The organism is Rhodococcus sp. KBS0724 (genome assembly GCF_005938745.2).
Classification (GTDB): domain Bacteria; phylum Actinomycetota; class Actinomycetes; order Mycobacteriales; family Mycobacteriaceae; genus Rhodococcus_F.
Window position 1 is genome coordinate 6549761 of the sequence record NZ_VCBX02000001.1, and the last position, 113899, is coordinate 6663659.

Annotated in this window: 107 protein-coding genes and 1 pseudogene (2 of these 108 cut by a window edge); 55 read left to right on the forward strand and 53 right to left on the reverse strand. The window is 61.9% G+C overall.

All coding sequences use genetic code 11. The features are described 5' to 3' along the window. Positions 1 to 535, reverse strand: partial view of a slipin family protein gene (locus FFI94_RS30230; RefSeq protein ID WP_138871074.1) — the 5' portion only. 323 nt of this gene lie to the left of the window's left edge; the window shows 535 of its 858 coding nt (coding positions 1-535); its start codon is at positions 533 to 535; the stop codon falls past the left edge of the window. Next, complete coding sequence (locus FFI94_RS30235) at positions 532 to 1005, reverse strand: NfeD family protein (protein ID WP_138871075.1); 474 nt, start codon at positions 1003 to 1005, stop codon at positions 532 to 534. The genes FFI94_RS30230 and FFI94_RS30235 overlap by 4 nt, the downstream gene beginning before the upstream one ends. Positions 1006 to 1347: 342 nt before the next feature. Here FFI94_RS30235 and FFI94_RS30240 point away from each other — a divergent pair, with 342 nt between their 5' ends. Beyond that, the gene (locus FFI94_RS30240; RefSeq protein ID WP_138871076.1) at positions 1348 to 2616 is read left to right on the forward strand and encodes a reverse transcriptase family protein; all 1269 of its coding nucleotides are present in this window, start codon (positions 1348 to 1350) and stop codon (positions 2614 to 2616) included. A 10-nt stretch (positions 2617 to 2626) separates the two neighbouring features. Here FFI94_RS30240 and FFI94_RS30245 read toward each other — a convergent pair whose 3' ends face one another. Genes FFI94_RS30245 through FFI94_RS30260 form a run of 4 tightly spaced genes read right to left on the reverse strand, consistent with a single transcriptional unit; the run spans position 2627 to position 6557 of the window. Continuing rightward, a complete protein-coding gene (locus FFI94_RS30245; protein ID WP_138871077.1) occupies positions 2627 to 3880 on the reverse strand; it encodes an FAD-dependent oxidoreductase in 1254 nt (417 codons plus the stop codon). Positions 3881 to 3892: 12 nt separating this feature from the next. Beyond that, entirely contained in the window at positions 3893 to 4591 is a 699-nt protein-coding gene (locus tag FFI94_RS30250; RefSeq protein ID WP_138871078.1) for a maleylpyruvate isomerase family mycothiol-dependent enzyme, read from the reverse strand. Beyond that, complete coding sequence (locus FFI94_RS30255; RefSeq protein WP_138871079.1) at positions 4588 to 5424, reverse strand: fumarylacetoacetate hydrolase family protein; 837 nt, start codon at positions 5422 to 5424, stop codon at positions 4588 to 4590. Before FFI94_RS30255 ends, FFI94_RS30250 begins: the two co-directional genes overlap by 4 nt. Further along, a complete protein-coding gene (locus FFI94_RS30260) occupies positions 5421 to 6557 on the reverse strand; it encodes a cupin domain-containing protein (RefSeq protein ID WP_138871080.1) in 1137 nt (378 codons plus the stop codon). The genes FFI94_RS30255 and FFI94_RS30260 overlap by 4 nt, the downstream gene beginning before the upstream one ends. Positions 6558 to 6633: 76 nt before the next feature. Here FFI94_RS30260 and FFI94_RS30265 point away from each other — a divergent pair, with 76 nt between their 5' ends. The 6 genes from FFI94_RS30265 (at position 6634) to FFI94_RS30290 (ending at position 12749) form a co-directional block, all read left to right on the forward strand. Beyond that, a complete protein-coding gene (locus tag FFI94_RS30265) occupies positions 6634 to 7401 on the forward strand; it encodes an IclR family transcriptional regulator (RefSeq protein ID WP_138871081.1) in 768 nt (255 codons plus the stop codon). A 75-nt stretch (positions 7402 to 7476) separates the two neighbouring features. Further along, positions 7477 to 8652 (forward strand): cytochrome P450, encoded by a 1176-nt coding sequence (locus FFI94_RS30270; protein ID WP_138871082.1) that lies wholly within the window; start codon positions 7477 to 7479, stop codon positions 8650 to 8652. Then, positions 8649 to 8843 carry a ferredoxin gene (locus FFI94_RS30275; protein WP_138871083.1) on the forward strand — a complete coding sequence of 65 codons (195 nt, stop codon included), beginning with the start codon at positions 8649 to 8651 and terminating at the stop codon, positions 8841 to 8843. The genes FFI94_RS30270 and FFI94_RS30275 overlap by 4 nt, the downstream gene beginning before the upstream one ends. A 13-nt stretch (positions 8844 to 8856) precedes the next feature. Further along, complete coding sequence (locus FFI94_RS30280; RefSeq protein ID WP_138871084.1) at positions 8857 to 9987, forward strand: NAD(P)/FAD-dependent oxidoreductase; 1131 nt, start codon at positions 8857 to 8859, stop codon at positions 9985 to 9987. Positions 9988 to 10011: 24 nt separating this feature from the next. Beyond that, positions 10012 to 10935, forward strand: coding sequence for a LysR family transcriptional regulator (locus tag FFI94_RS30285; RefSeq protein ID WP_138871085.1), 924 nt, complete (start codon positions 10012 to 10014; stop codon positions 10933 to 10935). Between the two features lie 152 nt (positions 10936 to 11087). Beyond that, positions 11088 to 12749, forward strand: a complete 1662-nt coding sequence (locus FFI94_RS30290) for an MFS transporter (RefSeq protein WP_138871086.1) — start codon at positions 11088 to 11090, stop codon at positions 12747 to 12749. A 3-nt stretch (positions 12750 to 12752) separates the two neighbouring features. Here FFI94_RS30290 and FFI94_RS30295 read toward each other — a convergent pair whose 3' ends face one another. Continuing rightward, positions 12753 to 13340 carry a TetR/AcrR family transcriptional regulator gene (locus FFI94_RS30295; RefSeq protein WP_138871087.1) on the reverse strand — a complete coding sequence of 196 codons (588 nt, stop codon included), beginning with the start codon at positions 13338 to 13340 and terminating at the stop codon, positions 12753 to 12755. Between the two features lie 148 nt (positions 13341 to 13488). On the opposite strand from FFI94_RS30295, the gene FFI94_RS30300 reads away from it, so the two are divergent. The 6 genes from FFI94_RS30300 to FFI94_RS30325 are packed head-to-tail and all read left to right on the forward strand — an operon-like array spanning position 13489 to position 20242. Continuing rightward, a complete protein-coding gene (locus FFI94_RS30300) occupies positions 13489 to 14475 on the forward strand; it encodes a phosphotriesterase (RefSeq protein ID WP_138871088.1) in 987 nt (328 codons plus the stop codon). Between the two features lie 56 nt (positions 14476 to 14531). Further along, positions 14532 to 15485: a phosphotriesterase gene (locus tag FFI94_RS30305; protein WP_138871089.1), complete on the forward strand. Its 954-nt coding sequence runs from the start codon at positions 14532 to 14534 to the stop codon at positions 15483 to 15485. Between the two features lie 15 nt (positions 15486 to 15500). Next, positions 15501 to 16628: an NAD(P)/FAD-dependent oxidoreductase gene (locus FFI94_RS30310; protein WP_138871090.1), complete on the forward strand. Its 1128-nt coding sequence runs from the start codon at positions 15501 to 15503 to the stop codon at positions 16626 to 16628. Positions 16629 to 16640: 12 nt separating this feature from the next. Continuing rightward, positions 16641 to 17558, forward strand: a complete 918-nt coding sequence (locus FFI94_RS30315) for an alpha/beta hydrolase (protein WP_138871091.1) — start codon at positions 16641 to 16643, stop codon at positions 17556 to 17558. Between the two features lies 1 nt (position 17559). Next, on the forward strand, positions 17560 to 18501 hold the full coding sequence (locus FFI94_RS30320) for an MBL fold metallo-hydrolase (RefSeq protein ID WP_138871092.1): 942 nt from the start codon (positions 17560 to 17562) through the stop codon (positions 18499 to 18501). Between the two features lie 13 nt (positions 18502 to 18514). Beyond that, the gene (locus tag FFI94_RS30325) at positions 18515 to 20242 is read left to right on the forward strand and encodes a CocE/NonD family hydrolase (protein WP_138871093.1); all 1728 of its coding nucleotides are present in this window, start codon (positions 18515 to 18517) and stop codon (positions 20240 to 20242) included. An 87-nt stretch (positions 20243 to 20329) separates the two neighbouring features. Here the strand turns inward: FFI94_RS30325 and FFI94_RS33880 are convergent, their stop codons facing one another. Then, the gene (locus tag FFI94_RS33880) at positions 20330 to 20578 is read right to left on the reverse strand and encodes a hypothetical protein (RefSeq protein ID WP_185993450.1); all 249 of its coding nucleotides are present in this window, start codon (positions 20576 to 20578) and stop codon (positions 20330 to 20332) included. After that, entirely contained in the window at positions 20575 to 21114 is a 540-nt protein-coding gene (locus FFI94_RS30335; protein ID WP_260684439.1) for an AAA family ATPase, read from the reverse strand. The genes FFI94_RS33880 and FFI94_RS30335 overlap by 4 nt, the downstream gene beginning before the upstream one ends. 97 nt (positions 21115 to 21211) lie before the next feature. Between FFI94_RS30335 and FFI94_RS30340 the strand changes: the two genes are divergently transcribed. Further along, a complete protein-coding gene (locus tag FFI94_RS30340) occupies positions 21212 to 21949 on the forward strand; it encodes an MBL fold metallo-hydrolase (RefSeq protein ID WP_138871095.1) in 738 nt (245 codons plus the stop codon). Here FFI94_RS30340 and FFI94_RS30345 read toward each other — a convergent pair. From FFI94_RS30345 to FFI94_RS30370, 6 genes are read right to left on the reverse strand one after another with little or no spacing between them, the layout of a single operon-like run. Beyond that, positions 21935 to 22546, reverse strand: coding sequence for a 3,4-dihydroxy-2-butanone-4-phosphate synthase (locus FFI94_RS30345; protein ID WP_138871096.1), 612 nt, complete (start codon positions 22544 to 22546; stop codon positions 21935 to 21937). The genes FFI94_RS30340 and FFI94_RS30345 overlap by 15 nt on opposite strands. A 33-nt stretch (positions 22547 to 22579) precedes the next feature. Next, on the reverse strand, positions 22580 to 24142 hold the full coding sequence (locus tag FFI94_RS30350; RefSeq protein ID WP_138871097.1) for an AMP-binding protein: 1563 nt from the start codon (positions 24140 to 24142) through the stop codon (positions 22580 to 22582). A 59-nt stretch (positions 24143 to 24201) separates the two neighbouring features. Beyond that, entirely contained in the window at positions 24202 to 24708 is a 507-nt protein-coding gene (locus tag FFI94_RS30355; RefSeq protein WP_397495542.1) for a flavin reductase family protein, read from the reverse strand. After that, positions 24705 to 25565 (reverse strand): fumarylacetoacetate hydrolase family protein, encoded by an 861-nt coding sequence (locus FFI94_RS30360; RefSeq protein WP_138871098.1) that lies wholly within the window; start codon positions 25563 to 25565, stop codon positions 24705 to 24707. The genes FFI94_RS30355 and FFI94_RS30360 overlap by 4 nt, the downstream gene beginning before the upstream one ends. Beyond that, a complete protein-coding gene (gene dapA / locus FFI94_RS30365; RefSeq protein WP_138871099.1) occupies positions 25562 to 26494 on the reverse strand; it encodes a 4-hydroxy-tetrahydrodipicolinate synthase in 933 nt (310 codons plus the stop codon). Before dapA (FFI94_RS30365) ends, FFI94_RS30360 begins: the two co-directional genes overlap by 4 nt. Then, entirely contained in the window at positions 26491 to 27477 is a 987-nt protein-coding gene (locus tag FFI94_RS30370; protein ID WP_185993355.1) for an ornithine cyclodeaminase family protein, read from the reverse strand. The genes dapA (FFI94_RS30365) and FFI94_RS30370 overlap by 4 nt, the downstream gene beginning before the upstream one ends. Positions 27478 to 27616: 139 nt before the next feature. On the opposite strand from FFI94_RS30370, the gene FFI94_RS30375 reads away from it, so the two are divergent. Then, positions 27617 to 28558 (forward strand): LysR family transcriptional regulator, encoded by a 942-nt coding sequence (locus FFI94_RS30375; RefSeq protein ID WP_138871101.1) that lies wholly within the window; start codon positions 27617 to 27619, stop codon positions 28556 to 28558. On the opposite strand, the gene FFI94_RS30380 is transcribed toward FFI94_RS30375, so the two are convergent. Together FFI94_RS30380 and FFI94_RS30385 are read right to left on the reverse strand one after the other, a co-directional pair. Beyond that, the gene (locus tag FFI94_RS30380; RefSeq protein ID WP_138871102.1) at positions 28546 to 29691 is read right to left on the reverse strand and encodes an LLM class flavin-dependent oxidoreductase; all 1146 of its coding nucleotides are present in this window, start codon (positions 29689 to 29691) and stop codon (positions 28546 to 28548) included. The two genes, FFI94_RS30375 and FFI94_RS30380, sit on opposite strands and share 13 nt — an antisense overlap. A gap of 108 nt (positions 29692 to 29799) precedes the next feature. Continuing rightward, a complete protein-coding gene (locus tag FFI94_RS30385; RefSeq protein WP_185993356.1) occupies positions 29800 to 31134 on the reverse strand; it encodes an MFS transporter in 1335 nt (444 codons plus the stop codon). 332 nt (positions 31135 to 31466) lie between these two features. Between FFI94_RS30385 and FFI94_RS30390 the strand changes: the two genes are divergently transcribed. Continuing rightward, positions 31467 to 32618 (forward strand): hypothetical protein, encoded by a 1152-nt coding sequence (locus FFI94_RS30390; protein WP_260684440.1) that lies wholly within the window; start codon positions 31467 to 31469, stop codon positions 32616 to 32618. A 134-nt stretch (positions 32619 to 32752) separates the two neighbouring features. Here FFI94_RS30390 and FFI94_RS30395 read toward each other — a convergent pair whose 3' ends face one another. Then, a complete protein-coding gene (locus tag FFI94_RS30395; protein ID WP_138871104.1) occupies positions 32753 to 34156 on the reverse strand; it encodes an amidase in 1404 nt (467 codons plus the stop codon). A 469-nt stretch (positions 34157 to 34625) separates the two neighbouring features. Between FFI94_RS30395 and FFI94_RS30400 the strand changes: the two genes are divergently transcribed. Beyond that, positions 34626 to 35498, forward strand: a complete 873-nt coding sequence (locus tag FFI94_RS30400) for an MFS transporter (RefSeq protein WP_313905565.1) — start codon at positions 34626 to 34628, stop codon at positions 35496 to 35498. Positions 35499 to 35565: 67 nt separating this feature from the next. Next, entirely contained in the window at positions 35566 to 36828 is a 1263-nt protein-coding gene (locus tag FFI94_RS30405; RefSeq protein WP_138871105.1) for a T3SS (YopN, CesT) and YbjN peptide-binding chaperone 1, read from the forward strand. Between the two features lie 16 nt (positions 36829 to 36844). Here the strand turns inward: FFI94_RS30405 and FFI94_RS30410 are convergent, their stop codons facing one another. The 6 genes from FFI94_RS30410 to FFI94_RS30435 form a co-directional block, all read right to left on the reverse strand. Continuing rightward, complete coding sequence (locus tag FFI94_RS30410; RefSeq protein WP_138871106.1) at positions 36845 to 39004, reverse strand: transglycosylase domain-containing protein; 2160 nt, start codon at positions 39002 to 39004, stop codon at positions 36845 to 36847. A 112-nt stretch (positions 39005 to 39116) separates the two neighbouring features. Then, entirely contained in the window at positions 39117 to 39326 is a 210-nt protein-coding gene (locus tag FFI94_RS30415; protein ID WP_138871107.1) for a hypothetical protein, read from the reverse strand. A gap of 25 nt (positions 39327 to 39351) precedes the next feature. Next, on the reverse strand, positions 39352 to 40188 hold the full coding sequence (locus FFI94_RS30420) for a carbohydrate ABC transporter permease (RefSeq protein ID WP_138871108.1): 837 nt from the start codon (positions 40186 to 40188) through the stop codon (positions 39352 to 39354). Continuing rightward, positions 40185 to 41363, reverse strand: a complete 1179-nt coding sequence (locus tag FFI94_RS30425; RefSeq protein ID WP_138871109.1) for a carbohydrate ABC transporter permease — start codon at positions 41361 to 41363, stop codon at positions 40185 to 40187. Before FFI94_RS30425 ends, FFI94_RS30420 begins: the two co-directional genes overlap by 4 nt. A 20-nt stretch (positions 41364 to 41383) precedes the next feature. Beyond that, the gene (locus tag FFI94_RS30430) at positions 41384 to 42673 is read right to left on the reverse strand and encodes an ABC transporter substrate-binding protein (RefSeq protein ID WP_138871110.1); all 1290 of its coding nucleotides are present in this window, start codon (positions 42671 to 42673) and stop codon (positions 41384 to 41386) included. Between the two features lie 169 nt (positions 42674 to 42842). Then, positions 42843 to 43916, reverse strand: a complete 1074-nt coding sequence (locus FFI94_RS30435; RefSeq protein WP_138871111.1) for an ABC transporter ATP-binding protein — start codon at positions 43914 to 43916, stop codon at positions 42843 to 42845. A 114-nt stretch (positions 43917 to 44030) separates the two neighbouring features. Here FFI94_RS30435 and FFI94_RS30440 point away from each other — a divergent pair, with 114 nt between their 5' ends. The 3 genes from FFI94_RS30440 to FFI94_RS30450 all read left to right on the forward strand — a co-directional run bounded on the left by FFI94_RS30440 (position 44031) and on the right by FFI94_RS30450 (position 45773). Continuing rightward, positions 44031 to 44843 carry a DUF2786 domain-containing protein gene (locus FFI94_RS30440; RefSeq protein ID WP_138871112.1) on the forward strand — a complete coding sequence of 271 codons (813 nt, stop codon included), beginning with the start codon at positions 44031 to 44033 and terminating at the stop codon, positions 44841 to 44843. After that, positions 44840 to 45343 (forward strand): TIGR04338 family metallohydrolase, encoded by a 504-nt coding sequence (locus FFI94_RS30445; RefSeq protein WP_138871113.1) that lies wholly within the window; start codon positions 44840 to 44842, stop codon positions 45341 to 45343. Before FFI94_RS30440 ends, FFI94_RS30445 begins: the two co-directional genes overlap by 4 nt. Before the next feature lie 61 nt (positions 45344 to 45404). Continuing rightward, the gene (locus FFI94_RS30450; protein WP_138871114.1) at positions 45405 to 45773 is read left to right on the forward strand and encodes a helix-turn-helix domain-containing protein; all 369 of its coding nucleotides are present in this window, start codon (positions 45405 to 45407) and stop codon (positions 45771 to 45773) included. Position 45774: 1 nt separating this feature from the next. Here FFI94_RS30450 and FFI94_RS30455 read toward each other — a convergent pair whose 3' ends face one another. After that, on the reverse strand, positions 45775 to 46362 hold the full coding sequence (locus FFI94_RS30455) for an ATP-dependent Clp protease proteolytic subunit (RefSeq protein ID WP_138873510.1): 588 nt from the start codon (positions 46360 to 46362) through the stop codon (positions 45775 to 45777). 5 nt (positions 46363 to 46367) lie between these two features. Continuing rightward, on the reverse strand, positions 46368 to 46976 hold the full coding sequence (locus FFI94_RS30460) for a ClpP family protease (RefSeq protein ID WP_138871115.1): 609 nt from the start codon (positions 46974 to 46976) through the stop codon (positions 46368 to 46370). Positions 46977 to 47201: 225 nt separating this feature from the next. On the opposite strand from FFI94_RS30460, the gene FFI94_RS30465 reads away from it, so the two are divergent. The 7 genes from FFI94_RS30465 (at position 47202) to FFI94_RS30495 (ending at position 53415) form a co-directional block, all read left to right on the forward strand. Beyond that, the gene (locus FFI94_RS30465; RefSeq protein WP_138871116.1) at positions 47202 to 47903 is read left to right on the forward strand and encodes a Clp protease N-terminal domain-containing protein; all 702 of its coding nucleotides are present in this window, start codon (positions 47202 to 47204) and stop codon (positions 47901 to 47903) included. A gap of 58 nt (positions 47904 to 47961) precedes the next feature. Continuing rightward, entirely contained in the window at positions 47962 to 49638 is a 1677-nt protein-coding gene (locus tag FFI94_RS30470; protein ID WP_138871117.1) for an FAD-dependent oxidoreductase, read from the forward strand. After that, positions 49635 to 49988 carry a ferredoxin family protein gene (locus FFI94_RS30475; protein WP_138871118.1) on the forward strand — a complete coding sequence of 118 codons (354 nt, stop codon included), beginning with the start codon at positions 49635 to 49637 and terminating at the stop codon, positions 49986 to 49988. Before FFI94_RS30470 ends, FFI94_RS30475 begins: the two co-directional genes overlap by 4 nt. Next, positions 49985 to 50986 (forward strand): ABC transporter substrate-binding protein, encoded by a 1002-nt coding sequence (locus FFI94_RS30480; protein ID WP_138871119.1) that lies wholly within the window; start codon positions 49985 to 49987, stop codon positions 50984 to 50986. Before FFI94_RS30475 ends, FFI94_RS30480 begins: the two co-directional genes overlap by 4 nt. Next, positions 50983 to 51825, forward strand: a complete 843-nt coding sequence (locus FFI94_RS30485) for an ABC transporter permease (protein WP_138871120.1) — start codon at positions 50983 to 50985, stop codon at positions 51823 to 51825. The genes FFI94_RS30480 and FFI94_RS30485 overlap by 4 nt, the downstream gene beginning before the upstream one ends. Beyond that, complete coding sequence (locus FFI94_RS30490; protein WP_138871121.1) at positions 51822 to 52556, forward strand: ABC transporter ATP-binding protein; 735 nt, start codon at positions 51822 to 51824, stop codon at positions 52554 to 52556. Before FFI94_RS30485 ends, FFI94_RS30490 begins: the two co-directional genes overlap by 4 nt. Before the next feature lie 64 nt (positions 52557 to 52620). Further along, complete coding sequence (locus tag FFI94_RS30495; RefSeq protein WP_138871122.1) at positions 52621 to 53415, forward strand: LLM class F420-dependent oxidoreductase; 795 nt, start codon at positions 52621 to 52623, stop codon at positions 53413 to 53415. Between the two features lie 17 nt (positions 53416 to 53432). Here FFI94_RS30495 and FFI94_RS30500 read toward each other — a convergent pair whose 3' ends face one another. Genes FFI94_RS30500 through FFI94_RS30510 form a run of 3 tightly spaced genes read right to left on the reverse strand, consistent with a single transcriptional unit; the run spans position 53433 to position 57330 of the window. Further along, a complete protein-coding gene (locus FFI94_RS30500) occupies positions 53433 to 55142 on the reverse strand; it encodes an acyl-CoA dehydrogenase family protein (RefSeq protein WP_138871123.1) in 1710 nt (569 codons plus the stop codon). Between the two features lie 10 nt (positions 55143 to 55152). Continuing rightward, complete coding sequence (locus tag FFI94_RS30505; protein ID WP_138871124.1) at positions 55153 to 56658, reverse strand: class I adenylate-forming enzyme family protein; 1506 nt, start codon at positions 56656 to 56658, stop codon at positions 55153 to 55155. Between the two features lie 36 nt (positions 56659 to 56694). Then, positions 56695 to 57330, reverse strand: a complete 636-nt coding sequence (locus FFI94_RS30510) for a TetR/AcrR family transcriptional regulator C-terminal domain-containing protein (RefSeq protein WP_138871125.1) — start codon at positions 57328 to 57330, stop codon at positions 56695 to 56697. A gap of 248 nt (positions 57331 to 57578) precedes the next feature. Between FFI94_RS30510 and FFI94_RS30515 the strand changes: the two genes are divergently transcribed. The 6 genes from FFI94_RS30515 (at position 57579) to FFI94_RS30540 (ending at position 64051) form a co-directional block, all read left to right on the forward strand. After that, entirely contained in the window at positions 57579 to 58577 is a 999-nt protein-coding gene (locus tag FFI94_RS30515) for a helix-turn-helix domain-containing protein (RefSeq protein WP_138871126.1), read from the forward strand. Between the two features lie 213 nt (positions 58578 to 58790). Further along, on the forward strand, positions 58791 to 59840 hold the full coding sequence (locus FFI94_RS30520) for a phenylacetaldoxime dehydratase family protein (protein ID WP_138873511.1): 1050 nt from the start codon (positions 58791 to 58793) through the stop codon (positions 59838 to 59840). A gap of 22 nt (positions 59841 to 59862) precedes the next feature. Next, positions 59863 to 61428: an amidase gene (locus FFI94_RS30525; RefSeq protein ID WP_138871127.1), complete on the forward strand. Its 1566-nt coding sequence runs from the start codon at positions 59863 to 59865 to the stop codon at positions 61426 to 61428. A gap of 27 nt (positions 61429 to 61455) precedes the next feature. Continuing rightward, positions 61456 to 62079, forward strand: a complete 624-nt coding sequence (gene nthA, locus FFI94_RS30530; RefSeq protein ID WP_138871128.1) for a nitrile hydratase subunit alpha — start codon at positions 61456 to 61458, stop codon at positions 62077 to 62079. A 27-nt stretch (positions 62080 to 62106) separates the two neighbouring features. Beyond that, entirely contained in the window at positions 62107 to 62745 is a 639-nt protein-coding gene (nthB, locus tag FFI94_RS30535; protein ID WP_138871129.1) for a nitrile hydratase subunit beta, read from the forward strand. 97 nt (positions 62746 to 62842) lie between these two features. Next, positions 62843 to 64051, forward strand: a complete 1209-nt coding sequence (locus tag FFI94_RS30540) for a GTP-binding protein (protein WP_138871130.1) — start codon at positions 62843 to 62845, stop codon at positions 64049 to 64051. Here the strand turns inward: FFI94_RS30540 and FFI94_RS30545 are convergent. Beyond that, positions 64031 to 64960, reverse strand: a complete 930-nt coding sequence (locus FFI94_RS30545; RefSeq protein WP_138871131.1) for a LysR family transcriptional regulator — start codon at positions 64958 to 64960, stop codon at positions 64031 to 64033. The two genes, FFI94_RS30540 and FFI94_RS30545, sit on opposite strands and share 21 nt — an antisense overlap. A gap of 72 nt (positions 64961 to 65032) precedes the next feature. On the opposite strand from FFI94_RS30545, the gene dapA (FFI94_RS30550) reads away from it, so the two are divergent. The 3 genes from dapA (FFI94_RS30550) to FFI94_RS30560 all read left to right on the forward strand — a co-directional run bounded on the left by dapA (FFI94_RS30550) (position 65033) and on the right by FFI94_RS30560 (position 68634). After that, positions 65033 to 65941, forward strand: a complete 909-nt coding sequence (gene dapA / locus FFI94_RS30550; RefSeq protein WP_138871132.1) for a 4-hydroxy-tetrahydrodipicolinate synthase — start codon at positions 65033 to 65035, stop codon at positions 65939 to 65941. Between the two features lie 133 nt (positions 65942 to 66074). Further along, positions 66075 to 67886, forward strand: a complete 1812-nt coding sequence (locus FFI94_RS30555; RefSeq protein ID WP_138871133.1) for an ABC transporter substrate-binding protein/permease — start codon at positions 66075 to 66077, stop codon at positions 67884 to 67886. Positions 67887 to 67890: 4 nt separating this feature from the next. Further along, positions 67891 to 68634, forward strand: a complete 744-nt coding sequence (locus FFI94_RS30560; RefSeq protein WP_138871134.1) for an amino acid ABC transporter ATP-binding protein — start codon at positions 67891 to 67893, stop codon at positions 68632 to 68634. Positions 68635 to 68646: 12 nt separating this feature from the next. Here FFI94_RS30560 and FFI94_RS30565 read toward each other — a convergent pair whose 3' ends face one another. The 4 genes from FFI94_RS30565 to FFI94_RS30580 are packed head-to-tail and all read right to left on the reverse strand — an operon-like array spanning position 68647 to position 72172. After that, a complete protein-coding gene (locus tag FFI94_RS30565) occupies positions 68647 to 69261 on the reverse strand; it encodes a response regulator transcription factor (RefSeq protein WP_138871135.1) in 615 nt (204 codons plus the stop codon). Continuing rightward, positions 69258 to 70403: a sensor histidine kinase gene (locus tag FFI94_RS30570; RefSeq protein WP_138871136.1), complete on the reverse strand. Its 1146-nt coding sequence runs from the start codon at positions 70401 to 70403 to the stop codon at positions 69258 to 69260. Before FFI94_RS30570 ends, FFI94_RS30565 begins: the two co-directional genes overlap by 4 nt. Before the next feature lie 51 nt (positions 70404 to 70454). Next, entirely contained in the window at positions 70455 to 71237 is a 783-nt protein-coding gene (locus tag FFI94_RS30575; protein WP_138871137.1) for an ABC transporter permease, read from the reverse strand. Then, positions 71234 to 72172, reverse strand: a complete 939-nt coding sequence (locus FFI94_RS30580) for an ABC transporter ATP-binding protein (protein WP_138871138.1) — start codon at positions 72170 to 72172, stop codon at positions 71234 to 71236. Before FFI94_RS30580 ends, FFI94_RS30575 begins: the two co-directional genes overlap by 4 nt. Before the next feature lie 329 nt (positions 72173 to 72501). Between FFI94_RS30580 and FFI94_RS30585 the strand changes: the two genes are divergently transcribed. Then, positions 72502 to 74583, forward strand: coding sequence for a PhoX family phosphatase (locus FFI94_RS30585; RefSeq protein ID WP_138871139.1), 2082 nt, complete (start codon positions 72502 to 72504; stop codon positions 74581 to 74583). Positions 74584 to 74664: 81 nt separating this feature from the next. Here the strand turns inward: FFI94_RS30585 and FFI94_RS30590 are convergent, their stop codons facing one another. Then, positions 74665 to 80712 (reverse strand): isopeptide-forming domain-containing fimbrial protein, encoded by a 6048-nt coding sequence (locus tag FFI94_RS30590; protein WP_138871140.1) that lies wholly within the window; start codon positions 80710 to 80712, stop codon positions 74665 to 74667. 962 nt (positions 80713 to 81674) lie between these two features. Next, positions 81675 to 82355 (reverse strand): glycoside hydrolase family 25 protein, encoded by a 681-nt coding sequence (locus FFI94_RS30595; RefSeq protein WP_397495545.1) that lies wholly within the window; start codon positions 82353 to 82355, stop codon positions 81675 to 81677. Between FFI94_RS30595 and FFI94_RS30600 the strand changes: the two genes are divergently transcribed. Further along, positions 82276 to 83693, forward strand: a protein-coding gene (locus FFI94_RS30600) for an IS3 family transposase (protein WP_138871141.1) whose coding sequence is annotated in 2 segments (ribosomal slippage) — positions 82276 to 82653 and positions 82656 to 83693 — 1416 coding nt in all. Because the reading frame shifts where the segments join, the coding sequence is not laid out codon by codon here. The two genes, FFI94_RS30595 and FFI94_RS30600, sit on opposite strands and share 80 nt — an antisense overlap. Here FFI94_RS30600 and FFI94_RS30605 read toward each other — a convergent pair. Beyond that, positions 83690 to 83992 (reverse strand): GH25 family lysozyme, encoded by a 303-nt coding sequence (locus FFI94_RS30605; protein WP_260684443.1) that lies wholly within the window; start codon positions 83990 to 83992, stop codon positions 83690 to 83692. The genes FFI94_RS30600 and FFI94_RS30605 overlap by 4 nt on opposite strands. Before the next feature lie 62 nt (positions 83993 to 84054). Beyond that, positions 84055 to 85392 (reverse strand): amylo-alpha-1,6-glucosidase, encoded by a 1338-nt coding sequence (locus FFI94_RS30610; RefSeq protein ID WP_138871142.1) that lies wholly within the window; start codon positions 85390 to 85392, stop codon positions 84055 to 84057. 127 nt (positions 85393 to 85519) lie between these two features. Here FFI94_RS30610 and FFI94_RS30615 point away from each other — a divergent pair, with 127 nt between their 5' ends. Together FFI94_RS30615 and FFI94_RS30620 are read left to right on the forward strand one after the other, a co-directional pair. After that, positions 85520 to 86431 carry a cation diffusion facilitator family transporter gene (locus FFI94_RS30615; RefSeq protein ID WP_138871143.1) on the forward strand — a complete coding sequence of 304 codons (912 nt, stop codon included), beginning with the start codon at positions 85520 to 85522 and terminating at the stop codon, positions 86429 to 86431. Between the two features lie 101 nt (positions 86432 to 86532). Next, positions 86533 to 87867, forward strand: coding sequence for an HNH endonuclease signature motif containing protein (locus FFI94_RS30620; RefSeq protein ID WP_138871144.1), 1335 nt, complete (start codon positions 86533 to 86535; stop codon positions 87865 to 87867). On the opposite strand, the gene FFI94_RS30625 is transcribed toward FFI94_RS30620, so the two are convergent. Continuing rightward, entirely contained in the window at positions 87864 to 88865 is a 1002-nt protein-coding gene (locus FFI94_RS30625) for a PHP domain-containing protein (RefSeq protein WP_138873512.1), read from the reverse strand. The two genes, FFI94_RS30620 and FFI94_RS30625, sit on opposite strands and share 4 nt — an antisense overlap. A 78-nt stretch (positions 88866 to 88943) precedes the next feature. Here FFI94_RS30625 and FFI94_RS34445 point away from each other — a divergent pair. The 4 genes and pseudogenes from FFI94_RS34445 to FFI94_RS30645 form a co-directional block, all read left to right on the forward strand. Continuing rightward, positions 88944 to 89345, forward strand: a pseudogene (locus FFI94_RS34445) (TIGR03668 family PPOX class F420-dependent oxidoreductase); the annotation flags it as partial. Then, a complete protein-coding gene (locus tag FFI94_RS34450) occupies positions 89346 to 90077 on the forward strand; it encodes a cyclase family protein (protein WP_138873513.1) in 732 nt (243 codons plus the stop codon). 129 nt (positions 90078 to 90206) lie between these two features. After that, on the forward strand, positions 90207 to 91337 hold the full coding sequence (locus FFI94_RS30640; protein WP_185993358.1) for an ABC transporter permease: 1131 nt from the start codon (positions 90207 to 90209) through the stop codon (positions 91335 to 91337). Beyond that, positions 91334 to 92017: an ABC transporter ATP-binding protein gene (locus FFI94_RS30645; protein ID WP_138871145.1), complete on the forward strand. Its 684-nt coding sequence runs from the start codon at positions 91334 to 91336 to the stop codon at positions 92015 to 92017. Before FFI94_RS30640 ends, FFI94_RS30645 begins: the two co-directional genes overlap by 4 nt. Here the strand turns inward: FFI94_RS30645 and FFI94_RS30650 are convergent. The 3 genes from FFI94_RS30650 to FFI94_RS30660 are packed head-to-tail and all read right to left on the reverse strand — an operon-like array spanning position 91941 to position 94528. Beyond that, the gene (locus FFI94_RS30650) at positions 91941 to 92873 is read right to left on the reverse strand and encodes a metal ABC transporter permease (protein ID WP_260684444.1); all 933 of its coding nucleotides are present in this window, start codon (positions 92871 to 92873) and stop codon (positions 91941 to 91943) included. The two genes, FFI94_RS30645 and FFI94_RS30650, sit on opposite strands and share 77 nt — an antisense overlap. Before the next feature lie 3 nt (positions 92874 to 92876). Then, positions 92877 to 93608 carry a metal ABC transporter ATP-binding protein gene (locus FFI94_RS30655; protein ID WP_138871146.1) on the reverse strand — a complete coding sequence of 244 codons (732 nt, stop codon included), beginning with the start codon at positions 93606 to 93608 and terminating at the stop codon, positions 92877 to 92879. Further along, complete coding sequence (locus FFI94_RS30660) at positions 93605 to 94528, reverse strand: metal ABC transporter substrate-binding protein (protein WP_138871147.1); 924 nt, start codon at positions 94526 to 94528, stop codon at positions 93605 to 93607. The genes FFI94_RS30655 and FFI94_RS30660 overlap by 4 nt, the downstream gene beginning before the upstream one ends. 77 nt (positions 94529 to 94605) lie before the next feature. Between FFI94_RS30660 and FFI94_RS30665 the strand changes: the two genes are divergently transcribed. The 6 genes from FFI94_RS30665 to FFI94_RS30685 all read left to right on the forward strand — a co-directional run bounded on the left by FFI94_RS30665 (position 94606) and on the right by FFI94_RS30685 (position 98467). Beyond that, positions 94606 to 95280, forward strand: a complete 675-nt coding sequence (locus FFI94_RS30665) for an SDR family oxidoreductase (RefSeq protein WP_138871148.1) — start codon at positions 94606 to 94608, stop codon at positions 95278 to 95280. Positions 95281 to 95396: 116 nt separating this feature from the next. Next, the gene (locus tag FFI94_RS33885) at positions 95397 to 95546 is read left to right on the forward strand and encodes a hypothetical protein (RefSeq protein ID WP_185993359.1); all 150 of its coding nucleotides are present in this window, start codon (positions 95397 to 95399) and stop codon (positions 95544 to 95546) included. Beyond that, positions 95543 to 96448, forward strand: a complete 906-nt coding sequence (locus FFI94_RS30670) for a TIGR04222 domain-containing membrane protein (RefSeq protein WP_138871149.1) — start codon at positions 95543 to 95545, stop codon at positions 96446 to 96448. The genes FFI94_RS33885 and FFI94_RS30670 overlap by 4 nt, the downstream gene beginning before the upstream one ends. Further along, positions 96445 to 97323, forward strand: a complete 879-nt coding sequence (locus FFI94_RS30675; RefSeq protein WP_138871150.1) for a TIGR04222 domain-containing membrane protein — start codon at positions 96445 to 96447, stop codon at positions 97321 to 97323. Before FFI94_RS30670 ends, FFI94_RS30675 begins: the two co-directional genes overlap by 4 nt. Further along, entirely contained in the window at positions 97320 to 98144 is an 825-nt protein-coding gene (locus FFI94_RS30680; protein WP_138871151.1) for a DUF692 domain-containing protein, read from the forward strand. Before FFI94_RS30675 ends, FFI94_RS30680 begins: the two co-directional genes overlap by 4 nt. Beyond that, positions 98141 to 98467: a hypothetical protein gene (locus FFI94_RS30685; protein WP_138871152.1), complete on the forward strand. Its 327-nt coding sequence runs from the start codon at positions 98141 to 98143 to the stop codon at positions 98465 to 98467. The genes FFI94_RS30680 and FFI94_RS30685 overlap by 4 nt, the downstream gene beginning before the upstream one ends. Here FFI94_RS30685 and FFI94_RS30690 read toward each other — a convergent pair. The 8 genes from FFI94_RS30690 to leuS all read right to left on the reverse strand — a co-directional run bounded on the left by FFI94_RS30690 (position 98456) and on the right by leuS (position 108151). Further along, positions 98456 to 99250, reverse strand: coding sequence for a family 1 encapsulin nanocompartment shell protein (locus FFI94_RS30690; RefSeq protein WP_033235271.1), 795 nt, complete (start codon positions 99248 to 99250; stop codon positions 98456 to 98458). The genes FFI94_RS30685 and FFI94_RS30690 overlap by 12 nt on opposite strands. Beyond that, the gene (locus tag FFI94_RS30695) at positions 99247 to 100314 is read right to left on the reverse strand and encodes a Dyp-type peroxidase (RefSeq protein ID WP_138871153.1); all 1068 of its coding nucleotides are present in this window, start codon (positions 100312 to 100314) and stop codon (positions 99247 to 99249) included. The genes FFI94_RS30690 and FFI94_RS30695 overlap by 4 nt, the downstream gene beginning before the upstream one ends. A gap of 57 nt (positions 100315 to 100371) precedes the next feature. Further along, entirely contained in the window at positions 100372 to 101328 is a 957-nt protein-coding gene (locus FFI94_RS30700) for an SMP-30/gluconolactonase/LRE family protein (protein ID WP_138871154.1), read from the reverse strand. A 33-nt stretch (positions 101329 to 101361) separates the two neighbouring features. Next, entirely contained in the window at positions 101362 to 102336 is a 975-nt protein-coding gene (locus FFI94_RS30705) for an alpha/beta fold hydrolase (protein WP_138871155.1), read from the reverse strand. A gap of 1 nt (position 102337) precedes the next feature. Next, the gene (locus FFI94_RS30710) at positions 102338 to 102712 is read right to left on the reverse strand and encodes a nuclear transport factor 2 family protein (RefSeq protein ID WP_138871156.1); all 375 of its coding nucleotides are present in this window, start codon (positions 102710 to 102712) and stop codon (positions 102338 to 102340) included. Between the two features lie 65 nt (positions 102713 to 102777). After that, positions 102778 to 103458, reverse strand: a complete 681-nt coding sequence (locus tag FFI94_RS30715; protein WP_138871157.1) for a hypothetical protein — start codon at positions 103456 to 103458, stop codon at positions 102778 to 102780. Positions 103459 to 103521: 63 nt separating this feature from the next. Continuing rightward, a complete protein-coding gene (locus tag FFI94_RS30720) occupies positions 103522 to 105027 on the reverse strand; it encodes an MFS transporter (protein WP_138871158.1) in 1506 nt (501 codons plus the stop codon). A gap of 277 nt (positions 105028 to 105304) precedes the next feature. Then, positions 105305 to 108151: a leucine--tRNA ligase gene (gene leuS, locus FFI94_RS30725; protein ID WP_138871159.1), complete on the reverse strand. Its 2847-nt coding sequence runs from the start codon at positions 108149 to 108151 to the stop codon at positions 105305 to 105307. A 102-nt stretch (positions 108152 to 108253) separates the two neighbouring features. Here leuS and FFI94_RS30730 point away from each other — a divergent pair, with 102 nt between their 5' ends. Beyond that, a complete protein-coding gene (locus FFI94_RS30730; protein WP_138871160.1) occupies positions 108254 to 108748 on the forward strand; it encodes an SdpI family protein in 495 nt (164 codons plus the stop codon). Between the two features lie 5 nt (positions 108749 to 108753). Beyond that, on the forward strand, positions 108754 to 109710 hold the full coding sequence (locus FFI94_RS30735; protein WP_138871161.1) for a DUF1648 domain-containing protein: 957 nt from the start codon (positions 108754 to 108756) through the stop codon (positions 109708 to 109710). Between the two features lie 13 nt (positions 109711 to 109723). Here the strand turns inward: FFI94_RS30735 and FFI94_RS30740 are convergent, their stop codons facing one another. Then, the gene (locus tag FFI94_RS30740; RefSeq protein WP_138871162.1) at positions 109724 to 110410 is read right to left on the reverse strand and encodes a FadR/GntR family transcriptional regulator; all 687 of its coding nucleotides are present in this window, start codon (positions 110408 to 110410) and stop codon (positions 109724 to 109726) included. A 78-nt stretch (positions 110411 to 110488) separates the two neighbouring features. On the opposite strand from FFI94_RS30740, the gene FFI94_RS30745 reads away from it, so the two are divergent. After that, on the forward strand, positions 110489 to 111730 hold the full coding sequence (locus FFI94_RS30745; RefSeq protein WP_138871163.1) for an MFS transporter: 1242 nt from the start codon (positions 110489 to 110491) through the stop codon (positions 111728 to 111730). Positions 111731 to 111734: 4 nt separating this feature from the next. Beyond that, positions 111735 to 112715: a bile acid:sodium symporter family protein gene (locus tag FFI94_RS30750; RefSeq protein ID WP_138871164.1), complete on the forward strand. Its 981-nt coding sequence runs from the start codon at positions 111735 to 111737 to the stop codon at positions 112713 to 112715. A 1-nt stretch (position 112716) separates the two neighbouring features. Here FFI94_RS30750 and FFI94_RS30755 read toward each other — a convergent pair whose 3' ends face one another. Together FFI94_RS30755 and FFI94_RS30760 are read right to left on the reverse strand one after the other, a co-directional pair. After that, on the reverse strand, positions 112717 to 113322 hold the full coding sequence (locus FFI94_RS30755; protein ID WP_138871165.1) for a YqgE/AlgH family protein: 606 nt from the start codon (positions 113320 to 113322) through the stop codon (positions 112717 to 112719). A gap of 12 nt (positions 113323 to 113334) precedes the next feature. Continuing rightward, positions 113335 to 113899 carry the 3' portion of a TetR/AcrR family transcriptional regulator gene (locus FFI94_RS30760; RefSeq protein ID WP_138871166.1) on the reverse strand. Its footprint extends 131 nt past the window's final position, so the window shows 565 of its 696 coding nt (coding positions 132-696); its start codon lies off the right edge, out of view; its stop codon occupies positions 113335 to 113337.

The window sequence follows — 113899 nt, forward strand, 5'->3', positions numbered from 1 at the left end:
CCGCCTGACGGGCGATGGCGCGCTGCATGTTGGCGGGAATCTCGACGTCCTTGATCTCCACCGTGGTGACTTTGACTCCCCACGGTTCCGTCTGCTGATCGATCACCTTCTGGAGGTCTTCGTTGAGACGTTCACGTTCGGAGAGCAAGGCGTCGAGGTCGGCCTTTCCCAGTATCGAGCGCAGAGTTGTCTGCGCAATCTGAGATGTTGCCGCCAGGAAATCTTCGACCTCGACGATTGCGCGATCGGCATCGACCACCCGGAAGTAGGTGACTGCAGTGACTTTTGCCGGCACATTGTCGCGCGTGATGACTTCCTGCACCGGAATTTTCAGTGTCACGGTCCGAAGGCTCACGCGTTCCATCCGGTCGACCGCCGGGATGAGAATCACGAGACCAGGCCCCTTCGACGTGATCAACCGTCCGAGCCGGAACACCACGGCGCGCTCGTACTCTCGCAAAACTCGAATCGACATGCCTACCAGCGTCACGAGAAGCAGAATGACGATGGACAGGGCGATGAGAATGGTGGTCATAGCGGCAGCTCCCACGGTTCACGACGGCGCACTGTCAGGGTCAGACCACGAACCTGCTCCACGACGACGGGATCGCCCGCCTTCGGCACAGTGTCGTCGCTGAACCCGAAATCCATTCGAGCGCTCCACAACCCGCCCGCGGCCTCGACCTGCCCGCGCGAGCCGTCCCAACTGCGAACGGTCGCATCGGATCCGATCAGCGACTGCACTCCGGTACGCACGGGTGCATGCCGGGCGGTCAGAACTTTCCGGCTCGCCACCGCGGTGACACCCAGGCCTACCACTGCAACTCCTGCCGTCACCGGAATTGCAATTACCTGGCCCGCGTCGCCGGAGGTGAAGAGCAACCAGACACCGGCCCCGATCAGGAGCGCACCAAGACCGCCGAGCACCCCCGCAGTCGGCGCATGTGCCTCGACCACCATCAGCAAGACACCCAACAGCAGGGCCGCGATACCCAATGTCGTCATCACTCGTCTCCACGTTCACGAGGGCGCGGTCGCGTCGCGTCGCGTAGCCATCGTGCGATCGGGCCCTCGACATCAACGGTAATCACGTTTGCCCGGATCTGCCACAACCTGAACTGATCCCATCGCTAGCACGTGACAGATACCGGACGGTCTGCCATTGTGAAGGCATGCAGCGGCGCGTGGGTGAGAGTTGGTCCACGCGACCAGTCTCAGGGGTAACCCCTGGGTTGGACAGAAGAATCGGGTACTGCGTCCGACGGCATTCGGCACGCTCCGCGTGCTCCCCGCCGCCCCGGACAAAGGATTTGGTCACCCCGCGCCGCCGCATCCCGGATCCGCATCATGCGTGACTTCGAGCTCGATGCCGAATTGGCGCGGCGTCTGGCAGACGCCGCCGACGACGCACCATGGACTCTCGGCGGTCTCGAAGAGGCCTTCGGAACCGTCTTCGGTGTTTCTCCGACGCTCCTGGCGGTCCGGGTCCTCGATCTCATGCCGGCCCCACCGTTCGAACCGCAGACGCTGTACCGGTTGTTGCGCGAACTACCCCGTCTGCGACCGGTTCCCCTGTCGTTGGACACCAACGAGTCTTCGGTGTGGCGGTTTGACGTGCCGCGATACAACACCAGCGATGATCTGGCCCGCTCACTTGATCTGACAGTCTCGGAACTCGAGTGGTTCGCTGATCGCGGTGAGTGGCTACGCACGAAACCCTTACCACTGCGCCACTATCGGCCCATGCAGATCAGCAAGAAGGCCGGCGCTCGCCTCCTCGAGATACCCAAGCCCCGGTTGCGCGAAATTCAACGGAAGATACTGCGACGCATACTCGACCAGGTGCCGGCACACGACGCGGCACACGGATTTGTCCGTGGTCGAAGCCCACTGACTTTTGCTGCGCCGCACGCACAGTCGGAGATCGTGATCGGTGTGGACCTCGCACAGTTCTTCCCCTCGATCACCGGCGACCGCATTCACGCGATCTTCACTGCCGTCGGATACCCGCCCGCGGTAGCGGGAATACTCACCGGATTGTGCACTGTCGCAACGCCTGCCGATACCCTGCGCGGCCTGCCCTACCCACAGGCGTCGCAGTTGCGCACCGCACATCTACCCCAGGGCGCACCGACGTCGCCAGCACTTGCGAATCTCGTCGCGCGCAACCTCGACATCCGGTTGAGTGGGCTGGGCAAGGCAAACCACCTCACGTACACCCGCTACGCCGACGACCTCGCATTCTCCGGAAGCGAGGCCGCCGACGTCAGCACCCTCCTGTGGACGATCGAACAGATCGCCGGAGACGAGGGGTTTGCCATCCATCCGCGTAAGACCAAAGTGATGCGTCCGCATCGACGCCAGCACCTCACCGGCCTTGTGATCAACAACCAACCGTCGTATCCGCGTGACGACTACGACCGATTGCGCGCATTACTCCACAATGCCGCCAATACCTCGGCGCGAGAACAGAATCGAGACGGAATCGAGAACTTTCGCGCTCACATCTACGGCCGGATCATGCTCGTCGGCGAAACCAGCGTTGCGCGCCGACGTGCACTACTCCGCTTGGCCGAACGCGTCGACTGGAGCACCGAGAGTCACAAGTCCGACTGACTCACGGGTTTCAGCGGTTCTCGACCAACTCGGCTGCCGAAGCGAGGGGGACGATCGGGTAGAGCGGCGGCTCGTCCTCGGGGACCAGGGCGGTCGGCCCGTAAATCCAGTCGGTGTAGGTGTAGTCGTACGCATCGCGGGCTCGTAGCAACACATTTCGCTGCTGCCGCGGCGTCCCGTCCAGATGCCACAGCTCGCCCCACACGCGTGCCGTCGTCAATACTCGGCGGCAGTGTTCCGGGCGAACGGCCTCGTAGGCGGCGAGGGCTGCGTCCCAGTCGATCACGCCGTCGGCGCCGTGCAGGCGAGCAACGTGCTCGGCAAGCACCCAGCCGTCTTCGATCGCCATGATCGCACCCTGTGCCATGTACTGCAACGGGGGGTGCGCCGCATCGCCGAGCAAGGCGATCCGTCCCGAAACCCACGTCATGATCGGGTCGCGGTCGTACATCCGCCACCACTTGTCGCGCCACATGTACGGGATTCCCTCACGTACCTCCGAACAGGAATCGGCGAATGCGGCGTCGAGTTCATCAGGAGTTCCCCAGTCCTCTTCGCCTGCAATCGCTTTAGGCGACTCGAAGACGGCAACCTGATTGAGCATCTCGCCGCCGCGCAGGCCGTAGTGCACGAAGTGATGCCCCGGTCCGACATAGACCACGACCTCGGACAGGTCGACTGGGCGATCAGCCAACTCCGTCACCGGCACCGTGCCGCGGTACGCGACGTAGGCGGACGATACCGGTTCGTCGTCGACCAACAACTTACGGGCTACCGAGTGCAGGCCGTCGGCCGCGATGACGACCCCCGCGACATGCACGTCTCCATTCGAAAGACGCACCTGCGCACCGGCATCGGAGTTATCGTAGGCAACAGCCCTGGCATCGGTGACCAGTTCGACTCCGGCCCGCTCACACGCGCGTAGGAACAGTCCGTGCAAGTCGCTGCGGTGGATGACCAGGTACGGAAACCCGTACCGGCGTTCAAGGTCGGTCAGATCCAGTTTCGTCAGCTCCGACGCGTCGACGGCATCACGCATCACCATCGACGTGGGCACTACGCCAAGGCTTTTGGCCTCGTCCAGTAGGCCGTACTCGTTCAAGATGCGGGTGCAGTTCGGTGCGAGCTGCAGTCCTGCGCCCACCTCACCGAACTCGGCGGACCGCTCGAGCACTCGCACGGTAAGACCCTGCCTGGTCAGGGCAAATGCAGCACTGAGACCGCCGATACCGCCACCGACAACAATGACGTCAGGTGTGTTCATGTTGTGCTCCGTTCACAGCCACGCCGGCAAGACCGGCACGGGAGATCCGTCAGTTGTCGACAGATCGTGAGGGCGGCCGCTCAAATAGGCGACCAGGTCGGCCAGCGGTCCGGCGACACCGACCGGCGCATCCGCACCGGGAAGGTCCCAAGCCGCTGACGCGTCGACGGCTTCGAGTCGAAGCGCCACCGCAGGCACTGCGCTGCGCTTGCCCACGATGTCATCGCCAAGCGCCGCAAGGAAATCGACGGGCAGATCGGCGAAGGTGACGCCCGTGCCGAGATCAACGGCATGGACGCACACCTCCCGCGCCCGCATCCACGGGATCTCCGTGGCTGGGACGGTCCGACCCTGGGCCGTCACGATCAGCTGGGCCCACTGCTCGTCTGCGAGTGACCCCATTGCAGCCTCGAGCTTGTCGGCCGAGGACCGCGGCCACGCCAGCAGAGTTGCCGCCGGCAACTGGGAACCTTCCTCGATCCCGCGGGCGCGAGCATCGGCGGAGGCGTACATCGGTGTCTCGTCACCGGTTCGGGCCCACTGGACGAGGTTGCCGAGCGCTTCGGCGTTGGCCGCGACGTGAGCCAAGAGGTGACGCCGGCTCCAGCCCGGAAGCCCGGACGGCGCAGTCACACTGGTGTCGTCGAGTCCGTCGACGCCGCTCAGGAACAGCTGCGTTCCGTGCTCCATCCAGCGGCGCGCGTCAGTCATTCCTTCACTACCTTGTTGGTGCACGCACCGAGGCCCGAGATAGCGGTCACGACGGTCTCGCCGCCGAGCAGGTAGACCTTCGGATCACGGGCATGGCCGACACCGGCGGGAGTGCCGGTTGCGATCATGTCGCCCGGGTTGAGCCGGGTGATGGTCGAGATGTACTTGACGAGCGTGATCGGGTCGAAGAGCAGTGTGCCGGTGTCGTCACGCTGCATGACCTCGCCGTCGACGGTTGTCGTGACCTCGAGGGCCGGGCGGACACCGCCGACCTCGTCCGGCGTCACGAGGAACGGTCCAACGGGAGTCGTGGAGTCCCAGATCTTGCCCTGGGTCCACTCGATCGTGCGGAACTGCCAGTCGCGCACCGACACATCGTTCATGACGGTGAAGCCGGCGATCGCAGCCTCAGCCTGAGCATCGTCGGCGCGGCGCACCTGCTTGCCGATGACGATGACCAGCTCGACCTCCCAGTCGAAGGCCTCGGTCTCGTCCGGCCGGACGATGTCGTCGTTCGCGCCGATCAGGCTGTCGGCAAACTTCGGGAACAGCGTCGGGTACGACGGGAGCTCGCGGCCCATCTCCTTGATGTGGTTCGTGTAGTTGTGGCCGACACAAATGACCTTCGACGGTGCCGGAACCACCGGCGCGAAGTCTGCACCCTCTAGCGGGTAAGTGGTGGCATCGTCGGCGGATGCAGCTTCTGCGCGACGCTTCCAATCATCATGGGCGAGAAAGATTCCCAGATCGCTCTCGCCGAGATCGACCAGGCGGTCGCCGTCGAGCTTGACTGCGCGCGTCGCTGCGCCGGTGCGAATTGTCGTGAGCCTCATCGTGAAATCTCCATTCGGTTGAGCTGCAGTGCCTCGAAGACGGGGGCGTCGCCGAAGCGGAAAAGATCCAGTGCACCGGAATCCGAGTCCGTGTTTCCCGCTTCGGATTTCGCGGAGAACGCCGTCCAGGACGGTACGACGAACAGGTCGCCGCGCGTCACGGTCCAGGTCCGGTCGCCGACCGTCACCGAACCGGAGCCGTCGAACACCTGGTAGACGCTCGAACCTGTCTCCTTCACGGGAGCGGTCTCGGCGCCGCGGACGATGCGGTGGAACTCGGTGCGCATCGTCGGCAGGACGTCGCCGCCGGTGTGCGGATTGGTGTAGCGGACCGCCGCGTGGCCGGGTTCGACTGTGCCGCCGAAGCCTTCGGCCTCGATCGCCAGCTGATCGCGTAGCGCGCGGTCGGTGAATTCCCACCTGTACGACAGCAAGGGACTGCCGGGAGCGACCGGTGTGGCGCTCAGTGGCCGCAACCCCGGGTGGCCCCACAGCCGCTCGGACCGGGAGCGCTCCGGGGTGATGCGCTCGGCGTCGCTGATCTCGTCGCGGCCGAACTCGAAGAACTGCGCTTCCGTCAGGTACTGGAACGGAATGTCCAGGCCGTCGATCCACGCCATCGGCTTGTCGGTTGCGTTGTGATGGGCGTGCCAGTTCCAGCCGGCCTGAGGCAGGAAATCGCCGCGGTTCATCGAGACGGCGTCGCCGCCGACAACCGTCCACACTCCGGAGCCCTCGACGACAAAACGGAATGCGTGCTGGGTATGGCGGTGCTCGGGAGCGTCCTCGCCCGGCATCAGGTACTGGATCGCTGCCCACAGGGTCGGCGTGGCGAAGGGACGGCCACCCAGGGCCGGGTTCGCCAGCGCAATCGCGCGGCGCTCACCCCCACGGCCAACCGGGACGATCTCGCCGGCTCGTTCGGCAAGGCGGACCAGGTTCTCCCACTTCCACAGGTGCGGGACGGCGGACGAACGCGGATGGGCGGGCATGAGATCACCGATCTCAGTCCACAACGGCACCAACAGTTCTGACTCGAAGCCGCGATACAGGTCCTCGAGCGCGGGAGTCACATCCGGCTGGCCTGGCGCGTCGACGGCGTTGAGCCGAACGGGGGAGTCGGTCGAAGTCATGACACAAGAGTGACTGGATTATTCAAGACAGAACACTAGATTCTGCTATACAGAATTTGATGCTATACAGAACTACATGGACAAGGCACAGAAGACTCCACCGACGTATGCGATCGCCAGCGTCGACCACGCACTGAGATTGGCGACGATCCTGCAACTCGAAGGAAACCTGACCGTCGCGCAAGCAGCCGAGCGACTCGGGGTCGCCCGATCGACAGCGCATCGACTGCTGCAGATGCTGGTCTACCGGGACTTCGCGGTGCAGCACCCCGGCCGCCAGTACGGCGCCGGACCGGTGCTGGAATTGGCCGAACACTCGCGCTCCGCGACCTCGTTGTTGCGATCGGCCGCGCTGCCGCACCTGGAACTCCTCGTCCAGGCAGTCGGGGAGTCGGCAAACCTGACCATCCGCACCGGCGCCGAGGCCAGGTTCATCGTCTCGGTGGAATCCACCCAGGTGCTGCGCGTCGGATCACGCGAGGGCATGGTCTTCCCGGCACACCGCTTGTCCGGCGGGTTGTTACTGCTTGCAGAACTGTCCCCCGAGGAATTGGACCAGGCCTACGAGAGCAAGTCCGACGCGGATGTGGCCGACCAGCCGGACCTGCCGAAGTTACGGGCGGAACTGGCACGGATCCACAAGCAGGGATTCGCGGTGAACCAAGGCCGCTCCGAGCGTGGCGTCGTCGCCGTCGGAGTACCGGTACGCGATACCCAAGGCAAAGCCCTTGCGGGACTGTCGGTTTCCATTCCCTCAGTGCGCTACGACCGGCAGAAGCTGCCATCCTTGGTCGCGACCCTGCGCATGGCCGCCGACCGCATCGAAGCGGACCTGACACACTGACCATGAATCTGATGCATGTTTTCCCATGCAAAATATGAGTTGGATTTATGTGAGCGCAGTCACTTCACTGGGTGTATGCGCAACACTCCCGCCAGTTCCACCGTCGACCTGTTCGCCGACGACATCCTGACCGACCCCTACCCGATCTACGCCGAACTCCGCGACCTCGGCGCGGTGGTGCATCTGCCCGCCAATGACGTCTACGCCCTGACGCGCTACGACGCGATTCGCGACGCTTTGGCTGACCCCGGCACATTCTCGTCCCGGAGCATCGGCTTCAACCCGATGGTCAACGAGGCTTTGCAAGGCACGTCGTTGGCCTCCGATCCGCCGATCCATACCGAACTGCGAGCGACACTGACGGAGAATCTCTCCCCGCGTGCGTTACGCGGGCTTGCGGGCCAGATCCAGACCAAGGCCGATGTTCTTGTCGCGGAACTGGTTTCCCAGGGATCGTTCGACGCCATCGACGCGCTTGCCCGCGCGTTTCCCCTCGAAATCGTTGCCGACCTGATCGGCTTCACCGGCTCGGTGCGCGAGAACATGCTGCGCTGGGGACAGGCCGCGATGGAGGTTATCGGCCCGATGAACCAGCGGACCGCCGAGAACTTCCCGATTGCCGGAGAGCTCTACGGCTGGTGCGCCGGCGTTCGCGCCGAGGATCTGACCCCTGGATCGGTGGGCCGCGGCATATTCGATGCCGAGGCCAGGGGCGCGATCCAGCCAGATACTGCCAGCAAGATCATCCACCAGTATCTTGGCGCAGGAGTCGACACGACGATCGCCGCAATCGGCAATATTGTCGCCCTGTTCTCGGCCTTCCCGGACCAATTCGATCTTGTCCACCGCAATCCCGATCTGGCGCCGGCCGCATTCAACGAGGCACTCCGATTCTGGGCACCGGTGCACGCCTGGGGGCGCTTCGTCACCAAGGACGTGGAGATCGACGGAGCTCTGGTCCCGGCCGGATCCCAGGTGGCGATCCTCTTCGGCGCCGGCAATCGCGACCCCCGGCACTACGAGAATCCCGACGCCTTCTCGGTCGAACGAAATCCGGTCGACCACCTCTCCTTCGGCTACGGCGCTCACGGCTGCGCCGGACAAGGACTGGCTCGTCTCGAAGGTCGGGCTGTTATCGGAGCGCTGGCCAAGCACGCTCGACGCATTGTGGCGGACGATCCGATTCGGCTGCCCAGCAACATTACTCGCTCTATCAACCAACTCGACATCCGGAAAGTGATCCCCGCATGAGAATCGTGCTCGACCGACCCCGCTGCGAAGGCCATGGACTGTGCGAAAGTGTTGCCCCCAACGTGATGCACCTCGACGACGACGGCGAACTCGTCCTCGACCGCGAAGAGTTCTCCGATGACAGTCCCGAACTCGCCGACATCGGCGCCGCTGTCCGGGTCTGCCCCGTTGCTGCACTCAGCCTCACATGAACGGAGCACTCACATGAACGGAGCCGAGGATTGCCGACGAATTCTGGTCGTCGGCAATGGAATAGCCGGCCAGACCGCCTGCGACAGCCTTCGGGCCGCCGGATTCGACGGCAGCCTGACCATCGTGGGAGACGAACCCCGGACGGCCTACTCGCGGCCGGCGCTCTCCAAGGCACTGTTGGTCGACGGCGGCTCCCCCGAACTGGCGCCGCCCCTGCACCGCGCGACCGAGTTGCTCGGGACGGCCGCAGTCGGTCTCGACGTCGAATCCCGCCGGGTGCATCTCGACGACGGTACGGACTTGCCGTACGACGGACTGGTCATCGCGTCCGGCTCACGGGCTCGCCGGCTTGGCGGTCCGGAGAGTATGGAGCTGACCCTGCGCACGCTCGACGACGCCTGGGTTCTCCGGGAACGACTGGCGGCCCAGCCGTCCGTCGTGGTGGTCGGCGCCGGACCACTGGGCATGGAGATCGCTTCCGCTGCACTGTCGTCGGGGTGCGAGGTCACGCTGGTGGCCGACGGCAGGCCGATGCTCTCGCATCTGGGCCCGCACCTGTCCAGGGCGTTCACGGCGACCGCGATCGCCCAGGGACTCACCATCGTCGACGGCTCGGCTGCTCGCATCGACGCCCCGCATGGAGTGATACTGCGAGACGGATCACGGATCGAGGCCGACCTGATCGTCACTGCGATCGGAGATATTCCCAATACGGAATGGTTGGCGACCAGTGCACTGACTACCGATGGCCGCCTCGAGGCGGATTCACGCGGGCGGATTCGGCCGAACATCGTCGTCGCCGGGGACGTCGCGGCCATTCCGACCCGCCGCGGTGTACGCCGGATCCCGTTGTGGAGCAGCGCAATCGAACAGGCGAAGGTTGCCGCCGTCGCACTCCTGTCCGGTGACGACGCGCCGGAACTCGACCTCGATCCGTACTTCTGGACCGAGCAGTTCGGGTTGAACCTCAAGGCCACCGGTCACCTGCCCGTGTCGGGCGAACCCGAGTTCCTCGTCGGCGAGCGCCCCGAGGGACCGTCGGTGATGCGCTGGACTCACGACGACGGCCACGGCGTCGCGGTCGCAGTCAACCACCGCATCGCGATCCCGAGACTGCGCCGCATGGCCTCGGCCACCGGATGACGCAGGCCGCGTAACTTCGTGTGGATGAACCAACCCGGGAACCACGAGGGTGATCTCGGCCTGGAGCGACTCGGCGGGGTCAACCTCAACCTGCTGGTGCCGCTGCTCGCGCTGCTCGAAGAGGGTTCGGTGACGCGAGCCGCGGCCCGGGTGGGCATGACCCAACCCGCGATGAGTCACGCCCTGGGCAGGATGCGCCGAATGATCGGGGACGATCTGGTTGTTCGCCAGGGGAGTGGACTGGTGCTCACTCCGCGCGCCCTGGAGTTGATCGATCCATTGCGCGAAGTGCTGCGCCAGACCGCGCGAGTGGTGAACTTCCCGAGCTTCGACCCCGCTCACGACGCTCGCACCATCACCGCCGCGATGACTACCAGCACCGCCTTCGTGGTGGGACCGAGGTTGACGCAACTGATCGCCGACCGGGCCCCGAATGCAACCCTGCGCATCCGCAATTTTGTTGCACCGCAGGCCGAGGACTTCACCGACAACGGCGTGGACGTCGTACTTCTGTCGGAAGAGTTTCATTCGCCGTACCCGCGTGAGCGCCTGTACGAGAACCGGTGGGTGGTGATCGCCCACCGAGACAGCGACCCGGAGGCATCTGCGCTCGACCTGCTGACGTCGTTGCCTCATGTCACGTACGACTCCCGGGACCGAGTGCCGCCGTACGCCGCGATGGACGCGCAGGGAGTGGACTACCGCATCGGGACATTGATCTCCGATCACCTGCTCATCCCGCACCTGGTGGCGTCGGCCGGCGGAGTTGCCGTGCACACCTATCGAGTTGCGGTCGCCATGGCGGCGCGCGTCGACCTGCGGATCGAGGAGTTCCCGCTCCCGATCGCACCGTTGGTCGTCGACATGGTGTGGAACCCACGCCTGGCCGATGCAGAGTTCAAAAACTGGTTGCGGGAGATTCTCGTCGAAGTGGCCCCGCCGAGCTAGCACTCTGTCCATCCTTTCCCGGCCTGCAGAACACACTTGACAGACCGTAAACCGATATGACACCTTGCTCACTCAGTGCGTGATACGTATCACAAGCGCACGCCCGTTGCCGTTCTGGCGGTACGGGATCCTCGAGCAAGGAGCTCACAGAAATGAGTAACCCGACTGCGCGGCCATCGCGCTACGTAGCGACCCTCGTGGCCGCATGCCTGGCCGTCATGGTGGCCCAGGTGGCGTACTCGCTGCCCGGCGCCCTGAACGGAACTTTCCAGCAGGACTTCAACATCTCCGGCGCCGAACTGACGTGGATCAGCGCCGCTTTTGCCACGACGATGGTGGTTTTCGAACTGACCTTCGGCGTGCTCGGTGACATGTTCGGTCGCAAACGACTGCTACTCGGCGGGGCGCTGCTGATCGTCGTCGGCGCAGCCCTGTGCGCAAGTGCGCAGGAAGTGCACCTGATGTGGATCGGCCAGGCCATCGCCGGCATCGGTGCCGGCGCTCTCTACCCGATCTCGCTCGCGATGATCGCCGCCGCAGCGCCCGACGCTCAGGCCCGCGCCAAAGCGATCGCACTGTGGGCGGGCTTCCTGTCCCTCGGCGCCGCACTCTCGCCGATGATGGCCGCCGTACTCACCGAGTTCGGTAGCTGGCGTTGGGCTTTCGGTGCCGTGATCGCCGCCGCACTGATCTCGTTTGTGGTCTCACTTGGCGCGCAGGACTCGTCGTCGCCGGAAGGCCGCAAGCTCGACCTTCCCGGTCAGGCAACGTTGGCCGTCGGCCTGATCGCGCTGCTGTGGGCACTGACCCAGGGGTCCGAGATCGGCTGGGGCAACACCACGATCGTCGCCGGTTTTGTTGTCGGCGTCGTCTCCCTGGCCGCGTTTGTCGTCATCGAACTGCGCACCGAAGTTCCGCTACTGCACCTGAATCTGTTCGCCAACCGCGTGTTTGCGATCTCGGGCATCACGGCCATCGTCGGCATGTTCGCCTTCCTCGGCCTCTGCTTCTCGATGAGCATCTGGCTCGGTGCGGTACAGCACGTGTCACCGCTCAAGATCGGCGTGCTGTTCCTGGTCATTCAGGGGCCGGCGTTCCTGCTGGTGCCGCTCGTATCTCGCCTGATCCACAGCGTTTCACCGCGCTGGGTGCTGACCTCAGGCTTTGCACTGATCGCAATCGCCGGCTTCATCTGCGCGCAGTTCGACGTCCAAACCTCCACATGGACGGATTTCATCCTGCCGATGCTGCTACTCGGCGTCGGGTTCGCCTTCACGGTCGCGTCGATCACCGCGGTGGCCATCAACACCGTGCCGTTGCGCTTGGCGGGCATGGCGAGTGCCACGACAAACCTGTTGCGTGACTTCGGCTTTGCGCTCGGCCCCGTCCTCGTCGCTGCCATCGCGAACAGCGTCGCCAACGACAAGGTCCGAGACGGCCTCGGCGCCGCCGTCGGTGAATCCGATCTCGGTCAAGCCCACGCCGGTGCTGTCATGGGCATTGGTGATCAGGGCGGCGCAATGGCGCTCAACTCGATGCCGGTCATCCCGGTGCCGACCGATCCGAGCATGGCTCCCGGCCCCGACAACCCCATGCTCGCAATGCCTTCCGCGATCAGCGATCTGGCGTTCTCGTCGCTCGGCAGTGGCTACAGCCTGGCTTTCCTGGTGTGCGCGTTGTGCGCCGCTGCCTCCGGCATCCTGACCCTGTTCGGGCTCTTCGGAAGCCGGCCGGAATCCGAAGCCGCCGCCGATCTGGGTACCGACGTACTGCATGAGATCGCCAATGTCGCCGACGACGTCAACGTCCGGTGAGCTTTAGCTATCCGCTGCGAGCAGGTAGCACCAGGATTCGGTGATTTCGTCGAGGCAGATCTCGCGCGGCGTCCGCCAGCCGATGGAGAAGTAGCGCCGCGAGAGGTGCTCGAGCTGACCGAACGCCAGCACGCAGCGGATCCGGCGGCGGTCGGCCGGCAGCCGCTTCGCCGCGTCCAGCCCCGCGGTCATGTCCTCGACAGCGGACTCGAACCACTGCTCGGTCTTGGCCTCGACGTCCGGCTCGTACGACGCCTCGTACGACGCGGTGAGGTAAGGCTTGATCTCGTCCCATTGGGAGAACTTGCGATCCAGCCACGCGTGGATCTCGCTGCGCGAGCCGGAGGCAACCACCGCGGTCAGGGTGGGGTTGTCTGCCGCGGTGAGGATGGCGTCCACCTTGGTCAGCAGCGCACTCATCACCTCAGCCTTGGATGAAAAGTGCAGGTAGAAGGTAGTCCGGGTGGAACCTGCGGCCGACGCAATGTCGTCGATCGTGGTCGCGGAATAACCCTTCTCGCCGAACAACTCCAGTGCCTTGGCAAGGAAGAGCTCGTAGGTCATCTGTTTTTGGGCGGCGCGGAGCGACATGGCCTCAGATTCTAGCCGCAGTAAAGCCACAGTTCAGCGCGACAAGTCAGATGTCTGTTAACCAACTCACTTGACGCTTTGTAATGTTAATGGCTACTGTGATCGGTACCACGTCATGCAGGCATGACGATGACGAAAGGAAGTGCCGATGAAGGTCGACCAGATCACTGAAGGCAACACCGTCAACACCGTCCTCGGCCCCGTACCCGCCGACCAATTGGGTGTCGTCTCGGTTCACGAGGCACTGCTGTCAGTGCTTCCGGGTGCGGAATACGCATTCGACATCACCATGGACCGCGCAGACATCTTCGAGGCCCTGGCGGAAAAGCTGAAGGATTTCCGGGAACACGGCGGGCAGACGATCGTCGACGCCACCGGCATGTTCCACGGCCGCGACGTCAAGCTGTACGAAGCTCTCTCACGCACCACCGGGGTACACATCGTCGCCTCGACTGGCCTGGGTCCGGAGGAGATGCTCGGCGGTTATTTCCTGACACCGCAGACCAATCCGCCGACGCCGTGGCCGGCCGAGAAGTTCGCCGAGCTCTTCACCAAGGAGATCACCGAGGGCATGGTGATTCCACGCGTCGAGCGTCGTGGCACCCCTGGGCTGGTGGCTACCGCCGCACATCACGAGGGCATGACCGCCACTGAGGAAAGCCTGTTCCGCGGAGCGGCCCGCGCTGCACTCGCCACCGGCGCCCCCGTCTCCATCCGCTACGGCAACGATGCGGTGTCCGACCTCGAGATCCTCGCGGACGAAAAGCTGCCGGCCGACCGCGTCATCGTCGGTGGACTCGACCGAAAGGATGCGGTCGCCACCGGCGCACCGCTCGAAATCGCCCGCCGCGGCGCCTATGTCGCACTGGACCATGTGGGAACAGCCGACGATGTCCACATCACGGACGACGAACGCGCCGCCTTGGTGGCCGAGCTGGTCGAGGCGGGCCACGGCAACCGGATTCTGCTCTCCAGCAATGCAACCGGCGTCGCCAAAGGCCATACCGGGAACGATCTGCCGTTCAGCTACATCCTGTCGACGTTTGTCCCCGCCCTCACAGCGCAGGGACTGAGCGATGAGGACGTGCAGCGCATCCTCGTCGACAACCCGCGCGATCTGCTGGCCGTGCGCTGACGTTCCGCGACAACGGATAACCATCCAATTTTCGAATTTTCTTAGAGGTGAGTGTTGTGTCGAGAGTGAACACCGTTCTGGGGCCGATCCCCGCCGAGGAGCTGGGGATCGTGGCCATCCACGAGCACATCGGGTACGGCATGCCCGGCTCCGAACTGGACACGAAGTGGTGGAAGACACCGGAGGAGCGATACTCCGAGACCGTTCCCAAGCTTCGCGCATTCCACGAGTACGGCGGCGGAACCTTCGTCGACGTCACCGGAATCTGCAACGGCCGTGACGTCGACTACTACAAGTCGCTGTCCGCCAAGACCGGCGTCCACATCATCGCGTGCACCGGCTTCGTCGGCGGCGACACGGCGTTGCCGTTCTTCGAACGTGCAAGCGTCGAGTACCTGACACAGCACTTCGTTCACGAGATCACCGTCGGCATCGGGAACACCGGCAGCCGAGCGGGCGTCATAAAGGTCGGCGTGAGCCGCGGTGGCCGAATGACGGACCTGGACAAGCGAATCTACCGCGCTGCCGCTCGCGCCGCCCTGAGCACCGGTGTGCCGATTCTGACTCACCTGGCCATCGACGCCGAGAACGCCATCACCATCTTCAACGAAGAGGGCCTGCCACTCGATCGTGTGCTGTTCGGGCACGTCGACGACGGTGTGAACGCCGACAAGACGCGTGACACGTGGATCGCCGAGCAGGGCGGGCGCGTCGGCTTCGACACCTTCGGCTACGAGACCGAACTCCCGGACCCGCCGTTCTGGGCACGGCCCCGCAAGGAACGCCTCGATCACTTCCTGCGCTTCCTCGGCAAGGGTCACCTGGACCAGGCACTCGCGGGCGTCGACGCCAACTGCAGCCCGCTCGGATGGCCAGGTGTCAAGGGCCACACCGTGAATTACCTCTTCGAAGACCTCATTCCCGACCTGCGCGAAGCCGGGTTGGACGAAGCCACCATCACCAAGTTGTTCGTCGAGAATCCGGCCGACTTCTTGACCATCCAGAACTAGCAAGGACTAAGAACAATGCAGTCTTCAGAGCTCGAGAACCTGAAAATCGCCATCGTCGGCGCGGGATACGCCGGTGCTGCGGCAGCCAAGGCCCTGAGCCTGCTCGGCGCCGACGTCGACGTGTACGAGCAGGCCGGCCAGATCCGGGAGGTCGGCGCCGGTATCGGTCTGCGTCCGTCCACCATGGAACGCTTCCGCCAGTGGGGCATCTTCGACGCCGTCGCACAGGTCAGCTCGCCGAGTGACTACTTCGAAATCCTCACCGGCACCAATGATCCGATTATGAAGGAAGAGTGGCCCGCTGTCCCCGGCGACACCGAGAACACGAAGACGCACCTGATCCATCGCGGCGATTTCATCGACGCTCTTCTGGGCGTACTTCCCGAAGGCATGGTGCACCTCGGACACAAGCTCGAAACCCTCGAGGACAAGGGCGATCGCTCCGTCCTCACCTTCACCAACGGCACGACCGTCGAGGCCGACCTGGTCATCGGCGCCGACGGCATCAAGTCGGTTGTGCGCCAGCAGCTTTTCAGCGACAAGGGTCCCGTGTTCTCCGGTGAGCACGCCTACCGCACGGTGATCTCCGTCGACGACGCCTACGGGATGGCCACGGACGACAACCTCCGGATGTACATCGGGCGGGGCACAAAGGTCTACCTGCTCCCGCTGCGCCACCGCGGCCAGGTCTCGTTCGACATCACCGCACTGTGCCCGGACAGCACCTGGGCGCCGACGATCACCAAGGAAGACATCCTGGCGACACTCGAAGGTTTCGACGAGCGGATCGTGAACATCGCCCGCGACCTCGACATGGACACAGTGAGCATTCGCGCGGTCTACGACATCGACCCGGTCGATGTGTGGCACACCGACTCTGTTGTCCTCGTGGGCGACGCCGCCCACTCGATGCTCCATCACCAGGGCCAGGGCGCGAACTCGGCGATCCTGGACGCCGGCAGTCTCGCCGACGCCCTGAAGGAAGCAGATTCCGTCAAGGAAGCACTGGCGTTGTACCAGGCGAACCGCAAGCCGGTGACGGATGAACTGCAGCGCATTTCGCGCCAGGGCTGGACCGAAGACGAAGTCAACGACGTGTTCCCCGGCCAGAAGACCGCAGCTCAGCCGGCTGCAACCGAGTAAGGAAGCCACGACATGCCCTTGCACCCCCAGATCGCTCAACTCATCGCCACCCTGCCGGCCCCGCCCGAGGGACCGATCGACCCGGCGCTCATGCGCGCCGGCGACGAGGCACACGTTGCTCCCCTGGAAGAACGCCTGCCACTGCACGCTGTCGAGGACACGACCGCGGGCGATGTGCCCGTACGGATCTACACACCGGTCGACGCCGACGCGTACGGGCTGTTGGTGTACTTCCACGGCGGCGCGTTCTTCCTCGGCAGCCTGAACACGCATGACCATGTGGCGCGGAACCTCGCGAAGGAAACCGGACTCAAGGTCATCTCCGTCGACTACCGCCTCGCTCCCGAGGCTGCTTTCCCGGCCGGGCTCGAGGACTGCCACGCGGTAGTGCGGTGGGCAGCCGAGAACGGCGAGGCACTGAAGTGGGACGGGAAGACACTCGCACTGGCCGGCGACAGTTCCGGTGGCACTTTTGTTGCCGCTGTCGCTGCAATGGCTCATGACGAGGGATTCGACCGCATCACGCACCAGGTACTGCTCTACCCCTCACTGGACCTGGACTTCGACGTCGATCGTTACGAATCCCTGCGGGAGAACGCCGTTGGGTACGGGGTGGAGACGGCAGGGCTGAAGGGCTTCAACAGTTTCTACTTCGAAAGCGGTGCGGACGCGGCGAACCCGCTTGTCTCACCGATCAAACGTGAGGATCTTTCCGGGCTACCCCCGGCACTGATCGTCACGGCCGAGTACGACCCGATGCGTGATGAGGGCGAGTTGTACGGCAAGCGACTGAAGGAAGCCGGCACCCAGGTAACGGTCAGCCGTTATGCCGGTGCCAACCACGGCTTTGCGCAGAACTTTGCTTGGATCCCGGAGTACTACACGGTATTCGAGGAGACTGCCACTTTCCTTCGTTCCACCGGTGAGTGACATGACGGACGACGTGAAGATTCATCCCCTCGTCTCGCCGTGGGGCCGATTCGGCCTCTACAGCTTCTTGATCGACGCCCCCGAACTTGCAATCGTCGACACCGGGATCGCGTCGTCGCCGGCCGAGGGAATGGCGCCCGCACTCGAGGCAATCGGACGCCGGATCGAAGATGTTCGGTGGATCCTGTTGACCCACGGCCATATCGATCACATCGGCGGCGCGTACGCCCTGTGGGAACTCACCGGCAGACGCGCCCAGGTTGTGATCCACGAAGCCGACGCGCACCTGTTGCGCTCGCGGCAGGCACACGTCGACGAATACCTGACGGGGCGTGGGCAGTACCTCAACGATCCAGAAGGTATCGAGAAGCAGATAGCGTCGGCGAACGCTGTCATCTCCGGCGAGATGGAGCCGTCCATACTGGTCCGAGGCGGCGAAACACTCTCCCTCGGTGGCGGTGTCACCGTATCGGTGCATTCCATCCCGGGCCACACGGCCGGATCGGTCGCCTATGTGGTTGACGGCCAGAACGATGTGTTCGTCGGCGACGCCGTGCAGGTCCACGGAGCAGCCAACGGCTTTCCGGGCTACGAAGATCCACTCGCTTACCGGACGAGCCTTCAGTACCTGCGTGACGAGATCCGCCCGAACCACCTGTATCTGGGGCATCCGTACCGCCGGGCCGACGGCGTCGCCTACGGTGTCGAACTCGACCGTGACCAGGCGTCCGAAGCACTGCGCGAGAGTGTCGACATCGAGGTCGGCGTCCGCGGCGCAGCGCATCAGTGCCTGTGCGGCGGTCTGCCGGAGACGGATTCGGCGTACTCACCGTTTGCACCTGTCGCCGAAAAACTCGGCTACGAGGGCGACCCCACCCTCGAACCGTCTCCGTTCTTCACGACGCTGCACGGCTACCGCACCCAGTACGACGAAGAAGAATAGGAGTCGTTGACTCATGGCCGAATTCGAAATATTCAACGCGGGTGGACAGCCCATCCATATCCGTAAAGATCTCCGGGTCCCGATGCGCGACGGGATCGAGTTGGCAGCAGACGCTTACGAGGGCGTCGACGGCAAACCGCGGCCGGCACTCGTGGCTCTGAGCCCCTACGGCAAGGAACTGCAGGCGCTTGCCCTGACCACGCCACCGCAGCGACGCCCCAGTCCGATGTGGGACGGCTGCATCGAAGCCGGCGACATCGCGCGCATCGTCAGCGAAGACTACGTTCACGTTATCGGCGACCTGCGCGGTTCCGGCGCATCCGAGGGCGAGCACATCGGCAACTACAACGCCGGCGGTGTCTCACTCGGGCAGGACGCCTACGACTTCATCGAATGGGTTGCGGCACAACCGTGGTGCGACGGCAACGTCGGAATGGTCGGCATCTCGTACTTCGGCTCCATGCAGGTACTGGCCGCCGCCGAGCGTCCACCGCATCTGAAGGCGATCTTCGTGAGCGGCGGCCACTACGACTTCTACGAGACCACCTACCACGGTGGCATCATGTGGTTCATGCCGCGCGCAGCCCGCGAGGGTCGCGGCGGTGACTCCGGCTGGGCGTTCACCGATGGAGTCAAATCCCGCATGCTCGAGACGTACAGCCCCGAAGAGGTCAAGAAGCGCGTCGCAGAACGCCTACAGGATCCCGACGTGGCCGCATGGCCGAATCTTGTTCACGTGCTGAACTATCCGAAAAACCACGAAGCCTGGTTCGACATCGTGACGAACGAGTTGGACGGCGACTGGTACGAGGAGCGCAACCCGATCACACTGGCCCCCAACATCGATATCCCGGTCTACCTGCAGATCGACCAGGGCCGCGGCTGGACGATGGACGGCACGATCGAACTGTTCGACGCACTGAACGGCCCCAAGAAGCTGGACATCGGACCATACCCGCCGATGCAGTCGCGCCCCTTCATCGAAGAGCACGACAAGATGTTCCGCTGGTACGACTACTGGATCAAGGGCATCGACAACGGTGTCATGGACGAACCGGCCGTGAGTGTCTTCGTGGAAGGCTCCCGCGAGGTGGCGACCGGAAGCCAGTGGCCACCGAAGGACATCGAGTACAAGTCGCTGTATCTGCGCCCGCGCCACAAACTCTCCGTCGAACCGGAGCCGATGGGCGCCGAGTACGCCGCCCCGGACGGCTTCTATCAGGCACCGCTGACCGTCACCGACAAGGTCGAGATCCTGTCGTGGAGCACACCGGTTTTCGAGGAATCCACCGAGATGATCGGCACCGGCGCCGCGCACATCTTCGCAGAAATCGACGCCACGGATTCGAATTTCATTCTGCGCCTGTGGGATTACGCGCCGAACGGCAAGCGTCAGCTGATCACCTCCGGCTACCTGAAGGCCTCGCACCGCGAGCTGGACGAGCGAACCACCGAGGGCAACCCACACCATCCGCACACCCGTGCGGTGCCCGTGGAGCCGGGCACGATCGAGGAATACGTGCTGCGCCTCTACCCGTTCGCGAATACCTTCAAGCCGGGTCACAAGCTGACCGTGGAGTTGTCCAACGCCGAGCCGTTGGCGGACGAGCACAACGCACTACTCCCACCGGACGCGTTCCACCTGCCGGTCGGGCGCCCCGTGACCCACAAGATCTACCGGGATGCCGCGCACCGATCACGGCTCGTGCTTCCGTTCACGACAACTGCAACGCAGAGCTAGCCCGTCACGGCGAGTGAGCACCCTGTTCATCAAGCTCGCACCCCTTCCAGTGCTCTGGAAGGGGTGCGAGCTTTACAGAAGGTGTGCTCACTTCACCAGGCTCTGATCTGGTCGACAGTGACGGTACGTGAGGTCTTCTTCTCCACCTCCATGACGCTGAGGGCCTGCGGCCCGCCCACCTCGTAGGTTGCGCTCCCCTGCCGCCACCGCCAGTGATGGAATGCGTATCACCCCACCTGCCTTGATCGGCTCGGCGTCGGTCAGTGCGTCGAACTCACGCTCGTTCGGTCCACCCGGATTGAAGAGCACGGAGAATGGTCGACCAAGTGTGATCAAGCCGACGATGTTCGCGTCAGTGGCAGCACTGGAAAACGCTCGTGCAGAGCAGCTTCCACATCGTCGGCGACACTCTCGGGGTCTCGGCCTTCGGTGCTCAGAACCAGGTCGACCCCGCTCAGCGCCGGCATCGAAGCGGCCAGGAGTTGCGACGCTTCCACCAGTTGCTCCAACCCTGCCCAGTTGGCCGGTTCACGCTCGATGATTCTGCTGCGCAACGTATCCGGATCGGCCTCGAGCCGTACCAGCAGGTGACCGTCAGCGCCGGTCGCGGCCACTAGAGCATTCCCGTAGTCGTCGTCCTCGACGGTCGCAGTCAAGAACAGGAGTTCGTACCCTGCCTCACGGTACGACGCGCACAGCATCTGGACGTGCGCGATGGCTCGTTCGGTGCCCAGCGGTGGGTAACACCGCTCCAGTTCGTCGACCTCGATCATCGCGTTTTTCACGCCCGCCTCGCCGAGCCGATCGTGAAGCGCGGTCGAGACGGAACTCTTACCCGCGCCGGGCGGGCCTGTCAGCAGTAGTACGAACACGTCCTCCACTATTCCAGAGCCTTGTGCACTCTCAGTGCGACGACAAGGCTGGAGAAGACAGTTCGACCTGTACAACAGTCCTGATCGGAGCACAGCGATGAGTACCACGATCACCGAAATCGCGCCGGACATCTATCGCATGTCGACGTTTGTTCCGGAAGCCAACCTCGCGATGAACCAGTTTCTTGTCGACGGTGAGGAACCCTTGCTCTTCCACGCCGGGCAGCGAGCGTTGTTCACCCCGGTCTCCGACGCACTGTCCCAGTTGATCGACATCGGCCGGTTGAAGTGGATCACGTTCGGACATGTCGAGGCCGACGAATGCGGAGCGATGAATTCGTGGCTCGCCGCCGCACCGGACGCCCAGGTTGCGCATGGTGCCATGGGGTGCTTCGTTCAAGTGGGCGATCTTGCCGACCGGCCACCAATTCCCTTGCAAGACGGTGATGTTCTCGAAACAGGTGTCCGACGCGTTCGGCACATCGACACACCGCACGTTCCGCACGGCTGGGACGCGGGCCTGATGTTCGAGGAGACAACGTCGACCCTCTTCTGTGGTGACCTGTTCACCGCGTTCGGGAACCACCCCACCACCACCGAGCACGACATCATCGGCCCGGCATTGGAAACCGAAGACCTGGGACATGCCACCGCTCTGACGCCGGATCTCGAACCCACGATCCGCGCTCTGGCAGATCTCGAACCGCGGATCCTGGCGACCATGCACACGTCCACGTTTTACGGAGACTGCGTCGACACGCTTCACGAACTGGCAAACGCGTACGCCGAACGGTTCGCCGCCGAAACCGAAAAGTGGAAGTCAGACCAGATGTAATGCCTGCCAATCAACGGTCTCCAGCGAAGCCCAATTCGCGAAAGCCCGCGAATCATGCTCGCCAAGAACATCACCGCGATCGTGCATGAGTCGACATGCCACCGCGACCGGCTGAAAGCCGGCACGCTCTACCAGCGCAACGGCGGCCTCCCACACCGTTCGAGCCTCATGCAGTGCGGACGGGCGACACCTGACCGGCAGAATGTGTCCAGGGCGGTTTAGATCCAGAGGCACAGAATCGGGTGAGGCAAGAGTTCTCAGTGTGAGAGCACGATCGCGCCCCGATATCCCGGTAGTGACACCTACCGCATCGACCGCGACAGTGAACGGAATCCCGGAGCGTTCCGACGCGAGTACCGTCTGGTCGGGGATGCGAAGCTCGTCGAGGCGGTCTGAGTGCATCGCCGCGTGAACGAGGCCGGACGAGTGCCGAACAGCAAAATGTAATTGCTGCGTGGTGGCGTGTTGTGCCGGAAATACAAGCAGAGGACCGTCACCGTCGAGCAGAATGTAGGCCTCTCCCTCCTGAAAGTACTTACAGGGATGCCTATTCGGCAAACTGTTGAACCCAGCATTCTTCCGTACAACTCGATGCATCGTAGTACCTCCGGTGGGGTAGCGTCTGCTGAGTCAGCTCGGCTGTCTAAGGCTGCGGCGCAAAATTTTGCCCGACGCTGACTTGGGAATGGTGTCGACGAACGTAACCCGCCGCACTTTCTTGTACGGTGCAACTCGTTCCTCGACGTGTGCGACGACCGCTGATTCAGACAGTCCTGATCCGACAGCACGTACGACGAACGCGTGGGGTGCTTCGTCGCCGTTCCCCAATGGCTGACCTACGACGGCAGCATCGACGATCATTTCGTGTGTGAGAAGAATGCCCTCCAATTCGGCTGGGGCAACCTGGTAGCCCTTGTACTTGATGAGCTCTTTCAACCGATCGACGATTGTAATCGCGCCGGCGCTGTCGACGACGGCAATGTCACCCGTGTGGAGGTAGCCATTGGAGTCCAGGGTATCGGCCGTGGCAGCCGAGTTGTTGAGATAGCCGAGCATGATATTTGGACCTTTGCACCATAATTCACCGGGGAGACTGACACCCGAAGAGGGGATGTCGTACTCCACTCCGTTTGCAGGATCGACCAATTTGCAGGTCATGTTGGCCACGGTCAGTCCGACGGACTCGGCGGGTATCGCTGCGACAGACAGCGGGGCGATGTGACTGACTGGGCTCATCTCCGTCATCCCGTATGCCTGTCTGACAGCGCAGCCAAGGCGGTCCTCGACCGTCTTCGCCAACACCGCATCGAGTGGTGCGGCGCCGGACAGAACTACCTGCACAGACGAAATGTCGAAGTCGCTGACAGAAGGCGCTTTTGCGAGCGCAACCATTACTGGGGGTGCGACGGGTAGGTGAGTCGCCCGCTCGGTCTGTATGACAGCAAGCAATGACTCGAGGCTGAACGATCGCATCGTGACGATGGTGGCTCGTCGCCGCAGTGACAGGTTGAGGACGACCGACATCCCGTAGATATGTGAGAACGGTAGGAGCCCCACGACGACGGAGTCGGTGGTCACGTCGAGTGAGTCGTCGAGTTGACACAGGTTGGCCACGAGGTTGCGATGGCTCAGCATCACGCCCTTCGGTACACCGGTAGTCCCTGAAGAGTAAGGAACAACAGCTAGGTGCGATCCAGGATCGGAAACCAGGCGGACGGGCGCGTGGATACTTTCGTCGGGGTACAACGAGACGCCGCTCAACTCTCGAACCGAGTTATTCGCGAGACCGGATATTTCGGCACCAGACCGGGCAACAGTTGCCGTCGATGCATCGCAATAAACCAGTGCCGCAGCAGATCCGGTGATCTGTTTGGCAATCTCGTCCACCGTGGCGAGTGTGTTCAGCGGCGTGACGACAATGCCTGCCCTCAGGCAGCCGAGGTAGGCGACAACCCATCGCGCCGAATTCGGACCGATGAGCGCGACGACCTCGCCTGGGCAGAGTTCGCCGGCGACAGCATCGGCGAAGGCATCGACAGCTTGCGTCAGCTGCCCGTAGGTGAGTACGTCCCCGCTGTCGTAGTCGACCACAGCGCGTCGACCCTCATCCTGGGGGGACAGGTCATCGAGGACGTAACTTGCTAGTCCGACGTCAGGGATCGTGACGGACGTGAACGGGCTGTTGAATGGCATGGGGGCTCCTTGCTGAACTCGACTTGCTGAACTCGACGCAGGCACAATCGGATCAGTTTTCAGATGTCCGCGGGAAAAGGTAGGTGTGTTCCGAACTGTCGTCGGTAGTAGGTCAGGGGAGCGGCTGTATTGAGCTGTGCATCGACCACGTGACCGGAGATGATCACGTGGTCGCCGCCGTCGGTCAGCGTCGAGACGTCACAGGCTATCCACGCTGCAGCATCGATGATCCGGGGCGTTCCGGAAGACAGCCTCCACTGCACACCCTGGAACTTATCGACCGCCTTCCGTGCGAAAGTCGCTGACAAATCCTTATTTTCGCTGCCAAGCACATTGACTCCGAACTTGCCGGAGCTCATCACCACGCGGAGCGTTTCAGATTCGCGACTCAGGGCGACTAGAACCATCGGCGGATTCATCGACAGTGACGTGAAAGCACTGACGGTCGAACCGAATGGTTTTCCGTCTGTGCATGAGGTCACGACGGCCACGGGTGTACATACATCGCCCATGACGTCACGGAGAGCTGCGGCGAGATCGGTGTCCCGGCCGATTGTCGTACTCAACTCGGATCCTCGGCGTCATCGAAAACCTGGTTGCTCAGCTCTACGAACCCTGGAATTCGGATGGTCAGTATGTCGCCAGGGGACAGGTAGCGCGGTGGATTCTGACGGTGTCCGATTCCGGCGGGTGTGCCGGTCGCGATCACGTCACCGGGTGAAAGTTCGGTGAAAGTGCTGATGTACGCCACGATGGAACCGATGTCGAAGACGAGGTCGGCGAGCTTCCCGCGCTGGACCCGCTCCCCGTTCAGTTCGGTCACGATTTCCAGTGCGGCGGGATCCGGGACTTCGTCGCGTGTGATGATCCAGGGGCCCCAGGAGCCGGACCTGTCGAAGTTCTTTCCCGCTGTAGCCTGCTTGCTGTGAAGCTGCCACTCACGAATGCTGTTCTCGCCCATGACGGTATATCCGGCGATGTGTTCCAGGGCTCCTTCTGCGTCGATGTTCCGCCCGCCGGTCCCGATCACAACAGCGATCTCGCCTTCCCAGTCGAGAGTGTCGGAGACTCGCGGCCGGATGAGTGGCTGCTCGTGGCCGACGAATGTCGACGGGAATCGTGTGAACAACGTCGGGTGTTCACTGACATCTGCAAGAACTTCGGCCGCGTGAGTGCTGTAGTTGAGCCCGACGCACAGGATCTTGTTCGGTTTCGAGACCGGTGGTAGCCAGTCCGCCTGCTGCGGGTCGACAATGGGATAGCTCGGCAGATCGATGCGCACGATGTCGCTCAGTTCGACGGAGCCGATTAGTCCCGAAAGACCCTCTGCTCCTGCGAACTGCGAAATGTCGTGGATGATTGTGCCGTCGACGCTGGCGACCGTCAGTTGCCGCCCGTCGAGTGTCATGGTGCCGAGCCTCATGAAATTTCCCTTTCACGTTCCATCAGGTCCGACGCCTGAGCGAGCAACTGTTCGACTTTGGCGATGCCTGGTTTTGTTGTCGGAATGAGAGGTGGGCGGACATGGGCCGAGTCGATTCGGCCTTCGCGTTCGAGCACCCACTTGGCAGTAGTGGGGTTGGTCTCCACGAACAGCAGATCGACCAGTGGATGCAGGGCGTAATGGATCCGGCGTGCGTCGTCCTGCTTGCCTGCCATCCAGTACTCGTACATCTCGGCGGCTGCTCGCGGAGCGATGTTCGAGGTGGCGCTGATGTAACCGACCCCACCGAGCGCCAGCAAGGGCAGGCACAGCAATTCGATTCCCGACCACACGAGTATTCCGTCATCGGCGGCTTCGATAACCCGCGAGAAGTGCTCGAAGTCCTTGGTGGTCTCTTTGATCCCGACGATGTTGTCGATATTGCGATGAAGGCGCGCAACGGTTTCCGGTGCGAGTTCTACGGCTGTCCGAGAGGGAACGTTGTACATGATGATCGGCAGGTTCGGATTATCGCCGGCGACCCGTTCGTACCACTCGTAGAGTGCTTGCTGGGTGGGACGTGTGTAGTACGGGGTGATGACGAGAGCCGCGTCGGCTCCGGCGCGTTCGGCGGCAGCAGTGAGGGTCAATGTCTCGTCGAGTTTGGCAGATCCGGTTCCGGCGATGAACGGCACTCGGCCGCCGATGGCTTCGGCGACGATCTCGATAGCCTGGATCCGTTCGTCGATCGTTTGAGAGCTCGGCTCGCCGGTCGATCCTCCGATCGAGATGCCATGGGTGCCTGCGCGTATCTGCCACTCGACCAGGCGGCGCAGGCTCTCGGGGTCGAGTGCACCGTCATCGGTGAACGGTGTGATCAGCGGCGCGATGGAACCGGTGATTCGGGAGGGGTCGATACGGAAGCTCATCGGGCGTCCTTCGAGTCGAGTGAGTCTTGGAATCGGTGCCAGACGAGCGCGGCCAATGCCAGGTCGGTGAGGCCTGAACCGAGGCCCTTGTACACAGTGAGCCGCGCATCGGCTGGGGGTTTCATCGAGCGGTCGATTGCTTCGCCGAGTGTCATGACCGAATCGAGGTTATCGCCGAAATGTTCTCGTAGCTCTCGTGATCCGCGACGAGCATTCTCCACATCGTCGACGGTCGTGAAGTCGCTCAGTGGCAGCACTGATGGGAGCAACTCCGCAGTGGTCGGCAGGATCGCCCCGACCGCGTTGAGGTGTGCCCCGTGAGCCAGCCATGCGCCGTCGAGGAACGGCTCCTGCGCCCGGGTGACGGTAGTGACGATAGATGCATCGTGCACTGCCGCACGCGCGGTGTCGGCGACTTCCACACGAACTCCGACCTTGTCGCGCAACACATTTGCGAAACGCTCTCGACTTTCCTCGGATGGGCTCCACACGCGAACGAGTTCGAGTGGGCGAACGGTATGAACAGCAGCAACTTGGTGTATCGCCTGACGACCTGTGCCCAGCAATCCCAGCTGAGCGGCGTCAGATGCGGCCATGATGTCGGTGGCCACCGCAGCTGTGCCGGCGGTGCGCAACATCCCTAGCGCGTCGGCATTCATGACGGCGAGAGCCCGTCCATCGGCCGCGTCGAACAACGATAGGAGCGCAGATGCCCCGTTGGGCGTATTCACCCAGCTCTTGAACGCGACGACCTGCTGGTCGGTATCGACGGCGCCGAGCGAATGCGCCGTGCTCTGCCCATCAAATCGGGCCATTGTCTTGGGGATGGAGCGAGCGGTTCCGCGGTAGGCAGAGACCAGAACGTCGCGGAGCGCGCTGATTGCCGAGCGCTGATCGACGATCGCGACGACTTGTTCGTTGCTGAAGACGGAGGCCGTGCCGACCGAACGTTGATGTGCGGTGGTGTCTGTAGGTGAAGACATTGGCACCTCTCGTGAATAGATAGCGCCGCCAGGTTCGACAGCTCGCATTGTTGTGATGCCTACTACATTGATCCGAGTTCTGATATAAATCAATTAGCAAATATCGGATCAGGAAATAACTATTTTGTTATGGGGAGCGATGGATACTCAACTGTCCTTTCGTCGACTGGAGGTCTTCCGCCTGGTTGTCGACGAGCGCAGTGTCACGCGTGCCGCCGAGGTTCTCATGGTTGCGCAACCAGCCGTGTCCGCTCAGCTTCGTGCGCTCGAATCATGGGTTGGGGCAAGGTTGTTCGTTCGCCGCGGCAATCGTTTGGTGCTCACGGAGGCTGGGGAGCGAACGAACGAGTGGGCGAAGAATGTTCTCGCAAGTGCGGCTCAAGTTCGGCGCGATGTCGGCGATCTCGCATCCGGAGACACGGGGCGCGTCCTTGTCGCTTCGAGTATGGCGATCGGAACCTACTTGCTGGCTCCGATTCTTGCGAAGGTGAGCAAGCAGCGCCCGAAGGCAGACGTCACCGTATCGATCTCAAGACCGGAGGAGGTAGTGCGCGGCGTCGAGACGGGTGAGTTCGACTTCGCTGTGCTCAACTGGGACGAGCGGGAACTCTCGGAGTCCACACAGTCCGAAATACTTCAGACTGTAAAGCTTTCGGTGTTCGCAACCGAACGTCTGGTGCCGAAGGGGACTACGCTGACGGTCGCCGAGGCGCTGGCCTTGCCTCTGGTGGGCGCCCCGAGAGAAGTTGTGTACCAGCGCAACCTGGTAGCTCAACTCCGCGCCGATGGCCACGATGAACCACGTTTCGTCATCCGACTGGGGCACTCCGAAGCAATGGTCAGGGCAGCGATCGAACATGACTGGGCGGTCATTGCGCCCCGCTATGCGGTGGGCGCGGAGGGCCCACTTCGGCCTGTCGATATTCCCGATTTCACCCTCGAGGAACGAATTGTTCTGGTCTATCGTCGGGACAAGCATTTTTCTCCGCTGCAAGAAGCAGCGCTCGACGCGATCAGAAGTGGGCTCGACAGCGTCTGCGCAGCGACCGACCTCGTCTCGGACGAGGGTTACCAGGAGTAGTCGCGATCGGACGGCGGCGACCAAATCCCTTCCTCGCGCAGTATGTCCAGAACTGGGCTGAACGACTTCAGTTCTTCGGGACTCCACAGAGGAAAATTGACCAGCAGATTCGCGGCTCCCGTGGTCGACTTAAGCGAAATTAGTTCCGCAGCAACCTTTTCCGGTGTTCCGATAAACTTGAGCATCGAACCGGCTCCACCGAAGGCTCTTGTCGCCTCGTCCGGCCCCATCTTCTCGTACATTGCGCGAGACGACTCGATCGAGCCGAGTACGTCGGCTGCAATCTCCGCGGTGGCGTCGACATTCAAAGTCGTCAACAGTCCCTCGAAGACTTCCTCGGCCTCTCCGTCGCCCTCGCGAACGATCGCCATCGAGAAGGGACACAAATCGACAGATCGGCCGGCCTGTTCGGCAAACTCGCCGAGGCGAGCACCGGTCTGTGACAACAATTCCGGAGTGTTTGCCATCGCGACCAGTTGATCGCAGTACTGAGACGCAAATGCCGTTCCTGCGGGTGATGCGCCGGCGCTCACCAGGAGCGGTCGAGGCTGTTGCGCAGGGCGCGGCAGCTTGATCCTGCCCATTGCCTTGTAATATTCACCTTCGAATTCGATCGGCTCGTGCTCACTCCACAGTGAGGTAACTACGCTCACGAACTCACCCGCCATCCGATACCGTTCGTCATGTTCGATGAATTCCTCACCGAACAACGCAGCCTCGGCGGCGCTGAACCCTGTGACGACGTTCCACCCCCACCGGCCGTCGCTGAATGCGTCGAGCGTTGCCCCCATCCGCGCGACATGAGCCGGTTTATGGTGAGTGGTGTGAAATGTCGAGATGACTCCGATGTGCTCGGTTGCGGCGAACAAGGCCATTGACAGCAGAGGCGCGTGATACGCAGGAGCCTGATGCCCCGCTGCCTCCGCGGCGCGCTGGTGACCTGACCAATTGTCGGCGATGAACAAGGAATCGAATCCGACAGCTTCGGCCGTTTGTGCCAAGGCCAGGAGATTCCTCTTGTTCATCTCCGGTCGAGTTCGTGCAGCCTCGTCGGAGTAGAGGAAATTGGTTTTGCCGGACGGGAAAAAGTATCCGAAGTGCAGCTCGGAGGTGTCGGCGGGTTGGCGTTTCATTGCAGCCTTTCATGGGGTAGATGCCACTGAAATAGTGACACCGATCACGCTATCCGCTCGTGCGGATAAGGCAATTTGCGACTTATTGATGAGTGCATCAGGTAATTCTTATGATCGAGATGCGGAAACTGTGAAGACCTTTCCCTTGGTCTCAGGGGTGAAATACATGACGACGGCACCGAAGACCGCGGCGACCGATAGATAGACCGGGAACACGTATGGGTTGCCGTTCTCGGCGAGCCACTGCTGCAGATAGGGCGTGGTGCCTGCGAAGACCACTGCCGAAAGCGCATACGGGACAGCGATTCCGGTAGCGCGCACTTCTGTCGGGAACAGTTCGGAGAGCAGCGCGGGCAGAATTGATCCGACCAGCGTGAACAGCACGAGCATGACGGTCATCGCCGCTGCAAAGCCGAAAGTGCCTTGCCGCGCGAGTTGGTCCATGGGGTAGGCCAATACACCGACTCCGATACCGAAGAGGAAGAAATTGCCGCGCCTACCGATTCGGTCCGACAGTGCGCCCGCGAAGGGCAGCACAAGCATGCTGACCGTCAGAGCCGCAACGCCTGACCACAGCGCTTGCGTGGCTCCGATTCCAACGACCTTGATTGCCCATGTCGTACTTGCCACACCCCACGCGTAGTAGAGCGCAGACAGCGAAGCCATGATCAGGAACACGCGCATCCCCGACGCGCGATGTTTCCACAACCCGGTCAGAACACCCTCGCGCTGGGTGGGTTGCTCGTCGACCATCTCGGTGAAAGTGTGTGATTCCGGCATACGGCGACGCAGAACCAGCGTGATCACACCCAGAGCGAAACCGATAGCGAACGGAACCCGCCAACCCCAGGACGACATGGCGTCTGCAGATAGAGCGGAGTTGAGCAGCGCGCCAATCAAAGTCGCAGCGATGATCGCTGCGGTGAGCGAGACGTAAATAGCGGAGGACCACAATCCACGCCGACGCGCGGGCGCAACTTCAGCGACATAGGTGTAAGCCGAGGCGACCTCGCCAGTGTGAGCGAGGCCCTGCAGGAGGCGAGCAAGCAGAAGGATCGCTCCGGCTCCGACGCCGGCAACCTCATAGGTGGGGACAGCGGCGATCAACAACATTCCGGCCGTCGCGCATCCGATTGCAACTAGGAGGGATGGCTTGCGTCCGAACCTGTCTGCCATCCAACCGAACAGCACGCCCCCGAACGGCCGAATAAGAAAGCCGGCACCGAAGACGGCAAACGTCGAGAGAAGTGCAGATGTCGGATTTGTCGGGTCGAACACCTGCGTGGCGAAAAACGGTGCGAATACCGCGTAGACCGCCCAGTCATAGCCTTCCAGAGCATTGCCGAGGAAGACACCGATCAACGACCTAGTGGGTCGTGGGACCGCATTGGCAACGGGTTTCGCCGAAGCGGACAGCGGAGTGGCAGGGAGGGTGGGCGGCATACGAACTCCTTGTTTCGATGACAGAATCCGACGTGCGATGGCATCGGTTGATCCACTCGCGACTTCCATGGCGCGGACAATGCGCAGACCTCGAAGCTTCAGCATCCAAGTGGTGCAGGTCACGCTATAGCCGTGACTGCAGGTGGACCTAATACCAATTGCGACATGTGTCCATCACCGCGGGCGTATGTCAGGTCGCGGACGATCGAGATATCGAATTCCTTATGTGTCGATGCTCGAATACGTCTTCGACGTATGTCGCAGTTCGGCCTAACGTCCTGAAGAGGCGCACTCAAGTGAGACATACACCAGAGCACAAGGAGGACTGGCCGATGACGGTCACAGAATCGGACGGACGCGACACAACATTGGATTCGGGCGTTCATCTGTCCGAAGTCAGTGGAACGGATTTAGATATGCCTACCCCGTGGGCACCGATCAAGGTGTCGCGCAGTGAAATCGAAGCGATTGTCGAAGGGTTGGAGGATGGTCCGCCGCCGGGCAACGGTCGGCGAGCGACCCTTCTCGTCCATCCGGAATCGACACGCCGCGGGTTTGCTCCGGGTATCGACGTCACCATCGAGGTGCTGCTCCCCGGTGAGAAAACCCAACGTATTCGACGAAATTCCACCCAGGTGCACATCAGTATCGGTGGCGGGGGCAGCGTGTCCGCCGACGGAATTACCTTTCATTTGGCGGAGCACGATGTCTGCACGATCCCGTCGATGAAGCCATACCAGTTCGAAAACGACGGCGCGGGCACGTGGGTCCGCTTGACGTACTCGAACGCGCCATTGCTCGCACAGCTCGGAACTCACTATTTCGAGCCGGTGGGAGACGGCTGGACTCCCACCATCCCCGTCGACGGGCCCATCGACATGGACGAACCGGTCGAGGTCGGCAAGGGCACTGCACCCGATTTCATCGTCTCACCACAAGGCGCTCGGCTCCGAGGGTACGAGTTCCTCGTCGATATCGAACCAGTTCCTGACCGTCCGCTGCATTGGCCATTCGAGGCCATGTCGGAACTCATGTCACAGGAACCCGGAGACGGTGGGCGCACGATCATGGCGCTGTACAACCCGTCAACCAAGCGCAAACAGGGTGCTACAAGTAGCTTTTTCGTAACACTGTCGCAGATCCCACCGGGACATAAACCCCACGCCGAGGGGCGAGGGCACAGGCACAGTTCCGTGGCGATCAATTACCACTTCAAAGGATCGGGATACTCCATTGTCGACGGTCAGCGCATCGACTGGGAACCCGGCGACTTGCTGCTCTCCGCGCCATCCTGGCGCGAGCATGCGCACTACCCGAGCGAAACCGGCGCGAGCGCTTACACCGTGCAAGACCACCCACTCCACATCGGCATGGAATCCCTCGTTTGGCAGGAAAACATGGAAGGCCCCATTCTCGCGCTCGGGACCGAAGCAGGTCAGACCGGATATGTCGCCCCACGAAATTGGGACGACGAAGACCATTAGCCGCGGGCGTTGTTGGCCACGCATTTCGAAAGGTATTTCATGACAACCGAAATCGAAGCTCCGATCGACCCCGACATTCCGATCATCGAGAAGGTTATGCGGCGCAAGCAATTCCTCATCGACAACTACACCGACTACGTAGCCGACGGACACAACGTCGTCGCAACCGTCGTCATCCGCGCCGCTACCGCCAACGCCACGTGCTCATGGAACGGGCGCGCGACTACCTGCACGCCGATCGGTAAACCATTGCGCGACAACCCTATCAGAACGACAACCGATGGAAGCCCGAGCATGCTGACGGCCCGGGAACTCGCCAGTGCGTCCATCCAGGCGAGGCTCTGGCCGCCTACCTCGAAGCTCTCGACACCAATCGGCGGTGCGAGAACAGACACAACCGGAAGAATCAGTACATCGCCTGTCTCGCTGAGGAATTCGTCGATCAGCACCGCTCGATCCGCCCACAGGGCTTCGACGTCCGCACTGGCCCTCTCGTACACAGCGGCCAGTATCGCAGCGGTGTCCGGATCATAGGAGTGCCCTGAATCTCCCTTCAGGGCAAGTATATCCGCGTGGGTCTCGACCGATCGCAACGCACCGAACAGAGCGTTACCCCTGGCCAGAGAACGACCGTCGTACTCACACGCATCGAGGCTGCGCGCCGCCGACCGAACCGCCTCCACGATCTCGTCGTCGACGGGCATCGTTCCCTCGCCCGGCGCCCACCGGATGTCGAGATCGTCGACGCAGACGGTATCCGGCTCGGTCCACGCGACGTACGGTCTCGACAGGACACGCAGCGCAAGCGTGACATCCCCGAGATTGCGCGCCAGTGGGCCGACGGTCTGGATAGTTCCGTGCATTGTTGCCGGGTTGGCCAGTAGCCGACCACCAGAGAGCACACCCGGGTACTGCCCTTCCGGATCAATCCGGCCGATCGTCGGCCGAACAGAACTGAGACCGGTGCAGTGCGCGGGCCACCGCACCGAACCGCCGAAATCCGTACCGAGGCCGAGCACACTCATCCCCGCGGCGATCGACGCAGATTCACCACCATTCGACCCACCGGGCGAGCGAAAAACACCATCGGGCCGCACCGGGCTTGCCGTCGTTCCGAACAGTTCGTTGCGCGTCAGCCCACACGCCCCGAACTCCGGAGTGTTGGTCTTTCCGATCAGAATTGCACCCGCGGCTTTGAGCGCAACGACGGCGGGAGCGTCGACGGTGGGGATGTTGTCGGTCAGCGTTCGCGAACCAGCCGTGGTGCGCACGCCGACGGTCGCGATCAGATCCTTCACCGTGAACGGAACACCGGCCAACGGACCGGGGTTCGTTCCGAGACGGCGTTGTTCGTCCAGTCCGTCCGCGGCATCGAGCGCTTGCTCCGCACAGACCGTGACCAGGGCATTGAGGTCGCCGTTGCACTCGGCGACACGGCGCAGATGCTGCTCGACGACGGTTCGCGCCGACACCTGACCCGCTCCGACCGCCGCGGCAATGGTTCGTGCATCCCGGCCCACCCAGTTCTCACGACTCATCGCACACCTCTTGTCATCGTCCAACGCCGCTGCCGAGACTTAGGGCCGGCGTCCGAACCGGGAAACGACCACAATGCACATACCCACAGCTCCAACGATGTGAGGTTTTGCCACAACGGCCGGCGCTGCGGTGAGGAAGGATCGACAAGGTGCCGGTTCCGTGGATTCGAGTTGCCTTTGCCGTATTCGCGGTGAGTTGGGGCGCCAACCAGTTCGCGCCACTGCAACTCGTCTATCGCGAGCATTCGGGACTCGGCAGTTCCGCGTTTGCCGCGATGCTCGGCACCTACGCGTTGGGGCTCATTCCGTCGCTGCTCTACTTCGGACAACTCTCCGACCGCCGCGGCCGACGGTTTGTCATCCGCCCCATGATCGCGGTGGCAATCGCGTCGTCGCTCATTCTCATTGCGGAGCCGATCTGCCCGCTCTGCTCTACGTCGGTCGCATCTTCGCCGGCATCGCGTCGGGCATGGCGTTTGCCGCCGGTGGCGCGTGGATCAAGGAACTCAGTGAGGCCGACGGCCCCGGCGCAGGTGCGCGCCGCGCCGCAATTTCGCTCTCGGCGGGCTTCGGTTGCGGGGGATTGTTCGGTGGCCTGATCGCGCAATGGCTGCCCGCTCCCGAAGTTGTGCCATACCTGGCCCACATCACCTTGATGATCGGCGCCGGCATTGTGGTGTGGGGTGCCCCCGAAACCCGCATCAGCCGACTTGCCGGCACAAAACTGCGTCTGACCGCGCTGCGGAGCCGGTACTTCGTCGGCGGGGTCGCACCGTGGTCGCCCTGGGTGTTCGGCACTGCGGCGCTTGCCTTCACGACGCTCCCGCCGCACGCCGCCGACTCCACGGGGTCGTTGTCGATCGCATTCACCGGCACGATTGCCGCGCTGACGCTGCTCACCGGCGCACTCGTGCAGCCCTGGGCTCGGAAGCTGTCCAGCCACGGCGACATGGCAGCCGTGGGAACGGGCGTTGTGCTCGCCGCTGCCGGTTTCCTGACCCCTGGTATCGCTCTGTCGACCGACGGCGGCTTGTCGGTGTCGCTCATCGTCGTCGCGTCCGCGTTACTCGGCTCCGCCTACGGTGTCCTACTGGTGTCGGGTTTGGTCATCGTCGAGAAGAACGCCGCCGCGGAGGATCTTGCCGGCACGATCGCGCTCTTCTACTGCTTCGTCTACGTGGGTTTTGCGGTGCCCTTCGTCTTCTCACTCCTCGAACCTCACATCGGCTATCCGCTTTGCCTGACCCGCTCGACGGTACTCGTGAGCATGGGTTTTGCTTTCGCGGCGCGCAGTTCACGGCAGTTGTCGGCGCCAACCGCTACTCTCACGCCAAGGGCTTGACGGCAGGGGTTCGAAAAAAGTCAGCAAGCCCCTTGACCGATAGAACCCCACCCGTGAAGGAGCGTCGATGTCGGAGCACACTTTCGATCTCGAGATCACTGCCGCCTGGACTGCATTCGGGACTCGCCTGTCTCGGTACATCACGGCAATGCAGGACAACGACACCCTCGTCGTGGAATCGCAGCACGACTCGCAAGACAACCTCGACTACGCGCCCGCGTGCATCCAGTTCTTCGCGTGGGATCAGACCCGCGTCAGATGCGAGGTACCGTCCAATCAATTCCTGCACCCGTTGCGGATGCTCGAACCCGAAGATCACGAGTCGCTGATCGGGTGGGGATTCAATCGCCCCGACCAATGCGAGCACGACAACACCGGCACCTTCTACATCGATGTGGATCGGTCCCAGCCCGACGGCGTGGTCGCACAAGCGTTGCGGGTGCTGGGCGACATGTGGAGCATTGCGCACCCGAGTTTTCTCAACATGCAGGTGAGCGGCCGCGAAGATATTCCGGCGTTCGACAACGGTCAGGCGGGTGCCAGCGAATACGACTCGTTGAACGAGCTGGTCGACAACGCTCTCGGCCGGCTTCTCGACTACACCCCCGCGCGCGACGACGACGGCGACATCCCGCTCGTTCGGGGAGAACAGATCACCTATGTCCGCGTACTCGAAGACGACCAGTACGTCGAAGTTTTCTCTCGGGTCGTTCACTCGATACCAGACACAAACCATGCGGCTCTGGTTCTGTCCCAACTCAATCGGCAGTGGCCCACCATCAAGCTCATCCTGGTAGAACAGAGCGTTCTCGGCGTGGCCAGGGTCGACGCCGCCCCGTTTGCGCCCGATCATCTACTACGAACGATCCGGTCCTTCGCCGAGCTGGCGGACGCATCGGACGAACTCGCCGAAGAACTTGGTGGGCAACCGATTCGAGCCGATGGAGAGCTCTTCTCCACTGACGAACCGGACAGCGACGGGCTCAATGCCGTTTTCGACGGCTCTTCCGCCGAATGGCACGACTGCAACGAGTTTCCGCCCGCACTCATGTCGATCCTCGAACTCGACGCCGACCTGACCGGGGGACTCACCCCCGACGACGTCGCAGAAATCTGCGGACGCGACCGCGACACCATTCTCGAGTATCTGCGTATCAGTCAGGAGCAGGAAGCCGAGTGGCATAACGCCCTGACAAACGCTATCGCTGTCGGCGGCGAAGACATCGAATTGTGCACCGGCGAGAAGCTCGCCTGGACGCAGACGATTGCCCACCTGCGCCAAGCGCTGCGCGTTGTTGTCCTGCCGCAAAAAGGCAGCGGTACGCAGTAGCTGCCTATTCGACCGATCAGCCAGGCAACGGAATGACGATGCCCGGAAGAATCTCGATCGAACGGGGCCGCTGCGGGATCTGCGGAATTTCCACCGGCGGCAGTCCCGGAATGTTCAGCGTGGTGGAAGGCGGGGTAGCTGCCCCCGTACTGCGGTCGTTCGGCGACGTCGCACCGGAGTTGGCGGGAACACCGGCCTGTCCACCGATCGGATCCGGCCACGGGAACGTCTCGACGTCGGACCCCTTCAGCGCGCCGTCCATCGTGCTCTTCCAGATATCGGCAGGAAGCCCCGAACCATAGATCAATCCGCCGTTGTAGTTGGTGATGGCTTGGGCATCCGAAGTGCCGATCCACACCGCCGTGGACAGGGACGGCGTGTATCCGACCATCCAGGCGTCCTTGTTCTGACCGGTGTCACCGAGCTGAGCGGTGCCGGTCTTCGAAGCGACGGCGCGACCACCGGCCAGCGCGTGGCCGTTGGAGTACGACGCGATCGGCAGCATCGCCTGCGTGACGTTCTCGGCGACGGCAGCGTCGAGTCGACGCTCACCGGGGGAGACGGGACGATCGAGGAGAACTTCACCGTCGGCCGTCACCACCTTCTGGATGAAGTGTGGCTGCTGATAGACCCCGGAGTTGGCGAGAGTTGCGTAGGCGGACGCCATGTCGATGACTCGGGACTGATACTGCCCGAGCACAATTCCGTTCTCCGGCGGGTCACCCGCTTGGGTCAGGGTGGGGTAGTCGAGCCCGGGAATACGCTCGGGGATGCCGGCCAGGTGAGCTGCGTCGGCGATCTTCTGCGGACCGTCCTCCATCGAGAGCATCAGGCGGTAGAAACTGGTGTTGAGCGAACGCTTCAGGGCTTCGGCGATGGTGCAGGTTCCGCAGGATTCGCCGCCGACGTTACCGATGGTCACGCCGTTGATCGTGAGCGGCGAACTGTCGAAGCGAGCCGATAGTGGGATGTCTTCCATCAGCGCGGCCACCAGTCCGAAGACCTTGAACGCCGAACCCGTCTGCAGCGGCGCCTGGGCGTAGTCGAAACCAGCGCCGTCCGTGCCGCCGTAGTACGCGGACACGCCGCCGGTTCGTGGGTTGATGGACACTGCCGCAGTGCGCAGTTCCTCCGGCTCCCCGTCGAGGTTCTTGTTCACCGCGTTGAGTGCAGCTGCCTGCGCCTGAGGGTCGATGGTGGTCGTGATCTGTAGACCAGCCGTATTCAGCGTCTCGTCACTGATACCGGCTTCGGCGAGTTCCTTGAGGACCTGCGCCTTGATGTGGCCTTCCGGGCCGGGAGCCTGATTCAGATCGGTGGGGCGGTTGGCCGCCGCGACAACGGGAAACGTCATCGCCTCACGGTCTGCCTTGGCAAGCGTCCCCAGGTCGACCATTCCGTTCAGCACGTAGTTCCATCGCGCTTCGAGGGCGGGGAGATTGGTCTCCGGGTCGAGAAACGACGGACTCTGGATCACCGACGCGAGAACAGCGCCTTCGCCGACGGTCAGGTCACTGACCGGCTTGTCGAAGTACGCCGTCGACGCCGCTGCGATGCCGTACGCACCGCGGCCGAAGTAAATGGTGTTCAGATACGCCGCAAGGATGTCGTCCTTGGACCACTCGCGCGCCATCTTGGCGGAGATGACAAGCTCACGCAGCTTTCTGTCGATACTGCGCTCGTCGCCGACCAACACGTTCTTCACGTATTGCTGCGTGATCGTGGACCCACCGCCGGCGCTTGCCTTGCCCATGATGTTGTCTCGGGCCGCGCGTGCGAACCCCGAAATCGAGAAGCCCGGGTTGGTGTAGAAATTGCGGTCCTCAGCAGAAATGACGGCGTCACGAACATGGATCGGGATGGCCGACAACGCAACTTCGGTGCGGTTCCCCTCCGGGGGCACCACCTTCCCGAGCACCGTGGTGCCGTCGGCCATGTAGATGGTGGAGACCTGTTCGTTCTGCATGTCAGCCGGACGAGGAACCTCCGTGCGACTGTAGGCAACAGCAAACACGGAGGCAGGCACGACGATCATCAGAAGGACGAGCACGTAGATCGTCCGCCGGACGAACCGCCACTTGGAGCGTTTCTTCTTGGCCGGTTTTCCCGGGTTGCCGGAGCGACGCGAAGACGATGCAGCACCACCTGCCGCATTCGATCTATTCGATGGACTCACTTACACACTCCCGGTCGGGTACCTGACCTCACAGCATCATTGCACCAGGGTGTTGTCTCGATCAGATAACTCCCGGCAACTGCGATACCGAAACGTCACACTACCGGGAGGTCTATCGCCGACGCTCCGCACGAACCGCTTTCCGGTATCCGCGGTACGCAAAGCCCAGCGCAATGACGCAACCGAGCAGCACCAGCGACGGCGTCACCCCTGGGTCACCTTTGACGATGGCGACCACAGCGCCGATCAACGCCATGAGAGCAAACACCGAGATGAAGCCGGCGATGAGCTCCATGCGCTGGGCGCGCGAAGCCCGCCTCATGTGAACCGCGCGCGCGGAGCCCGCATCACGACTTGACGCCGCCTGCGGTCAGACCTGCGATGATCCGTCGCTGGAAGATCAGAACCATGATCACGAGCGGAATCATCACGAGGGTGCCGCCGGCCATGATGGAGGTGTACGGCGTGACAAAGGGATCGGTACCGGAGAACTTGGCCATCGCCACGGTGACGGGCGCCGTTTTGTCGCTCGAGAGCTGCAGTGCCAGCAGGTACTCGTTGACCGTCGCGATGAACGCGAGGATCGCGGTGGTGAACAGTGCGGGCGCGGCGAGCGGCAACATGATCAGCCGGAAGGCCTGACCGCGGGTAGCGCCGTCGATGCGGGCAGCTTCTTCGAGTTCCCAGGGGAGTTCGGAGAAGAAGGAGGTCAGCGTGTACACCGTGAGCGGTAGGACAAACGAGATGTTGGGAATGATCAGCGCTTTGTAGCTGCCGATCCACCCGAGGTCCGTGAACATCTGGAACAACGGCGTCACCAGTGCGACCACCGGAAACATGGACGCGCCGAGGATGATGCCGGTGACGAAGTATTTGCCACGGAAGTCGAACCGCGAGAGCGCGTACGCCGTGAAGACACCGACGACCAGAGCAACAAGAGTGGTTGCGCCGGCGATGATGAGGCTGTTCATCAGGGCCCGGGTGAAGTTCACCTTGGCATCGGGATCAAGCGCCGCGGTGAAGTTGGAGAACGTCAGATTGGTGGGCCAGAGCGACGTCGAGAATGTCTCCGACGGGTCACGCAGAGCCGTCACGATCATCCAGTAGCAAGGAGCCAGTCCCCACACGATGATCAGTACGACGCCGATGTAGGTGCCGATCTTGCCGCGTAGTGCCTTGGTCATACCGGCTCCCCTTTCCGCTGCTTTTCCTGCGTGCTGACCGCGTTGGCTCCGAGGAATCGAACCAGGATGAAGGCCACAGCGAAGATGATGAGGAACGTGATGGTGGACAGTGCTGATGCCGAATTGGCGCCGACGCGCATCTGATCGACCACCAGGACCGAGATGGTGGACGTGGCGGGATTGGATCCCATCATGATTGCGGGCAGGTCGTACATGCGCAGGGCGTCCATCGTGCGGAAGAGCACGGCCACCATGAGTGCGGGCTTGACCAACGGCAATGTGATCATGCGGAAGCGCTGCCACGCGGTTGCACCGTCGACCTTGGCTGCTTCGTAGACGTCGGCGGGAATCATCTGCAGGCCCGCGAGGATGAGCAGTGCCATGAACGGCGCTGTCTTCCAGACGTCGGCGACGACGATCGCGAATCGAGCCGGCCAGGGATCAGCCGTCCACAGGATGTTGGTACCGAGAATCTTGTTGGCGATGCCGTCGTTGGCAAAGATGAAGAACCACAACTTCGCGGTGACAGCGGTGGGGATGGCCCACGGAATCAAAACCGAGGCGCGCAGCAAACCGCGCCCCCGGAAAGTCTTGGCCATGATCAACGCCATCGAGAGACCGATCAGCGTCTCGAGCAGAACCGTGACGATCGTGAATCCGAAGGTATTGCCGATCGACTGCCAGAACTGCGAGCCGAGCGTTCCGGGAGGACACGGAATCGCGCCGTTCGCAGTGTTGCAGGACTGGGTGATCCAGTTCTTGTAGTTGTCGAACCACGTGAACTGACCGGTGACGAACATGCCGGTCTCGGGATCGAGTTTCTTGCCGTCGCTGTGCATCGACATCCAGATCGCGCGCCCGAGCGGGTACACGATGATGACTGCGAGAACGATCAACGACGGAGCGACAAACACCCACGGCGGGACGCGTCGACGCTTTTTCGGCTTGTCGGCCGACGGGGGTGGAGGCATGTCCGGCGGTGGCGGAGGCGCATCTGCAGAGTCGGGCAGAACCTTGGTCAGGGACATCCCTGCACCCTCGGATACCGACGGCTCTTCTAGCGGTTCCGGCGCTCGGTGTCTCCCACCAACGCCCGAACGGTCGGGACCGGTTGACCCGGCCCCGACCGTGGGGTTGGCAGGCACAGCCGCGGAAGGATCCTGCGGTTCTGCCATTGCTTATTGCTCCTGGTAGATCAGTTACCGGCGGTTTCGATGCCGGCCTTGGTGTCTGCCAAAGCCTGCTCGACGGTCTTCTCGCCGCGAATAGCAGCGTAGGTGTTGTCGGAAATCGACTTCGACACCTGCGTGTAGTACGGCGTGACGGGACGCGGCTGCGCGGAGGCAAGCGCTTCCTTCAGTGTCGCGAAGTACGGGAACTGTGCAAGCACGGCCGGGTCGTCGTAGACAGCCGAGAGGACGGGTGCGCCGCCGACCTCGGTGAAGTACGTCTGCGACTTCTGGGTCTGCATGAACTCGAGGAAGTCGCGTGCCGTTGCCGGTGCGTCCGAGAATGCGCTGATGCCGACGTTGTAGCCGCCGACCGTCGATGCGCCCGGTCCGTCTACGCCCGGGAGAACCGTGTAGCCGTACTTGCCGGCAACCGAGGTCTCTTCGCCGTCAACCGAGAAGCCGGACCAGCTACGCATGAACAGGGCCTTGCCTTCACCGAAGGCGCTCTGCGACTCGCCCTCGGAATACGTCAACGCTTCCTGCGGGATCGTGTTGTCTGCGAAGGAATCGACGATGAACTGCACGCCTTCCTTCGTCTTGTCGTCGATCGCCGGGGTGATTCCGTCAGCGCCGACCCACGGTCCACCGAACGCATTGGTGATCTCGGTGGTGTTGACCGTCAGGCCTTCGTAGTTCTTGAACTGACCGACGTAGCAAGAGATGCCGGCTTCGACAGCCTTCGGGCAGTTTTCCTTGAGCTCGGCCCACGTGGTGGGAGCCTTCTCGACGAGGTCCTTGCGGTAGTACAGGAACGCGGCGTTGGTGTTCTTGGGCGCTGCGTAGAGCTTGCCGTTGTACGTGCCGGAGGCGACGGTCGACGGCAGGAGGCCCGAGGTATCGATCTTCAGGTCACCCTCGAGCGGAACCAGCCAGCCGTTGGCAGCGAACTGCGCGGTGTTGACGACGTCGACGCCGATGAGGTCGTACTCATCGCTCTTGGCCTGCATGCGCTGGGTGATGTCGTCGACCTGCGCGTTGGCTTCCTTGGCCAGCGGCTTCAGGGTGACCTTCTCGTCCGGATGCTCGGCATTCCAGTCGGAGATGATGTTTTCGAGCGCCTCGTTCAGGGCATCCTGGCCCTCGACGATCGTGATGGGGCCGCGGCCTTCGCTGGAGGACGATCCCCCGGATGCGGCTGTGGTGGTGGTGTCGCCGCCGTTGTCCGAATCGGATGAACAGCCTGCCAGTACCAGCATCGACACTGCCGACGCTGCAATTGCAGCCCGACGCATCGCCTTCGAGTTCAGAACCATGGATTCGCTCCCCGCTTGTATACGACAAAAGACATCCCGGTAGCCGACGTCACGACATGCGCCATGAGTGCCGGCTCCCAGCATCGGCCCCTACTGTGGCACGAGACACCCCTACTTGTTGGTATTACGGCGATCCTGAATCGTTCATGTGTCGGATTAGAGCGTCGAATCAGCCGAGGCGACGGCCGTCGCTCGATGCAAAAACATGCACCTTGTCCGGGTCGACTCGAAGATTCACGCGATCACCCTTCTGCGGCGGATTGCGCCAGTCACCTCGCGCCACGATCTGTTGTGGGCTGCCGCCGATAGTCGTGCGGCCGTAGACGTAGGCATCTGACCCGAGTTCTTCGACGACGTCGACGTCCATCGGAATGCCCGAGGCGGCAATTTCGAGGTGTTCCGGGCGGATTCCGAGTGTCACGTCGGTCTCGGGTGTGCCGTTCAATGTTTCACGGGAAACAGGGACAACCACGTCACCGAACACCACACCACCGTCAGTGAGCGGAAGCGTGAAGAGATTCATCGCGGGCGAACCCATGAAGCCGGCGACAAACACGTTCTTCGGCCGGTTGTACAGCTCCCGCGGCGACGCACACTGCTGCAGAATTCCCTTGTCGAGGACGGCGACGCGATCACCCATGGTCATCGCCTCGACCTGATCGTGCGTCACGTAGACCATCGTGGTCGCGAGGCGTCGCTGCAATTGCGCGATCTGCGTACGTGTCTGCACACGTAGTTTTGCGTCGAGATTGGAGAGCGGCTCGTCCATCAGGAACACCTGCGGTTGCCGGACGATGGCGCGACCCATGGCAACTCGCTGACGCTGACCGCCCGAGAGCGCTTTCGGCTTGCGATCCAGGTACGGCTCGAGGTCGAGCATCTTGGCAACTTCCTCGACGCGAGCTCGGGTTTCCGTCTTGTTGGTGCCAGCCAACTTGAGGGCGAATCCCATGTTCTCGGCCACTGTCATGTGCGGGTAGAGCGCGTAGTTCTGGAACACCATCGCGATGTCACGTTCCTTGGGCTCCTGACCGGTGACGTCGCGGTCACCGATGAGAATGCGGCCACTGTGGACCTCTTCGAGACCCGCCAGCATGCGGAGCGTCGTCGACTTTCCACAACCGGACGGTCCGACGAGAACAAGGAACTCGCCGTCCTCGATCTGGAGGTCGAGTTTGTCGACTGCGGGAGAATTCGATCCGGGGAACAGACACGTCGTTCCCTCGAATGTCACTGAAGCCATGGCTGGTTGATCCCTTCTACCGGCAGGAACGTGCCGGACGATCCAAGTTGAGGGTGAGTGTGTGCCCCAGCAGCATAAACGTCGCTGTCGGTATCCGGGAGTACCCTTCTTTCGGTGAGTTCGGAGAAGATGTTGACCCGCATCGGCGCTCTGCTTCGTCAGGCAGAATCCACCGATAATCCGCACGAAGGTGAAGCCTTCATGGCGGCCGCGCAGCGGTTGGCCACCAACTCGGCCATCGATCTGGCGGTGGCTCGCGCGCACACGGCGTCGTCGGAAAAACGGGCGACGCCCACCCAGCGACTGATCACGATCGGTGAGCCCGGCAAGCGGGGATTGCGTACCTACGCTCAGTTGTTCATCGCCATCGCCGCCGCCAACGACGTGCAGTGCGACATCGCACAGACGTCTGCGGTCATCTTCGCGTACGGATTTGCCGGAGACATCGACGTATGCGAGGCCCTGTACTCGAGCCTGCTGTTCCAGATGGTGCGAGATTCCGACGCGTATGTCCGCTCCGGCGCGTACCGCGGTGAAACGTCGGTGCGGACGGTCGTCGAAACTCGTGGACGACGACGCGTCAGCACGCAGGTCCGCAAGCCGGTTGCCGGGGTGACCGCGCGGCTCAATTTCCAGATGGCCTACGCGGCGCGCATCGGTGCCCGGTTGACGGAAACGAAGAAGGAGACCGAAACGGTGTCCACAGCGTCGTCCTCGGAAACCGCACTGGTGTTGCGTAACAAGGAAATCGAACTCAAAGACTATTACTCGTCCAACTCCAAGGCGCGCGGTACGTGGCGCGGCGGCGGCAGGGCCAGTGCCGGACATTCGTCACACGCACGTCAAGCCGGCGACAAGGCCGCCAGATCAGCACGGCTGGGAAACCTTCCGGAGATCGGCGGCGTCCGGGGGCAGATCGATTCGTGAGGGATAGTCAACGTTCCGCCCTCTACGAGGCAGAAACCTTGGTGCGCACCATGTTCGACCGCGCCGATCAGCGGGGGACACGTAGCGTCGAGGTTCTGGGGTCAACCATCACGCTGCCGGTCGAACGCAAATTCGGTTCGGTGGAATCGGTACAAACGTATTGCGATCAGGTCCTTTCACTGAACTGGGTGGTCGAATCCTGGCCTCGCGCAAGTGCTTCGGTAGTGGTGCGCGCCCGCGCAGGAAACGCTGCCGCCCACTACTCGAACAACACCATCGCCGTCCCGGAGGACCGCGATGGGCGCTGGGCACTGCGTGAACTTGTTGTTCTGCACGAACTCGCACACCACCTCGGCAACCCCGACTCCGACTCCGACGAGGCTTCCCACGGGCCCGAGTTCGTCGACCGCTACCTGAGCATGGTCGGCGAAATCATCGGACCCGAGGCCGCCTTTGTTCTTCGCGCAATGTTTCTTGCCGGTGGCGTCCAGTCGAGTTGAGGGCAATCAGCCCTCGGCGAACCCGGTGGTGGCCGAACCGGCCGACTGGAATACTCGGCGTATGGATAACCAGCGCAGATTGGTCCTGGTCCGGGATGAGTCCGAACTCCCGAGCTCTGATGCACCTGCGCGTAAGCCCCCACTGATTCGCGAGGCGTACGGGCGAGTGTTGCGCGAGGTCCGACGCGATCAGGACCGGACGCTGGACGACGTCGCCGCCGAGGTCGGAATGTCGAAGCAATACCTGTCCGAAATCGAGCGAGGTAAGAAGGAACCGTCGTCGGAAATCCTGCGGTCCATCTGCCAAGCTCTGGGAATGCCGCTCGAGCACTTGCTGTTCCGCTCGGGGAACAAACTCGTCGCGCTCAATTCCCTCACGTTCGGGAACTCTCCGGCACCGATTTCCGGGCCCGTCCTGATGGCAGCCTGAGTCAGTTCCCTTCGATGAGGGTGTCGGCCAATCCGTAAGAGATTGCGTCGTGAGCAGTGAAAATCCGGTCTCGGTCGGTGTCTTTACGAAGTCGCTCGACGCTCTGACCGGTGTGCTTACTCAGAATCACCTCGGTCTGCTCGCGGATTCTCAGGATCTCGGCTGCTTGAAGCGCCAGATCCGAGATTGTGCCGCTGCCTTGCGTCGACGGTTGGTGCAGCAGCACCCGCGAATGGGCGAGAACGTGACGATGCCCCGGAGTGCCTGCGGCGAGCAGCACCGCGGCAGCCGACGCCGCCTGCCCCATGCAGTACGTGGAAATGGTGGGTTTCAGGAATTGCATGGTGTCGTAGATCGCGAGCATCGCCGTGGTGGAACCACCGGGGGAGTTGATGTACAAACCGATTTCGCGATCCGGGTTGTCGGCCTGCAGGTGCAGCATCTGCGCCATCACGACGTTGGCGACGCCGTCGTCGATCTCCGTGCCGAGAAAGACGATGCGCTCGTTGAGGAGCCTGCTGAAGATGTCGAAAGATCGCTCACCCGTCGGCGTTCGCTCGATGACACTGGGAATCATGTACTGGGACATGATGTTCACAATCCGATCTTGGGGAAGGTGGCCTGCGGGGCGATCTCGGCGAACGTCGTCACGACGCGGTCGACGATTCCGTACTCACGTGCCTGCTCGGCGGTAAACCAGCGATCCCGGTCGCTGTCGATCTCGATCTCTTCGACGGTCCGGCCGGTTTCGGCGGCAAGGATTTCCTGCGATTGACGCTTCATCAATTCGAGGCTCTCGGCCTGGATCGCGATATCCACCGCGGTGCCGCCGATACCGGCCGACGGCTGATGCATCATGATGCGACTGTGCGCCAAGCTGATTCGTTTTCCGCGAGTGCCGGAGCAGAGTAGAACCTGACCCATACTGGCGGCGAATCCCATTGCGACCGTCACTACGTCGTTGGGGATGAGTTTCATGGTGTCGTAGATAGCGAGCCCGGCAAATACCGAACCACCGGGCGAATTGATGTACAGCACAATGTCGCGCTTGGGGTCCGTTGTGGCAAGTAGCACCAGCTCCGAACACACACGCTCGGCCATCTCGTCGTTCACCTCTCCGGTCAGCAAGATCGTTCGCTGACGAAAGAGCCTGTCTGTCAGCAGGTCACGGTAACCGGTATCGGCGGGGGTTGGAGTAGTCATGAAACCATTCCTACCGGCGCAGCGACCCCGGATACCCGTTTGTCTGCTGTGGGCAGACCTGGACCTGAACCCGGCGATTCGGACCAGGCTGAACTAAACCCGTGAGCAGCACTTTTCCGCCGAATCGACGGCGGTCGCCATTGTCGCCGCTACGCAGTGGGGGTTATATGGGGTTATGCACATCAGTGCAGGTCAGAGAGTCGAGTTACGAGAGAGGCGGAGCAGATGCCAAAAATCAACGTCTATGTTCCGGACGACCTCGCCGCCGCGGTACGCGCCCGGCAACTCCCGATCTCGGCGATCTGCCAAATGGCTCTACGCGGCGCACTCGATCGTGAAGCACCCGATTCTTCCGTGCGCATCACCGAACATATCGAGACCGATCTACCGTTCAGTCCTCATCTGGCATCGGTAATATCCCTCGCGCCAGCTGCCGCAGCCAGAAAAGGTTCTCCGACAGTTGATTCCGAGCACTTGCTGCAAGCTCTCTTGGACGAGGAAGAGAACCTCATCCTGCGCGGCCTCGACCACCTCGGACTGACCCGGGCTTCTATCCAGAAAACTCTCGATCTGGTGGTCCCAGACCAGACGCCACTCGACGACGGCGATGTCACGTACGGCCCCGCAGCCCGCGTGATTCTCGAGGCAGCGGTTGCCGACGCGCAACTGGTCGGGAACTCCGTCGTGAACGGCGCGAATCTGGTGTGGGCCTTGGCAAATGCTTCCTCCGGATACGCCGCCGACGTCCTGGATCAGCTCGGATTCTTTCAGGTGACCACTCACCAAGCCCTGGGATTGATCGAAGTCGGTGTCGGCCATACAAACCGATATGCACCGGCCGGCCAAGCCGCGATCCTCACGGAACTGGCCAAGATCACCGACCGCCTCGCACGCCTCGAGGCCTCGCTGTCGTCTTCGTGTAGCTAGAGCGAACAACTCGTAGCCCCCTCTCTTCTCACGCATTCCAGAATGGAGGTGCGCTGTCATGGCGCGCTCACTCCCTCGCTTTCACGGGCAGATAGTCACGGACGACTCCGAGAATCTGCACGTGTCGACCGACGTGTTGATTGTCGGCGGCGGCCCGGCGGCAACATGGGCGGCAGTTGCCGCCGCCGAATCCGGCGCCAGTGTCACGTTGGTGGACAAAGGCTATGTCGGCGCAAGCGGTGTAGCCGCGACGGCAGGAGTCGGACATTGGCTCGTGCCCCCGGTTCCGGAACGCCGCGACGAAGAAATCTCGCGGCGCGAACGCTCCGGAGGTTTCATCACCGATCGAGTCTGGACCGAAGCGGTTCTCGACGAGGCTTGGGAGCGAACAGCTCTCATACCGGAATGGGGCTACAAGCCCAGTGCCAGCCCGCGCGGTCCCGGCTCCCTGTTCGGCGCCCGGCCCGGCGAGCGATCGTTTTCCGGCGCCGCCCCGGACTACCTCCGCTTCCTCCGCGGCAAGGTGAAGAAATCCGGAGTACACGTACTGGATCACAGTCCTGCGCTGGAACTTCTCGTTGATTCCAACGGAACCGTCTCCGGGGCAACGGGTTACCAGCGCCAGGTCAAACGGCCTTGGCGCGTCGACGCCGGTGCCGTGATCCTCGCGACCGGCGGAACCACGTGGAAGAGCCACTCGCTCGGCGGTGACGTGAACACCGGGGAGGGTCACTTGATGGCCGTCGAAGTGGGGGCTCACCTTTCCAGCATGGAGTTCTCGAACTTCTACGGAATGGTGCCGTTCGGAACCAGCATGGACAAGAACGGATTCTTCGTCTCAGCGTCGTACTGGGATCACCGCGGCGAACCCATTCGGTATCACGACCTACATCAAAGCCGCGCAGAGCTTCTCGGCGCTTCACTGCGCGGCACCATCACCGCCCAGTTCACTCAGTTCGACAAAGAGATGTGGCCCGCTCTGCGCGCCGCGATGCCCAACTTCTTCATGGTGACTGACAAACTCGGGATCGATCCCTTCAATGAACGATTCCCGATGGATTGGGTGCAAGAAGGAACCGTCCGGGGTACTGGCGGAATACATGTTCTCGACTACGAGGCGTCGACGGGAGTGCCCGGCCTCTACGCGGCCGGCGATATCGCGGCGCGCGACCGCATAGTCGGCGCTGCCACCGGAGCGGGTGGACCCAATCTGTCCTGGGCCATCGCGACCGGAACGTGGGCTGGACGTGCTGCGGCCCGATACTCGGCAAAGCGGGGATTGCCAACCTCATTCGGCGGCGAACCGTCCGGAACCCTCGGCGTTCGTGGGCGAGGCGCCGTGCACGTCGCCGACACCGTTCGCTCGATCCAGTCCGAGATGCTACCGATCGACAAGGCAGTTTTCCGTAGCAACGACGGTCTCGCCGACTCGGCTGCGCGCTTGGATCGGCTGTGGGAGAGCGCGTCTTCTGCCCCGAACGTCGAGTACTCCGGCATGGACGCCATAGCGCAACGCGAGAGTGCCGGAATGCTTGCAATGGGCCGATGGGCGGTACGTACTGCCATGGCGCGCACCGAAACCCGTGGCATGCATACTCGCACCGATTTCCCGGACACGGATTCGAGGCAGGCCCACCGGCTACTCAGTGGTGGGCTGAACGATATCTGGGTGCAACCGGATACCGAATTACCGCGTGTTGGTATCACATTGGCCGCGCAGGGGAGTGCGTCATGATCGAGATCATCAACGCCGACCGATGCACCACGTGTGACATCTGTGTCCGGATCTGCCCGATGAACGTCTTCGAAGCCGTCCCGGATGCCCCTCCCGTGATCGCCCGGCACTCGGACTGCCAAACATGTTTCCAGTGTGAGGCGTACTGCCCGGCCGATGCCATGTTCGTCTCGCCCTCGCGCACACCGGAACCTCAGGGCTCCGAGTTCCTCGACGAAGAGCACCTCCTCGGGCAGAACCTGCTCGGGATGTATCGCGAACGCGTCGGGTGGCGTAAATCGTCTCCCCGCCCGACACAATCCACAGCCGACTATCACCAGCTTGCACAGAACGCCAGGAGAACACCATGACCATCCGCACTCGCACCAAAAGCCTTGCTGTACTGCTGGGAATCGCACTTCTCGCAACGGTGACCGCGTGCTCGTCGACCTCGGAAGCAACCGAGGGTACGTCGGGCGCCCTGGTTCCGTTGACGGTGGGCGCTCCGTGGAACGGTGCGGCGGGTAAATCCCCGGCGGACACAACCTCGTTCGGTTACGCCGTCCACGAAGGTCTTGCGCAACCGATTCTCGAGAAGTACGGGTTCGAGTACAAAGCCTTCGTGGGCTTCAACAACGGTCCGCCGGTAGTGCAGGCACTACAGACGGGAGACGTACAGGTTGGCATAATCGGCGACACGCCTGCCGTTCAGGCGAAGGCGAGCGGAATCGACGTGCCTGCCTTGGTGATCGACAAGCCTGCGTCCGATATCTGGTTCCTCGGCCGTGAAGGTGGAGTGTCGAAGATCGAAGATCTTGCCGGCAAGAAGGTGGGACTCCAGTTCGGCTCCAACTTCGACAAGTACGGACGCGCGGTTCTCGAACGGGCCGGTGTCGCGGATCAGGTGGAATTGGTGAATCTCCTCTTCGCCGACGCGCTTCCGGCCCTGCAGCGCGGCGACATCGACGCCGTTCCGCTTCCCGCCACCACGGCCGGCATCTGGCGCAAGCAGATCAACTTCCCGATCCTGTCCAAGGCAAGCGTCGACGATCCGGATCTGCTGGCCACCAGCGTGGCTCTGACGTCGCGTGAGACTCTTTCAGCGAATCCCGAACTGGCAAAGGCCGTCTGGGAGGTTATTGCGGCCGGAGACAAGGCAATCGATGCGGACCACGATGCCTACGCCCAATTCGTATTTGATGCCACCGGCTCACCGGTCGATGTGGTCAAGGAAGCAACGCTGTGGAATTTCCAGACCGAACCTGTTGATCCGGACGGATTGAACACGGTGCGTTCGACGCTCGACTTCCTGGTCAAATCCGGTAAGGCGCCCAACGCCTTCGACGTCACAACCTGGGCAGTGTCATGAGTGTGGAAGCACCAGCACCACCCCGGGTCGAATCTCCGCAACTCGTCGCGCCGGTAGCCAGCCGCCGTCGACGCTCACGATTGACCGATATCGCACTGCGCGCGAGCGTCCCGGTTGCCCTACTCGCTTTGTGGGCGGTGGGATCAGCCACCGGCAAGATCGACGAGAAGACCTTCCCGTCACCGGGGTCGGTGTGGTCGGCATTCGTCGAGCTACTGACCACCGGCGTTCTCTGGGATAACCTTTCGGTATCCCTGGTTCGTGTTGCCATCGGATTTGCCATCGGCGGCGCCCTGGGTCTGTCACTCGGCATCGTCTCCGGTTTGTTTGCTCTTGCCGACAAACTGCTCGACCCGACGCTGCAAATGCTCCGCACCATCCCGTTTCTGGCCATCACTCCGTTGCTGATCCTGTGGTTCGGTATCGACGAACGACCCAAGATCATCATCATCGCGGCGGCAGCGCTGTTTCCGCTGTACATCAACACTCACAGCGGCGTGCGCAACGTCGATCGCAAAGTCATCGAGGCGGGACGAGTGTTCGGGCTCCGTGGCATCGGGTTGATCCGTCAAGTGATCCTGCCGGAGATGATTCCGTCGGTGCTTGTCGGACTGCGGGTCTCGCTGTCGGTGTCGCTTCTCGCGCTTATCGTCGCCGAATTGAGCAATGCCCCCAAGGGCCTCGGCTTCCTGATGACGTCGGCTCAGCAGTATTTCCAGACCGACATCCTGGTGGTTGTCGTGATCATCTATGCAATCTGGGGGTTGTCGGTCGACCTTCTCGTTCGAGGTCTCGAGCGAATCCTGATGCCGTACAAGCAATGGGGGAAGTCCGCATGACGGTTCGAACATCCGACACCGGCGTATACGCCAGTGGTGTCGTCAAGACTTTTGGTGATCGCACAATCCTGGACGGTTTCTCGCTCGATGTAAGACCGGGGGAATTTGTTGCACTTCTCGGAGCCAGCGGCAGTGGCAAGACAACCTTCCTGCGCATTCTCGCCGGCCTCGAGGGACACGACGCCGGAGAGGTGCGTGCACCGGACGCACGGACGGTTGTCTTTCAGGAGCCTCGCCTGATCGCGTCGAAGCGCGTCCAGGACAACGTCATACTCGGTCAGCGGGCAACCCGGAAGAATCGCGCCGCCGCAGCTGCAGCCTTGGCTGAGGTGTCACTTGCCGGACGCGAACGTGCGTGGCCCACAACCTTGTCGGGCGGCGAAGCACAACGCGTCGCATTGGCCCGGGCCTTGGTTCGCAATCCGCAACTGTTGTTGCTGGACGAGCCTTTTGCGGCACTCGACGCGCTCACCCGACTCCGCATGCAGGCGTTGGTGGCGGAACTGTGCCGCAAACATCGCCCGGCAGTGCTGCTGGTGACTCACGACATCGACGAGGCAATCCTGCTTGCGGATCGAATTGCGGTGTTGCGGGACGGTCGTTTGAGCATCCTCGAAGACGTCTCGTTCGCGCAGCCGCGCAATCCGGCGCAACCGGGGTATGCAGCTCTGCGCACCCGCTTACTCGAGGAATTGGGGGTCTACGAAGCGGTAGGTGCCGCACTCACGTAGCGGCAACCGGGCCTTCCCGGCCATGATGAAAGGTGCAACCATTTCCTCTCGGCAGGAGCACGGCATGACTCGTCCGGTACGCATCGGTGTTCAACTCCAACCCCAGCACGCGCCCGACTACGGGCTGATCCGCGACGCGGTTCTGCGATCAGAGGACGCCGGTGTCGACATCGTCTTCAACTGGGACCACTTCTATCCGTTGACCGGTGATCCCGACGGAGCTCATTTCGAGTGCTGGACCATGCTCGGAGCCTGGGCCGAGCAGACCGAACGTGTGGAGATCGGAGCCCTGGTCACCGGCGGTGGCTACCGCAATCCCGATCTGCTGGCCGATATGGCGCGCACTGTCGACCATATGAGCGGTGGGCGGCTCATCCTCGGCATCGGTGCCGGCTGGTTCCAGAAGGACTACGACCAGTTCGGCTACGACTTCGGTACCCCGGGTTCACGCCTGAAACTGCTCGGCGAGTACCTGCCTCGCATCACCCGGCGACTGGCCGCCGGCAATCCGCCGCCGACGCGCAATATCCCGATTCTGATCGGCGGTGGCGGCGAGAAGAAAACCCTGCGTTTGGTCGCCGAATACGCCGATGTGTGGCACAGCTTCGGCGACCGCGAGACACACCTGCGTAAGTCCGACATCCTGGCCGATCACTGCGCCGCCGTCGGACGCAATCCCCTGGACGTGGAGCATTCCGCCCCGTGGCCCGGATTGGAGAATGCCGCCGACCTGGTGGCAGATGGCGTCACTCTCTTCACGGTCAGTGTGAGCGGTCCGGACTACGACCTGACAACCCTCGTCGAGGCAATCGGGTGGCGCGATGAGAACACCGCGCCACCGTTGAGCGGTCTGGCCTAGCGGCCTGCGCACAGGCGTTACGCCCTCGCGAGAATTCCTGCGAAATCGGTTCCGACCGGCAGGGTTCCGTATTCGTGGCCACGATCCTCGCCCAGGCGAGCGGCGATGAACGCCTCCGACGACGCAGCCGGGGAGTAGCGAACCATCAGCGAAGCCTGCAACGCGAGCGCCATGGCTTCGACAACGGTCCGCGCCCTCAGCTGTGCGTCGGCGGGTGCCAGCGTGGCGAGTTCACCGAGCTGGCGGCGTACGCGGTCGAGATGCTGATCGAGAACCGGGTTGTTGCCGCGAGCAAGGTTGACCTCGAGGTCGAACGCGGCGACGGAATCGGGTTCACGAGTCATCGCACGCAGTACGTCGAGCGCGATGACGTTGCCTGAGCCCTCCCACACGGCCATGACGGGCTGTTCGCGGTAGCGACGAGCCAGCGGGAAGTCCTCGGTGTATCCGTTGCCTCCCAGGCATTCGAGAGCCTCGTACGAGTGATGCGGGCCGCGCTTGCAGATCCAGTACTTCGCGACGGCTGTCGCGAGGCGCCGGAACGCCTTTTCCTGCTCGTCTGCATCGTTGTCCTGCGCGCGTGCCAACCGAAGTGCGGTGATGGTCGCGGCCTCGGATTCGAGAGCCAGATCGGCAAGCACCGACGTCATGGCAGGCTGATCCGCCAGAACCGCACCGAAAGCACTGCGGTGGCGCGCATGCCACACGGCTTCGGCGACGGACTGGCGCATCCCGGCGGTACTGCCGAGGATGCAGTCGAGGCGCGTCTGCGACACCATCTCGATGATGGTTCGCACGCCGCGGCCCGGTTCACCGATCATCGTGCCGACGGTGCCGTCGAGTTCGATCTCCGACGACGCGTTGGACTTGTTGCCCAGCTTGTTCTTCAGACGCTGGATGCGGAAGACGTTCCGGGTACCGTCCGGCAGGATGCGGGGGAGAAGGAAGCAGGAAAGTCCCTCGCCGGCAGCACCTTCAGCCTGAGCGAGAACCAGAAATGCATCGGACATCGGTGCCGAGCAGAACCACTTGTGACCGGTGAGCAGGTAATCGGCACCCGGGCCGCCGCGGCCGGCCGGCTTGGCGATGGTGGTGTTGGCGCGTACGTCCGAGCCGCCTTGCTTCTCCGTCATCGACATACCGAAGATGGCGGATGCCTTTCCCGGGGCGTCCAACTCGGGGGTGTAGCTGCGCGAGAGTGCGCGCGGCGTCCAGAGAGCGGCGACATCAGGTTGCAGCTCGAGCGAGGGAATGACGGCGTGCGTCATGGAGATCGGGCACGCATGGCCTGGCTCGACCTGAGAGAACAGCATAAATGCTGCTGCGCGAGCAACATTGGCACCGGGCTTGGGGTTTTCCCACGCCGACGTATGCGCGCCGTGAGCGACCGCCGCCGAGATGATGCGGTGATACGACGGATGGTATTCGACCTCGTCGATGCGGTTTCCCCAGCGATCGAAAGTCTTCAGTTCGGGGATTACCGTGTTGGCCAGCTCGGCGTCGTGCTGGAATCCCGCACTACCGACCAGTTCACCGATATCGGTGAGTTCTCCTGTTGCCCAATCTGCATCGTGGCGCGCGACTCCTTCGGCGAGCACCGTATCGAGCATGAACTCGTTGACATCCGTGCGCGGCACCGACTGGTTGAGCACCGCGTGCGTGCGATGCGGAGCCGGATGGGTGACGGTCTTCTCGGAAATAACGGTCTTCTCGGAAATATCAGTCATGACAGGCCTTTCAGCTCACTGCGCGGATGAGGTGCTTCTGGATCTTGCCGGTCGGCGTACGCGGGAGCACAGTTACAAACTCCACCTCGCGCGGAATCTTGTAGCGCGCCAGCTTGTCCGAGAGGTAGCTCTTGATGTCGTCGGCATCGATGACGCCGGGTTCACGCCACACGACATGCGCAACGACGGTCTCGCCCCACTCCTTGTTCGGCTTGCCGACAACGGCCACGTCGACAACGTCTGGGTGCCCGGAGATCACGTCCTCGACTTCCTTGGAGTAGACGTTCTCACCGCCCGTGATGATCATGTCCTTCGCGCGGTCGACGATGAACAGGTAGCCGTCCTCGTCACTGCGTGCGAGATCGCCTGTGCGGTACCAATCACCGTCGGCAAATGCGGCTGCCGTTGCCTGAGGGTCGTCGAGATAACCCTGCATGACAGTGTCGGCGCGCAACCAGATCTCACCGATCTGCCCAACTCCGACGTCGATGCCGTCGTCACCGACGACCCGCAGATCCACCCCGGCGAGCGCGTACTTGCCGATGGACCCCGCCTTGGTCAATTGTTCTTCGGGGTACAGCACCGTGCCGACCGGGCCGGTTTCGGTCATGCCGTAGACCTGACGGAATTCGGTTGTGCCGTACGACTCCACGAGTCGCCGGGCGACATCGGCACCGATGGGGCCGCCGCCGTACAACCACGCACGGACACTGCTGAGGTTGTAATCGGCGAAGTTCGGCACCATGTTCAGCGCGGTGGTGTAGATGATGGGAGGACCGAAGCACAGGGTAATGCGTTGTTCTTGAACGGTTTCCAGGAACTTGACCGGATGGTATTCACGCAGGAGAACGACTGTTCCACCCATGTACAGCGTGGACATGAACCAGTTGTTGAGCGGGGAGGCGTGCCAGATCGGAACAGCCATGAGCAGGCGTTCGTCACGCGTCGTCGAGACAGCAAGGCCGGCAGTGATTGCCACCCCGACCACATTGCGGTGACTGTGGACGCAACCCTTCGGAGCGCCGGTAGTGCCTGAGGTGTACAGGATTTCGGCGGGGTCGTTCTCGTTGATCGGGGTGCCGTCCACACCGGCCAGGCTGGTGATCGCGTCGTCGAAGAAGTCGAAACCATCTGCGGCGGAGTCGGTACTGACCAACGTGGCCGTTGTGTCGAGTCGACTGACAACCGGTGCCAGCTCACCGTCGAAAACACACACCGATACCTTGGCATGCCCCAGCACGTAGGCGACTTCGGGTGTCTGCATCTTGTGATTGATGGGAACCACGACGGCACCCAGACGCCACGCTCCGAGCATCGCGTAGACAAAACCTGGAGTGTTGAAGCACATCAGCGCTACACGATCGCCACGTTCCACACCCAGATTTTCCAGATACGCGGCGGCCCGCCGGCTTCCGTCCTGAACCTGCTGATACGTGTGTTCGTGGCCGCCTGAGATCAGGAACGGTTTGTCGGGCGTCTTGGTGACATTGCTGTCGAATACGCGAACGATGTTCATCGGCAAATCCTTAAAAGTCCTGATGGAGAGAGAGTTTCAATCCATCGAGCTGTTCAGTACTGCGTCGGGGATCTGAAGGGTGGCAAAGATGACGGCAACAGCTTCCTCGAGCGAGTAGCCGAAGCTCTCGCCGGTAGCCGTCTTCTGAATGACAAGGCCGAAGATCGCGGACCAGAAGGCCTTCGATTCGACGTCGATGCCCGCGCGCAGCTGCCAGCCGGTGCGGACCAAGGTGCGGAGGAGGGCGGTTTCGCCCGATGAGTGCAAAGTGCGGAGAGTCTCCGAGATGAGATCGCGTAGCTCGCCGCGCCGCCCCGTCATCATCATCGCTTCGACAAAGATCTCGACGCTCGGAGCTCCCGCACCGAGCAGCGATCCCACAAGTTTCTCGGTGTAGTCACCGACGGTCGCGGCGTCCGCGGCATCAACCTCGGCTCGCTTACCAGCGCGGAGAACTGCAGCGCAGGCGACCTCGACGAAGAGCTTCTCCTTGGATCCGTAGTAGTAGGTGACCTGATTGGGGTGGGCGCCGGCGGCCGCGCAGATCTGGGCGATGGACACGCACTCACCATGCTCGAGAAACAGTTCCGTGGCCGCGTCGAACAGAGCCTGACGGGTCTGCTTCCCGGATTGGCGTGTTGCTCGCGCTGCCGGTACTGCCTCGGTGGCCATGGACGCTCTCCTACTTGTTTGTATGACAAACAATAACTCGGCGTTGTTTGTATGGCAAACAATTATTTCGAACGCGAACGCTCGAGTGAGAATACGAGTGATGTCGATCGACACCTCACACACAGCGGACTAGTCTTCTCCCACAGAGCGAAGCCCGTACCTGCTCGATCGGGATGAACGCCAGACTAGGCACATTCGATGTTTAGCCAACCGAACAACTCGATTCTTCTGCGAGGAGGTGCCCGTCAATGCTCGAGAAATCTGATGTTCCGCTCGCCACTCGGGCAACTATCGCCGGGGACTGGGCAGATCTACTGCGCGAACATTTTGTCGCTCTGGACGTATCCGATATCGACGACCGCACACGTTTCACCGGCGCTGTCCAATCGGCTCAGCTTGCCCACGTCAAGGTTGCTGCCGTTCAGTCGATGGAACAACGAATAGTGCGCAGCAACAGTCTGATCAGGGACGACGGCGCCGACTACCTGCAAATCGGGATGATCCGCCGCGGTAGCGCGATAGTGCGGCAGGACGAGCGAGAATGCGTACTGCGATGCGGTGATTACGTGCTGTACGACACCACCCGTCCATTCGATTGGCAATTCGAAGGACATCCAGACGACGGGTTCTGGGGACTCGAGGTCTTCACCTGGCCAAGGCCGTCCCTGGCGCTCGCCGACGCTGAAATCCGGAGCCTTACCGCCGTTGCGTTTGACGGTCACACCGGCGTGAGTGGACTTCTAGGCCGCTTTCTTCACGATCTTGCGTCAGTCCGCATGTCCTCTGATGTCGCCGGAGCCGAGGCTGAGATCATCGAGGAAATCAGCGGTTTGGTGAAATCGTTCCTGCACACCACAATCCGTCCGGTCTCCTCGTATCGTAACGACCTTTACGAGATGGCACTTTCAGTCATCGACGACCGCATCGAGGACCCGTCGCTGTCGCCGGTAAACATCGCTGAAGCGGTCGCGGTTTCCATTCGACAGTTGCATCGGGTCTTCGCCGAACACGGCACGACTGTCTCACGCTCGATTCGACGTCGACGCCTCGAAGTCTGTCGCCGAGAGATGGTGCGACACGGGACCGCAGAGCGGTCGTTGACTCAAATTGCTCACCGCTGGGGATTTACGGACCCCTCTACCTTCAGTCGAGCGTTCAAAGCCGAGTTCGGGATGAGTCCTCGCCGGTACCGCTCGGAATCACTCGCTGCGTCACTCGATTCCGCGAACTCTGCCTCACTCCGGTAACAAACGGTAACGCGCACGTAATCTGCTGCACCACTTATCTATTCGAGACCGTCACGAAAATACGGCGTGCTGGAACAATCCGACGTTCTTGGCACTGTGGTCCATGTTTCTGGCATTTCTGGTCAAGTTTGCCGGGCGTTGCGGGCGTAGATTTTCGATACGCCGTTGCCAACGCGTCAGGCAACCAGAATGACCTACTCGGATGGAGTGCTCATGGAATCTGCGATCAGTGAACATCTCAAATGCCCACGGACCTTGACTCGTAGGGTTCCGGATACGTACGCACCGCCGTTTCCCATGTGGGTGGGGCGCTCGGACGAGAAATTGCAACAAGTGGTGATGGGCTACTTCGGCGTGCAATTCAGGGGAGACGCACAGCGTTCGGACGCACTGGCGACCATGCGCCACATAGTCGCCAGTCTCGATCTGGCCAACGGCGCGCTACACCACGATCTGACCCACCACCTCGACAACCAGGGCTACGAGAACCTGATTGTCGCAGCGTACTGGAACGACCCTGTGTCCCAACAACGTTGGAGTAGGTCCCGAGCGGTGGCGGACTGGTGGGAATCTGCTGACCGCCTGTCTGACGGCTTGGGTTTCTTCCGCGAGATCGTGGCACCGCGGGCCGAGCAGTTCGAAACTCTGTACGCGTTCCAAGATAGTCTCCCCGGTGTCGGGGCGGTGATGGACGGAATCAGTGGCGACATCAACGAACACGGCTACTGGGGTTCGATGCGCGAACGATTTCCGATCTCCCAGACCGACTGGATGCAGCCGTCCGGTGAACTACGTGTGATCGCAGGCGATCCCACAGCAGGTGGCCGTGTCGTGGTGCGCGGGCACGACAACATCGCATTGATTCGATCCGGTCAAGATTGGGCCGATGCCGAAGCTGACGAACGCAGTCTGTACCTGGACGAAATCCTGCCGACTCTCGAAGCGGGAATGGACTTCCTCCGCGACAACGGCCAGGCAGTGGGTTGCTACAGCAACAGGTTTGTGCGCAACATCGACATCGACGGTAACTTCCTCGACCTGAGTTACAACATCGGACACTGGGCCTCGCTCGACAATCTCGAGCGCTGGTCGGAGTCCCACCCGACCCATCTACGCATTTTCACCACGTTCTTTCGTGTAGCCGAAAATCTGGAGAAACTCCGCCTCTACCACGAGGTCTCGGTATTCGACGCGGACGCACAGCAGTACGAGTACATCAACTGTCATCCGCACACCGGAATGCTGCGCGACGCCACAAACTGATCAGATCAGGAGCACACTTCTCATGGCAATAATTCGACCAGATGACAACGCAATAGATTCTGCTGCACAGCATTACGGAATCGCCTTAGACGATACGGCCAAGCGAGAGTGGCCGGCCCTGATCGACGGAGCGCTCGGCTCCTACGATGCCGTCGATCAACTGTATGCCGACGAAGCAGCACCAACGCCGATCTCCCGCGAATTCCGGACACCCGAATCTGACGAAAATCCTTTGGGTGCTTGGTATGTGACAACCGATATTCTTCCGACATCGGACGGCGTTCTGCGTGATCGTCGGGTCGCGATCAAGGACAACGTCAGCGTGGCGGGCGTGCCGATGATGAACGGGTCGCGGTCGGTCGAGGGATTTGTTCCGTCCCGCGACGCCACTGTCGTCACTCGACTACTCGCGGCCGGGGCGACGGTTGCCGGCAAGGCAGTGTGCGAAGACTTGTGCTTCTCCGGTTCCAGTTTCACTCCGGCAAGCGGGCCCGTCCGCAACCCATGGGATCCATACCGGGAAGCCGGTGGATCATCGGGTGGCAGTGCGGCTCTCGTTGCCAACGGTGACGTGGACATTGCCGTCGGCGGGGATCAGGGTGGGTCGATTCGCATCCCTGCCGCATTCTGTGGCGTCGTCGGACACAAGCCCACTTTCGGACTTGTCCCCTACACGGGCGCTTTCCCGATCGAGCGCACCATCGACCACCTCGGACCGATCACTCGCAGCGTCGACGATGCGGCACTGATGCTTTCGGTCATTGCAGGCCGCGACGGCAACGACCCCCGACAACCCGAGAATCTCGAGTCGGCCGATTATTTGTCCAACCTCGGCTCCGGCGTAGCGGGGATGCGAATCGGTGTCGTGCGAGAAGGATTCGGTCAGGCCGTCTCGCAACCGGAGGTAGACGACGCCATCCGTTCAGCGGCGTACAGCTTGACCGAGGCCGGATGCGTTGTGGAGGAAGTGAGCATTCCCTGGCACGTGCACGCCTTCCACATCTGGAATGTGATCGCCACGGACGGCGGTGCGTACCAGATGCTCGATGGCAACGGGTACGGACTCAATGTCGAAGGTCTCTACGATCCGGAACTGATGGCACACTTTGCTTCTCGTCGTATCCAGCATGCGAATGACTTGTCGGAAACTGTCAAACTGGTTGCGTTGACCGGCCATCACGGTGTTACCGCGCTTGCAGGTGCCACCTACGGCAAAGCCCGCAACCTGGTGCCCCATGCCCGTGCCGCCTACGATGCCGCGCTGGACCAGTACGACGTGCTGGTGATGCCTACTCTGCCGTATGTCGCATCCGAGTTGCCCGCTGCGAATGTCGACCGCGCCACCTTCATCACCAAGGCCCTCGGCATGGTCGCCAACACCGCACCATTCGACGTCACCGGCCACCCTTCTCTCTCTGTCCCGGCAAGTCTGGTGAACGGTCTGCCGACCGGAATCATGATCACCGGCAAGCGTTTCGACGACGCAAAGGTACTGCGAGTCGGTCGCGCATTCGAGAAGATTCGCGGTGTATTTCCGGCGCCGGCTCGCCACACATCCACAGTCCTTCTTCCACCGATTCACACATGATCAGCCCACAGAGAAAAGGTGAACCAGATGTCAGTAACGATCGACCACAAAACGGATAACGCAGCACCGGCCCAGGCGCCGGTCGCCGATCGTGCGTGGGCGCTGTTCCGCGCACTCGACGGCAAGGGATTGGTACCGGACGGTTACGTCGAGGGATGGAAGAAGACCTTCGAAGAGGACTTCAGCCCCAAGCGCGGTGCCGAGTTGGTCGCCAGAGCCTGGACCGATCCCGAGTTCCGGCAGTTACTCCTCACGAATGGCACTGCAGCAGTTGCTCAGTACGGCTATCTCGGACCTCAGGGTGAATACATCGTGGCTGTCGAAGACACTCCGACGCTCAAGAACGTGATCGTCTGCTCACTATGTTCGTGCACCGCGTGGCCCATCCTCGGCCTGCCGCCCACCTGGTACAAGAGCTTCGAATACCGTGCCCGAGTGGTGCGCGAACCACGGAAGGTTCTCTCCGAGATGGGAACCGAGATCGCGTCGGACGTCGCAATCCGCGTCTACGACACCACGGCCGAAACTCGCTACCTGGTCCTACCGCAACGCCCCGCAGGCACCGAGGGCTGGAGCCAGGAACAACTTCAGGACATCGTCACCAAGGACTGCCTGATCGGGGTCGCGATCCCGCAGGTTCCCACCGTCTGATCACCCCGACAAGAAAGAAGCACACCCATGGATGGAGTACACGATCTTGCCGGAGTTCAAGGCTTCGGCAAAGTCCCGCATACCGTCAACGCCGACATCGGCCCCACTTTTCACGCGGAGTGGGAACATCTGCCGTACAGCCTGATGTTCGCCGGTGTCGCCGAACTCGGCGCCTTCAGCGTCGATGAGGTTCGATACGTCGTCGAGCGGATGGAGCCCCGCCACTACATGATGACCCCGTACTACGAGCGGTACGTCATCGGCGTCGCATCGCTGATGGTCGAAAAGGGGATCCTGACGCAGGACGAGCTCGAAACCCTTGCCGGGGGGCCGTTCCCGCTGTCACGGCCCAGCGAATCCGAAGGACGACCGGCACCCACCGACACGACCACCTTCGAGGTCGGTCAGCAAGTACGCGTGCGTGACGAGTACGTTCCCGGCCATGTTCGAATGCCCGCGTACTGCCGTGGACGGGTGGGAACCATCACCCATCGGACCACTGAGAAGTGGCCGTTTCCCGACGCAATCGGTCACGGGCGCAACGACGGCGGCGAAGAACCCACGTACCACGTGAAGTTTGCAGCGGAGGAACTGTTCGGGCGCGACACCGATGGCGGCAGCGTCGTGGTCGACCTTTTCGAGGGCTACCTCGAGCCGGCGGCCTGATCCTCGAGCAATGCGAGGCGGCGGTCATGCGATCACAGCGTTTTGCATGACCGCCGCCTGATCACAGCGATATCATTCATTCGGAAGGACACTGGAAATCATGGACACACGACTTCCGGTCACGGTGCTGTCAGGTTTCCTGGGCGCCGGGAAGACGACGCTACTCAACGAAATCCTGCGTAATCGGGAGGGCCGGCGAGTGGCGGTGATCGTCAATGACATGAGCGAAATCAACATCGACAGTGCAGAAGTCGAACGCGAGATCTCGCTGAGCCGGTCCCAGGAGAAATTGGTCGAGATGACCAACGGCTGCATCTGCTGCACTCTGCGAGAGGACCTCCTCGCGGAGATCAGCGCCCTGGCCGCCGACGGTCGGTTCGACTACCTTCTCATCGAATCTTCGGGCATCTCCGAACCGCTTCCCGTCGCCGAAACGTTTACCTTCATCGACACCGACGGTCACGCTCTCGCGGACATCGCCCGGCTCGACACGATGGTGACCGTCGTCGACGCCCACAGTTTTCTCCGTGATTACGCCGCTGGAGGTCGCGTCGAAGCCGATGCACCGGAAGACGAACGAGATATCGCGGATCTGCTTGTCGATCAGATCGAATTTGCCGACGTCATCCTGGTGAGCAAAGCCGATCTCGTTGCGGCAGAACACTTGATCGAACTGACCGCCGTGCTCCGATCCTTGAACGCGACTGCCGCGATACTGCCGATGACTAAAGGCCGAATCCCACTCGACACGATTCTCGATACCGGGTTGTTCTCTCTCGAGAAGGCTGCGCAGGCCCCTGGCTGGCTGCAGGAACTCCAAGGTGAACACACCCCCGAGACGGAAGAGTACGGAATCGGTTCGGTGGTGTACCGCGAGCGCGCACCCTTCCATCCAGGGCGCCTACACGAGTTCCTCTCGAGTGAGTGGACCAACGGAAACCTTCTTCGCGCCAAGGGCTACTACTGGAATGCCGCCCGGTTCACCGAAATCGGGAGTGTTTCCCAGGCCGGGCATCTCATCCGGCACGGGTACGTCGGGCGATGGTGGAAGTTTCTGTCCGACGATCTCTGGCCCGCCGATGACTACCGTCGTTCGGGGATCCTCGACAAGTGGGAAGAACCCGTCGGCGACTGCCGACAAGAAATTGTCTTCATCGGCCAGGGCATCGATCCGACTCGACTGCGCACAGAACTCGACGCCTGCCTACTCACCACAGCGGAGATCGAACTCGGTCCAGACGTGTGGACCACGTGGGACGACCCACTCGGTGACGGTCACAGCGAGTCAGTCGCGTTGATCCCCTGAGACATTGGCGACGGTAGTTGCCGGATCCAGCTCGGCGAGTAAGACGCGGATCGCCGGGCTGGAATCGGCGCTGCGCCGCCACGCTGCCTGCACCTCACGCTTCGGCGGCCGCGCCAGCGGACGGGACACCAACTCTTCCCCGAAGGGCGGACGGGCAAGGCGAGGAATCAGCGCGATCACCTCGCCGGAAGAAACCAGCGACAGCTGCGTGGCAAAATCGTCGACCAGATGTCGCACGTCGGTGTCTTCGGCAATGTCGGCGAACAACCGTCGAAACCATTGGTGACACACGGTCCCCGGCGGACTTGTCACCCACGCGTGGCCCACCAGGTCTGCACTGGTCAGAGGCCGGTCGAGCTGAGCAAGCGGATGCGTCCGATTCATCACGACATCACCGACATCGGTGTGCAGGTGACGCTCGGCCAGTGATGAGGGGAGCGCGGGCGGCAATCCGTCGGCATCGTGAACAACCGCAAAGTCGGCTGTTCCGGCGTCGACGCTGTGGATCGCCTGGTCTGGGTCCTGCTCGGTGACGTGCACCTGTAGGTCCGGGCACTCGGTGGCCAATCGCACGATCGCCGGCGCCAGCAGCCCTCGGATTGCAGTCGAGAAGGCGACAACACGTAGTACACCGCGCGGCGAACCAATCGAAACCGATTGTGCCGCTTCGACACAACGCTCCAGTGCGTCGAACACGTCAGGCGCCGAGTCCACGATGGCCTGACCGGCGGGGGTGAGCACAACTCCGCGGCCCGCAGTCGCAAGCACCGGCACACCGACTTGCCGCTCGAGCCTCTTGATCTGCTGCGATATCGCCGAGGCTGTGAATCCGAGTTCCTCAGCGGCGCGCACCAGCGTCCCGAGTGCGGCTACCGACCGCAGTGCGCGCAAAGCTCCGACATCGATCATGAAGCAAGGTTACGCAATATCGCGAAAAAACCATCGCTGGACCAAAGGTATCGGCGAAGGCACGATCACATCATGACCAACTCGCCGCACCGCGCCGAACTACTGTTCGGCACCAACCTCGTCGCAATGGTGACGCCGATGCGCCCTGATGGAACGCTTGACGAATCCGGCATCACCAGGCTTGTCGACCACCTCTTGAGCACCGGCTGTGACGGCATTGTCGTCGGTGGGACCACCGGCGAGTCGCCCACCCTGACCGACGCCGAACTGACACAACTAATCAGCGCGGTGAACGCCCAGGCGAAGAATCGGGCTCGGGTTATCGCCGGTGTCGGGACCTACAACACTGCAGACAGCATTCAGCGTGCGCGTGACGCCGAGGCCGCTGGAGCAGATGCCTTGCTGCTCGTCTGTCCCTATTACTCCAGGCCAACTCAGGCCGGAATCGTGGCTCACTGCATCGCGGTTGCAGACGCCACCGAACTGCCCGTCATGCTTTACGACGTTCCCGCCCGCACCGGCGTCGCGATGGAAGCCGCCACACTGATCGAACTCTCCGACCACCCCCGGATCCGGGCGGTCAAGGATGCCAAGGGGGACCTCTTCGAAGCGATGACCGTCATGGCCCGGACACCGCTGGCCTATTACTGCGGTATCGACGAACTCAACTTGCCCTACCTCGCCTGTGGCGCCGCCGGGGTGGTCAGCGTCGTGGGTAACTTCCTGGCCCACCGCAACGCCGAACTCATTCAAGCCGTCAAGAGTGGCGATCTCAGCTACGCGAACACTGTCCAAAGATCGCTTCTCGACATCGTGGACGCCGTCATGCGCACGTCGCAAGGTGCGGTAATGGCCAAAGCTGCCCTGACTGAACTCGGGACCATCACGCATGCAAGCGTGCGCCTTCCGCTGATCGAATCGCCGCCGGCTCACCTGCAGAGGCTCGCCGAAGCAATGGATACTCTGTCCATGACGGTCTGATCATTCCCCGCACCTGTTGGTACTTAAAATCACGCTGATTTGAATGCGTGCGCCCAGTGCAGACGCATGATGTCCAGAACCTCCCGGAAGTTTTCCGACCGGAGATCGCTACCGTTAGGACTACGCTGCTCGCATGTTTTCCTCCGTCGCAGCGAAGATCCGCTTGGTGGTGGCACTGCTCCTCACCGCACTCTTGGCACTCACTCTGTCATCGTGCTCGAGCGGTTCGGATTCATCGGCAGCCCCCACAGACCTGTGCGCGCCTCCCGGAGTGGGAGCCGCAACCGCAGCGCCCACAAACCTGGACGCAGCCGCAGGTGCGGGCGCCGAAGACCGATACACCACAGCCACCGTCACCCCGATCGATCAGATCGACATCTCGAAACTCAACCTGATCAAACCCGGCGTCATCACCGTCGGCACGCTTGGCGACGCGCCTCCGAGTATCTGCGTCAACTCCGAGAATCAGTACACCGGATACGACAACGAACTCCTCAAAGCCATCGCAGGCAAGTTGGGCCTGAAGGTCGAATTTGTCGGCACCGAGTTTGCCGGGCTGCTCGCTCAGGTCGCCGGACGCCGCTTCGACGTGGGCTCTTCGTCCATCACCACCACGGACGAGCGTCGTAATACCGTCGGCTTCACCAACGGTTACGACTTCGGCTACTTCTCCCTCGTAGTTCCCAACGGCAGCCCCATCACCGGCTTCGGTGATCTGGACGCGTCGAAGCGCATCGGCGTCGTGCAGGGAACGGTTCAGGACGACTACGTCGTCAACACCTTGAAGCTCGATCCGGTGAAGTTCCCCGACTACGCAACCGCGTACGCGAACCTCAAATCCGGCCAGATCGACGCCTGGGTAGCGCCGTCACAGCAGGCCGAAGGTGCGATCGCCCCGGGTGATCCCACGTCGATCATCCAGAACACCTTTTCCGTGAACAACTTTGTCGGCTGGGCAGTGAACAAGGAAAATCAGCCGCTCATCGACGCCCTGAATTCTGGTCTTGACGCCGTCATCGCCGACGGAACCTGGGCGGAGCTGTACTCCGACTGGGTTCCGCGTGAACTTCCCGAAGGCTGGAAACCCGGCTCCAAGGCCGCTGCGACGCCTGAGTTGCCGGACTTCGCCGCCCTCGCCGCCGAGAAGCCAGCCACTACAGACGAGACGACGACCTACCAGCCCAAGTCGACGTTCCAGCAACTCAAGGACACGTTCTTCGACTGGCAGCTGTACAAGCAAGCCTTCCCGGATCTGCTGAAGACCGGTCTGCCCAACACCATCATTCTGGCGCTCGCGTCCGGCGTTATCGGCACCGTATTGGGCATGCTGCTGGCAGTCGCGGGAATCTCACGGACGCGTTGGCTGCGCTGGCCCGCACGCGTCTACACGGACATCTTCCGCGGCCTGCCCGCCGTCGTCATCATCTTGATCGTGGGCTTGGGCGTCGGCCCCATCGTCAAGGACATCACCGGGAGCAATCCGTACTGGCTGGGTGTCGCGGCGCTGTCACTACTTGCGTCGGCGTACATCGGCGAGATCTTCCGATCGGGAATCCAGAGCGTCGAACCGGGCCAGCTCGAAGCCTCCCGCGCGTTGGGCTTCAGCTACCGCAAATCCATGTCGCTTGTCGTCATTCCTCAGGGTGTACGACGCGTTCTGCCGGCGCTGATGAATCAGTTCATCTCGCTGATCAAGGACTCGTCGCTGATCTACTTCCTCGGACTGCTCGTCACACAGCGCGAACTTTTTGCCGTGGGACGCGACCTCAACGCGCAGACCGGAAACCTGTCGCCTCTCGTTGCGGCCGGTCTGTTCTACCTCGCGCTGACCATCCCGCTGACCCACCTCGTCAACTACATCGACCATCGCCTCCGGACGGGACGCGCCGACACTTCCGGCACGTTGGATCCGCTCGAGCAGGCCATCGTCGTGGAAAGGGGCTGAGGACATGACCAGCTCTGAACTGAAATCCGTCTCCCTCACCGGAACGGACCTGCACCTGTCCTTCGGCACCAACAAAGTCCTGCGGGGCGTCAACCTCCACGTCGACGCCGGCAACACCGTCACCGTCATCGGGCCGTCCGGCTCGGGTAAGTCGACGCTCTTGCGGGTGCTGAACCGCCTGCACGAGCCCGAGCAGGGCGACGTCCTTCTCGACGGGAAGTCCGTTCTGAAAGACAACCCCGACGCGTTGCGTCAGCGCATCGGCATGGTGTTCCAGCACTTCAACCTGTTCCCGCACAAGACGGTGGCCGAGAACATCGCGTTAGGCCCGAACAAACTCAAGGGACTGTCCAAGGACGCGGCTCGCGCCTTGGCCCTCGAGCAGCTCGAACTGGTGGGCCTGCGCGAGAAAGCGGACTCTCGTCCGGGCAACCTGTCCGGCGGCCAGCAGCAACGTGTGGCCATCGCCCGGGCGTTGGCCATGAAACCCGAGGTCATGTTCTTCGACGAAGCGACCTCGGCCCTCGACCCTGAACTGGTCAAGGGAGTGCTGGCCCTCATGGCAGACCTCGCGAAATCCGGTATGACGATGGTGGTCGTGACTCACGAAATGGGCTTCGCGCGTTCCGTTTCCGACAAGGTGCTGTTCATGGATCGTGGTGCCGTTGTCGAAACAGGAACTCCGGAGCAGCTTTTCGACGATCCGGAAACGGAACGCTTGCAGGCGTTCTTGTCGCAGGTGCTGTAAGGGCCGCAGGCCCTAGATCCACCCCTGTCGGCGGGCGATCACCGCAGCCTCATGTCGATTGGCCGCACCGAGTTTGGTGACGGCTGAAGACAAGTAGTTGCGTGTGGTCCCCGCCGACAGGTGTGCGCGGGACGCGATCTCCTCGATGGATGCCCCGTCGGCCGCGTATTCGAGCACATCCGCTTCCCGCGGCGTCAGCGGTGAATCGCCGGCGCCGATTGCTTCGGCGGCCAGCGACGGGTCGACGTACCGCCCACCGGAGTGAACGCTGCGAACCACTTCCGCGAGGGTAGTTGCAGAGGTCGTCTTGGGCAGGAATCCGCGGACACCGGCCGCGAGCGCCTTCTTCAGGTAGCCAGGACGGCCGTGGCTCGTCACGATGATCGACGCACACCCCGGTACGGATTGTGCAATCTGCTGCGCCGTTTCGATCCCGTCGATACCGGCCATCTGAAGATCCAGAACAGCAACGTCAGGCTGCAGTTCCGACGCGGCAATGACGGCCGCCTCTCCCGATTCTGCTTCTGCCACAACAACCATGTCGTCCTCGAGCGAGAGCATCATCGCAAGTGCGGATCGGATCAGATTCTCGTCGTCGGCAAGCAATACCTTGATCGGCTCGGTCACCGAGACTCCTTAATCGGGGAAGAAAAATGTGCGGCCAGCGTGAAGGTGTCTTCACCATGTGCGACCTCGAGGATGCCACCAACAGCGACGACGCGTTCACGTAGCCCGCTCACACCCGTACCGTCACTTGCCCGTTGCTTCGCGGCACCGTCGTTTTCGATCGACACGGATTCACCGGTCACCTCGATAACAGCCCGTTGCGCGGAAGAATGACGCAAGATGTTCGTCACGCCTTCACGGACGACCCAGGCCGCCGTTTCGGCCAATTCGATGGGCAAGGCATCTGCGGATCCGCGGATGTCGGTAGTGATTCCCGCCGCCTCGAGCAGAGACCGTGCACCCGCCAGTTCCGACGCCAGAGCAATGGATCGGTAGCCGCGCACCAACTCCCGCGCCTCGGCCAGGGACTGCTGCGCAAGATCACGCACTTCGTCCATCTGTTGCGCTGCACGATCGTCGCCGCGACGCGACAATGCCGCTGCCAGATCACTTTTCACCGCAATTGCCGACAGCGCACTACCCACCACGTCATGCAGATCACGCGAAAAGCGCAGGCGCTCTTCGGCTACCGACAGTGCTGCTGCAGCGCCGCGCGCCTCGTCGAGTTCCGTGACCATCCGCAGAAGCCACGCCGAAAGCTGCACCGTGAAGGTCATGAAACCCACCACGCATACCACCAGGATGCCGATCTCGGGTCGCCCGGCAAGTACACACACGCCGCCGGCGACAGCCGCTCCCAGCATCACCCAGCGCCACGACACCAATGCCGCAAACGGCACCGGGACGATCATCGCAAGCCAGAAATACGTACCTTGACCCACGTCGTCAGCTGGTAAGGCGGTAATCGCAGAACACAGCGCCGCAAGGGTCATGACCACCACCGGCACCTTCACCGATGCGGTTTTGGTACCACCCAACTCGGGAATCCGATCCACCGCGACAACTGCTGCGGCCGCACAGATCACGACAAAAAGCGCTCCGAGGTAGCGGTGCATTCCCACTTCGGTGATACCGCCGAAGATCCCGAAGAAGATTCCGAGAACAAAGAACGACTGCCGGGTGTACAGGCGAACCTTGTCGACGCTGGACGCCGTTTGCCATGTTCGGGTCGGATTCCAGCGTCCGAAGCGCTCCGCAATCATGCCTACTACCTTCTCAGAGTTCTGGGAGCGCGAAGTTCTAGGAGCACCGAGCTAGGAGCGCGGTTCCCAACGGAAGTGCACATTGGCGATCAGAACCGACCCGACGATCCACGCGACCAGAACCAATAATGGCTGACCAGCCGAGACAAACGTGTCCGCAAAGCTCGCTGCCACGGCGCCTTCGTCGGCCAGTTCGGATGACGTACGCCCCACCCATCCCAGATTCACGAGATCGAGAACCGCGGCCATCGGCGTGAAATCGAGGACACGAGCGATATTGTCCGGCACGACATTTCTGATGCTCGACATACCCGCGGTCGCCAGAATGAGGATCGGCATGCACGTGATCTGCGCGGCTTCGGCATTACGCGTTACTGCGGAGGTGATGAGAGCCAATGCGGTGAAGACGGCAGCGCCACCGATGAACGCCACCAGCACCAGCACGGGATTGACCGGCACCCGCCCGCCCAGAACCACTACTGCGATACCGACAATGACCGTCAGCAGGCCCGTCAGCACCCACGACGGCACTGCTGGGCCGGCCAGGATCTCGGCGTCACTGCACTCCCCGGTGCGCAGACGCTTGAGCACCAATTCGTCGCGCCGGGTCGAGTACACCGACAGCAGGTTGTAGAACACGACAAACACGAGCAGAAAAAGAGCAAATACCTCGAGGCCCGACGCTACCGCGGTGTCGGACAAGCCGTCTTCGCGCGAGAGGATCAGAATCCCGATCGGGAAAATCAATGGCAGGACGATGGCGTTGAAGAGCAACAGTCGGTTTCGGCCCAGAAGGGTGAACTCTGCACGAGAGAGAGTTGCAATGCGGTTCATGCCGACGCCCCTTCAAGATTGACGTGATGGTCGAATTGATCTGCTATGGAGAGAAATACGGTCTCGAGAGATGCAGCCCGCGCATCCAGACCGGACAAGGTCACGTTGTTGTGCTGAGCCCAGATCAGGAGATCGGTGAGCGTTTCCTGCACGGTGGCAGTAGTGATGACCACAGAGTCGCCTTCGACGCGCATCTCGGCACCGGGCAAGTTCGGAAGCAGGAGATCCGGCCTACGCACCTTGATCTGCGCGGGATGATCCGCAACCACCTCGGCAACTGTTCCACTGCGCACTACGGTTCCCCGGTGCATGATCGCCAACTGATCACACAACGACTCGGCCTCGTCCAGGTAGTGCGTCGTCAACATGATGGTGACGCCGGAAGCTTTCAGTTCCGCGATCAATTGCCAAGTATTACGCCGACTTTCGGGGTCGAGACCCGTCGTCGGCTCGTCCAGGAACAGTACGAGCGGCTGACCGATAATGGCACAGGCCAAATCGAGTCGCCGCGCTTCGCCGCCCGAGAGGAACTTCACGCGGGTGTCGCTACGATCTCGCATGTCGACTCGCTCGAGCACCTCGTCGACCGGCAGGGGGTTCGAACAGGTTCCAGCCCACATCGACAAGCTCTCGCGAGCAGTGAGATCTTGAGGGAGGCCGCCTTTTTGGAGCATGATGCCCAAACTCGGGCGGAGTTCACGGCGCTCCCGCACCGGATCCATACCCAGAACACGCACCGATCCGTCCGTCGGCCTCGAAAGCCCTTGGATTACTTCGAGACTGGACGTCTTTCCAGCGCCGTTAGTTCCGAGGAGTCCGAATAGCTGCCCCTCCGCGACGGTCAGTTCGAGATCGCGGACCGCGAAGAACGCGCCCTTTCCGGAGCCGTAACGTCGAGACATGGCGTCAACCTCGATGACCGGATCGCCCTTCATCGCGTAGCCCCCGATCGGTTCCAGCCGCGCAACTCGATCGCACATCGAACGGCCATGGTGGGCGCCGGCCCCAGTTCCATCAGGTCGGTCAGGAAGTTTCCTTCATGCGGTTCTCTCATGCTTCCAGCCTCGCGGGCCGGCAGTTGCAAAAACAGTGCGAGGCGTCATCGGACTGAGTGACACCGTCATGAATCTGCGATGACAAATGTCATGGTCGGCCCACGTTTTAGGGTCGCCTCATTGTTCTGCCGTTCATTTTGACTTTCCTTTACCCTCGCTTACGGCTTCTACGGTTCCCGAGACCATTCATCGAATTTCGGGAGTTCACGGTGGCTATCAAGCCTTTGGCACTGTTTGTCAAACACGACGGTTTGTCTTCACGCGCGTCGATCACCTGCCAGTACAAGTGCGGAAACGCCTGCTCACACGAGGTGCCCAACACCTCGGAAGGTGCGTACTTCCGCGATATCGCCCGCTCAGCCCTGAGCCGACGCGGAATGTTGCGCGGCAGCGGCATGGCAGTGCTGGCCGTCGGAGCAGGTAGCGCGCTCGCCGGTTGCTCCGACGGAACAGCGGAAGCCGCCCCAGGGACCGGATCGGCAGGAAGCAGCGGCGGCGCCGGCACACCGGCGGGCACCAACTTCACCGCCGTAGCCCCCAACAAAGCGGATGCAGTTACCGTCCCCGAGGGGTATGAACAGAGCGTCGTCATCCGCTGGGGTGACGCTGTTCTCGCGGGAGCACCGGCCTTCGACTTCGAGAACCAGACCGCGGCAGCGCAGGCTCTGCAGTTCGGATTCAACAACGACTTCGCCGGGCTCCTGCCCGTCGAGGGTCAGCCCAACACCTACCTACTCGTGGTCAACCACGAGTACTCCACGGAACCGGCCATGTTCCGCGGCTACGACGCCGAAAACCCCACCGAGGAACAGGTCAAGATCGGCTGGGCCAGCCATGGACTCTCCGTCGTACAGGTCAAGGGCGACTCCGGGAGCGGCAAACTGGTTCCGGAAATCGGATCCAACAACCGTCGTATCACCGCGACAACCGAATTCCTCGTCACCGGTCCCGCCGCGGGCAGCGATTTCCTCAAGACCAGCGCCGATCCGACCGGCACCAAAGTTCTGGGCACGCTCAACAACTGTTCAGGTGGCGTAACACCATGGGGCACCGTACTTTCCGGCGAAGAGAACTTCAACCAGTACTTCGCAAACGCCGAGGCCGTCACTGATCCCGTCGTCGCAGCGCAACTGAAGCGATACGGCCTGGCCGGCGCCGCTTCCGAACGTAAGTGGGAACGCTTCGACAAGCGCTTCGATCTGGTGGCAGAACCCAACGAGGTGAACCGCTTCGGCTACGTCGTTGAAATTGATCCCTGGGACCCGTCTTCAACTCCCGTCAAGCACACCGCCCTCGGCCGCTTCAAGCACGAAGCCGCCACCATTTACATCACATCGGACGGCACCGTCGTGGCTTACAGCGGCGACGACGAGCGTTTCGACTACATGTACAAGTTCGTCTCCAGCCGAAAGATGCAGAGCGGCACAAGCCAAGCGGCCATGCGCCACAACATGACTCTGCTCGATGCCGGAACCCTGTACGTCGCAAAGCTCAGCGGAAACTCCGCCGGCGAGATCGACGGCAGCGGCAAGCTCCCCTCGGACGGCAAGTTCGACGGAACCGGCGAGTGGGTAGCCATCCTGCGCACGGGCGAAGACGGCAAGGGCGAATCGCTGGTCGACGGCATGAGCGCCGAAGAGGTAGCCGTCTTCACCCGTCAGGCCGGCGACAAGGTCGGAGCAACGAAGATGGATCGCCCCGAAGACTTCGAGGCAAACCCGAAGAGCGGCAAGGTATACGTCGCCCTGACCAACAACACCAAGCGCGGCGTCGACGGCGGCGCAGCGGCCGACGAGGCGAACCCGCGCAACAACAACAAGAACGGCCAGGTCCTCGAAATCACCGACGACCACGCCGGCACTACCTTCGGCTGGAATCTTCTTCTCGTGTGCGGAGATCCGGCCACAGCCGACACCTACTTCGGCGGCTTCGACAAGAGCAAGGTCAGCCCCATCTCGTGCCCGGACAACCTTGCCTTCGACCCACACGGAAACCTGTGGATCTCCACTGACGGCAATGCACTCAAGTCCAACGACGGACTGTTCAGCGTTGTCCTCGAAGGCGAAAATCGCGGTGAGACAAAACAGTTCCTCACCGTTCCCGTCGGCGCCGAAACCTGCGGTCCCATCGTCGACGAGAAGCGCGTCATCGTCTGCGTCCAGCATCCCGGCGAGACCGACGACGCCAGCATCGAAAGCCCCGCATCCCATTGGCCCGACGGTGGTTCCTCACAGCCTCGCCCGTCGGTAATCGCAGCCTGGAAGAAGGACGGCTCCCGGATCGGTTCGTAACACCAGCACGAAAACGACTGTGGGGCAGATCGCATACTCTGCGATCTGCCCCACATCGTTTACCTCAGATTCTCACGAGAATCAGTTGTCACCATCCTCGCGACGCTTACGCGTCAGGAGAACAACACCCGTACCCAGCGCCAGCAGCAGAACCAGTCCACCCGCTGCAAGCAACGTGGTGTTCACGCCACTCTCACCAGCGCCGCCACCCGAGTTGATCGTTCCACCCTTGGGAGCAGACGTCGTCGGCTTCGGCTGACCCGGCTGACCGGGGGTTGCTGTCGGCGGCTTCGGCTGTCCCGGAACGGTGCTCGGAACCGGCTGGCCCGGAACCGTCGGCGGGATAACGATCGGAGGTACAACGACGATCGGGGGAATGATGATCGTCGGTGTAACCGGCACCGTCGTGGGCGGAACCGTCGTAGTGGGCGGGTCCGTCGTTACCGGTGTCGTCGGCGGCGTAGTCGTCGTCACGCCACACGGATCCACAATCTCTTCCGCGACAACTTCTTCTTCTGTCGTGGTCTCGTCTGTGGTGGTCTCCTCCGTAGTGGTGGATTCCTCCGTACCAGTCACATCAGCGTCACCGGCAGTGGTCGCGCTAGCCGTCGTCGTCGCAGCCGTGGTGGTCGGAACCATCCGCGTGGTCGTCGTCGGAGGAACACAAGGCTCCGTCGTGACCGGCGGCGTCGTGGTGGTCGTCGGCGGCACCGTGGTGGTGGTCTCCGGCGGGTCCACCGGATGCTCGGTGCAGAGAGCATCGCCCGGCACACAGAGCACCGGCGGGTTCTCGCCACCAACCACCAGGTAGTTGTTCAGGACACCCGGCGAGAATCCGGGACCCGACAACGTTCCGATCTCGGGATTGACCTTGACGGTGTACGTCACCGTTGCAGTATCGCCCTTGACCAGCTTTCCGGTGACCGTGAAGACATTGTCGACAACACCCGAAACAACCAGCGTGGAAGTGGTAGCCGGATCCTTCGTCATTACTGCATCGTCGAGAACATCGGTCAGATCATCGTAGAAGCTGACCTCACCATCCGCGGTGCCCACATTCTTGAACGTGAGCGTGTACGTGATCTCCTGGCCGGCAACCACACGGTTCGTGGTGGACGGATCAGAGGACTTCAGTACCTCGATCGCGGGAGTGCCATCTACCGGGTGCTCGGTCGTGACCGGCGGAGGAGTGATCTCCGTACCCGTCGGCGGCTTCGCAGTACCGGTGACCTTGTTGTTGATCAACGTGCCACCAGCAACACCGGCATTGACCTTCACCTGATACGTCAGAACAACCGACTTACCCGCCTCGAGTGCACCAGTCCAGGAGAGCGTGGTGCCCTCGAGAATCGGAGCAGCACCGTCGACACCATCGACTACTGCCTTCAGCGAACCATCCACCACAGCAGCATTGTCGAGAACCTTCGACAGATCATCGGTCAACACAACCGGATCAAGAGTCGTGTTACCCGTATTGGCACCGGTCACCGTGTACGTGATCACCGAACCAGCAGCAACATTCGAACCCGACACCGGATCAGCAGTCTTCGCGACCGTGAACCCCGGAACCTGAACCGGATGCGTCGTGCACAGCTGCGTCGCCGGATCACACACCTCCGGAGGATCAACCGGCGGAGTCGTACCCGGAACAACGAAGTTGTTCACGAACACACCACCGACCACATCGGCATCGACCTTCACCGTGTACGTGACCGTCTTGCTCTCGCCGCCCGCCAATGTTCCCGTCACCGAGAAACCATCAGTGCCCGACATCGTCGCAGTCAACGGATCCTGAGCAGTCAAACCACTCAGAACACCCTTGTCCACAACCTGACGCAGATCATCGAAGTACGCGACCTCACCCGCACCGTTACCGGTGTTCGAGAACGTGAGCGTGTACTTGATGTCCTGACCGGCAACAACATTCGTTCCCGAAGCCGGATCAGAAGACTTCACCACAGCAATCTTCGGTGCCAGAACCGGATGCTCCGTCGTGACCGGCGGAGGAGTGATCTCCGTACCCGTCGGCGGCTTCGCAGTACCGGTGACCTTGTTGTTGATCAACGTGCCACCGGCAACACCGGCATTGACCTTCACCTGATACGTCAGAACAACCGACTTACCCTGCTCGAGAACACCCGACCAACTCAACGTGTTGCCCGACAAGGTCGGAACAGCACCGGGAGCTCCGTCGACAGTCGCCTTAGGCGACCCGGCCACGAGGGTTGCATTGTCGAGAACCTTCGACAGATCATCGGTCAACACAACCGGATCAAGAGTCGTGTTACCCGTATTGGCACCGGTCACCGTGTACGTGATCACCGAACCAGCAGCAACATTCGAACCCGACACCGGATCAGCAGTCTTCGCGACCGTGAACCCCGGAACCTGAACCGGATGCGTCGTGCACAGCTGCGTCGCCGGATCACACACCTCCGGAGGATCAACCGGCGGAGTCGTACCCGGAACAACGAAGTTGTTCACGAACACACCACCGACCACATCGGCATCGACCTTCACCGTGTACGTGACCGTCTTGCTCTCGCCGCCCGCCAATGTTCCCGTCACCGAGAAACCATCAGTGCCCGACATCGTCGCAGTCAACGGATCCTGAGCAGTCAAACCACTCAGAACACCCTTGTCCACAACCTGACGCAGATCATCGAAGTACGCGACCTCACCCGCACCGTTACCGGTGTTCGAGAACGTGAGCGTGTACTTGATGTCCTGACCGGCAACAACATTCGTTCCCGAAGCCGGATCAGAAGACTTCACCACAGCAATCTTCGGAGAGACCACCGGATGCGTCGTGCACAGCTGCGTCGCCGGATCACACACCTCCGGAGGATCAACCGGCGGAGTCGTACCCGGAACAACGAAGTTCAGCACCGTGTTGTCGGCATTCGCCGCAACACGATCGGCGTCAGCCTTGATCTTCGCCGTGTACGTCACCGTCTTCGTCTCACCAGCCGCGAGGGTTCCCGTCACCGCGAAACCATCGCTGCCGACCATCGCCGCAGCCAACGGATCCTGCGCAGACAAGCTGCCCGCAACCAGATCAGCATCATCGAGCAGACCACGCAGATCATCGAAGTACGCAACCTCACCCGCACCGCTACCGGTGTTCGAGAACGTGAGCGTGTACTTGATGTCCTGACCGGCAACAACATTCGTTCCCGAAGCCGGATCAGAAGACTTCACCACAGCAATCTTCGGTGCCAGAACCGGATGCTCCGTCGTGACCGGCGGAGGAGTGATCTCCGTACCCGTCGGCGGCTTCGCAGTACCGGTGACCTTGTTGTTGATCAACGTGCCACCGGCAACACCGGCATTGACCTTCACCTGATACGTCAGAACAACCGACTTACCCTGCTCGAGAACACCCGACCAACTCAACGTGTTGCCCGACAAGGTCGGAACAGCACCGGGAGCTCCGTCGACAGTCGCCTTAGGCGACCCGGCCACGAGGGTTGCATTGTCGAGAACCTTCGACAGATCATCGGTCAACACAACAGGATTGAGCGTTGTCTTACCGGTGTTCGTGCCCGTTACGGTGTATGTGATCGTCTGACCAGCATTGACACCGGTACCCGAGGCCGGATCGGCAGTCTTCGCGACAGTGAAACCTGGAACAGAGTGATTCGTCTCCACCGGCGGAGGAGTGATGTCCGGACCCGTCGGCGGCTTCGCAGTACCGGTGACCTTGTTATTCAGAACCGTGCCGGCGGCAACGCCGTCGTTGACCTTCACCTCGTAGGTGAGGACAACCGACTTGCCGGCTTCGAGAACACCAGTCCACGAGAGCGTGGTGCCCGACAGAGTCGGAGCAGCAACAGGAGTACCGTCGACGGTCGCCTTCAGCGAACCAGGAACGACAGCAGCATTATTGAGAACCGCACCCAGATCGTCATTGATCTTTACGGGATCGAGCTTCGTCTTGCCGGTGTTGGTGCCGGTGACGGTGTACTTGATCGACTCGCCGGCCTGAACCGTCGAACCGGAAATCGGATCAGCGGTCTTCGCCAAGGTGAAGCCGGGAACCGAGTGATTCGTCTCCACCGGCGGAGGAGTGATGTCCGGACCCGTCGGCGGCTTCGCAGTACCGGTGACCTTGTTGTTCAGAACCGTGCCAGCGGCAACGCCGGCATTGACCTTCACCTGGTAAGTCAGAACAACAGACTTACCGGCCTGAAGATTCGCGGACCACGACAAAGTGCTGCCCGACAGTGTCGGAGCAGCAACAGGAGCGCCGTCGACGGTCGCCTTCAGCGAACCAGGAACGACAGCAGCATTATTGAGAACAGCGCCCAGATCATCAGTGATCGTCGCGGGAGTTAGAGCCGTCTTGCCGGTGTTTGCACCGGTAACGGTGTACGTAATGGTGTCGCCGGCCTGAACCGTCGAACCGGAAGCCGGATCCGCCGTCTTGGTCAGCGTGAAACCAGGCATGGGATGTGTCGTGCAGAGATTAGTTGCAGGATCACATGTTGTGGGAGGAGTTGTAGTCCCCGGAACCAGATAGTTGTTCAGGACTTTGTTTCCACCGTCTTTGACCGTAACGGTGTATGTGACTGTCCCTTTGCCTCCCGCAGGCAAGGTGCCGCCGACCTTGATCTTGTCGGTGCCGTTCAATGCGACGGTAAGTCCGCCGGTTGCTGCCCCGAGCGCGGCAGTTCCGTCATCGATGACGTCGGCGAGGTAGTCCGTGTAGTCGATCGTCGCCGGAGCAGTTCCGGGATTCTCGAAGTTGAGGGTGTAGGTAATCGTGTTGCCGATGTTGACCGTCTCACCGGTAGGTGGTGACGACGACTTCTTCACGAGAACCGGGGTGTTCTTGACCTTGCAGTACACGTTGTCACCCGGTGTAAGTGCTGCCTGCGCAACGTCACCGACCTTGAGAGTCTGGGCCACACCGTTTACCTGGCAATCCCATGACGTCGCGTAGTTTGCGGTCTTGGTCGCCGAAGTAGTGGGCTTCTCCCAGAACGTGACAGGAGTAGGTGTCGTATCCGCGAGGAGCGTTCGCCAGCCAGTCGATGCCGTCGTATCAGTAGCGCCGGTTGTGGTGCTCTTGATCTCTGTCGCTGCAGCGGCACCCGCGTCAGCGTAGTGACCGGCGCTCATGCCGATAGTGAAATCGTCACCGGGGGTGACGCGCGTGAGGTCCTTGTCGATCTTGACCTTCGACAGCAGGACACCGAACGCCAGACCCTGACGCGAAGTGGCCTGAACGGTATTTCCGAAAGTGGCTGCGAAACTTGTCGGAGCAGTCGATGCGACGACCAGCGTTCCGGGCGTGCGCCCCTGGCCATTGACGTTGTTCCACGAATCGCATCGCACAGTGGTGGCTGGCATACCCGTCAGCCCACCGTCGCAGGCCCGAACTCCGGGGTAGGCAGGATCACTGTCGTCACCGACGGTACGTGCAATCTGACGTAGAGGCTTGTCCGAATTGAAAGTGAGGAATTCACGGTCGTTCGTAGTATTGATATTCGCGTCTGTCGACTCGGCGTCGGCTGCTACGAGCCCGTAGTTGTTGACGGCGCCATTCGGCCCCGTCATCACGATGTTCTTCAGCGAGACTGTTCCACCGGACTGACCAGCGGTGGCTGAGGTCTGGTAGATCGCCGGCTTGATCGTCGTCGGCACACCCGTGTACGCGGAAGTTCCCAACGCTGCATAGTGCAACGTGGGAAATGCCTTCGTTTCGATTCCCTGGTGAGTCTTACCCGCTACCGAGTCGGTGAGGAAAGCCTTGAAGCTGATCTTGTAGCCGTCGGTGAGCTGGATTTCCATCGACTGCCCTGCCGCAGAAGCAGCCGTGGCCGCATTGAGCGTCGACATATCGATCCAGCAGATGTTCTGCGAGAACGGACCGGAACCAGGGGCACTGAACGCACAGCCCTTTGCAGGCTGTTCGTCAGGCAGCACAGCGGCGCGAGCCGGTGCCTGAGCCTGAACGGGACCGCCGAGCGTCGCGGCCGGCTGCGCTGACGCAACTACTGCCGTCGCCCCGGAGATACCGAGAATCATCGCGATGGTGGTCCACACCACCGTCCACGCTCGCACCCAGGGCGGTAGCCCCGCGGTGAATATAGCCGACCTTGTCGGCGGTAAGTCGTTAGGCATTTCTTACTCCCCAGGATGTGCCTGATCGATATTCGGTGGACGGAGATGCGAGAGCGATGGCGCGAACTCCCGTTTGATCGGTTGGTTCGGGTCGGTGCGCCGGTTTTCGGCTGATCGACCTCATACCGGACGCTGTTGCCGGTCCTGCCATTCGAGCTCCTCTTCGGGTAACACCTGTGTGTTGGAAGAGCCGTCCTGTGCAGGACTTTGGCCCTCGAAATCCGTGCAAATCGAGAGCAATCTTCCAGTTATCTCGCTCAAGATAACAGATAACCGGGAGCTTGCCCACCGAAATAGGGACAAAGCAGACCGATTGACGCTTTCGTTCGGAGATCGAACAAGGCACGCTAGGAAGTTTTGGCCAACCGGACAATCTGACTAAAACGGGCCGTCACTAGGTCGTATGCCACTCGGAGCGACGTTGTGGCTGGATAGACAGGGTCCCCGAAATGCGCGGGCGCGCGACGGAACTAGACAAATGACCAGAATTCATAGTCCCTGTTGGGTGGGCCACAGCGAGAGAACTTCGACGCGGAATACACACAATCGACCATTGTTTCCTCGGCTGTTCGAACGCGCGAGAACCAGATGAACGATCACGGTCATTTCGGTCGAGATTGTGGGTAACAAAGAGAGGAGAAGCCCCGATAGACGGAGTTGAGGACCCGAAACGTCACTCGCGCGAGCCGGTAGTCATCCACGAAGACAAAACTCTAGGTCCGTTTTGTGAATATTTCCAGATGAGATTTCAGCCTGTTTCCCACCCTAGCTACCATCTGACCTCGTCTAGCTAGCAGAGCGTTCAACGATTTTGGTTACCGTTCCGCTGAATTTCTCGTAACCAAAGAGCTAAATACGGACCAATCGACCACGCATCGTTTGGGCGCAGAAAAGGGCCCTCAGGTGCCAAATAGGTCAGAGAGCCCGAAAAGAACACAGGGGCGCAAGCCCAGCCGCAGAAACTAGCTGCTGCCGAGCCCCACGCTGTTGGAGTAACGACCGAAGTCACCCTGCGCACCGCTGTAGACATTGATGTCGGTGTTACCGACGATCCCCGGTATGCGTCCGGTGCTCGTGTACTGCCAGAAGGTCCAATTCGACCATCCACCAGGCAAGGGTCCCGGAGCGCTCTGACCGTTGTAGTCGGCTATCCAGAGCGGGTAGTGGCTGAACTCGGTGGTGTTCGCCATCTGCGTCCGCCAGAAGTTGGGATACGTGTAGATGATCGGTTGCCGTCCGGTCAACGCCTGGACTGTGTTCAGGTAGCGGTGCGTCCAGTCGATCACCTGCGCTGCCGGCAAGCCTTTCGAGTCTTCGAGATCGAGGACGGGAGGCAAATCACCAGGACCGTTGATACCGAGGACCATAGCCGCGTAGAACGCCGCCTGAGCTTCCGGGGACTGGCGCACGTCCGCGTAGTGATAGGCACCGCGCGCAACGCCCGCAACCCTGCGTGTCAGCATGAGTTGAGTCCACTGGTTCACAGCAACCCCACCTGATGCAGGGCGAGATACGGATCGACCGAACATGACCGCTCCAGCGATCACAGACCACAATGAACCGATGGATCCAGCACATCCCAGAGCCGACGGCCCTCGCCGGCGCCGCACCTTCACCACCGCGGACAAGATCGCGCACCTCACGGCGTACGAACAGGCCTGCGAACACGGCGGCGGCGGCGCGTATCTGCGACGGGAGGGTCTGTACTCATCGCTGATCAGCGAATGGCGCAAGCAACGCGATGCCGGAGTACTCCAAGGTAAGAAACTTGGTGAAAAGGTCGGCAAACTGACTTCCGAACAAGCCGAAATCGCGAGACTGACCCGCGAACTTGCCCGGGCAAACAAGCGACTGACCACCACCGAAGCCGCACTGGACATCATGGGAAAAGCACACGCTCTCTTGGAAAGTCTCTCCGAGGGAGCGGATTCGGGCGAGACGAACAACAAACGATGACCGCTGCCTGGTCCGAACTCACCGCTGCCGGTGTCGGTACCCGGGCGGCGAGCACGCTGACTGGTCTCGTCCGCTCGACAGCAACCAGACGCCGCACCGCAGCACGATTGCCCACACCGCCGGCTGTGGCCCGCCCGGCACCGGTGAACAAACTCAGTGACCTCGAACGACGTCGCGTCCTTGACGTCCTCAATTGCGATCGATTCGTCGACCAGGCTCCGCTGGAGATATTCGCTCAACTCCTCGACGAAGGGACGTATCTGTGTTCGGTGTCCACGATGTACCGAATCCTGCGTGAGAATGCGCAGGTCTCCGAGCGTAGACGGCTCGCGCGGCACCCGGCGAAGGCGTGTCCGGAACTGGTCGCGACTGCGGCCAGGCAGGTGTATTCGTGGGACATCACCAAGCTCGCCGGTCCGGTGAAAGGTCAGTACTTCGATGCGTACGTGATGATCGACATCTACTCGCGCTACATTGTCGGCGTCCATGTTCACACGCACGAATCCGGTTTGCTGGCACGGGAATTGATGGAACAGATCTTCGCGGTGCATGGCATTCCGAACGTGGTCCACGCCGACCGCGGAACATCGATGACCAGCAAGACCGTCGCGACGCTCCTCGCAGATCTGGAAGTGACACGTTCACACTCACGTCCGCGAGTATCGAATGATAATCCATTCTCGGAGTCGTTGTTCAAGACGCTGAAGTACGGGCCGGAGTTTCCTGATCGGTTCGGATCACTTTTTGCAGCAAGGGAATTCATGGAAAGCTTCACCAACTGGTACAACCATGAGCATCGGCACACCGGGATCGGCCTGCATACTCCCGCAGACGTTCACTTCGGACTCGCGGCCGGCAAGGCCGCTGACCGAAGAAGTGTCCTCGCCGCGGCCCGCGAGCAACACCCTTACCGTTTCGGCACCACAGCCGCGCCGAAGATCCTCGACCTACCCGACAACGTCTGGATCAACCGACCAGCCGCCGAATCCGAGGACGCAAAGGACTCCGAAACCGCAGCGGCTTAACACCTATTGGACTCAGACGCCTTGACAAGTTCCGCAACACGCATGCGTAGACAATCCTGAACGAAATACGGATTTACGTAGTTCAGTGACTCCGTCGCTTTGACCATCGCGAACTCGTGCCCCGACGCCCGCACCTGGAACCAGTCGATTCCGGTTCCATCCACATGCTGCCAGGACGAAACGTCCGGCCCGCGGGGAGCATCCGCCGAAGCGAGACCAGGGGCCGTCAATGCAACGGCGGCAGCCATCACGATCGGGGTTAGTTTGCCTAAGGTCCTGACGCAGCGTCGCTCGGCCATTCCCCGAGCGTAGGGACTGCCGCCGGATTTGTCTGTTGTTTCACCAACTATTCAGACTTTGGTCATCCCAACCAATCGAGAACCGCTGCCGCTGTCCAGGATTGCTGCATGCTGCCCAACGGTTCACCTGTAAAGGGTTCGTAATACTCGGCAAAACTACCGTCACTGGCCTGCCTAAGCCCCTCGGCCCGGAGAACATACGATCGTTCAGCCCATCCACGACGCGCAAAGGCCCACGAGAACAGCCATGTGATCACCGGCCAGACAGGTCCACGCCAGTACTCACGCGGACGGAAATCACCGGACACCGGAGAAGTAGACGGCGGGACGGCAAATCTCATATCCGGATGCCCACAGAACTTCGGACCCTCGAATGTTCGCAACAGCGCACGTTCGGCATCGCGGCTGAGCCCACCACACAGTAACGGCGCAAACATCGCGATAGTCTCGGTATTCACCCAACGCCCGGTTCGGAGATCAAAATCCTTTGCAGCGCCAGTTCTTTCGTCAGTCGTTGCTATGACACCTCGACGGAACCGATCTGCCCAACCACGCAGATCTCGCACATCGGAGTTCGGTCTCGAATGCTCTTCGCCGATAGTCGCCAGGACATCGCACGCCATGGAGAAGACAGCTGAGACAAATACGTCCTCGACTGCAAAACTCATTGCGGTAGAAAGCTGTTGGTCGTCGTAGCGGACCGATTTCATTTCTTCGAGCAGCCACAGATAGCGATCGTATTCGTGATCCTTGGGACGCTGCGTCAGATCCGTCACGACAGCAAGGTCAGCTCGCTGGTACGCAGGAACCTGTCCCGCAACAACATTCCCGTACGCCGCGTCCCAACGTGGAGAGTTGTCCATCCCCGATTCCCAACCGTGGTAGAGCGCTATCCGACCATTACCGTCGAGATCTCGCGCCTCGGCAAGCCAGCGATGCCACCGAACCAGATCGTTCCACCGTCGATCCAAGAACTCCTCGGCAATCGCTCGGGTCGTACGACCGTGACGTCGCGAGTGGTCGAGGATTCGTTGTACGGCAATCGCGTGCACCGGCGGCTGGGTAATCCCGGACGTCGCCGTGCCTACCGGCGCATGTGCAGCCAAGGCATTGACGTCCCAACGCGTCGGGCCGGGAAAATAGCCGTCGACGCCGTTGGCAAAAACGATGTGCGGGATCATTCCGTTTTTCCACTGCGCGTCGAGCAGGGTATCGAGTTCGACGACGGCTCGTTCAACACTCAACGGCGCTAATCCGACAGCAACAAACGCCGCGTCCCAACTCCACATATGTGGATAAAGCTTGGGAGCAGCGCTAGTCATCGTGCCCAGATCATTACCGCGCAGCAGATATGCGGCTCGGGCGGCGAGCTGTGTCGGGGTGAATCCACGGTCGGCCATAGAAGTCTATTTTGCGTCGAATACGGCTTCGGCGCTCATCGGAGTGGCGCGGTGAGTCCTTCTTGCGACCACTTTGCTGGTATTCCTACGGGAAGAAGTTACAAATCTGACAAGGCGGTTGCGGTTCATGGGCATCAAAGAAGAGTCAGCGGAGCGCGAGCGCAAGACCTTGCGGTACTCGCTGATGGTTGCGACAGCCTTGGCAGTGATGGCCGCGGTGTGGGGATGGATTTCGCAGTCTCAGGTGATTCTGCTCGACGGTGTGTATGCACTGATCGGCATGGTTCTTACCTGGATGTCGCTGCGCGTCTCCCGGATCGCGGATTCAGGCCCGACGGCGCGTTTTCCGTTCGGCAAGGAAGCTCTGATTCCAGTGGTGATCGCAATTCAGGGCATGGCGTTGTTGGCAACGCTCGCGTACGCCGGAGTGGAGGCTGTTCGGGTCATTCTGGCCGGTGGAGCCGATGTCACCCCCGGGTCTCTCGCAGCATACGGCGCGATCAGTGCGGCCGTGTCGGTCGCGATCTGGCGTTATGTCGGTAAGGCCGACCGCACGTCGGATCTCCTGGTTGCCGAAGCCAGACAGTGGGGCGCGTCGGCCGCCTTCAGCGCGTTGGTCACCGTCGGCGCTGTTGTTGCAATGATCCTGGGGCGCACCGATTTCTCCGACGCCGATCGATATGTCGACTCGGTGCTCGTCCTGATCGGCTGTGCGATGCTGGTCCCACAACCCTTGGCGCTGTTGCGAACTGCTTTGGTGGAACTGCTCGAAGGTGCTCCGAGCCAACAGGTCCAGGCGCATGTTCACGACGCAATCGCGGCTGTTCGCGATGAGTTCGATTTGGATGAACCAGCCCTGACGATGAGCAAGGTCGGCCGCAAGCTGTACATCGAAGCAATGTTCATGGTCCCTCCCCACACGTGGGAGATCGACGACGAAGACGCGGTCCGACGCACATTCGCCAAACACCTCGCTGACGTGCCGTACGAACCGTGGCTCAACATCGAACTAACCACTGACCCCGCCCTGATGCTGTAGACCCATAACATTCCGTTCGACGCGAAAGTCTCACGGACCCAGAAGTTTTCCTTGACTCGAATAGATGTTCGAGTACAATAGAACCAGGGGAGGGGTTCTCGATGACAACAAGCACTTTCAGTTCGGATACATGTAGTGACGCTACCGCTGCTGTTGTCAACGGTCCTGCCGGAGGCATTCGGCAACGGCTGTGGAAGCTCTCGCGCGTCGAAGTGCGTGCTGTTGCAATCATTACCTCCGCGGAAATCCTTCGCCTGGAAGCGATCCGAGTCGCCGCTGTTGACGAATTGGCACTTCAACCTGATGAGCAAGTGCTGTGTTATCGAGGCGTAGGTCGATGGTTGGTGGCCAACACCATGCTTCAGAACGCTGCCGGGAATCGTATCGCGGCCCTGGGTAAGGCATTGCGGGCGTTCCCCGAAATTACCGCCCAATTCGACGCCGGGGACCTGTCCTTCGAACACGCCGCGTTGATCGTGGCATTTTGCGAATCTCCCCCAAAAGGGATGCCGGAGAACGCGTTACCACACTGCCTGAAAACACTGCTCGCTGCAGCTTCCGGCATCGAAGCCACAACTACCAAACTGCGCTACGCCATAGCTTTTCTCGAGCGGATCTTCGAATCGGAAGATATTCCGCCCGCTGAAGACACCGATCGCAACGAACTGCGCATCGCACCGACACTCAACGGGCGGGTCGTGATCAAAGGCGATTTCGACGCACTCACTGGCGAAATGCTGCTATCTGCGCTCTCAGGATTGTCGATGCCCAGACCGGCCACCGACGGGACGCCTGATCAGCGATCAGCCGCCAAACGCACCGCCGACGCCCTCACCGAACTTATCCGTCGCTACCTCGACAACGCCGCTACCGGCGTTGACGGTGGGCAACGTCCGCACCTGAATGTGCATATCGCTGCCAAGGATCTTGCGGAGCATCACAAATGCGCCACCAAGGCAACATCCGGCGACACTGATCCCGTCCTCGACTACGACGACCTCGATGTAGGGCACATGCCCTGGCTCGGACCGTTGAGTATCAGCCGCACCCAAATGCTGGCGTGTGACTGCATCCTCTCCATGGTGCTACTCGACGGCAGCGGAGCACCCCTCGACGTCAGCCCCACCAAACGCCTCGTCACCGCGGCCCAACGCACCGCGCTTATCGCTCGAGACAAAGGCTGCGCCTTCCCCACCTGCGACGCCGTCCCAGCCTGGTGCGACGCCCACCACATAAAACCGTGGTCAAAGGGCGGACCGACTGTGATGGACAACCTCGCGCTGCTCTGCCGGCACCATCACACCCTGATGCACCGCAAAACGGGATTCGTCGGACGCTGGGAAATCAAAATGGGTGACGATCACAAACCCTGGTTCATCCCACCACCAAGCATCGACCCGAAACAACGGCCCCGCCGCACCACACTGCGGAGCTAGTTGCCTGCCCATTCGAGGAGCGCGTCGGCCGTCCAGGTGTTTATCACCCGATCGGCGTCGACGCCGCACTTCTCTGCGCGCTCGCAACCGTAACCCTGCCAGGCCAATTGGCCCGGAGCATGGGCGTCGGTGTCGATAGAGAACATGCAGTCGAGATCGAGGGCCAACTCGATCAAACGCGAAGGCGGGTCACGACGCTCCGGTCGAGAGTTGATCTCCACAGCTGTACCGGATTCCCGGCAAGCCTCGAAGACTTTCTCGGCGTCGAACTGCGACTCGGGACGGGTTCCGCGAGCACCCTCGACTAGACGCCCGGTGCAGTGGCCGAGAATATCTACCCGCGGATTACGCACCGCGGCAAGCATTCTGCGCGTCATGGCTTCGCGTTCGGACCGCAGCTTGGAATGCACGCTCGCCACAACGATGTCGAGTTCGTCGAGCAAATCCGGGTCCTGATCGAGGGAGCCGTCTTCGAGGATGTCGACCTCGATTCCCGTGAGGATGCGGAAGGGCGCCAGTTCCGCGTTCAATCCGGCAATGACGTCGAGTTGAGCTCGCAAACGATCGGCGGACAGTCCGTTGGCGACCGTCAGTCGTGGTGAGTGGTCGGTGAGCGCGCAGTAGTCGTGGCCCAATGCGGCAGCTCGGCGCATCATCTCCTCGATCGGGCTGCCGCCGTCGGACCAGTCGGAGTGGGTGTGCAGGTCGCCGCGCAAAGCCTGCCGCAGTGGACCGTCGCCAATAGGTTTCGCCTGCCCCCGCAACTCGGCGAGGTACTCGGGCACACCGTCGTACGACTGGGCGATGATCGTCGCCGTTTTGGGCCCGATACCGGTGAGGGCTTTCCAACTGTCGGCCTTGCGGCGCGATTCCTTCTCGTCGTCCGACAGCCCTGTGAAGACCTCAGCGGCTCGCCGGTATGCCTTCACTCGGTGCGTTTCGGCACGCGATCGTTCGAGCCAGTAGGCGATCTCCCGAAGCGCTTCATCCGGTTCCATGGGTCCACTGTTCTCCATGGGTCCACTGTTCCGTCAGCAGCGGCTCGCGGCAACCCCTGATCCACTTACGCTGTAGTTATGGACGATCCGCGAGCACGATTCTCCACAGCACGAGTGGCACGACTGGCGACCGCTGATACCAACGGCGTTCCCCACATCGTGCCGCTCGTGTTTGTTGTTGTCGGCAGCACCGTCTACTCGTGCGTCGACCACAAGCCGAAAACCACAACCGCACTTCGACGGCTGAAAAATATTGCCGCGACGGGCCACGTCAGCCTGCTGGTCGATCGTTACGACGACGACTGGTCGCAGCTGTGGTGGGTACGCGCGGATGGTGATGCCGAAATTTTGGAACCGGGAACCGACGAGGCGGAGAGCGCGATCGACGCTCTGGCTTTGAAATACCCTCAATATGTTGACACCCGCCCGAACGGCCAGGTGATCGCGGTACGCGACGTCCGATGGTCCTCCTGGGAATCGCTGCCGAACAACGGCATTGACACATCAGATCGCGACACACCACATCGCATCGTGTCGCTCTCCCACGTCAACGACCCCGCATCCACGCCGATATTTCCCGGCGACCCGGAGTTCACTCTCGAAACCGCGACCACCGTCGAAGCTGACGGCTATTACCTGCAGTACGTCAAGCAGGGTGAACACACCGGAACACATTGGGGCGCACCGGCACATTTCGAACTCGGCGGACTGACCGCAGATCAATTGGATGCTGCTGACCTGTACCTGCCCGCAGTGAAGATCGATATCCGGGAGAAGTCTGCCCAGAATCCCGACTACATTCTCACGATTGACGATCTGGTCGAATGGGAATCTCGGCACGGACGGATACCGGACGGCGCAGCGGTGATCTTGTGGACCGGCTGGGAGTCCCGTTGGGGCACAGATCTGTACGCGAACATCGACGGCTCCGGCATGCATCAACCAGGCTTCGGCGTCGACGCCGTTCAATGGCTCTTGGATTCCGGGCGGTTGGGCCGGCGAGGCGCCCTTGGTACCGACACCTTCGGACCCGACGCCGGGAGCGACGAGCGCTATACAGTCTCGACCCTGCTGTACGGCGCCCACCGCATCAGTCTGGAGAATCTAGCCAACCTGAGTGCGCTCCCCGTCACCGGTGCGCACGTGCTGGTGGGAGGCACTGTCAATCGGGGCGGTTCGGGATCACCGGCGACGGTATATGCGCTGATCTGACGCTGTTCACGACACTTACCGACACCCCGTCGACATGTTCCCGACAGGGTGTCGATATGATTACGACACAGCGTCGTACTAGTCGTAATCACCGTCGGCCATGCCGCCGGCACACACTTCGGAGGCATCATGTTTCTGGCCGTGCGCGAACTGCTGTTCGCGCGAAATCGATTTTTGCTGATGGGAGCGGTGATCGCCCTCATCTCGATCCTGATGGTGATCATGGCCGGACTGTCTTCCGGCCTCGTCAACGACGGCGTATCCGGCCTGCAACGCACACCGGCGCAAGCCTTTGCCTTTGCCGAAGGCACCAAATCCGATTCCGCATTCAGCCGTTCGGTGGTCACCGAAGAGCAGGCACAGGCCTGGCGTGAGCGGCCGGACGTAGCCAATGCGGCCCTGTTCGGGAACATGATCGTGAATGCAAAGACCCAGAACGGCACTCCCGTCGATCTCACACTCTTCGGGATCGAGCCAGGCTCGTTCCTGGAACCGCCGGCTGCGGAAGGTACGGCACTGACCGGCGACAACACCGTCATCGTCAGTAACAGCGCCCGCAACGAGGGTGTGGAACTCGGCGATACCGTGACCGTCGACCGTCTCGGCACGGATCTGACTGTCGTCGGATTCACCAGTGACCAAAGAACTTTCGGTCACGTCGACGTCGCGTATGTTCCGCTGAGAACCTGGCAACAGATCCATGCCGGAACAAAGGCAGGTGAAGCGCCGCGCGCCGACGCATACAACGAGGGCAGTGTTATCGCCATCCAGGGCATCGACGGAGCGCTTCCCGACCTGAGTGCCGGCGACATTGCTGCGGGAACCGCGTCGAAGACGTTGACCGAATCTTTCGAATCCTCACCGGGTTACAGCGCCGAGATGATGACGATGACAATGATCAAGGCCTTCCTGTACGCAATCTCAGCCTTGGTGGTCGGTGCGTTCTTCACCATCTGGACGGTGCAGCGCAGCCGTGAAATCGCAGTCATGCGCGCTATGGGTGCATCTACCGGATTTCTGCTGCGCGACGGTCTGATGCAGGCTGTGATCGTCCTCGTTGCATCCGTATCGACCGGCGTGGTCCTAGGTTTGGGTCTCGGTAGCCTCCTCACCGGATCGGGGATGCCGTTTGCGCTCGAGGCGGGTCCTGTCCTGAGCGGCGCAGTTCTGCTCACCGTCCTCGGCCTGGCCGGTGCCGTCGTTGCGATCGCCCGTATCTCGTCTGTGGACCCCCTTGCCGCGCTAGGAGAAAACCGATGACCGTCACAACTACCACGCTCGGATTGAATCTTGCTGCGGCGCAGCTCTGTTTCGGCGACGGCGACAACAGCGTCACGGCACTCGACAACGTGGACCTACGGGTGCTGCCCGGCGAGATCGTTGCCGTCGTCGGACCGTCCGGTGCAGGCAAATCCAGTCTGCTTGCCGTTGCCGGGGGACTGACAACTCCGACGGGCGGCACTGTGAGCGTGAACGGCACCACCATCACTGGCCTGTCCAAGAAGAAACTGGCCGAGTTCCGCCGCGACAACATCGGATTCGTGTTCCAATCCGGCAATCTCATCCCGGCTTTGACCGCGACCGATCAGTTGCGCCTGGTCGAGAAGATCACCGGCCGAAAAGGATCGAAGACACCGGCTGAGCTGCTCGAGGCCGTCGGGATGACCCACCGCGCGAACAAACGACCGGGTCAACTGTCCGGTGGTGAGCGTCAGCGAGTGGGGATTGCGCGCGCCCTGATCAGTGATCCCTCCGTCTTGCTGGTGGATGAACCCACGGCAGCGCTCGATCGGCAACGCAGTCACGACATCGTCGAACTACTGGCGCGCGAAACTCATACGAGCGGTGTCGCCACCGTCATGGTCACCCACGATCATGAAGTGCTTCGTCACTGCGACCGAGTTCTGGAGATGATCGACGGGCGCCTTCAGTCGCACTGAGCGATCGCCTGCGCCGCTGCATGACCCACTTGGCCAGAACGCCGTGGCTGGGGCTGAAGAGATAGACCAGCATGAAGACGATCCCTTGCGTCATCACCACCATGCCGCCGGACGCGGTATCGAGGTAGTAGCTGATGTAGATGCCGGTGATCGCGCACATTGCCGAGATGGCAGGCGCGATCACCAACATCCGCGAAAACCTGTCGGTCAGAAGGTAAGCCGTTGCGCCGGGAATGATCAGCATGGCAACCACGAGCACGACGCCGACGGCCTGCAGCGCGACCACGGCGGTGAGCGCGAGAACTCCCAAGAGCAACGCGCTGAGCCGCTTGGGTGAGAGCCCGATTGCGTTGGCGTGGACGGGATCGAAGGCAAACAGCGTGAGATCGCGTCGTTTGACCAGTAGGACACCAAGCGCCAACGCGCCGAGCACGGCCACCTGAAGAAGATCCGACGAACTCACGCCGAGCAGGTTGCCAAAGATGATGTGATTGAGGTCCGTCTGACTCGGCGTGACCGAGATCAACACCAGCCCGAAGGCAAAGAGGGTGGTGAAGACGATCCCGATCGCGGCGTCTTCCTTGACTCGACTGGTGTTGCGTATCAACCCGATCAACGCGACAGCGATCAACCCGAAGATCAGAGCACCGATCGCAAACGGCGCTCCGACGACGTACGCCAGGACCACTCCCGGCAGAACGGCGTGCGACACGGCGTCACCCATGAGAGACCACCCGATGAGCACCAACCAGCAACTGAGCACGCCGCACACCACGGCGGCCACCACGGCAACAGCCAAGGCACGCACCATGAATCCGTATTCGAGCGGATCGAGCAGTAGTTCCACGATGTTCATCGATCAGGTCCTGCCCATCACGTCGAGGCCGAAGGCGAGGGCGAGGTTCTCGGGCCGAAGCACGGTATCCGGGTCGGAATGGACCAGCACCTTGCGCATGAGGAGTACCGCTTCGTCACACAGTTTCGGAACCGCATGGAGGTCGTGCGTCGAGACCAGAATCGACCGGCCGTCGGCAGCCAACTCCCGCAGTAGTGTGGAAATAGTTGCCTCGGAACGCTTGTCGACGCCGGCAAAAGGCTCGTCCAGCAACAGGATCGATGCATCCTGAGCGATGCCGCGGGCAACGAATGCGCGCTTCTTCTGTCCACCCGACAACTGCCCGATCTGACGGTCCGCGAACTCCGTCAGTTGCACTCGCTCCAGAGCGTGGGCAACGGCATCTCGATCAGCGCGCCGGGGACGCCGGGTGAACCCCATGTGCCCGTACCGGCCCATCATCACGACGTCGCGAACACTGATCGGAAAACTCCAGTCGACGTCCTCGCTCTGCGGAACGTATCCGACGTACCCCTTCTTGCGGGCCGTCACCGCCTCGATACCCGCGATACGCACAGAGCCGTTGTCCGGCTTGATCATTCCCATGATCACCTTGAACAACGTCGACTTCCCCGAGCCGTTCATCCCGATCAGACCGCACACGCTGCCCGTGTTCAACGTCAAGTCGACGTGCTCGAGCGCTTGCACGTCGCCGTAGTGGACGCTGACGTTCTCGACGCGGATCGCTTCGCTCATGATGTACCTCCGGTGAGGCCGCCGAGGATGACGTCGGTGTCGTGGCGAATCATGTCCAGGTACGTGGGAACCGGGCCATCTGCTTCGGACAGCGAGTCGACGTACAGCGTGCCACCGAATTTTGCTCCCGTTGCGCCGACAACCTGCTGCATCGGGGCGTCCGAGACCGTCGACTCGCAGAACACCGCGGGAACGGCGTTCGCTCGAACGAAGTCGATGGCCGCGATGATCTGCTGCGGGGTGGCTTGCTGCTCGGCGTTGACGGGCCAGATGTATGCCTCACTGAGCCCGGCGTCGCGGGTGAGGTAGGAGAACGCGCCCTCGCAGCTCACCAGCGCGCGTTGACCTGCAGGCAGCGTCGCCAGGCCGCTCACCAGGCGATCCTGTACCGATTGGAGTTCCGCCTTGTACTTCGCCCCGTTCTCCGCAAACGCCGCGGCGTTGTCGGGATCAAGATCGCTGAACGCCGCCACCATGTTGTCGACGTAGATCTGAGTATTCAACGGCGACATCCACGCATGCGGATTGGGCTTGCCCGCATAGGCGTCGCCGGCGATGGGAATTCCTTCGACGCCCTCACTCACCACGACGTGCGGAACGTCCATGCCGTTGACGAACTTGGCGAACCAGGCTTCGAGGTTCATCCCGTTGTCGAGGATCAAATCGGCCTGGTTCGCACGACGGATATCACCGGGAGTCGGCTCGTATCCGTGGATCTCAGCTCCAGCCTTGGTGATCGACTCGACGCGAAGGTTGTCACCCGCGACGTTCTGCGCGATATCCGACAAAACCGTGAACGTGGTGAGTACTACCGGGCGGTCATCGTCGGCGGAGTTCACCGCGGAACATCCCGCAAGGACCATTGCCGCCAGAGCAACAATCCCCAGGCGGCGGAAGCTTTTCGCGTCGCGTGTCGTCATATTCAAACTCTAGTATCAGGCGTGTCAAAGACACAAGTTCGGGTACCCGAACAAATAGGAGTCGTTAAGCTCGGCCCATGCGTCCTACTGCCTTGATCACCGGTTCCAGCCGCGGCCTCGGAGCTGCCATAGCGCGCGAACTCGCACCGACACACGACCTGGTACTCGGTGCCCGTTCTGAGGCCTCCCTCGAGGCGATCTCCGCCGAACTACCCGGTTCCACACCGTGGCCCGTCGACCTCACCGACTACGACGCCGTCGCAGCATCCGTTCCCACGAATCAGCTGAATGTCCTGGTCCACAATGCCGGTATCGCAGATCTCGGGACCATCGAGGGATCCTCCGTCGACCAATGGCGGCGCACGTTCGAGGCAAATGTCATCGCCGTAGCCGAACTGACTCGCGTACTGCTCCCCGCTCTGCGCGCCGGCAGCGGTCACGTCGTACTCATCAACTCCGGCGCCGGACTGCGCGCCAACGCGGGCTGGGGATCGTATGCAGCCAGCAAGTTTGCGCTCCGGGCGTTCGGCGACGCATTGCGGCTCGAAGAACCGTCGCTGCGCGTGACGTCGATTCACCCCGGCCGAATCGACACCGATATGCAGCGCGACATTGTCGCCGAGGAGGGAGGGAGCTACGACCCGAGTAACTTCCTGAAGGCCTCCACCGTGGCACGAGCCGTTCGCACCGCCGTCGAAACTCCCGCCGACGCTCACCCCACGGAGATCGTTCTCCGACCTACCGGCCGGTAAAACGCCAGTTCGACGGTAACAGAATGGTGACGATCGACTCCCCGATATCGCTTTCTCGCAACGTGCCCCGATACTGACATCAGTTGTAGGACAAGGACGTTGAAAGGTGGAGCGCAATGAATAACCATACGGACAAGCGGGGATTTTCCACTGAACCCTGCCGCGCGCGATACGTCGCCGCAACTCACGGCGCATTGGCGATCGCACGCCCACTGACACCGGCAGAAATGGGCATCCTGACCGACAGCGGGGGGTGGGGAGGATGAGCACCTACGCAGCCGACACCTGGGGAATCCCCAGCCAGACCTTCCTGCAGTGGTACCTCGTCGCCGCTGCAGTCGCTGTTGGACTTTCTCTCTACAGCCGAATCCTGGCCCGGCGATCACCAACAGTTGTGGACGCCGTCCGTGCGCCTCTGACACCACCCGAAGTCGGCGCCCTGACCAGCGACTACCAGGCAGTCCTCGCGTCGATGGCAATTCTGCGCAGCGCCGACATGATCACCAGCGCCGGGAAGGCCAGGCGAGAACTGAACCAAGCGGACAAGAGTCGCTTGGACTGGTTTACCCGCACTCTCCACGAGCGGCTCGGCCGCGGCAAGGTACCGCTACGCCAAGTGCGCCTGCTCGGGCGGATGAACATCGCCCTCGCCCAACTCCGTACGTCACTGATCAATGCCGGGTACCTTCAGCGCCCGCAGCATGGCGTCGCCGCACGCTTGCGGACCGCCCCACTGGTCGCGGTCATCGGTATCGGCGTCGTCCGGTTGATCTTCGGCCTGGCCGGTGGCAAGCCCGTCGGATTCCTGCTCCTGACAATCATCGCGCTTGCAGCACTGATTCCGTTGCTACGCATCAATCGTCGACTCACGGCGTTGGGCGAGAGCGAGTTGCGCCGACTCAAGCACGAGAACTCGTATCTCTCACCGAAACTGCGGCCGTCGTTCACCAGCTACGGCCCATCTCTCGCCGGGTTGTCGGCAGCTCTGTTCGGTTCCGGCGCACTGGTTCTGATCGACCCGGCGTTGGCAGGAGCTGTTGCGGCCGGCGCCGCATACAGTCCGGGCGGCGCTGGGGGTTCCCACAGTTGCGGCTCGTCCTCGAGTTCGGATGGCGGCAGTGGCGGTGGCAGTAGTAGTTGCGGCGGCGGTGGGGGGTGTGGAGGATGAACGCCCACGCTGCCGACACCTGGGGAATCCCCAGCCGAGACTTCCTGTACGGCTACATCATTGTCGCGATCACTCTGATGATTCTGATTTTCTTGTGGCGCTTGACGCTTCGATCGCGTCAGGTTTCCGTCGAGTTCATCGATCAGCTCACTCCACCCGAAGTCGGCATGCTCACCAGTGAGGCCCGCGCTATCGCAGCATCATTGGCGATCCTGCGCAGCGCCGACCTGATCACGATCGACGGCGCGGTTCTACGGCCGCTGGGACCCGGTGACGTGACACTTGATTGGTACACCCGCACGGTCTATTACAAGCTGGCTGAACTGGCCTCACCCCACCGTCGACGCCAGCTGGCCGAGCGAATGACGGTGGAATCGGCGCGGCTGCGGAACTCACTGGCAGACAGGGGATATCTGACGCAGCCACATACTCGGCGATCAATTCGGTTCGCCATTCTGCCTCTGAAAATCCTGGCGGCAATCGGCATTGTGCGAATCGTGTTCGGAGTACTGAACGACAAGCCTTTCGAGTTCTTGATTCTCGCCGTGTTGGCTACCGGCTTCATGATCCCGGTCCTCGGCTTGACCTTCGATCGCACCGCGTCGGGCAATGCTGCACGAGCTACGTTGACCAGATCTCACGCTTACCTCGCTCCGCGGCACAACCCCGCGTTCTCTACTTACGGACCACGATTGGCCGGCATGTCCGCAGCTCTCTTCGCGGGATCCGCTTTCCTCATGATCAATCCGGCCCTGGCGTCCGCAGCGGGAATCGGCGCCGACGGAGGAAGCAGCGGAGGCGGAGGCGGCGACGGCAGCGGAAGTAGTTGCGGTGGTGGCGGCGGATGTGGCGGCGGCGGAGGGTGCGGGGGATGACGCTCCGCGGCATGGGAATCGGATGGCGCCCCGAGATCTCCGGGATCATTGCTCAGCTGGACGACCTGGCATTCTGTGAAGTGATCGCCGAATCCCTCGGCAGTTCACTACCGCCCGAGCTGGAACGGCTCGCTGTTCCGGTTATCCCACACGGCATTTCCCTGTCGCTGGGCGGCGCAGAACCGCTCGAGCCTCGACGCGTCGAGCACCTGGCCCAGGTAGCTGGGCTGCACGGCGTACCGATGGTCAGTGAGCACATCGCGTTTGTCCGCGCCGGCGGCATCGAAGCGGGGCACCTGCTGCCGGTTCCCCGGACCTACGAGGCCCTCGATGTCCTGACACGCAACATCACCCAAGTCCAGGAGAGTCTTCCCGTACCACTCGCGGTGGAGAACATCGCGGCACTCTTCGACTGGCCGGACGACGAACTCACCGAGGGTGAGTTTCTGGCGGAACTGATCGAACGCACCGGGGTTCGCTTGGTCCTCGATATCGCGAATGTGTACGCAAACGCGCTCAATCGGAAGCTCGATCCGTGGTCGGAATTATGCCGACTACCACTGGAGCACATCGCGTATTGCCATATCGCCGGCGGCAGTGTGCGCGACGGCAAATACCACGACACCCACACCGATCCCGTTCCCCGTCAGGTCGTGGAACTGCTCGCGCAATTCACAGCAGCCGGGCACCACCCCGCGATCATGCTCGAGCGAGACGGCAATTACCCACCAGCACAAGAACTTCTGGGCGAACTGGACGCCATATCCGATGCTGCCGGACTCCGCCGCATCACCGCGAACACTGACTGGTCACGCACATGAGCAGCCTCGCAGCACGTCAAGAAGCTCTGGTGCGTGCCCTGGTCGCGGGCGGTGAACTGCCGCCGGGTTTCGACACCGAGGACGCTGCTGTTGTCTCAGCGGCCCTGATCCGCAAGCGTGCCGGCGAAGTGGCGCACCACCTTCCGATGGTACGCCACACTCTCGGCGATCGTTATCTCGAGTTGTTCACAGCCTGGGCAACCGAGCGACCCAAGACGTCGTCACAGGCGGATGCCCAAGCGTTTGTCGCTCACCTGCAGCGCATCGGCGAACTGCCTCGCCCGCCGTGGTATCAGAGATTTCGAAGGCTCTTACGTAAGTGACACAACAGCTTCACTGGTGTACATGAGGAAGGTCATCGACTCCTGGAAGTACAGTTCCACCGATTCCGCGTCGTGTGACAGATAGCCGATCGACAGATCCTGCCCGATGTGCAACTCGTAATCGCCACCGCGCGTGGACATCAGGAATGCACCGTCGATTGCCGGAGCCCAGATGATGTCGCCGTCGAGTACCCGCCTGATGTGCTCGCGAATCGGGTAGCCGTGGTCGGAGGTTTCGTTGATCTGCGTGAACGCATCTGCGTTGAGCAGCAACGAATACGGGCCGTTGACACCGGCCAGACGCAACGCCGTGAGGGCCTGGCTGATGGCCTCCGGGTAGTCCTTGGCGTCGGCGGGCAGCTTGAGTTCCGGGTTGGAACCACTCGCGCGCACACCCGTGATATTTGCCGCCGGGTATCCCTCGAACACGGCCCGATCCTCGGCAAACGCGATCTTCTGCGCCGCATCCTTGACGGGCTGCCAATCCGAATCCTTTGCGCCACGCTCGACGTCGTCGATTGCCTGGCGGCTGACGGTGAAGGGCACCCGCAGTTCGATGATCGGCTGCGACTGACGAGCGTGTGCGATCACCCCGTCAGCAAGCGAACTGATCGGAACCTGATGACCCAACGCAACACAGGCAAGATCGTCACCCGACGGTCCCTCGACGTCGACAACCCGGCGGCCGGCGACGTGACGCTTGAAGGTGCGGCTGGCCTCTTCTTCGATCTCGGCCCAGGCTGCTGCCGAAATGGGTGCTAGGTCGCGGTGCAGGTTTGTCATTGCCGGTCACTCCTTTTGAGGCTGCCGATTCCGAGAGAACCGTCAGAGGTGGGCGCTGCGAACGTCGCTTCGGGAACAAGCCTGGATGGCAGACCCGGGGGATCGTCGAGAAAATCCGCCGTCGGAACGAAGAAATTGATTCCGGTGACGGCAGTCGAGAAATCGAGAATGCGGTCGTAGTTGCCGACGGGATTCCCGATGAACATGTTGCGGAGCATCTGCTCGGTGACCCTCGGCGACGCCGAGTAACCGATGAAATACGTGCCCATCTCCGCCGAGCCGACATGACCGAACGGCATGTTGTCACGCAAAATCTGAATCTGCTCACCGGATTCGTCCTCGATGACGGTGAGGGCGGTGTGAGCGTTGGCAGGTTTGGTGTCGTCGTCCATCTCGAGGTCTTCGAGCTTGGAGCGTCCGATGACGTTCTCCTGCTCCTCGACGGGCAGTGCGTTCCACTCCGACATGTCGTGAAGATACTTCTGGACGATGACGTAGCTGCTACCCGCAAACTCCGGATCCTCGTCGCCGACAGTGACCGCGACGTAGGCATCCTGCCCGGACGGGTTCTCGGTGCCGTCCACGAACCCCATCAGGTCACGCTGCTCGAAGTACTTGAATCCGTGCACCTCGTCGATCACGGACGCTGCCCCGGCCAGCCTCGTCGTCACGACCGAAGCGAACTCGAAGCACAGATCCATCTGCCGTGCCCGGATGTGGAACAGCAGATCACCTGGCGTGCGCGGGGCGTAGTGCTTGTCACCGGTCAACTCGATAAACGGATGCAATTCCGCAGGCCGCGGGCCGTCGAACAGTCGGTCCCACGCGTCCGAACCGATGCCGACCACAGTGGCCAAGCCACCGGCGGGAACCCGAAATCCGATGGATCGCTGTAGGCCGGAAATATCCGACAGAACATCGCGAACTGCCTGCTCACCACCCTCGTCGATGGTGAAAACCAGGAAGATCGCAGCTTCCGTCAGCGGCGTCAGCAGTGGTTGGGGTACCGCAGGCAGGTTTGTCCCGGCTCTCTCGGCCTCGTCGATCGCACTCGTTTCCGCCATGCAGACCAGTATGGCCGATTTGGGCACTCCCGGCAGCGGTAGTCGAGAAGTCGCGAATTACGGCGTCGCCGCCTGCGCACCCGCATCGAAGCCTGCCGGAATCTCGTAGATCCGCCCGTCGAAACCAGCACGGTAAAGATGCCCGGCCGCAAATCCGGAAGTGCCGCGTCCGTAAGTCAACACGCTCGATGCCTGCAATCCGGTGGTGAGTGCGCAATACTGACCGGGACCGTCGATGCGCCACACCTCACCACTGATGTCCGTCGGAACGATGGCACGGTCTCGCGAATCCAACGTCAAACCGTCTGGAGCAGAGAATGTTTCGAGTCCTCCGAGATCGACCAGCGACTCCGAATAGGACGGATTGTCGACGGAGATGCGGCTCACCCCAGGATTGGCGAACGTACGCGAGACGTAGAGCCACCGATTGTCGGAACTCAGCGCGGCGCCGTTGGCACTCGGGAACGTCGCCCACGCCGGGTCGACGCCGCCGCCTGGGCTGACCTTTCCGATCAGCGAACCGAAATCGTTGGTGGCATAGATCGTTCCGTCGTGTGCCACGGCAAGGCCGTTTGCAGCGCTCAGACCCCCGGCGATGGGTGTCACGGCGCCCGAGTTCACATCGACCCGCGCCACCGACGCCGACCGTGTCAGATCCCCGATCAGCACGCTCGCGTTTGCTCCGGTCCCCACCAGCAAGGAGCCGTCCGTATCCCAGGCCAAAGCACCCGCACCGCCGGGAACCGTCGCAATCGGAACAGCCGTCTGACCAGGACCGTCGACACGAAAGATGCGCCCGCTCAACAAATCTGTTGTGTACAGGCGTCCTTGTCCGTCCACGGTGACGCCCTCGAGGGCGGCTCCCGGAATTTGCGCGCTGAGAATCGCAGGTGACGATCCCGGACAGAGGGGAGCGGCCTCGGCGCCGGATACCCCCAGCGCCAGAAGCGAACCGGCAACCAGAACGCCGGTGATACCTACCCGAATACCGCGATCGAAGATCCTGGTCTGCATCTGGGCAACGCTAGACCTTCTGCCTGATTTCGCCTAGAGACCCTGAAGGAACGAGATCAAAAGTTCATTGACCTCATCCGCGCGCTCCTGCTGCACAAAGTGCCCGGCACCATCCAGAAGATGCACGCCACGCAAGTCAGGCACAGTGTTCTTCATGCGGTCCAGCGCCTGGGGACCGCTCATCGTGATGACCGGATCTTCGGCGCCGGCGATGAAGAGCGTCGGAACTTCGATGTGCGCGCCGTCCAGATCTGCGTTGCGCTCCCAGTTGGCGTCGTACGCTCGGTACCAGTTCAATCCACCAGTGAATCCTGTTGCAGTAAACGTCTTTACGTAAACATCGAAGTCCTCTTCGGTGAGCCACGACCACGGCAACGCCGGCGCATCGGGAAGTACGTCCAAGTAGCCGTTTCCCTCGGACGGGTGATCCCAGACATCGAGGTATCGGTAGGCGCCGGACAACGCGTGAAAGAGTCGCTGCAGGAATTCGCGCGGGTGGGCGTCGAGTTCACGCTCCGCCGCACCCGGTTCTTGGAAGTAGTGCATGTGTAGAAAGTGTTTGCGCGCCATAGCGGCGTAAATAGTCGACGGCTTGGCCGGAAACCGGTCCGGTGCATAGGGAACCGCCAACGAGACCAGTCCCGCAACACGATCCGGGTAGCGCAGAGCCGTCGTCCACGCGGCCGGCGCCCCGAAATCGTGACCGACGAACACGGCTTTGTCGATTCCGAGAGCGTCGAGAAGGGCGATCAACCTGGCGGCAACCGCGTCGTTGGTGTACTCGTCGACGGAATCCGGGCGGGTGGTTCCGCCGTAACCGGGCATGTCGAGCGCAATCGCCCGAAAGCCCGCTTCCGCCAACGCCGCCGACTGATGCCGATAGCTGTACCCGAGGCCGGGAAAGCCGTGGCACATGACGACCGTTGTTCCAGAAGCTGCAACTGTCCCAGAACCCGAATCATCGAATTGCCAACGGAATCCGTCGAGGTCAATCGTCTGCACCGTCATGTCAGGCGGTGATCATGTCTTCCTGGTTCCAGAATGCGCGCATCGACAGGATCTTGCCGTCGTCGTCGAAGGTCATGACGTCGATGGGCGCGATGGTCAGTGTCTTGTCGCCGAGCTTGGTGATCAGCGAGAAGTGGAATGCTGCTTCGTTTCCGGCAATGCGGAGGGTGTGAAGGTGCGCTTCCTGGTCGAAATTCTCGATCACGGAGTAGAACTCGAGAATCGACTCGCGGGTGGTGCGCACGTCGGTACCAACCGGGTCTTCGACCGTCGCACCCTCGGCATACAGGGCGACAACCTGGGCGGCAGTGCCCGTGGCAACTGTCTCGATGTAGGCGTCGACGGTCTTGCGGATTACCTCTGCTGACGGTGCCATGGTCTACCCCTCGTAGTTAGAACAAGTTCTAATTCTGAGGATAACCTACGTCGTTATTCCTCGAGTCAGGTTTCGAGCACCTTGCGCAGACGCGCCTTCTTCCGGTTCTCCCGCACGATCCAGACGACATCGGCGTCGTCCGACGCCTCCAGGGAGACGAATGCCGGCAGGGCATTCTCCGGATCCGCTGCGACCGCGACGCTCCAGCAGTATCCGAGCGCCTGCCGGAGGGTACGTGTGTCGGCTTCACGACGGGCATCAGCCGGCTGGGAGACGATCCACTCGGTAGCGTCTCGGCACACCTGAACGGCCAGCGCAGCGTTGGCCTTGTCCTTCAGCAACCGCGGCTCGCAGATCCCGGCGGCCGCAGCCCGCAGCGTCAAAGGACGGGTGGAGCGTGCCCACTTCTCGACGATCGCCCGCAACAACTCCGGATCCGCGTCGCCAACCGCCTGAACCGCCATCGCGGCAGCTTCACGGGCACGCCACGACGCACTGGTGGTTGCCTCCGTCAGACTGTCGAGAACACCCTCGTCGCGCGAACGAACGAGAATGAATCCGAGCCCGACGATCCCACAGCAGCGGATGTATTCGTCTTCGGACTTCGCCGCCTGCAGGATGTCGTCACTGTCGGCTCCGCGCGCGAACTCGAGCATGAGCGCAAGGTTCGCGCGCGGGCCGGGCAATCCTGAACGCTCCTTCAGGTAACTCCACAGTTCATCACCATCCAGATCCGCGAACGTCATGGGAGTCCTTTCGTCGGTACACCCAATCCTGTCAGCCCGGATCTACACGCGCAGCATTTCCGATCAGTGAGCAGGCAGAAGGGGCGTCTCCTGCGCCGCGCCGTCTTCTGCTCCGATCTGGACGATGTTTCGCGGCAGGAAAATAGCTGCAATTGCACCGAGAACTGCTGCTGCAGCACCGATCAGGAACGCAATACGCATCCCTTCGTCGGTGTAGAACACAGCACCCTCCATCGCCATCGCAATGTGCGAGTTCAGAACCGTGAAGGCAATGACGGGAAGCACTGCGGGGAAGATGCTTTGGAAAACGGCGACCATGCTTGCCGTACTTGCCTGCAACTGCGGTGGAACCGCTTCGATAAGCAGGTTCGGAATCGACGCGTAACCCATACCCATACCGGCACCGAAGATTCCGGCGAAGATGATGAGCAGCGGCTTGTTGTCGTGAATGGTCGCCGTCAGGGTGAAACCGACTGCCATCAGAATCATTCCGATGATCATCAACAGGCGAGGGCGAATATTTCGGCCCACGAGGATGCCGACGATCAAGCCGCCCACCACGACCATACCGCCGATAGGCGCCTGGAAGATCGCGAATCCCTCTGCTGTGACACCGAATCCGTATCCCAGCCCGAGAACTGCGGGGGTCATCACCATCATCGGCAGCAGAATCGTGAATACACCCGAGGCGCCGTAGCAGAATCCTGCTCCGACAGCGGTGAGCATCACCGAACGCTTGCCGAAGTAGCGCAGGTCGATCAGCGGCTCACGGATAGCGCGCGCGGAGGCAACCCAGGCCACCAGCAGTGCGACACCACCAATCAGATAGGCCAGCGTCGAACCGTTCTTCCACCCCCAGGTCGGACCGAAGCTGACACCGACAAGAATTCCTGCGATACCCGATCCCAGGAGCACAGCGCCGATCAAGTCAACCGACGAGCGCAGTCGCACAGCAGATTCCGCCGTCGAAGCAAAGATCATTCCGCCGAGAATGACCAAGCCGACAACGAAGAACCAGAAGATGCTACGGAAACCGTGATTATCGATCAACCAACCGGTGAGGAACGGCGCCGGGATAGCGATCAGTCCCATGCCGGAGGTTGCAATACTGACTGCCAGCGCAACAGTTTTCGGCGGAAACACGTCTCGTATGAGGGAGTAACTCAGGAACAGGCAGGGCACGAGCAGACCCGTCAGCGAGCGGCCCAGAATCAGGACGGCATAGCTCGGCGCTATCGCCGAGATGAAGGATCCGACGGCCGCACCCGCGACCGCCAGGAGCAGGATCTTTCGCTTGCCGTACATGTCTGCAAGCTTGCCCAGTAGTGGAGACGCGACCGCGCCCAGTAGCAGGAACGACGTCAGCAGCCAGGCTCCCTGCGTCGTTTGATAGTGCACCGAAATTGCAGGCAGCGCAGTGGAAATCATCATGTAGCTCACCGCGAGCATTTCGAGCAGCAGAACGATCGACGCCAGCGAGAACACCAGTCGCGGCGTCCACCGCTCCGGATTCGATGTCGGTTCGGACAGACTGGGAGACGAACCGGAGCTGTGGACATCAGACGCCATGGCTGGAGATCCTTTCGGGAAATCTGCGGATTCGATTGACCCCCTGTCGGATACAACCAACCGGGGGCCTTGCTGGGAAGTGCGGTGAACGACAGCTACCGATCCCGGTAACGTGTTACCTGCATCACAGCCCTCGCGTCGAACGCGCGCTATGGCATGTTCCGCGGAGCGGGACAATCAGGACAACGACTGGCCAGCAGGCGAAACGACCCCCACAGACGACTGTGCGCCGTTTCGGTAGCGATAACTACCGAAACGGCGCACGGGCGCGAAGCGCCTACAGAACGATATTCACCATCTTGCCCGGCACGACGATCACCTTGCGGGGAGCGTTGCCCTCGAGCAGAGCAACAATCTTCTCGTCAGCCAGCGCGATCTCCTCGACGGCCTTGCGATCCGCGTCGGCCGGAACGCTGATACGACTACGCACCTTGCCGTTGACCTGGATCGGGTACTCGACGGTGTCTTCTACGAGCCACTTCTCCTCGACGGCCGGGAAGGGTCCATGTGCAAGCGATTCCGTATGACCCAGGCGAGACCACAGTTCCTCCGAGAGGTGCGGAGCCAGGGGAGCGAGCATCAGCACCAGCGGTTCGACGGCGGAGCGCGGAGCGCCACCGGGGAAGGCCTTGGTGAGGTGGTTGTTGTACTCGATCAGCTTGGCGGCCGCCGTGTTGTCGCGCAGCGCGGTGTAATCCTCGCTGACACCGGCGATTGCCTTGTTGAGGGCACGAAGCGTCTCTTCACCCGGAGCCTCGTCGGTGACACGGGGCTCGCCCGACTCCTCGTCGATGACAACGCGCCACACGCGCTGCAGGAATCGCGAAGCACCGACAACGTCCTTGGTCGCCCAGGGACGCGAGGTGTCCAGCGGACCCATCGACATCTCGTAGACGCGGAGGGTGTCTGCACCGAATTCGGCGCAAATCTCGTCCGGCGCAACGGCATTCTTCAGGCTCTTGCCCATCTTGCCGTACTCACGGTTGACCTCGGCGCCATCGTAGAAGTACTTGCCGTCCCGCTCGACAACCTCTTCGGCGGGCACGTAGACGCCGCGGGCATCGGTGTACGCAAATGCCTGGATGTAGCCCTGGTTGTAGAGGCGACGGTACGGCTCGCTCGAGGACACGTAGCCCAGGTCGAAGAGCACCTTGTGCCAGAACCGCGAGTACAGCAGGTGCAGCACTGCGTGCTCGACGCCGCCGACGTACAGGTCGACTCCACCGGGGTCATTGGGGCCGTGCAGCTCCGGACGCGGGCCGGTCCAGTAGGCCTCGTTCTGCGGATCACAGAACGTGTCCTGGTTGGTGGGGTCGATGTAGCGCAGCTGGTACCACGAGCTGCCGGCCCACTGCGGCATGACGTTGGTGTCGCGGTGGTAGGTCTGCAGGCCGTCGCCGAGGTCGAGTTCGACGTTGACCCAGTCGGTTGCCTTGTTGAGCGGGGGAGAGGGCTCGGAGTTGGCGTCGTCCGGATCGAAGGACACGGGTGCGTAATCCTCGACCTCCGGAAGAACCACGGGCAGAGCCGAATCCGGCAGTGCATGCGCGTTTCCGGCAGCGTCGTACACGATCGGGAAAGGCTCGCCCCAGTAACGCTGACGCGCGAAGAGCCAGTCGCGCAGCTTGTACTGGATGGTGCCCTTGCCGTGGCCGGACTCCTCGAGCTTGCTGATGACGGTGGCCTTGGCCTCCGCCACGTCCAGACCGTCGAGGTAGTCGGAGTTCACCAGTGCGCCGTCGCCGGAGTATGCGGCCTCCGAAACATTGCCGCCGGCAATAACTTCGACGATATCGAGGCCGAAGGCGTTGGCGAACTCCCAGTCACGGTGATCGTGTCCCGGAACTGCCATGATCGCGCCGGTGCCGTAGCCGGTCAGAACGTAGTCGGCGATGAAAACCGGGACCTTGTGGCCGTTGACGGGGTTGATCGCGTAGGAGCCGAGGAAGACACCGGTCTTCTCCTTGTTCTCCTGACGCTCGAGATCCGTCTTCGCAGCGATCGACTTACGGTATGCCGCAACAGCTTCCGCAGGAGTGGTGGCGCCGCCAGTCCAGCGCGCGTCGACGCCTTCGGGCCATTCGTCGGCAACAAGTTTGTCGACCAGATCATGCTCGGGAGCCAGCGTCACGTAAGTGGCACCGAACAGCGTGTCCGGGCGCGTCGTGAACACGTCGATGCCGTAGTCGCCGGCCGCAAAGGTAACCTCGGCGCCGTACGAGCGGCCGATCCAGTTGCGCTGCATGGCCTTGACCTTGTCTGGCCAATCCAGGTACTCGAGGTCGTCGACCAGGCGGTCGGAGTACGCGGTGATGCGCATCATCCACTGCTTGAGGTGCTTGCGGAAGACGGGGAAGTTGCCGCGATCACTACGACCGTCGGCGGTAACCTCTTCGTTGGCCAGCACGGTACCCAGGCCGGGACACCAGTTGACCATCGAATCAGACTGGTACACAAGGCGGTACGAGTCCACAATCTTGGCCTTCTCGGCGACGTCCAGCGAAGCCCAGTCGCGGCCGTCCTCGACCGCGCGCTCGCCGGACTCGAACTCGGCTTCCAGCTCGGAGATACGACGTGCCTTGCCCGCTGCCTTGTCGTACCACGCGCCATGGATCTGCAGGAAGATCCACTGCGTCCAGTGGTAGAAGTCGACGTCCGTCGTCGCCAAGCTACGACGCTCGTCGTGGCCCAGGCCCAGGCGTCGGAGCTGACGCTTCATGTTGGCGATGTTCGCCTCGGTGGTCGTGCGCGGGTGGGTTCCCGTCTGCACGGCGTACTGCTCGGCCGGCAGACCGAAGGCGTCGTAGCCGAGGGTGTGCAGCACGTTGTGGCCGTGCATGCGATGGAAGCGCGCAAAGACGTCGGTGGCGATGTAGCCGAGCGGGTGGCCGACATGCAGACCCGAACCCGAGGGGTACGGGAACATGTCCTGAACGAAGAGCTTGTCGGCGGGCACGCCGTCGGGGGAGGACAGCGGACCGACCGGATTGGGCGCGTTGAACGTGCCCTCCTCGCTCCAGCGGTCCTGCCAGCGCTGCTCGATCTGGCCGGCAAGCTCCGCGGTGTAGCGGTGCTGCGGGGTGGCGTCGACTGGTGAATCGGGGGACTGCGGAGACTCGGTCACTGTGGTCGCTATCTACTTGGCTGCCGTTGAATACCGTTAACCAGGGTAGAGCCTGCGCCACCCGGGCATACCATCAACTCCACTCGCGCCTATCCTGTATGGGTGATCGTTGTTGCTGTAGTGCTGTTCGTGCTCGCTCTTGCCGTTGGCGGAGTCGCTGTTGCCGGACTGATCGGCAAGCTTCCGCGTAACCGCTGGGCGGGTATCCGGACCCCGGATACGTTGCGAAGCGAAGAATCGTTTGCGCTAGCCAACAAGGTGGCAGGCCCGACGATGGCCGCTGCGGCCGGCCTCCTCGTCCTCGGCGGAATCGCCGCACTGACGATGAGCACCGCCATGGGCCTCGGCATCGCTCTCGTCGCCGTGGTGGGCGCAGTGTTCACCGCTGGCTTCGGCGGCAGTATCGGAGCCCGCGCGGCGGCAGCCCTGCCCGAGCAGAGTGGTTGCGGCAACGACTGCAATTGCGGCCACACCGAAGAACCTGCCCGAGCAGAACCTGCCGCGGAAACCCCCGAAGCCAAGGCAAATGCGGCCGACTGCGGCACCGGTTCCTGCGGTGCCTGCGCGCTCAAGGATGCTTGCCAGCCCGCTCATTGATTCACGTGAAACATCGTGTAATTGATCCAGCCGGAGCAGTCTTCGGCCTCCTGATCCCCGTGTTGTGCGCGCTCGGCGGCGTCGTACTCACACAACTGTGGGAACCCCGCCTCCCCGACAAGATCGCCACACACTGGTCCATGACATCCGCCGACGGCTTTGCGGCACCCATGACCAGCGCGTGGACGATGGCACTTCTGACGATTCTTTTCGGCGGTGGACTCTCGGCAATCGCAGCTCTTGCGCCCGCGACCCTGATGATGCGGCGATTCATGATCGTGGTCGGCCTGATCGTGGTGGGGATAATCGCCGGCGGTCAGATCGCTGCACTGCACGCTCAACTGGATGTCGTCGACCCGTCGTCCGTTCCCGCTCCCATCGGAGCTCTCGCGGCCGGAGCGCTCGGTGGATGCGTCGTCGGTCTGCTCGGAGCGTCGTTGCTACGCGACTATCGCCCGCGCACTACAGCAACCGAAGTTCCGAACCGCGCCTTGCCCCGCGGCAACGCGCCACTGCCGATCACCGACGACGTCGGGTTCTCCACCAAGGGTTCGGTCATCTTCGGGCTGATCATGGTCGCTCCCGGAATCATCCTCGGACTGCTCAGCTCGACCTGGTTCTCGGCGCTGTTCCTCGTGCTTGCCGTGTTCTGCGTGACCCTCGTTCGCTTCCGCGTTGTTGTCGACACCACCGAGATCACGGTATTCAACATGGGCATGCCTGCCATGACCTACGGCGTCGACGAGGTTGTCGGAGCCAAGGTCGCGGAGATCAAACCATTTGCGGATTTCGGCGGCTGGGGACTCAAGAGCAAAGGCCGTCGCAACTACGGCATTGTCACTCGCACCGGCCCCGCCGTCGTCATTACTTTTGCGGGCGGCGACAAGCTCACCATCACCACCCCGAAGGCCGACGACATCGCCGGCGCATTGAACAGCCTCGCCGACGCCCTGCGCAGTTAGACGCCCTGCGCAGTTAATCGACCGCGCTCGACCCGATCGCTTCCTTCGTCTTCTCGAGATAACCACACGCGGCACTGCGGGCTCGGTCGACGTCTCGGTCCGCGATGGCTGCCGCGACACCGCGGTGATGCAGCGAGGTCAATGACGGCGGGTGCACACCCTCCGTCACGTCGTAGGTAGCTCGAACGGTTTCGAGGATGCCGGCAAACAAGTCCTTCAGAACGGGATTGTGTGCGGCCTCCACAATCGCGATGTGGAAGCCGAGGTCGACCTCGACAAAATCGTCCCCGGCGAGGTCTCGTTTCTCCGCCAGCTCACGCAGGATCCGGACGTCCTCATCCGTTCGCCGTTCACACGCCAATCGGACCGCCTCCATCTCGAGCGCTCGACGCACCTCGAAGACGTACTTCATTTCCTCGACCGCGGCGTGCCGGCCCAACAGTCCGCCGATATCCGTACGCGCGCGGACAAAAGTGCCCGATCCCCGCCGGATCTCGAGAACGCCGGTGGATGTCAGAGTCTTGATTGCCTCACGGACAGTGTTTCGCCCGACCCCCAGGACACTCATCAGTTCCGGCTCCGTCGGGATTCGATTGCCGACGGTCCACGAACCGTCCGCGATCTGCGCACGCATCCACTCGAGGGATTGTTCGTACGCGGATTCTTTACGAACCACAGTTTCCTTGCGAACCACAGTCATCTGTCCATCCTCACAGCATTCGCGCCGTTCGTTCTACTCCCCTAGGATACGTAGGACGACCCATGTATTTTCAGGACGATGCTCATATCCGAGGAGGGGCTTCCCACGTCCACGACAGCACCCACCGCGCCCACTGCCACCCGTCGGACCAACCGGCACTTCTACGGTGTCGGCTACGTCCTCACCGTGATCCTGCTCGGCGCGAATATGCCCACCTCCGTCTACGGGCTCTACCGCAGCGAGTTCGGATTCACGCCCACAATCCAGACGCTCATCTACGGCGTCTACGTCGCGGGGTTGGTTCCGGCGCTACTGTTCTTCGGTCCACTCTCCGACTTTCTCGGCCGACGCGCCGTGCTCCTGATGTCCCTGGCTTTGAGCGTCGTCGGAACCCTTGTTCTCGCCTTTGCCGACGCCACCGTCTGGCTCTTTCTCGGCCGGATCGCACAAGGAATTGCGGTGGGCGCGGTCAGCGCGGCGGGCAGTGCGGCTCTCGTGGAACAGGAACCGGCGTTCGATCACCGGCGCGCGGCCCTCGTCTCCACCGTGACGGGTGCGCTCGGCGGCGCACTGGGACCCCTCGTCTCCGGCGCAATCGCGCAATACCTACCCCAACCACTGCGCCTGCCGTACCTGATTTTCCTGGTCGCGTTTGTTCCCGCCCTGATCGTTCTGTTGCTGCTGCCGCGCGGCACCAGGACCGCTCGTCCGAAGAGCCTGTTCCAGATTCCCCGCGTTCCCGCGGTCATCTCGAGCACGTTCTGGCTCAGTTCACTTGCGGTCGCGCTCTCATGGGGAGCGGTTGGCCTGTTTCAATCCGTCGTCCCGTCCTGGATGACCAGCCTGCTCGGCATCAACAACCTTCTGCTGGCCGGCGGCGCCGCCGCACTCGTCATGATCTGCTCCGTGATCGCTCAACTCGGCGGAAGCAGGATGGACCCCCTGGCGTCCACCATTGTCGGTCTCGGCATTCTTGCGCTCGGGATGATCGGACTGCTTGTCGTCGATATCCTTCCGAGCCTCGCGCTGCTGAGTGTTGTGACCGTGGTGGTCGGCGCCGGGCACGGATTGGTTTTTGCCGGCGGAATGAAACGAGTCAACGCCGCGGCGCGAGCACACGCCCGCGAAAGCCACGGCGCGATCCTCGCTGCGTTCTTCACCGTCAGTTACGCGGGCCTGGCGATACCGTCCATTCTCGCGGGCATCGCCATCACCATCCAGGGAATGCAGACCGCGATCATCGAACTGTCGATCATCGGAGCACTCCTGTGCCTGGTCATGATGATCGTCAACGCCCGCGCAGCCCGTCGTTATCCTTAGCCCTGTGAAGTTTCTGAACAGGTTCTACATCGACGGCTTCATCCTCGGCATCATCATCGCCGCAGTGCTCGGAAGTGTGTTCCCGGTATCGGGCACAGCGCAGACCGTGCTCGACTGGGCTACCAAGATCGCGATTGGCTTCCTGTTCCTGCTGTACGGCGCCCGCCTCTCGCCGCAGGAAGCGTGGAAAGGCGTCAAACACTGGCGGCTGCACAGCGTCGTGCTGGCGTCGACGTTTGTCCTGTTCCCGCTGATCGGCCTGGCACTGCGAATCCTGTCGCCGACCCTGATCAGCGACGAGCTGTACACCGGCATCCTCTATATGTGCCTGGTTCCGTCGACAGTTCAGTCATCGATCGCCTTCACCTCGATTGCCAAGGGAAACGTTGCGGGCGCGATTGTCAGTGCGTCGTTCTCCAACCTGATCGGCGTCTTCATCACACCGCTCCTAGTGGTCCTGCTGATGAACACCACGGGCGAGGCAACCGTCGATTTCTCGTCTATCCTCGACATCGTCGTACAGCTGTTGGTCCCCTTCATCGTCGGTCAGCTGATCCGGCCACTGGTTATCGGCTGGCTTCAAAAGTATGCAGAGCCAACAAAGTTCGTCGACCGCGGTTCCATACTCCTTGTTGTGTTTGCCGCCTTCAGCGAGAGCATGAACGAGGGCATCTGGAGCACCATCACGATCTGGCAGATCGTGATCCTGATGGTGGTGTGCTGCGTGATCCTGGCGGTAGTGCTCGCGGTAACAACGTTCGCGGGGCGCAGGCTCGGCTTCGACCTACCCGATCAGATCGTCATCATCTTCTGCGGATCGAAGAAATCCCTGGCGACGGGTCTACCGATGGCCGCTGTCCTGTTCGCGGGCCAACCCGTCGGCCTGATCGTGTTGCCGCTGATGATCTTCCATCAAATCCAGCTGATCGTATGCGCCGCGCTGGCGCAACGCTTCGCGAACCGTGATCCGATCAGTATCGGCTAGATCAGTTCCGCTCGACCTCGATGGGATGAGTGGCCAGCATGGCCAGCGGCAAGGGCTGGCGTCGTAGCACCCGGGCCCACACATCGATGCGCGACGGTGTCACGACGTCCGACGGCAAGGAAGCGGTCACCATCCAGTCGTCCCGCTCGAGTTCCGAATCAAGCTGTCCCACAGTCCACCCCGAGTATCCGGCAAAGATACGGATTCCCTCGACCAGCGGAGCAATCACGTCGGGATCGGAATCCAGATCCACCATCACGACCTTGCCGTCGACGCGGCGCAAACCGGCGACACCGTCGATGACGGCCCCGTTGCGCGCCGTGCCCAGGCACAGTGCGGAATCACGTTTTACCGGTCCGCCGACGTACAGGGCAGACGGATTGGCGGTCAGTGGCGCCCATTGCGGAAGTACGTTCTGCACGGCCGTCTCGCTCGGCCGATTGATCACGACGCCAAGACTTCCCGCGTCGTTGTGTTCGATCATGTAGATGACGGTGCGGCGAAACGCAGGTTCGACGAGGTCGGTAGACGACACCAACAAGCTGCCTGGCCCAACCTCGGGTTCGATCCAGGCCATACGGTCTTCGGGTTCTTCTGCGTGCGACACATCTACATCATCTCACTCCAACCCCGCCATCTCCGCGAGCAAAGCGAGGTGCCGCTCGAAAAGCTCGGCGGGTTCGGTGAAGGTATCCGATCCGTACTGCCCGAACACCTCGAAGTTCACAGAACCGAACAGCGACACCCACACCAAGGTTCCGCGGGTGATCGCCTCCGGCAGCAATTCGACGCCCAGCTCCGCGCGCACACGTTCGAGATCCGACATCAACGGTTCACCCACCGCTGCGTCGGCGAACGATGTGAGAGCACCCGCCCGATAGGCGCTGTCGACTATCGCGATCAGCCTGGTGACCACCCGCGTACCCGGCCCGGTGGTCTGCTCGCCGGGTGCGTTGTAGCCGGGCACCGGGCTGCCGAACAGTAATCCGTATCTGGCGGGCTCGCGGACCGCCCAAGCCCGGACCGTACGACCCAAAGCCAGAAACTGACCCCGATAGTCGTCTTCTCCAACAGCATTCACCGCAGCATCCACTTCGCCGCCCAGCTCGGTGTAAGCATCCACGACAAGAAGGGTGAGCAGTTCGTCACGGCTTGCCACATACCGGTAAACCGCCGAGGATACG

Excerpts from the sequence above, each read along its gene's own strand:
- FFI94_RS30620 (WP_138871144.1), top strand. The coding sequence starts at position 86,533 with ATGACAACAAGCACTTTCAGTTCGGATACATGTAGTGACGCTACCGCT.
- FFI94_RS30450 (WP_138871114.1), top strand. The coding sequence starts at position 45,405 with ATGGATAACCAGCGCAGATTGGTCCTGGTCCGGGATGAGTCCGAACTC.
- FFI94_RS30720 (WP_138871158.1), bottom strand. The coding sequence starts at position 105,027 with ATGGCGTCTGATGTCCACAGCTCCGGTTCGTCTCCCAGTCTGTCCGAA.
- FFI94_RS30685 (WP_138871152.1), top strand. The coding sequence starts at position 98,141 with ATGAGCAGCCTCGCAGCACGTCAAGAAGCTCTGGTGCGTGCCCTGGTC.
- FFI94_RS30250 (WP_138871078.1), bottom strand. The coding sequence starts at position 4,591 with ATGACTGACGCGCGCCGCTGGATGGAGCACGGAACGCAGCTGTTCCTG.
- FFI94_RS30475 (WP_138871118.1), top strand. The coding sequence starts at position 49,635 with ATGATCGAGATCATCAACGCCGACCGATGCACCACGTGTGACATCTGT.
- FFI94_RS30235 (WP_138871075.1), bottom strand. The coding sequence starts at position 1,005 with ATGACGACATTGGGTATCGCGGCCCTGCTGTTGGGTGTCTTGCTGATG.
- FFI94_RS30275 (WP_138871083.1), top strand. The coding sequence starts at position 8,649 with ATGAGAATCGTGCTCGACCGACCCCGCTGCGAAGGCCATGGACTGTGC.
- FFI94_RS30715 (WP_138871157.1), bottom strand. The coding sequence starts at position 103,458 with ATGACGTTCGCGGATCTGGATGGTGATGAACTGTGGAGTTACCTGAAG.
- FFI94_RS30640 (WP_185993358.1), top strand. The coding sequence starts at position 90,207 with ATGTTTCTGGCCGTGCGCGAACTGCTGTTCGCGCGAAATCGATTTTTG.
- dapA (WP_138871132.1), top strand. The coding sequence starts at position 65,033 with ATGACCAACTCGCCGCACCGCGCCGAACTACTGTTCGGCACCAACCTC.
- FFI94_RS30605 (WP_260684443.1), bottom strand. The coding sequence starts at position 83,992 with ATGGCCGAGCGACGCTGCGTCAGGACCTTAGGCAAACTAACCCCGATC.
- FFI94_RS30665 (WP_138871148.1), top strand. The coding sequence starts at position 94,606 with ATGCGTCCTACTGCCTTGATCACCGGTTCCAGCCGCGGCCTCGGAGCT.
- FFI94_RS30455 (WP_138873510.1), bottom strand. The coding sequence starts at position 46,362 with ATGTCCCAGTACATGATTCCCAGTGTCATCGAGCGAACGCCGACGGGT.
- FFI94_RS30580 (WP_138871138.1), bottom strand. The coding sequence starts at position 72,172 with ATGAAGGGCGATCCGGTCATCGAGGTTGACGCCATGTCTCGACGTTAC.
- FFI94_RS30245 (WP_138871077.1), bottom strand. The coding sequence starts at position 3,880 with ATGAACACACCTGACGTCATTGTTGTCGGTGGCGGTATCGGCGGTCTC.
- FFI94_RS30300 (WP_138871088.1), top strand. The coding sequence starts at position 13,489 with ATGAAGGTCGACCAGATCACTGAAGGCAACACCGTCAACACCGTCCTC.
- FFI94_RS30290 (WP_138871086.1), top strand. The coding sequence starts at position 11,088 with ATGAGTAACCCGACTGCGCGGCCATCGCGCTACGTAGCGACCCTCGTG.
- FFI94_RS30415 (WP_138871107.1), bottom strand. The coding sequence starts at position 39,326 with ATGAGGCGGGCTTCGCGCGCCCAGCGCATGGAGCTCATCGCCGGCTTC.
- FFI94_RS30310 (WP_138871090.1), top strand. The coding sequence starts at position 15,501 with ATGCAGTCTTCAGAGCTCGAGAACCTGAAAATCGCCATCGTCGGCGCG.
- FFI94_RS30495 (WP_138871122.1), top strand. The coding sequence starts at position 52,621 with ATGACTCGTCCGGTACGCATCGGTGTTCAACTCCAACCCCAGCACGCG.
- FFI94_RS30350 (WP_138871097.1), bottom strand. The coding sequence starts at position 24,142 with ATGCCATTCAACAGCCCGTTCACGTCCGTCACGATCCCTGACGTCGGA.
- FFI94_RS30590 (WP_138871140.1), bottom strand. The coding sequence starts at position 80,712 with ATGCCTAACGACTTACCGCCGACAAGGTCGGCTATATTCACCGCGGGG.
- FFI94_RS30690 (WP_033235271.1), bottom strand. The coding sequence starts at position 99,250 with ATGACAAACCTGCACCGCGACCTAGCACCCATTTCGGCAGCAGCCTGG.
- FFI94_RS30315 (WP_138871091.1), top strand. The coding sequence starts at position 16,641 with ATGCCCTTGCACCCCCAGATCGCTCAACTCATCGCCACCCTGCCGGCC.
- FFI94_RS30390 (WP_260684440.1), top strand. The coding sequence starts at position 31,467 with ATGACGGTCACAGAATCGGACGGACGCGACACAACATTGGATTCGGGC.
- FFI94_RS30320 (WP_138871092.1), top strand. The coding sequence starts at position 17,560 with ATGACGGACGACGTGAAGATTCATCCCCTCGTCTCGCCGTGGGGCCGA.
- FFI94_RS30265 (WP_138871081.1), top strand. The coding sequence starts at position 6,634 with ATGGACAAGGCACAGAAGACTCCACCGACGTATGCGATCGCCAGCGTC.
- nthB (WP_138871129.1), top strand. The coding sequence starts at position 62,107 with ATGGATGGAGTACACGATCTTGCCGGAGTTCAAGGCTTCGGCAAAGTC.
- FFI94_RS30345 (WP_138871096.1), bottom strand. The coding sequence starts at position 22,546 with ATGCATCGAGTTGTACGGAAGAATGCTGGGTTCAACAGTTTGCCGAAT.
- FFI94_RS30505 (WP_138871124.1), bottom strand. The coding sequence starts at position 56,658 with ATGAACATCGTTCGCGTATTCGACAGCAATGTCACCAAGACGCCCGAC.
- FFI94_RS30545 (WP_138871131.1), bottom strand. The coding sequence starts at position 64,960 with ATGATCGATGTCGGAGCTTTGCGCGCACTGCGGTCGGTAGCCGCACTC.
- dapA (WP_138871099.1), bottom strand. The coding sequence starts at position 26,494 with ATGAGCTTCCGTATCGACCCCTCCCGAATCACCGGTTCCATCGCGCCG.
- FFI94_RS30670 (WP_138871149.1), top strand. The coding sequence starts at position 95,543 with ATGAGCACCTACGCAGCCGACACCTGGGGAATCCCCAGCCAGACCTTC.
- FFI94_RS30420 (WP_138871108.1), bottom strand. The coding sequence starts at position 40,188 with ATGACCAAGGCACTACGCGGCAAGATCGGCACCTACATCGGCGTCGTA.
- FFI94_RS30405 (WP_138871105.1), top strand. The coding sequence starts at position 35,566 with ATGTCGGAGCACACTTTCGATCTCGAGATCACTGCCGCCTGGACTGCA.
- FFI94_RS30430 (WP_138871110.1), bottom strand. The coding sequence starts at position 42,673 with ATGGTTCTGAACTCGAAGGCGATGCGTCGGGCTGCAATTGCAGCGTCG.
- FFI94_RS33885 (WP_185993359.1), top strand. The coding sequence starts at position 95,397 with ATGAATAACCATACGGACAAGCGGGGATTTTCCACTGAACCCTGCCGC.
- FFI94_RS30270 (WP_138871082.1), top strand. The coding sequence starts at position 7,477 with ATGCGCAACACTCCCGCCAGTTCCACCGTCGACCTGTTCGCCGACGAC.
- FFI94_RS30375 (WP_138871101.1), top strand. The coding sequence starts at position 27,617 with ATGGATACTCAACTGTCCTTTCGTCGACTGGAGGTCTTCCGCCTGGTT.
- FFI94_RS30525 (WP_138871127.1), top strand. The coding sequence starts at position 59,863 with ATGGCAATAATTCGACCAGATGACAACGCAATAGATTCTGCTGCACAG.
- FFI94_RS30740 (WP_138871162.1), bottom strand. The coding sequence starts at position 110,410 with ATGACTGTGGTTCGCAAGGAAACTGTGGTTCGTAAAGAATCCGCGTAC.
- nthA (WP_138871128.1), top strand. The coding sequence starts at position 61,456 with ATGTCAGTAACGATCGACCACAAAACGGATAACGCAGCACCGGCCCAG.
- FFI94_RS30425 (WP_138871109.1), bottom strand. The coding sequence starts at position 41,363 with ATGGCAGAACCGCAGGATCCTTCCGCGGCTGTGCCTGCCAACCCCACG.
- FFI94_RS30490 (WP_138871121.1), top strand. The coding sequence starts at position 51,822 with ATGACGGTTCGAACATCCGACACCGGCGTATACGCCAGTGGTGTCGTC.
- FFI94_RS30465 (WP_138871116.1), top strand. The coding sequence starts at position 47,202 with ATGCCAAAAATCAACGTCTATGTTCCGGACGACCTCGCCGCCGCGGTA.
- FFI94_RS30285 (WP_138871085.1), top strand. The coding sequence starts at position 10,012 with ATGAACCAACCCGGGAACCACGAGGGTGATCTCGGCCTGGAGCGACTC.
- FFI94_RS30745 (WP_138871163.1), top strand. The coding sequence starts at position 110,489 with ATGCTCATATCCGAGGAGGGGCTTCCCACGTCCACGACAGCACCCACC.
- FFI94_RS30400 (WP_313905565.1), top strand. The coding sequence starts at position 34,626 with ATGGCGTTTGCCGCCGGTGGCGCGTGGATCAAGGAACTCAGTGAGGCC.
- FFI94_RS30645 (WP_138871145.1), top strand. The coding sequence starts at position 91,334 with ATGACCGTCACAACTACCACGCTCGGATTGAATCTTGCTGCGGCGCAG.
- FFI94_RS30360 (WP_138871098.1), bottom strand. The coding sequence starts at position 25,565 with ATGAGGCTCGGCACCATGACACTCGACGGGCGGCAACTGACGGTCGCC.
- FFI94_RS30520 (WP_138873511.1), top strand. The coding sequence starts at position 58,791 with ATGGAATCTGCGATCAGTGAACATCTCAAATGCCCACGGACCTTGACT.
- FFI94_RS30650 (WP_260684444.1), bottom strand. The coding sequence starts at position 92,873 with ATGAACATCGTGGAACTACTGCTCGATCCGCTCGAATACGGATTCATG.
- FFI94_RS30510 (WP_138871125.1), bottom strand. The coding sequence starts at position 57,330 with ATGGCCACCGAGGCAGTACCGGCAGCGCGAGCAACACGCCAATCCGGG.
- FFI94_RS30660 (WP_138871147.1), bottom strand. The coding sequence starts at position 94,528 with ATGACGACACGCGACGCGAAAAGCTTCCGCCGCCTGGGGATTGTTGCT.
- FFI94_RS30370 (WP_185993355.1), bottom strand. The coding sequence starts at position 27,477 with ATGTCTTCACCTACAGACACCACCGCACATCAACGTTCGGTCGGCACG.
- FFI94_RS30325 (WP_138871093.1), top strand. The coding sequence starts at position 18,515 with ATGGCCGAATTCGAAATATTCAACGCGGGTGGACAGCCCATCCATATC.
- FFI94_RS30705 (WP_138871155.1), bottom strand. The coding sequence starts at position 102,336 with ATGACGGTGCAGACGATTGACCTCGACGGATTCCGTTGGCAATTCGAT.
- FFI94_RS30700 (WP_138871154.1), bottom strand. The coding sequence starts at position 101,328 with ATGCAGACCAGGATCTTCGATCGCGGTATTCGGGTAGGTATCACCGGC.
- FFI94_RS30575 (WP_138871137.1), bottom strand. The coding sequence starts at position 71,237 with ATGAACCGCATTGCAACTCTCTCTCGTGCAGAGTTCACCCTTCTGGGC.
- FFI94_RS30340 (WP_138871095.1), top strand. The coding sequence starts at position 21,212 with ATGAGTACCACGATCACCGAAATCGCGCCGGACATCTATCGCATGTCG.
- FFI94_RS30555 (WP_138871133.1), top strand. The coding sequence starts at position 66,075 with ATGTTTTCCTCCGTCGCAGCGAAGATCCGCTTGGTGGTGGCACTGCTC.
- FFI94_RS30570 (WP_138871136.1), bottom strand. The coding sequence starts at position 70,403 with ATGATTGCGGAGCGCTTCGGACGCTGGAATCCGACCCGAACATGGCAA.
- FFI94_RS30655 (WP_138871146.1), bottom strand. The coding sequence starts at position 93,608 with ATGAGCGAAGCGATCCGCGTCGAGAACGTCAGCGTCCACTACGGCGAC.
- FFI94_RS30435 (WP_138871111.1), bottom strand. The coding sequence starts at position 43,916 with ATGGCTTCAGTGACATTCGAGGGAACGACGTGTCTGTTCCCCGGATCG.
- FFI94_RS30710 (WP_138871156.1), bottom strand. The coding sequence starts at position 102,712 with ATGGCACCGTCAGCAGAGGTAATCCGCAAGACCGTCGACGCCTACATC.
- FFI94_RS30500 (WP_138871123.1), bottom strand. The coding sequence starts at position 55,142 with ATGACTGATATTTCCGAGAAGACCGTTATTTCCGAGAAGACCGTCACC.
- FFI94_RS30615 (WP_138871143.1), top strand. The coding sequence starts at position 85,520 with ATGGGCATCAAAGAAGAGTCAGCGGAGCGCGAGCGCAAGACCTTGCGG.
- FFI94_RS30560 (WP_138871134.1), top strand. The coding sequence starts at position 67,891 with ATGACCAGCTCTGAACTGAAATCCGTCTCCCTCACCGGAACGGACCTG.
- FFI94_RS30260 (WP_138871080.1), bottom strand. The coding sequence starts at position 6,557 with ATGACTTCGACCGACTCCCCCGTTCGGCTCAACGCCGTCGACGCGCCA.
- FFI94_RS30680 (WP_138871151.1), top strand. The coding sequence starts at position 97,320 with ATGACGCTCCGCGGCATGGGAATCGGATGGCGCCCCGAGATCTCCGGG.
- FFI94_RS30460 (WP_138871115.1), bottom strand. The coding sequence starts at position 46,976 with ATGACTACTCCAACCCCCGCCGATACCGGTTACCGTGACCTGCTGACA.
- FFI94_RS30380 (WP_138871102.1), bottom strand. The coding sequence starts at position 29,691 with ATGAAACGCCAACCCGCCGACACCTCCGAGCTGCACTTCGGATACTTT.
- FFI94_RS30515 (WP_138871126.1), top strand. The coding sequence starts at position 57,579 with ATGCTCGAGAAATCTGATGTTCCGCTCGCCACTCGGGCAACTATCGCC.
- FFI94_RS30470 (WP_138871117.1), top strand. The coding sequence starts at position 47,962 with ATGGCGCGCTCACTCCCTCGCTTTCACGGGCAGATAGTCACGGACGAC.
- FFI94_RS30385 (WP_185993356.1), bottom strand. The coding sequence starts at position 31,134 with ATGCCGCCCACCCTCCCTGCCACTCCGCTGTCCGCTTCGGCGAAACCC.
- FFI94_RS30295 (WP_138871087.1), bottom strand. The coding sequence starts at position 13,340 with ATGTCGCTCCGCGCCGCCCAAAAACAGATGACCTACGAGCTCTTCCTT.
- FFI94_RS30255 (WP_138871079.1), bottom strand. The coding sequence starts at position 5,424 with ATGAGGCTCACGACAATTCGCACCGGCGCAGCGACGCGCGCAGTCAAG.
- FFI94_RS30610 (WP_138871142.1), bottom strand. The coding sequence starts at position 85,392 with ATGGCCGACCGTGGATTCACCCCGACACAGCTCGCCGCCCGAGCCGCA.
- FFI94_RS30240 (WP_138871076.1), top strand. The coding sequence starts at position 1,348 with ATGCGTGACTTCGAGCTCGATGCCGAATTGGCGCGGCGTCTGGCAGAC.
- FFI94_RS30625 (WP_138873512.1), bottom strand. The coding sequence starts at position 88,865 with ATGGAACCGGATGAAGCGCTTCGGGAGATCGCCTACTGGCTCGAACGA.
- FFI94_RS30675 (WP_138871150.1), top strand. The coding sequence starts at position 96,445 with ATGAACGCCCACGCTGCCGACACCTGGGGAATCCCCAGCCGAGACTTC.
- FFI94_RS30395 (WP_138871104.1), bottom strand. The coding sequence starts at position 34,156 with ATGAGTCGTGAGAACTGGGTGGGCCGGGATGCACGAACCATTGCCGCG.
- FFI94_RS30485 (WP_138871120.1), top strand. The coding sequence starts at position 50,983 with ATGAGTGTGGAAGCACCAGCACCACCCCGGGTCGAATCTCCGCAACTC.
- FFI94_RS30480 (WP_138871119.1), top strand. The coding sequence starts at position 49,985 with ATGACCATCCGCACTCGCACCAAAAGCCTTGCTGTACTGCTGGGAATC.
- FFI94_RS30280 (WP_138871084.1), top strand. The coding sequence starts at position 8,857 with ATGAACGGAGCCGAGGATTGCCGACGAATTCTGGTCGTCGGCAATGGA.
- FFI94_RS30695 (WP_138871153.1), bottom strand. The coding sequence starts at position 100,314 with ATGGCGGAAACGAGTGCGATCGACGAGGCCGAGAGAGCCGGGACAAAC.